General features: G+C 55.8%; 120 protein-coding genes, 1 tRNA gene and 1 pseudogene (2 of these 122 cut by a window edge). 68 read left to right on the forward strand and 54 right to left on the reverse strand.

The window, feature by feature from the left end; all coding sequences use genetic code 11:
- The 4 genes from SYC_RS05545 to SYC_RS05560 form a co-directional block, all read right to left on the reverse strand.
- Window positions 1-200: the start of an alkene reductase gene (locus SYC_RS05545; protein WP_011243357.1), read on the reverse strand. It extends 907 nt beyond the left edge of the window; the window shows 200 of its 1,107 coding nt (coding positions 1-200); it begins with the start codon at window positions 198-200; the stop codon falls past the left edge of the window.
- A gap of 77 nt (window positions 201-277) precedes the next feature.
- The gene (gene xseB / locus SYC_RS05550) at window positions 278-502 is read right to left on the reverse strand and encodes an exodeoxyribonuclease VII small subunit (RefSeq protein WP_011243358.1); all 225 of its coding nucleotides are present in this window, start codon (window positions 500-502) and stop codon (window positions 278-280) included.
- A gap of 82 nt (window positions 503-584) precedes the next feature.
- Window positions 585-1,415, reverse strand: a complete 831-nt coding sequence (locus tag SYC_RS05555) for a carbohydrate ABC transporter permease (protein WP_011243359.1) — start codon at window positions 1,413-1,415, stop codon at window positions 585-587.
- 137 nt (window positions 1,416-1,552) lie between these two features.
- Window positions 1,553-2,086: a hypothetical protein gene (locus SYC_RS05560; RefSeq protein ID WP_041676975.1), complete on the reverse strand. Its 534-nt coding sequence runs from the start codon at window positions 2,084-2,086 to the stop codon at window positions 1,553-1,555.
- A 546-nt stretch (window positions 2,087-2,632) separates the two neighbouring features.
- Between SYC_RS05560 and gpmI the strand changes: the two genes are divergently transcribed.
- Genes gpmI through SYC_RS05580 form a run of 3 tightly spaced genes read left to right on the forward strand, consistent with a single transcriptional unit; the run spans window position 2,633 to window position 5,293 of the window.
- Window positions 2,633-4,231: a 2,3-bisphosphoglycerate-independent phosphoglycerate mutase gene (gpmI, locus tag SYC_RS05570; protein ID WP_011243361.1), complete on the forward strand. Its 1,599-nt coding sequence runs from the start codon at window positions 2,633-2,635 to the stop codon at window positions 4,229-4,231.
- Window positions 4,232-4,251: 20 nt separating this feature from the next.
- Window positions 4,252-4,491, forward strand: a complete 240-nt coding sequence (gene secG, locus SYC_RS05575; protein ID WP_011243362.1) for a preprotein translocase subunit SecG — start codon at window positions 4,252-4,254, stop codon at window positions 4,489-4,491.
- Window positions 4,460-5,293: a matrixin family metalloprotease gene (locus SYC_RS05580; RefSeq protein ID WP_011243363.1), complete on the forward strand. Its 834-nt coding sequence runs from the start codon at window positions 4,460-4,462 to the stop codon at window positions 5,291-5,293. The genes secG and SYC_RS05580 overlap by 32 nt, the downstream gene beginning before the upstream one ends.
- On the opposite strand, the gene SYC_RS05585 is transcribed toward SYC_RS05580, so the two are convergent.
- Window positions 5,210-7,348: a glycosyltransferase family 2 protein gene (locus SYC_RS05585; protein WP_234701807.1), complete on the reverse strand. Its 2,139-nt coding sequence runs from the start codon at window positions 7,346-7,348 to the stop codon at window positions 5,210-5,212. The two genes, SYC_RS05580 and SYC_RS05585, sit on opposite strands and share 84 nt — an antisense overlap.
- A gap of 200 nt (window positions 7,349-7,548) precedes the next feature.
- Between SYC_RS05585 and SYC_RS05590 the strand changes: the two genes are divergently transcribed.
- The 8 genes from SYC_RS05590 to fghA all read left to right on the forward strand — a co-directional run bounded on the left by SYC_RS05590 (window position 7,549) and on the right by fghA (window position 13,082).
- The gene (locus SYC_RS05590) at window positions 7,549-8,274 is read left to right on the forward strand and encodes a DUF4079 domain-containing protein (protein WP_011243365.1); all 726 of its coding nucleotides are present in this window, start codon (window positions 7,549-7,551) and stop codon (window positions 8,272-8,274) included.
- Window positions 8,275-8,416: 142 nt separating this feature from the next.
- Entirely contained in the window at window positions 8,417-8,758 is a 342-nt protein-coding gene (locus tag SYC_RS05595) for a YbaB/EbfC family nucleoid-associated protein (protein WP_011243366.1), read from the forward strand.
- A 90-nt stretch (window positions 8,759-8,848) separates the two neighbouring features.
- A complete protein-coding gene (locus SYC_RS05600) occupies window positions 8,849-9,340 on the forward strand; it encodes a low molecular weight protein-tyrosine-phosphatase (RefSeq protein WP_011377586.1) in 492 nt (163 codons plus the stop codon).
- Window positions 9,340-9,927, forward strand: a complete 588-nt coding sequence (locus SYC_RS05605; protein WP_011243368.1) for a DUF924 family protein — start codon at window positions 9,340-9,342, stop codon at window positions 9,925-9,927. The genes SYC_RS05600 and SYC_RS05605 overlap by 1 nt, the downstream gene beginning before the upstream one ends.
- A 56-nt stretch (window positions 9,928-9,983) precedes the next feature.
- A complete protein-coding gene (locus tag SYC_RS05610) occupies window positions 9,984-10,421 on the forward strand; it encodes a hypothetical protein (protein WP_011243369.1) in 438 nt (145 codons plus the stop codon).
- A 96-nt stretch (window positions 10,422-10,517) separates the two neighbouring features.
- On the forward strand, window positions 10,518-10,991 hold the full coding sequence (locus tag SYC_RS05615; protein ID WP_011243370.1) for a GNAT family N-acetyltransferase: 474 nt from the start codon (window positions 10,518-10,520) through the stop codon (window positions 10,989-10,991).
- Window positions 10,992-11,130: 139 nt separating this feature from the next.
- Entirely contained in the window at window positions 11,131-12,240 is a 1,110-nt protein-coding gene (locus tag SYC_RS05620; protein ID WP_011243371.1) for an S-(hydroxymethyl)glutathione dehydrogenase/class III alcohol dehydrogenase, read from the forward strand.
- Between the two features lie 5 nt (window positions 12,241-12,245).
- Window positions 12,246-13,082: an S-formylglutathione hydrolase gene (gene fghA / locus SYC_RS05625; RefSeq protein WP_011243372.1), complete on the forward strand. Its 837-nt coding sequence runs from the start codon at window positions 12,246-12,248 to the stop codon at window positions 13,080-13,082.
- A gap of 35 nt (window positions 13,083-13,117) precedes the next feature.
- Here the strand turns inward: fghA and SYC_RS05630 are convergent, their stop codons facing one another.
- From SYC_RS05630 to tgt, 3 genes are all read right to left on the reverse strand, one after another.
- Entirely contained in the window at window positions 13,118-13,663 is a 546-nt protein-coding gene (locus tag SYC_RS05630; protein WP_234701808.1) for a hypothetical protein, read from the reverse strand.
- A gap of 287 nt (window positions 13,664-13,950) precedes the next feature.
- Window positions 13,951-14,088, reverse strand: coding sequence for a photosystem II reaction center protein K (locus tag SYC_RS13435; protein WP_006195022.1), 138 nt, complete (start codon window positions 14,086-14,088; stop codon window positions 13,951-13,953).
- Between the two features lie 53 nt (window positions 14,089-14,141).
- Window positions 14,142-15,296 (reverse strand): tRNA guanosine(34) transglycosylase Tgt, encoded by a 1,155-nt coding sequence (tgt, locus tag SYC_RS05635; RefSeq protein ID WP_011377585.1) that lies wholly within the window; start codon window positions 15,294-15,296, stop codon window positions 14,142-14,144.
- Between the two features lie 28 nt (window positions 15,297-15,324).
- Here tgt and cobS point away from each other — a divergent pair, with 28 nt between their 5' ends.
- Window positions 15,325-16,080 (forward strand): adenosylcobinamide-GDP ribazoletransferase, encoded by a 756-nt coding sequence (cobS, locus tag SYC_RS05640; protein ID WP_011243375.1) that lies wholly within the window; start codon window positions 15,325-15,327, stop codon window positions 16,078-16,080.
- On the opposite strand, the gene SYC_RS05645 is transcribed toward cobS, so the two are convergent.
- Window positions 16,061-17,107 (reverse strand): sensor histidine kinase, encoded by a 1,047-nt coding sequence (locus SYC_RS05645; RefSeq protein WP_206740566.1) that lies wholly within the window; start codon window positions 17,105-17,107, stop codon window positions 16,061-16,063. The genes cobS and SYC_RS05645 overlap by 20 nt on opposite strands.
- A 460-nt stretch (window positions 17,108-17,567) precedes the next feature.
- Between SYC_RS05645 and SYC_RS05650 the strand changes: the two genes are divergently transcribed.
- Window positions 17,568-17,897 (forward strand): DUF3155 domain-containing protein, encoded by a 330-nt coding sequence (locus tag SYC_RS05650; protein WP_039755863.1) that lies wholly within the window; start codon window positions 17,568-17,570, stop codon window positions 17,895-17,897.
- A gap of 99 nt (window positions 17,898-17,996) precedes the next feature.
- Here SYC_RS05650 and SYC_RS05655 read toward each other — a convergent pair whose 3' ends face one another.
- Window positions 17,997-18,635, reverse strand: a complete 639-nt coding sequence (locus tag SYC_RS05655; protein WP_231621352.1) for an alpha/beta hydrolase — start codon at window positions 18,633-18,635, stop codon at window positions 17,997-17,999.
- Window positions 18,636-19,000: 365 nt separating this feature from the next.
- Between SYC_RS05655 and SYC_RS05660 the strand changes: the two genes are divergently transcribed.
- From SYC_RS05660 to SYC_RS05695, 8 genes are all read left to right on the forward strand, one after another.
- Window positions 19,001-19,246 carry a NifU family protein gene (locus SYC_RS05660; RefSeq protein WP_011243379.1) on the forward strand — a complete coding sequence of 82 codons (246 nt, stop codon included), beginning with the start codon at window positions 19,001-19,003 and terminating at the stop codon, window positions 19,244-19,246.
- An 88-nt stretch (window positions 19,247-19,334) separates the two neighbouring features.
- Entirely contained in the window at window positions 19,335-20,621 is a 1,287-nt protein-coding gene (gene serS / locus SYC_RS05665) for a serine--tRNA ligase (protein WP_011243380.1), read from the forward strand.
- Between the two features lie 46 nt (window positions 20,622-20,667).
- Entirely contained in the window at window positions 20,668-21,762 is a 1,095-nt protein-coding gene (gene rseP, locus SYC_RS05670) for an RIP metalloprotease RseP (protein WP_011243381.1), read from the forward strand.
- The gene (gene nth, locus SYC_RS05675; protein WP_011243382.1) at window positions 21,759-22,445 is read left to right on the forward strand and encodes an endonuclease III; all 687 of its coding nucleotides are present in this window, start codon (window positions 21,759-21,761) and stop codon (window positions 22,443-22,445) included. Before rseP ends, nth begins: the two co-directional genes overlap by 4 nt.
- Window positions 22,446-22,474: 29 nt before the next feature.
- Window positions 22,475-22,777, forward strand: a complete 303-nt coding sequence (gene rpsN / locus SYC_RS05680; protein ID WP_011243383.1) for a 30S ribosomal protein S14 — start codon at window positions 22,475-22,477, stop codon at window positions 22,775-22,777.
- Between the two features lie 80 nt (window positions 22,778-22,857).
- Complete coding sequence (locus SYC_RS05685; RefSeq protein ID WP_011243384.1) at window positions 22,858-23,913, forward strand: ABC transporter permease; 1,056 nt, start codon at window positions 22,858-22,860, stop codon at window positions 23,911-23,913.
- Window positions 23,914-24,255: 342 nt separating this feature from the next.
- Entirely contained in the window at window positions 24,256-24,939 is a 684-nt protein-coding gene (locus SYC_RS05690; RefSeq protein WP_011243385.1) for a TrbI/VirB10 family protein, read from the forward strand.
- A 39-nt stretch (window positions 24,940-24,978) separates the two neighbouring features.
- Window positions 24,979-26,220 carry an S-layer homology domain-containing protein gene (locus SYC_RS05695; RefSeq protein WP_011243386.1) on the forward strand — a complete coding sequence of 414 codons (1,242 nt, stop codon included), beginning with the start codon at window positions 24,979-24,981 and terminating at the stop codon, window positions 26,218-26,220.
- Between the two features lie 124 nt (window positions 26,221-26,344).
- On the opposite strand, the gene SYC_RS05700 is transcribed toward SYC_RS05695, so the two are convergent.
- Complete coding sequence (locus tag SYC_RS05700) at window positions 26,345-27,838, reverse strand: ammonium transporter (RefSeq protein WP_011377582.1); 1,494 nt, start codon at window positions 27,836-27,838, stop codon at window positions 26,345-26,347.
- A 266-nt stretch (window positions 27,839-28,104) separates the two neighbouring features.
- Window positions 28,105-28,668 (reverse strand): 5-(carboxyamino)imidazole ribonucleotide mutase, encoded by a 564-nt coding sequence (gene purE / locus SYC_RS05705; RefSeq protein WP_049749323.1) that lies wholly within the window; start codon window positions 28,666-28,668, stop codon window positions 28,105-28,107.
- Between the two features lie 64 nt (window positions 28,669-28,732).
- Here purE and nagA point away from each other — a divergent pair, with 64 nt between their 5' ends.
- Window positions 28,733-29,950 carry an N-acetylglucosamine-6-phosphate deacetylase gene (nagA, locus tag SYC_RS05710; protein ID WP_011243389.1) on the forward strand — a complete coding sequence of 406 codons (1,218 nt, stop codon included), beginning with the start codon at window positions 28,733-28,735 and terminating at the stop codon, window positions 29,948-29,950.
- A gap of 45 nt (window positions 29,951-29,995) precedes the next feature.
- Complete coding sequence (gene bchM, locus SYC_RS05715; protein WP_011243390.1) at window positions 29,996-30,685, forward strand: magnesium protoporphyrin IX methyltransferase; 690 nt, start codon at window positions 29,996-29,998, stop codon at window positions 30,683-30,685.
- A gap of 115 nt (window positions 30,686-30,800) precedes the next feature.
- Here bchM and SYC_RS13800 read toward each other — a convergent pair whose 3' ends face one another.
- From SYC_RS13800 to SYC_RS05740, 6 genes are all read right to left on the reverse strand, one after another.
- Window positions 30,801-31,307, reverse strand: coding sequence for a hypothetical protein (locus SYC_RS13800; RefSeq protein WP_011377580.1), 507 nt, complete (start codon window positions 31,305-31,307; stop codon window positions 30,801-30,803).
- A complete protein-coding gene (locus tag SYC_RS05720; protein WP_011243391.1) occupies window positions 31,267-31,833 on the reverse strand; it encodes a competence protein CoiA in 567 nt (188 codons plus the stop codon). Before SYC_RS05720 ends, SYC_RS13800 begins: the two co-directional genes overlap by 41 nt.
- Window positions 31,834-31,996: 163 nt before the next feature.
- Window positions 31,997-32,086 carry a DUF2281 domain-containing protein gene (locus SYC_RS14090; protein WP_231621353.1) on the reverse strand — a complete coding sequence of 30 codons (90 nt, stop codon included), beginning with the start codon at window positions 32,084-32,086 and terminating at the stop codon, window positions 31,997-31,999.
- Window positions 32,087-32,145: 59 nt separating this feature from the next.
- Window positions 32,146-32,451, reverse strand: coding sequence for a hypothetical protein (locus tag SYC_RS05730; protein ID WP_011243392.1), 306 nt, complete (start codon window positions 32,449-32,451; stop codon window positions 32,146-32,148).
- Between the two features lie 14 nt (window positions 32,452-32,465).
- Entirely contained in the window at window positions 32,466-33,221 is a 756-nt protein-coding gene (locus SYC_RS05735) for a TIGR03943 family putative permease subunit (RefSeq protein ID WP_011243393.1), read from the reverse strand.
- A 10-nt stretch (window positions 33,222-33,231) separates the two neighbouring features.
- The gene (locus tag SYC_RS05740; protein ID WP_011243394.1) at window positions 33,232-34,239 is read right to left on the reverse strand and encodes a permease; all 1,008 of its coding nucleotides are present in this window, start codon (window positions 34,237-34,239) and stop codon (window positions 33,232-33,234) included.
- A 72-nt stretch (window positions 34,240-34,311) separates the two neighbouring features.
- Here SYC_RS05740 and SYC_RS05745 point away from each other — a divergent pair.
- Window positions 34,312-34,385, forward strand: a tRNA-Arg gene (locus SYC_RS05745).
- A gap of 70 nt (window positions 34,386-34,455) precedes the next feature.
- Here SYC_RS05745 and SYC_RS05750 read toward each other — a convergent pair.
- The 4 genes from SYC_RS05750 to dxs all read right to left on the reverse strand — a co-directional run bounded on the left by SYC_RS05750 (window position 34,456) and on the right by dxs (window position 39,914).
- Window positions 34,456-35,664 carry a protelomerase family protein gene (locus SYC_RS05750; RefSeq protein WP_011243395.1) on the reverse strand — a complete coding sequence of 403 codons (1,209 nt, stop codon included), beginning with the start codon at window positions 35,662-35,664 and terminating at the stop codon, window positions 34,456-34,458.
- Between the two features lie 386 nt (window positions 35,665-36,050).
- Window positions 36,051-36,749, reverse strand: a complete 699-nt coding sequence (locus tag SYC_RS05755) for a M15 family metallopeptidase (RefSeq protein WP_011243396.1) — start codon at window positions 36,747-36,749, stop codon at window positions 36,051-36,053.
- Window positions 36,739-37,992, reverse strand: coding sequence for an NAD(P)/FAD-dependent oxidoreductase (locus tag SYC_RS05760; protein ID WP_011243397.1), 1,254 nt, complete (start codon window positions 37,990-37,992; stop codon window positions 36,739-36,741). Before SYC_RS05760 ends, SYC_RS05755 begins: the two co-directional genes overlap by 11 nt.
- An 11-nt stretch (window positions 37,993-38,003) precedes the next feature.
- Complete coding sequence (dxs, locus tag SYC_RS05765; protein WP_011243398.1) at window positions 38,004-39,914, reverse strand: 1-deoxy-D-xylulose-5-phosphate synthase; 1,911 nt, start codon at window positions 39,912-39,914, stop codon at window positions 38,004-38,006.
- A gap of 161 nt (window positions 39,915-40,075) precedes the next feature.
- Here dxs and SYC_RS05770 point away from each other — a divergent pair, with 161 nt between their 5' ends.
- The 5 genes from SYC_RS05770 (at window position 40,076) to SYC_RS05790 (ending at window position 44,232) form a co-directional block, all read left to right on the forward strand.
- Window positions 40,076-40,615 (forward strand): hypothetical protein, encoded by a 540-nt coding sequence (locus SYC_RS05770; protein ID WP_011377575.1) that lies wholly within the window; start codon window positions 40,076-40,078, stop codon window positions 40,613-40,615.
- A gap of 70 nt (window positions 40,616-40,685) precedes the next feature.
- A complete protein-coding gene (gene cimA / locus SYC_RS05775; protein ID WP_011243400.1) occupies window positions 40,686-42,314 on the forward strand; it encodes a citramalate synthase in 1,629 nt (542 codons plus the stop codon).
- A 30-nt stretch (window positions 42,315-42,344) separates the two neighbouring features.
- Window positions 42,345-43,193, forward strand: coding sequence for a heme ABC exporter ATP-binding protein CcmA (ccmA, locus tag SYC_RS05780; RefSeq protein WP_011243401.1), 849 nt, complete (start codon window positions 42,345-42,347; stop codon window positions 43,191-43,193).
- A gap of 16 nt (window positions 43,194-43,209) precedes the next feature.
- Window positions 43,210-43,761: an SMC-Scp complex subunit ScpB gene (scpB, locus tag SYC_RS05785; RefSeq protein WP_011243402.1), complete on the forward strand. Its 552-nt coding sequence runs from the start codon at window positions 43,210-43,212 to the stop codon at window positions 43,759-43,761.
- Window positions 43,762-43,854: 93 nt separating this feature from the next.
- Complete coding sequence (locus SYC_RS05790) at window positions 43,855-44,232, forward strand: DUF760 domain-containing protein (RefSeq protein ID WP_011243403.1); 378 nt, start codon at window positions 43,855-43,857, stop codon at window positions 44,230-44,232.
- Between the two features lie 108 nt (window positions 44,233-44,340).
- On the opposite strand, the gene psbA is transcribed toward SYC_RS05790, so the two are convergent.
- Window positions 44,341-45,423, reverse strand: a complete 1,083-nt coding sequence (psbA, locus tag SYC_RS05795; protein WP_011243404.1) for a photosystem II q(b) protein — start codon at window positions 45,421-45,423, stop codon at window positions 44,341-44,343.
- A 258-nt stretch (window positions 45,424-45,681) separates the two neighbouring features.
- Here psbA and SYC_RS05800 point away from each other — a divergent pair, with 258 nt between their 5' ends.
- The gene (locus SYC_RS05800) at window positions 45,682-45,900 is read left to right on the forward strand and encodes a hypothetical protein (protein ID WP_011243405.1); all 219 of its coding nucleotides are present in this window, start codon (window positions 45,682-45,684) and stop codon (window positions 45,898-45,900) included.
- A 106-nt stretch (window positions 45,901-46,006) separates the two neighbouring features.
- On the opposite strand, the gene SYC_RS05805 is transcribed toward SYC_RS05800, so the two are convergent.
- The gene (locus SYC_RS05805) at window positions 46,007-47,149 is read right to left on the reverse strand and encodes a hypothetical protein (protein WP_011243406.1); all 1,143 of its coding nucleotides are present in this window, start codon (window positions 47,147-47,149) and stop codon (window positions 46,007-46,009) included.
- A gap of 200 nt (window positions 47,150-47,349) precedes the next feature.
- Between SYC_RS05805 and SYC_RS05810 the strand changes: the two genes are divergently transcribed.
- From SYC_RS05810 to bioB, 3 genes are read left to right on the forward strand one after another with little or no spacing between them, the layout of a single operon-like run.
- The gene (locus SYC_RS05810; RefSeq protein ID WP_011377574.1) at window positions 47,350-47,748 is read left to right on the forward strand and encodes an MAPEG family protein; all 399 of its coding nucleotides are present in this window, start codon (window positions 47,350-47,352) and stop codon (window positions 47,746-47,748) included.
- A 31-nt stretch (window positions 47,749-47,779) separates the two neighbouring features.
- Window positions 47,780-49,345 (forward strand): peptide ligase PGM1-related protein, encoded by a 1,566-nt coding sequence (locus tag SYC_RS05815; RefSeq protein WP_011243408.1) that lies wholly within the window; start codon window positions 47,780-47,782, stop codon window positions 49,343-49,345.
- Between the two features lie 47 nt (window positions 49,346-49,392).
- On the forward strand, window positions 49,393-50,355 hold the full coding sequence (bioB, locus tag SYC_RS05820; RefSeq protein WP_011243409.1) for a biotin synthase BioB: 963 nt from the start codon (window positions 49,393-49,395) through the stop codon (window positions 50,353-50,355).
- Window positions 50,356-50,451: 96 nt separating this feature from the next.
- On the opposite strand, the gene SYC_RS05825 is transcribed toward bioB, so the two are convergent.
- From SYC_RS05825 to SYC_RS05835, 3 genes are all read right to left on the reverse strand, one after another.
- Window positions 50,452-50,802, reverse strand: a complete 351-nt coding sequence (locus SYC_RS05825; protein WP_011243410.1) for a DUF1257 domain-containing protein — start codon at window positions 50,800-50,802, stop codon at window positions 50,452-50,454.
- A gap of 134 nt (window positions 50,803-50,936) precedes the next feature.
- Window positions 50,937-52,445: a stress-responsive protein Ycf46 gene (locus SYC_RS05830; protein ID WP_011243411.1), complete on the reverse strand. Its 1,509-nt coding sequence runs from the start codon at window positions 52,443-52,445 to the stop codon at window positions 50,937-50,939.
- Between the two features lie 78 nt (window positions 52,446-52,523).
- Window positions 52,524-52,865 (reverse strand): hypothetical protein, encoded by a 342-nt coding sequence (locus SYC_RS05835; protein ID WP_041676977.1) that lies wholly within the window; start codon window positions 52,863-52,865, stop codon window positions 52,524-52,526.
- Between the two features lie 285 nt (window positions 52,866-53,150).
- Here SYC_RS05835 and SYC_RS05840 point away from each other — a divergent pair, with 285 nt between their 5' ends.
- Window positions 53,151-54,128, forward strand: coding sequence for a pentapeptide repeat-containing protein (locus SYC_RS05840; protein ID WP_011243413.1), 978 nt, complete (start codon window positions 53,151-53,153; stop codon window positions 54,126-54,128).
- Here the strand turns inward: SYC_RS05840 and SYC_RS05845 are convergent.
- Entirely contained in the window at window positions 54,108-55,280 is a 1,173-nt protein-coding gene (locus SYC_RS05845; RefSeq protein ID WP_011243414.1) for a homocysteine biosynthesis protein, read from the reverse strand. The genes SYC_RS05840 and SYC_RS05845 overlap by 21 nt on opposite strands.
- Before the next feature lie 439 nt (window positions 55,281-55,719).
- On the opposite strand from SYC_RS05845, the gene ndhL reads away from it, so the two are divergent.
- The 5 genes from ndhL to SYC_RS13565 all read left to right on the forward strand — a co-directional run bounded on the left by ndhL (window position 55,720) and on the right by SYC_RS13565 (window position 57,832).
- A complete protein-coding gene (gene ndhL / locus SYC_RS05855; RefSeq protein ID WP_011243415.1) occupies window positions 55,720-55,944 on the forward strand; it encodes an NAD(P)H-quinone oxidoreductase subunit L in 225 nt (74 codons plus the stop codon).
- Window positions 55,945-56,274, forward strand: a complete 330-nt coding sequence (locus tag SYC_RS05860) for a DUF3007 family protein (RefSeq protein WP_011243416.1) — start codon at window positions 55,945-55,947, stop codon at window positions 56,272-56,274. It begins immediately after the preceding gene.
- 30 nt (window positions 56,275-56,304) lie between these two features.
- Window positions 56,305-57,105, forward strand: a complete 801-nt coding sequence (trpA, locus tag SYC_RS05865) for a tryptophan synthase subunit alpha (protein ID WP_011243417.1) — start codon at window positions 56,305-56,307, stop codon at window positions 57,103-57,105.
- A gap of 168 nt (window positions 57,106-57,273) precedes the next feature.
- Entirely contained in the window at window positions 57,274-57,546 is a 273-nt protein-coding gene (locus SYC_RS05870; RefSeq protein ID WP_011243418.1) for a BrnT family toxin, read from the forward strand.
- 1 nt (window position 57,547) lies between these two features.
- Window positions 57,548-57,832, forward strand: a complete 285-nt coding sequence (locus SYC_RS13565) for a ribbon-helix-helix protein, CopG family (RefSeq protein ID WP_011377569.1) — start codon at window positions 57,548-57,550, stop codon at window positions 57,830-57,832.
- A 42-nt stretch (window positions 57,833-57,874) separates the two neighbouring features.
- Here the strand turns inward: SYC_RS13565 and SYC_RS05875 are convergent, their stop codons facing one another.
- A complete protein-coding gene (locus SYC_RS05875) occupies window positions 57,875-58,528 on the reverse strand; it encodes a phosphoribosylanthranilate isomerase (protein WP_011243419.1) in 654 nt (217 codons plus the stop codon).
- Window positions 58,529-58,624: 96 nt separating this feature from the next.
- Between SYC_RS05875 and psaK the strand changes: the two genes are divergently transcribed.
- The gene (psaK, locus tag SYC_RS05880) at window positions 58,625-58,867 is read left to right on the forward strand and encodes a photosystem I reaction center subunit PsaK (protein WP_011243420.1); all 243 of its coding nucleotides are present in this window, start codon (window positions 58,625-58,627) and stop codon (window positions 58,865-58,867) included.
- A gap of 74 nt (window positions 58,868-58,941) precedes the next feature.
- Here the strand turns inward: psaK and SYC_RS05885 are convergent, their stop codons facing one another.
- Both SYC_RS05885 and holA read right to left on the reverse strand, forming a co-directional pair.
- The gene (locus SYC_RS05885) at window positions 58,942-59,343 is read right to left on the reverse strand and encodes a DUF4168 domain-containing protein (RefSeq protein ID WP_011243421.1); all 402 of its coding nucleotides are present in this window, start codon (window positions 59,341-59,343) and stop codon (window positions 58,942-58,944) included.
- A gap of 84 nt (window positions 59,344-59,427) precedes the next feature.
- Entirely contained in the window at window positions 59,428-60,426 is a 999-nt protein-coding gene (gene holA / locus SYC_RS05890) for a DNA polymerase III subunit delta (RefSeq protein ID WP_011243422.1), read from the reverse strand.
- 152 nt (window positions 60,427-60,578) lie between these two features.
- On the opposite strand from holA, the gene prfB reads away from it, so the two are divergent.
- The 6 genes from prfB (at window position 60,579) to SYC_RS05920 (ending at window position 65,503) form a co-directional block, all read left to right on the forward strand.
- Window positions 60,579-61,701, forward strand: a protein-coding gene (prfB, locus tag SYC_RS05895) for a peptide chain release factor 2 (protein WP_155813897.1) whose coding sequence is annotated in 2 segments (ribosomal slippage) — window positions 60,579-60,650 and window positions 60,652-61,701 — 1,122 coding nt in all. Because the reading frame shifts where the segments join, the coding sequence is not laid out codon by codon here.
- A 17-nt stretch (window positions 61,702-61,718) separates the two neighbouring features.
- Complete coding sequence (locus tag SYC_RS05900; RefSeq protein ID WP_011243424.1) at window positions 61,719-61,898, forward strand: DUF3285 domain-containing protein; 180 nt, start codon at window positions 61,719-61,721, stop codon at window positions 61,896-61,898.
- A 1-nt stretch (window position 61,899) separates the two neighbouring features.
- Entirely contained in the window at window positions 61,900-62,424 is a 525-nt protein-coding gene (gene ybeY, locus SYC_RS05905; RefSeq protein ID WP_011243425.1) for an rRNA maturation RNase YbeY, read from the forward strand.
- Window positions 62,425-63,603: 1,179 nt separating this feature from the next.
- The gene (locus tag SYC_RS05910) at window positions 63,604-64,050 is read left to right on the forward strand and encodes a diacylglycerol kinase family protein (protein WP_231621354.1); all 447 of its coding nucleotides are present in this window, start codon (window positions 63,604-63,606) and stop codon (window positions 64,048-64,050) included.
- A gap of 64 nt (window positions 64,051-64,114) precedes the next feature.
- On the forward strand, window positions 64,115-64,717 hold the full coding sequence (locus SYC_RS05915; RefSeq protein ID WP_011243427.1) for an anthranilate synthase component II: 603 nt from the start codon (window positions 64,115-64,117) through the stop codon (window positions 64,715-64,717).
- A gap of 33 nt (window positions 64,718-64,750) precedes the next feature.
- The gene (locus tag SYC_RS05920; RefSeq protein WP_011243428.1) at window positions 64,751-65,503 is read left to right on the forward strand and encodes an MBL fold metallo-hydrolase; all 753 of its coding nucleotides are present in this window, start codon (window positions 64,751-64,753) and stop codon (window positions 65,501-65,503) included.
- A 344-nt stretch (window positions 65,504-65,847) separates the two neighbouring features.
- On the opposite strand, the gene SYC_RS05925 is transcribed toward SYC_RS05920, so the two are convergent.
- From SYC_RS05925 to SYC_RS05940, 4 genes are all read right to left on the reverse strand, one after another.
- Entirely contained in the window at window positions 65,848-66,306 is a 459-nt protein-coding gene (locus SYC_RS05925) for a DUF4079 domain-containing protein (RefSeq protein ID WP_011243429.1), read from the reverse strand.
- A 66-nt stretch (window positions 66,307-66,372) separates the two neighbouring features.
- On the reverse strand, window positions 66,373-67,764 hold the full coding sequence (locus SYC_RS05930) for a glycoside hydrolase 100 family protein (RefSeq protein WP_011243430.1): 1,392 nt from the start codon (window positions 67,762-67,764) through the stop codon (window positions 66,373-66,375).
- Window positions 67,765-67,801: 37 nt separating this feature from the next.
- On the reverse strand, window positions 67,802-69,343 hold the full coding sequence (purH, locus tag SYC_RS05935) for a bifunctional phosphoribosylaminoimidazolecarboxamide formyltransferase/IMP cyclohydrolase (protein ID WP_041676979.1): 1,542 nt from the start codon (window positions 69,341-69,343) through the stop codon (window positions 67,802-67,804).
- 334 nt (window positions 69,344-69,677) lie between these two features.
- A complete protein-coding gene (locus tag SYC_RS05940) occupies window positions 69,678-70,802 on the reverse strand; it encodes a hypothetical protein (protein ID WP_011243432.1) in 1,125 nt (374 codons plus the stop codon).
- Between the two features lie 273 nt (window positions 70,803-71,075).
- Between SYC_RS05940 and SYC_RS05945 the strand changes: the two genes are divergently transcribed.
- Window positions 71,076-71,942, forward strand: coding sequence for a phosphatidate cytidylyltransferase (locus SYC_RS05945; protein WP_011243433.1), 867 nt, complete (start codon window positions 71,076-71,078; stop codon window positions 71,940-71,942).
- On the opposite strand, the gene SYC_RS05950 is transcribed toward SYC_RS05945, so the two are convergent.
- Window positions 71,939-72,619, reverse strand: coding sequence for an LmeA family phospholipid-binding protein (locus tag SYC_RS05950; protein WP_011377562.1), 681 nt, complete (start codon window positions 72,617-72,619; stop codon window positions 71,939-71,941). The genes SYC_RS05945 and SYC_RS05950 overlap by 4 nt on opposite strands.
- Window positions 72,620-72,767: 148 nt before the next feature.
- Here SYC_RS05950 and SYC_RS05955 point away from each other — a divergent pair, with 148 nt between their 5' ends.
- The 3 genes from SYC_RS05955 to chrA all read left to right on the forward strand — a co-directional run bounded on the left by SYC_RS05955 (window position 72,768) and on the right by chrA (window position 76,993).
- Window positions 72,768-73,946 (forward strand): murein transglycosylase A, encoded by a 1,179-nt coding sequence (locus tag SYC_RS05955; protein WP_041676981.1) that lies wholly within the window; start codon window positions 72,768-72,770, stop codon window positions 73,944-73,946.
- A gap of 224 nt (window positions 73,947-74,170) precedes the next feature.
- Window positions 74,171-75,751 (forward strand): alpha/beta hydrolase, encoded by a 1,581-nt coding sequence (locus tag SYC_RS05960; RefSeq protein ID WP_011243436.1) that lies wholly within the window; start codon window positions 74,171-74,173, stop codon window positions 75,749-75,751.
- Between the two features lie 90 nt (window positions 75,752-75,841).
- On the forward strand, window positions 75,842-76,993 hold the full coding sequence (gene chrA, locus SYC_RS05965) for a chromate efflux transporter (protein WP_011243437.1): 1,152 nt from the start codon (window positions 75,842-75,844) through the stop codon (window positions 76,991-76,993).
- 17 nt (window positions 76,994-77,010) lie between these two features.
- Here chrA and SYC_RS13805 read toward each other — a convergent pair whose 3' ends face one another.
- The gene (locus SYC_RS13805; protein WP_039755448.1) at window positions 77,011-77,211 is read right to left on the reverse strand and encodes a hypothetical protein; all 201 of its coding nucleotides are present in this window, start codon (window positions 77,209-77,211) and stop codon (window positions 77,011-77,013) included.
- Between the two features lie 93 nt (window positions 77,212-77,304).
- Here SYC_RS13805 and SYC_RS05970 point away from each other — a divergent pair, with 93 nt between their 5' ends.
- A complete protein-coding gene (locus tag SYC_RS05970; RefSeq protein ID WP_011377559.1) occupies window positions 77,305-78,426 on the forward strand; it encodes a glycosyltransferase family 4 protein in 1,122 nt (373 codons plus the stop codon).
- Here SYC_RS05970 and tsaE read toward each other — a convergent pair.
- Both tsaE and SYC_RS05980 read right to left on the reverse strand, forming a co-directional pair.
- A complete protein-coding gene (gene tsaE / locus SYC_RS05975) occupies window positions 78,395-78,916 on the reverse strand; it encodes a tRNA (adenosine(37)-N6)-threonylcarbamoyltransferase complex ATPase subunit type 1 TsaE (RefSeq protein ID WP_407830097.1) in 522 nt (173 codons plus the stop codon). The two genes, SYC_RS05970 and tsaE, sit on opposite strands and share 32 nt — an antisense overlap.
- Window positions 78,906-80,315, reverse strand: coding sequence for a gluconeogenesis factor YvcK family protein (locus tag SYC_RS05980; RefSeq protein ID WP_011243440.1), 1,410 nt, complete (start codon window positions 80,313-80,315; stop codon window positions 78,906-78,908). Before SYC_RS05980 ends, tsaE begins: the two co-directional genes overlap by 11 nt.
- A 412-nt stretch (window positions 80,316-80,727) precedes the next feature.
- Here SYC_RS05980 and chlP point away from each other — a divergent pair, with 412 nt between their 5' ends.
- The 6 genes from chlP to SYC_RS06010 all read left to right on the forward strand — a co-directional run bounded on the left by chlP (window position 80,728) and on the right by SYC_RS06010 (window position 84,483).
- Window positions 80,728-81,975: a geranylgeranyl reductase gene (gene chlP, locus SYC_RS05985; protein WP_039755450.1), complete on the forward strand. Its 1,248-nt coding sequence runs from the start codon at window positions 80,728-80,730 to the stop codon at window positions 81,973-81,975.
- 83 nt (window positions 81,976-82,058) lie between these two features.
- On the forward strand, window positions 82,059-82,769 hold the full coding sequence (locus tag SYC_RS05990; RefSeq protein WP_011377558.1) for a hypothetical protein: 711 nt from the start codon (window positions 82,059-82,061) through the stop codon (window positions 82,767-82,769).
- Window positions 82,770-82,847: 78 nt separating this feature from the next.
- Complete coding sequence (locus tag SYC_RS05995) at window positions 82,848-83,534, forward strand: hypothetical protein (RefSeq protein WP_011377557.1); 687 nt, start codon at window positions 82,848-82,850, stop codon at window positions 83,532-83,534.
- A 39-nt stretch (window positions 83,535-83,573) separates the two neighbouring features.
- Window positions 83,574-83,840, forward strand: a complete 267-nt coding sequence (locus SYC_RS06000; RefSeq protein ID WP_011243444.1) for a TM2 domain-containing protein — start codon at window positions 83,574-83,576, stop codon at window positions 83,838-83,840.
- Window positions 83,791-84,264 (forward strand): DUF2752 domain-containing protein, encoded by a 474-nt coding sequence (locus tag SYC_RS06005; RefSeq protein ID WP_234701809.1) that lies wholly within the window; start codon window positions 83,791-83,793, stop codon window positions 84,262-84,264. The genes SYC_RS06000 and SYC_RS06005 overlap by 50 nt, the downstream gene beginning before the upstream one ends.
- Window positions 84,265-84,276: 12 nt before the next feature.
- Window positions 84,277-84,483, forward strand: a complete 207-nt coding sequence (locus SYC_RS06010; RefSeq protein ID WP_039755453.1) for a hypothetical protein — start codon at window positions 84,277-84,279, stop codon at window positions 84,481-84,483.
- Here the strand turns inward: SYC_RS06010 and SYC_RS06015 are convergent.
- The 3 genes from SYC_RS06015 to SYC_RS06025 are packed head-to-tail and all read right to left on the reverse strand — an operon-like array spanning window position 84,468 to window position 86,764.
- Window positions 84,468-85,511 carry a DUF3086 domain-containing protein gene (locus SYC_RS06015; RefSeq protein ID WP_011243446.1) on the reverse strand — a complete coding sequence of 348 codons (1,044 nt, stop codon included), beginning with the start codon at window positions 85,509-85,511 and terminating at the stop codon, window positions 84,468-84,470. The two genes, SYC_RS06010 and SYC_RS06015, sit on opposite strands and share 16 nt — an antisense overlap.
- Before the next feature lie 21 nt (window positions 85,512-85,532).
- A complete protein-coding gene (locus tag SYC_RS06020) occupies window positions 85,533-85,916 on the reverse strand; it encodes a DUF3119 family protein (RefSeq protein ID WP_011243447.1) in 384 nt (127 codons plus the stop codon).
- Between the two features lie 53 nt (window positions 85,917-85,969).
- Complete coding sequence (locus SYC_RS06025) at window positions 85,970-86,764, reverse strand: MlaE family lipid ABC transporter permease subunit (RefSeq protein ID WP_011243448.1); 795 nt, start codon at window positions 86,762-86,764, stop codon at window positions 85,970-85,972.
- A gap of 367 nt (window positions 86,765-87,131) precedes the next feature.
- Between SYC_RS06025 and SYC_RS06030 the strand changes: the two genes are divergently transcribed.
- The 6 genes and pseudogenes from SYC_RS06030 (at window position 87,132) to SYC_RS14225 (ending at window position 92,559) form a co-directional block, all read left to right on the forward strand.
- Entirely contained in the window at window positions 87,132-87,428 is a 297-nt protein-coding gene (locus SYC_RS06030) for a hypothetical protein (protein ID WP_234701810.1), read from the forward strand.
- The gene (locus SYC_RS06035) at window positions 87,429-88,955 is read left to right on the forward strand and encodes a M16 family metallopeptidase (protein ID WP_011377554.1); all 1,527 of its coding nucleotides are present in this window, start codon (window positions 87,429-87,431) and stop codon (window positions 88,953-88,955) included. It begins immediately after the preceding gene.
- A complete protein-coding gene (locus SYC_RS06040) occupies window positions 88,952-90,367 on the forward strand; it encodes a M16 family metallopeptidase (protein ID WP_011243451.1) in 1,416 nt (471 codons plus the stop codon). Before SYC_RS06035 ends, SYC_RS06040 begins: the two co-directional genes overlap by 4 nt.
- Before the next feature lie 354 nt (window positions 90,368-90,721).
- Window positions 90,722-91,006, forward strand: coding sequence for a hypothetical protein (locus SYC_RS06045; RefSeq protein WP_011377553.1), 285 nt, complete (start codon window positions 90,722-90,724; stop codon window positions 91,004-91,006).
- A 265-nt stretch (window positions 91,007-91,271) separates the two neighbouring features.
- Window positions 91,272-91,754 (forward strand): annotated as a pseudogene (locus SYC_RS14220) (JmjC domain-containing protein); the annotation flags it as partial.
- 103 nt (window positions 91,755-91,857) lie between these two features.
- Window positions 91,858-92,559 (forward strand): hypothetical protein, encoded by a 702-nt coding sequence (locus SYC_RS14225; protein WP_419756855.1) that lies wholly within the window; start codon window positions 91,858-91,860, stop codon window positions 92,557-92,559.
- On the opposite strand, the gene SYC_RS13570 is transcribed toward SYC_RS14225, so the two are convergent.
- From SYC_RS13570 to xseA, 5 genes are all read right to left on the reverse strand, one after another.
- Window positions 92,444-93,244, reverse strand: coding sequence for a hypothetical protein (locus SYC_RS13570; RefSeq protein WP_011243453.1), 801 nt, complete (start codon window positions 93,242-93,244; stop codon window positions 92,444-92,446). The genes SYC_RS14225 and SYC_RS13570 overlap by 116 nt on opposite strands.
- Window positions 93,245-93,281: 37 nt before the next feature.
- Window positions 93,282-94,181 carry a homoserine O-succinyltransferase gene (locus SYC_RS06060; RefSeq protein ID WP_011243454.1) on the reverse strand — a complete coding sequence of 300 codons (900 nt, stop codon included), beginning with the start codon at window positions 94,179-94,181 and terminating at the stop codon, window positions 93,282-93,284.
- A 48-nt stretch (window positions 94,182-94,229) separates the two neighbouring features.
- Window positions 94,230-95,534, reverse strand: a complete 1,305-nt coding sequence (locus SYC_RS06065; RefSeq protein WP_011243455.1) for an O-acetylhomoserine aminocarboxypropyltransferase/cysteine synthase family protein — start codon at window positions 95,532-95,534, stop codon at window positions 94,230-94,232.
- A 161-nt stretch (window positions 95,535-95,695) separates the two neighbouring features.
- Entirely contained in the window at window positions 95,696-97,150 is a 1,455-nt protein-coding gene (locus SYC_RS06070; RefSeq protein ID WP_011243456.1) for a flavin monoamine oxidase family protein, read from the reverse strand.
- A 102-nt stretch (window positions 97,151-97,252) separates the two neighbouring features.
- A complete protein-coding gene (xseA, locus tag SYC_RS06075) occupies window positions 97,253-98,470 on the reverse strand; it encodes an exodeoxyribonuclease VII large subunit (protein WP_198407992.1) in 1,218 nt (405 codons plus the stop codon).
- A gap of 137 nt (window positions 98,471-98,607) precedes the next feature.
- Here xseA and SYC_RS06080 point away from each other — a divergent pair, with 137 nt between their 5' ends.
- Window positions 98,608-99,531, forward strand: a complete 924-nt coding sequence (locus SYC_RS06080; RefSeq protein ID WP_011243458.1) for a bile acid:sodium symporter family protein — start codon at window positions 98,608-98,610, stop codon at window positions 99,529-99,531.
- A gap of 34 nt (window positions 99,532-99,565) precedes the next feature.
- Here the strand turns inward: SYC_RS06080 and SYC_RS06085 are convergent, their stop codons facing one another.
- The gene (locus SYC_RS06085) at window positions 99,566-101,749 is read right to left on the reverse strand and encodes a SulP family inorganic anion transporter (protein ID WP_011243459.1); all 2,184 of its coding nucleotides are present in this window, start codon (window positions 101,747-101,749) and stop codon (window positions 99,566-99,568) included.
- Window positions 101,750-101,861: 112 nt separating this feature from the next.
- Between SYC_RS06085 and SYC_RS13815 the strand changes: the two genes are divergently transcribed.
- Window positions 101,862-101,999 (forward strand): hypothetical protein, encoded by a 138-nt coding sequence (locus SYC_RS13815; protein WP_155813899.1) that lies wholly within the window; start codon window positions 101,862-101,864, stop codon window positions 101,997-101,999.
- Here SYC_RS13815 and SYC_RS06090 read toward each other — a convergent pair.
- The 5 genes from SYC_RS06090 to SYC_RS06110 all read right to left on the reverse strand — a co-directional run bounded on the left by SYC_RS06090 (window position 101,993) and on the right by SYC_RS06110 (window position 104,766).
- Window positions 101,993-102,568 (reverse strand): response regulator, encoded by a 576-nt coding sequence (locus SYC_RS06090; protein WP_231621356.1) that lies wholly within the window; start codon window positions 102,566-102,568, stop codon window positions 101,993-101,995. The genes SYC_RS13815 and SYC_RS06090 overlap by 7 nt on opposite strands.
- A 313-nt stretch (window positions 102,569-102,881) precedes the next feature.
- On the reverse strand, window positions 102,882-103,433 hold the full coding sequence (locus SYC_RS06095) for a phycobiliprotein lyase (protein WP_011243461.1): 552 nt from the start codon (window positions 103,431-103,433) through the stop codon (window positions 102,882-102,884).
- A gap of 71 nt (window positions 103,434-103,504) precedes the next feature.
- The gene (locus SYC_RS06100) at window positions 103,505-103,789 is read right to left on the reverse strand and encodes a hypothetical protein (RefSeq protein ID WP_011243462.1); all 285 of its coding nucleotides are present in this window, start codon (window positions 103,787-103,789) and stop codon (window positions 103,505-103,507) included.
- Between the two features lie 25 nt (window positions 103,790-103,814).
- Window positions 103,815-104,414, reverse strand: coding sequence for a DUF3177 family protein (locus SYC_RS06105; RefSeq protein ID WP_011243463.1), 600 nt, complete (start codon window positions 104,412-104,414; stop codon window positions 103,815-103,817).
- 124 nt (window positions 104,415-104,538) lie between these two features.
- A complete protein-coding gene (locus SYC_RS06110) occupies window positions 104,539-104,766 on the reverse strand; it encodes a Calvin cycle protein CP12 (RefSeq protein WP_011243464.1) in 228 nt (75 codons plus the stop codon).
- A gap of 232 nt (window positions 104,767-104,998) precedes the next feature.
- On the opposite strand from SYC_RS06110, the gene SYC_RS06115 reads away from it, so the two are divergent.
- Entirely contained in the window at window positions 104,999-106,195 is a 1,197-nt protein-coding gene (locus SYC_RS06115; protein WP_011243465.1) for an FIST signal transduction protein, read from the forward strand.
- On the opposite strand, the gene SYC_RS06120 is transcribed toward SYC_RS06115, so the two are convergent.
- Window positions 106,091-107,272: a metallophosphoesterase family protein gene (locus SYC_RS06120; protein ID WP_011377545.1), complete on the reverse strand. Its 1,182-nt coding sequence runs from the start codon at window positions 107,270-107,272 to the stop codon at window positions 106,091-106,093. The two genes, SYC_RS06115 and SYC_RS06120, sit on opposite strands and share 105 nt — an antisense overlap.
- 75 nt (window positions 107,273-107,347) lie before the next feature.
- Here SYC_RS06120 and trmB point away from each other — a divergent pair, with 75 nt between their 5' ends.
- Window positions 107,348-107,989 (forward strand): tRNA (guanosine(46)-N7)-methyltransferase TrmB, encoded by a 642-nt coding sequence (gene trmB, locus SYC_RS06125; protein ID WP_011243467.1) that lies wholly within the window; start codon window positions 107,348-107,350, stop codon window positions 107,987-107,989.
- A gap of 30 nt (window positions 107,990-108,019) precedes the next feature.
- A protein-coding gene (locus SYC_RS06130; RefSeq protein WP_011243468.1) for an IctB family putative bicarbonate transporter crosses the window boundary here: on the forward strand, window positions 108,020-109,322 show its 5' portion. It continues 101 nt past the right edge of the window; the window shows 1,303 of its 1,404 coding nt (coding positions 1-1,303); it begins with the start codon at window positions 108,020-108,022; the stop codon falls past the right edge of the window.

Here is a 109,322-nt window from a genome sequence, read left to right on the forward strand (position 1 = left end):
CCTTGCGGTGAAATCTGACTGGCTTCCGTGATAATCAGCCCTGCTGAAGCGCGTTGCTGGTAATAGAGAACGTTCAGGTCGTTGGGGATATTGTCTGGCCCAGTGGCACGGTTGCGGGTCAGCGGCGCCATCACAATGCGATTGCGCAACTCGTAGCGACCGACTTGCACCGGCGTCAGCAGTTTGAGCGATTCGGACATAGGTCACAGCAGTTCATCAAGATCGCTATCCTACGGAATTTTGTTCGAGCGATCGCTGTCTGCAGGGTTTCAGATCATCACTGGGGTGGCACTGGCGGCTCATCAAGCGATTCGATCAGTAAATCTAACTCGGCTTGCTTGTCGCGCAGGAAGCGATCGCATTGCTGCAGCCGTTGACTAGCCTGTTGAAACTGCTCCACTACCTCGGCTAGGGGCAGTTCACCACTTTCTAGTTGTTGGACAATTTGTTCAACTTCCGCGATCGCGGTTTCGTAGCTCCAAGCAGGTTTGGCTTTAGCCATTGCGCAATCCAGCAGTACTAATTTGAACTGTAGCGAGCAAGGGCGAGGCGATCGCTCCTCAGTGAGGCTGGACAGGCGTGCGTTATCCCTTCACACCACTGGCAGCCGCCGAAGGCACAATGTAGCGCTGCAGCGCCAAGAAAACGCCAAAGACCGGCAAAATCGACAACACTGAACCCGCCGCTACCAATCGCCAATCGAGGGAGAAGCCGCTGGCGAGGGTCGCGATCCCCAAGGGCAAGGTGTAGCGATCGGGCTCATCCAAAATGATCAGCGGCCAGAGGAAGTCACTCCAAGAGCCGATGAACACGAAGATCGCCAGCGTAATCAGTGCAGGCCGCGCCGACGGAATCATCACATTCCACCAGACGCCCAAGTCATTGCAGCCATCGATGCGTGCGGCCTCTTCCAAGTCTTTGGGGATTCCTTGAAAGGCTTGGCGCAACAGAAAAATGCCAAAGGCCGAAGCCAAATAAGGGAAGACCAAGCCAAGGTAGGTGTTGCGCAGGCCAAGATTGATGATCAGTACGTAGAGCGGAATCATCACCACCTGAAAGGGAATCAGGATGGTTGCCACAATCAGCAGAAACAAAGTTTGCCGCCCTTTAAATTCCAATCGCGCCAAGGGATAAGCGGCCAGGGAGCAAAACAGCAGATTAAGTCCCACCGTCAACAGAGCCACCCAGGTGCTGTTAAGGAAGTATTGCCCCAGCGGATTCTCAGTCCAGACGCGGCGGAAATTATCGAGCGTCGGTTGGGTGGGCAGAAACTGTGGCGGAAACTGAAAAATATCCTCACCAGCTGACTTGAAAGCCGTGCTGACCAGCCAGAGGAGCGGGATCAACATCGCCACCGCGATCGTCCCCAGCAGCAGGTAGAGCAGAAGCGATCGGAATCCAGCAGAGAGACGCACAGCAGTATTTCCTGACCCGAATCGCTCTCAGCCTAGGCGAAGATGCGATCAGCGGGAAGTCTTCTCGCAAGATCGAGGGGCTTAGCCAACATTATTGAGCGATGCTGCTCTTCCATCACAGGCACGCCAGCCTCGATCTACAGCCCTGAAAAATCCTTCAAGACGCGCTGCCGACTGCGAGTTAACCAAGATTGGAGCGATTCTGCTGCGACCGGTTGATCCAAGGTTGGTGGGGTCCAGCCTAAAGCGACCGTCTGTTTAACCAACCGATAACAGCCCCCATGCTGCTCAATCGACGGCACTTCACAGCTGGCGGTTTCCCAAAGATGCGCTGGCCGTTGTCGCTGTAAGCGGACATGGTGACGTTGCCCATCGATTGCAGTGGGTGGTAGCAGGGCTGCTCCTTGCTGCTGTCGCCAGCGACGGTAGACCGGATTGAGTTGAGTGGCTTTGGCGGCAAAGGTTTGCAGAGAAGCCGTGAGCGCGCCAGCCTGTGCTGCAATCTCAGCCGCTAGCCCATCGAGCTGAGCCAGCTCTTGCTGCATATCTGATGCCAGATCAGCAGGAAGGCTCTGAACCTCGGCTTCGAGCTGGGCGATCGCAGCATCCAACTCGGCCAGAGCCTCGGGTGCAGCAGGCCGAGGCGCCAATCTGCGGGGTTTAGTCTGCATGGGCACAGTCTCACGTTGCCGACAGCGTAGCGCGACCTTTTCCGCTCTGGGGAGCTTTTCAGCTAGTTGTGGATGAGCCGGGCAATGAGTCCACCCACATCAGAAAACTCATAATTCTTTATGTTTTTCTCATGCAAGAACAGCCCAATCCCCCATGTTTGGTAAGCCTCAATACAATTTGGGGGATCGAGCAATTACAGCTTGGGGCAGGGTTGAGGGCGATCGCGAGGTCTGATCTGAGCAGCTCTAAGCGTGGGTTTTTATCAGCGAATCTTGAGAATCCGAGTAAATTGGCAGCGACAAAAGTGGTTAATTTCTCAGATTTTAATTACTGAAGATGCAATTAAATTTCTTGAATCCTATTAGCTAGAAGTACAGCCTTGGCTGACTAGGGCAGGGCTGACAGTGTCATTGCTGATCCCTCGAGTTTTCTTTAGGTTTTATTTAGAAGTGCAAAGTAGTACTGCTATTATTGGCTTACGCTGAAAGTCTTTGGATCATTCCGAGACTGACTCAGTCGCTGCTAACGGAGTCTAACGGTTAGCTATGTTGGATGCTTCCATTTCGCCTGTTGTCCTGGTCATCTTGGATGGTTGGGGATATCGCAACGCTACTGAAGGCAACGCGATTCGTACGGCAGAGACGCCGATTATGGACGCACTCTGGGAGGCGTATCCCAGTACGCTGATTCACACCTCTGGTAAGGATGTCGGCTTGCCTGATGGCCAGATGGGCAACTCGGAAGTGGGACACCTCAACCTTGGGGCCGGCCGGATTGTGCCGCAGGAATTGGTACGCATCACTGACGCCGTTGAAGATGGCAGCATCCTCGAGAATCCTGCCCTGCTCCAAGCTTGTAGCGCCGTTCGTCAGCATGGCAGCAAGCTGCATCTGATCGGTCTTTGCTCTGATGGTGGGGTGCATGCTCACCTCGATCACCTCGGGGGCCTATTGAAGCTAGCAGCCGCTCAAGGCATTCAAGATGTCTATATCCATGCCATCACCGATGGCCGCGACACCAACCCCACTGAAGGCGTTAACTGCATCACCAAGATTGAACGCCTGATCGCCACTGCTGGTGTCGGTCAAATTGTCACGATCTGCGGCCGCTACTTTGCAATGGATCGCGATCGCCGTTGGGATCGGGTACGCAAAGCCTACGAGCTACTGACCATTGATGGCGAAGGCTGCGGCCAAACAGCGACAGAAGTCTTACAGGAAACCTACGCCAAAGGGGTTTCTGATGAATTTGTGGAGCCGACGCGGCTTGCTCCAGGTGCGATCGCTCCGGGGGACGGCGTGATCTTCTTCAACTTCCGCCCCGATCGTGCCCGTCAGCTAACTTACGCTTTCGTGGAAGCCGAGTTCGAAGGGTTTGAGCGCGACCTGATCCAGCCACTCACGTTTGTCACTTTCACTCAGTACGACGCCAACCTCAATGTGCCGGTGGCGTTTGAACCCCAGAACCTAACCAATATTCTGGGTGAGGTGGTCGCCAATCATGGTCTGCGCCAGTTCCGCACGGCCGAGACCGAGAAGTACCCGCACGTCACCTACTTCTTCAATGGCGGCATTGAGGAGCCTTTCCCTGGGGAAGATCGGGAACTGATCCCCAGCCCCATGGTAGCCACCTACGATCGCGCTCCCAAGATGTCGGCGCAGGCGGTGACTGATGCCGCGATCGCCGCGATCGACAAGGGGATCTACTCGCTGGTGGTGATCAACTACGCCAACCCCGACATGGTCGGTCACACCGGCAAAATGGGCGCGACGGTAGAAGCCATTGAGACCGTCGATCGCTGTTTAGGAAGACTGGTGAGTGCGATCAATCGGGCCGGCGGCACGGCTCTGATTACTGCCGACCATGGCAACGCCGAATACATGTGGGATGAAAACGGTGAGCCTTGGACTGCTCACACCACGAATTTGGTGCCGTTCATTGTGGTCGAAGGCGAGCGACGCAAGCTTCCCGGCTTTGGGACCGAAATCCCCCTGCGGGAAGATGGTCGACTCTCAGATATTGCACCGACGATCCTGCAGTTGCTAGGACTACCGCAGCCAGTGGAAATGACGGGGCGATCGATGATTGAACCCGCCGCCTACGAAGTCAAGCAAGGGCGGACGCCGGTTAAAGTAGGAGTCTAGTTACTTCTGTTTTTCGACCCATGCTGCAAAATATCCTGCAATTCGTCTGGATGGGCTCAGCGGCTGGCCTAGTTGTGCTGGTGTTGCTCCATAGCCCCAAGGGCGACGGCTTGGGCGGTATTGGCGGTCAAGGTCAACTGTTTACGAGCGCCAAAAGTGCTGAGAGCACGCTCAATCGCGTTACCTGGACGCTGTTCACCCTCTTTCTGTCGCTGACGATTGTGCTCAGTGCAGGCTGGCTCAACCGCGCCGCTGGCTAGTTCTGTGCGGGTTCAGCGATCGCGACTATGGCGACAGGGATTACTCCTATCGCTTCTACTAACTTTGCTGGCCGTGGCGCTTCCGATCGCTAGTCACTCAGCATCACCGAGCGATCGCTGTCAGGCTGATCGCAGTCGGCAAGTTTTGTCGAACAGCACCGAATTGCCGATCGCCCAACGAGTACATCCTTTGCCCGGCAACTGGGCTGGTTTGCCGCAGTCCAGCAATCACTATCTCGAGGCGATCGCTCCTAGTCGCTACGGATACTTGGTTTGGGCGGTGTCGCCGCTCTGTATCTACATTGAGCCTGCGAGTGTGGGCGACACAGCGGCGGAGCAACGGCAACAGCAGTGGCAGCAGGCAGTCAATCAAGCTGTGGCAGACTGGCGCCCCTACTTTGACCTCCAGCTCGTCAGTAATCCTGCAAAGGCAGACATCAGCATTTGGCGGCGATCGCCACCGCTCCGCCGCAATGCAGACGGGCAGCTCGATCGGGCTCGCACCGCTGAAACCAGCTTAGTCTTCTACCGCGAAGGCGATCGCGCCTTACCCCGCTACCGAATTGACCTCGGCCTCACGCAGGGCTTTGCCGGGCTGGTCTCTACTGCTCGCCATGAGTTGGGCCATGCTTTTGGCCTCTGGGGTCATAGCGATCAACCTGAGGATGTGATGTACGTCGCTCAGTCAAGCCGCAATATTCAGCTGACCGACCGCGACCTAGGAACGCTGCGGCACCTCTACCAGCAACCGACCCAGCTGGGCTGGCCGCTGCCGCGATCGCAGGATGGGCGGTCGCAGTAGGGTTTTCAGGATCAAAAGCAGCGATCGCCGTTCGCCCGGACTTTCTGGACGATGGTCTTCGCTTCCGTAGCAGTAGATTGTTTTAATCAGGCGATTTTGATCGATGGGCTGCGGCGCTAACCACAACCAAGTGCCTTGGGTATCGCGATCGCAGTGCTGAACTGGAACCGAGAGCGTTTGATCTCCCAAGCGCGTCAGGGTGAGAGAACCTTCCGGGAGGACCCAGTTGCCTTCGAGACGAATGACCATTTCACTTTGAGCTTGACTCCGTAGCGTCAGCACGTGTCCTGAATCAGTTTGTAGTTCTAAAGCCAGGGGGCGAGCAATCATGGCTTCGCGACCATCCCGAGGGGCATCCCAGAGCGCGAGCAACGCCACGGCCAGCAACACCAAGTTGTAGCCGGACCACCACAGCCCAAGAGCCAGACCTCGCATTTGGGTCTGATCGGCCTGCTGACTCAGCACCCACAACTGCCGCACGTTCAGCGCCAGACTGAGCCAGGTGGCAGCAAAGAGAATCAGCAGCGGCCAAGCTAACGCCCAGTTGAAGAAGAAGCGATCCTGCCGGAGTCCTTTGGGGGTGACGGCGAATTGGCAACGGAAGGGCTGCACCAGCGCTTGCAGACTGGTGATCGCCAGTGGCACAGCCAGCACTAAGGAGTAGATTTCGGAGAGTAGTGCCGATCGCGATCGCCGATTCAGCCAGTTGAAGACCGTCAGGTGCCCCAGGTAGATCGGCAGCAAGAAATAGAGCAGCTCGGGCCCAGTGGCCCGTAGCGGCATGATGCCAACGCCGTAGCCCAACGGCATCACCAGAAAGAGGATGCGCGGTAGGCTCGAGAACCAGTGCAACAGCCCCTCCAAGTGGCCGAGGCGCTGCAACGGATTGAGCCCTGGAACCGTTAGAGGGTTGGCCTGAATAAAGAAGGCTTGGAGCGTCCCCCTCGCCCAACGCAAGCGTTGCTTGGCATAGGCAGCCAAACTCTCCGGGGCCAAACCCTGACTCAGTTTTTCGTTGAGGTAAACCAGCTGGTAGCCTGCTGCTGCAATGCGGATCCCAGTGAAGTAGTCTTCGGACAGCGACTCGGTCACAAAACCACCGATCGCATCCAAAGCTTGGCGGCGCACAACAAAGGAGGTGCCCACGCAGACAACACTGCCGACGCCATCTCGCATCGGTTGAACATGTCGATAAAAGATTTCATCCTCGGGCGGAATCTGTTCAGCCAAGTCGAGGTTGTAGGCGATCGGGTCAGGGTTGTAGAAGCTTTGGGGCGTTTGCACCAGTCCGATGCGGCCGTCTTGGAAGAACCCGACCGTCCGCGCCAGAAAGGACTGCCGAGGAATAAAGTCGGCATCAAAGACCGCCACCAGTTCGCCTCGACAATTGGGCAAGGCGTAGTTGAGATTCCCGGCCTTAGCCCCCTGGCGATCGCGACGGGCTTGATAGCGACAGCCCAACTGCCGCGCTAGAGCCGCTACTTCTGGGCGATCGCCGTCATCGAGGACATGCACCGTTTTGGCGGCGTAATCCAAGGTCAAGCAACCGACGAGCGTCCGTCGTAGCAAACCCACGGGCTCGTTGTAGGTCGGCACCAAAATGTCGACGTGGGGCTGGTACTGCCCCTGTTGCACCGCCACTGCATACTGATCCGCCTGGGCTTGGCGATCGCGGGCTGCCACACTCAGCAACAACTGAATCAGCCCCGTGACCAGCAACAGCAGCTCCATGCCATAGAGAATCAGACTCAAACCGCCATTCAACGGGGTCGAGACATTGAGGGTTGAGAGCGATCGCCAGAGGAGATAGCGCACCGTCAGCAGTGCCAGAATACCAACCACTACGATCCGAGGCCAAAAACTGGGTCGGGTCCATAGCCGCGTAATCACCCACAGGCAGACCAGCAGCAGACAGGGCCAACTCCAGGCCCAGAGCCCTTCCATGGGCGTTTGCAACCAGAGCGGCGGCCGTTGTTGCCAGCGATCGATTGTTTGAAAAAATTGATTAGTGCGCGGTTCGCCCAGCACCCAAGCCATCTGTAAGCTGAGTAGCACTAGCAGTCCCCCTAGCGTGAAGAAGGTGGGGAGCTGTCGATTGTGGGAAAACCAGTGCCTAAGAGCGGCCAGAGTGGGCAGGGATTGTTGCCTGCTGATTGGCCTTGTCATTTTCTCTTAATCTTTCGGCGTTAATGTGCCCACATTAACGTGACGGGGCCGTTATCATCCGCCCCATGTGATGCTCTGGGAATTGACTCATGAAACTTTTAGATTGGTGGGCCTTGCTCCACCCCGCGATCGCAGTTGTTGTGATCTATCCGATTCTGGGTGTCGTGCTACGCCAGGCCTGGCTCACTCGCCAACGCCGCCTCAGTCCAGCCGACCAAAAATCCAAGATTCCCGTCAGCGTGGGTCAAGACCATAGTCAAGCGGGCCGATGGTTGACCACTGGCGTTGTTGTTGTCTCGCTGCTGGGTATTGGCTACCCAATTTTCTCGAAATTTGTAGAGGCAGGCCCGACTGGGTTTGACGGCGGTACACCTCGACTCATTACCCTACTTCTGGCCTGGATCGGCTCACTGGCTGCGATCGCGTCACTCTTTTTGCTGCGCCCCAAAACACCTCGCGAGCTACGGCTACCTCGGGCTCTGTTTGCGATCTTGACCGGCTTTGGTGTGGTGGCATTGGGACAACAGTCCGAAGTATTCAAGCGCGATTACGAGGCGTTGGTCTCGCACTATTACTACGGCATTGCCCTAGTGCTGTTGATGATCTTTGCCCTCGCAACTCTCCCCGAAATTCAACGCTTCCCGCGCTGGCGGATTTTGCATATTGTCCTGAATATTGCGGCAGCGGTTCTCTTCCTTGGCCAAGGAGTGACAGGAGCCCGCGATTTGCTCGAAATTCCCTTGAGCTGGCAGAAGCCCACCATCTACCAATGTGATTTTCAGAACCTGACTTGCCCAGGACAGCCCCCGAGCTGAGCCCGATCGCCTGGGATGGTTGAGCAATTGACCACCCTGCGATCGCAGCTATCGACGGGACTGGTAGCCACAGTCACCCCTGACAGCGATGGTAAAGTTGGGTCTTGGCAGCCCAACACAATTTCGGAGATCAACACGCACTATGGCGGGAAAAGGGTTCGGCTTCAGCCTCGGCAAAATGAAAGAGCTTGCTGATGCCTTCAAAAAAGCGCAGCAAGTGCAAGAAGGCGCCAAGCAGGTTCAAGAAGACCTCAACAACATGGAAATCGAAGGCCAAGCCCAGGGTGGCTTGGTCAAAGTCTGGGTCAGTGGCAACCAAGAGCCTCTACGTGCTGAAATTGCCCCCGAGGCCCTGAATGAAGGGGCAGAAGTGCTGTCTGAACTCGTGGCTGCAGCAATGAAGGATGCCTACCAAAAATCTACTGCTGCCATGAAAGAGAAAATGGAAGCGTTGACTGCTGGCTTGGGTATTCCTGGCCTCTAATTGCTGATTAGTGTGAAAGATAGCGGGGCGATCGTAAGGTCTCCCCGTTTTTGCTGTTTAGGTTGGTTGCGATCGCAGAGGAAGTTTGCAATGACCGTCAAAGTACTGTTCGTCTGTCTGGGCAACATCTGCCGTTCGCCCTCGGCAGAAAACATCATGAATCACTTGCTCGCTGAAGCAGGACTCGATCGCGCCGTGCGCTGCGATTCTGCTGGGACTGCCAGCTATCACGTCGGCAATCCACCCGATCGCCGCATGACGGCTGCTGCCCGCGAACAAGGCATCACCATGCAGGGCAAAGCCCGCCAGTTTCATCGCACGGATTTTGAGCAGTTCGACCTGATTCTGGCGATGGACGACGAAAACTACGAGGATATTGTGGCCCTCGATCGCGCCGGTGAGTATCGCCACAAGGTGCGGCGCATGTGCGAGTTCTGCCGCGAGTTTCGCGATCGCGAAGTGCCCGATCCCTACTACGGTGGTCCCGAAGGATTTCGTTATGTGATCAATCTGCTGCTCGATGCCTGTGGCGGACTGCTTGAGCACTTACAACAAGAGGGACTGATTAAAACTCACCGCTAATGATTTCCTCTATTGATGCGCAATCTCTCCTCGATTTCTGGTTTGGCAAGCCTACTGACCCGGAGTATGGTCTACCGCGATCGCCGTGGTTCCAGAAGTCAGAGACATTTGATGCCGAGATGCGCGATCGCTTCTTGGGCCTTTACGAGCAAGTCTGCGCTAAGGGAGTTGATCTGGAGGCGATCGCTACGCCCCAGCAGGCACTGGCATTGCTACTGTTGTTCGATCAAGTACCGCGCAACTGTTTCCGCGATCGCCCCGAAGCCTTTGCCACCGATCCCTTGGCTCTAGCGATCGCCAATCACTGCCTAGTCCAAGGCTGGGATCAGCAACTGCTGCCAGTGCAGCGTTGGTTTGTCTACCTGCCCTTGGAACACAGCGAAAATCTTGCTGACCAAGATCGGGCGGTTGCTTTGTTTGAAGCGCTAGGGGATGACCCGATCCATACAGGTGCGATCGCCTATGCCCATCAGCACCACGAGATCATTGCGCGGTTTGGCCGCTTCCCTCACCGAAACGAGATTCTTGGGCGATCTTCCACACCAGAAGAACTCGCTTTCCTACAACAGCCGGGCTCGCGCTTCTAATCTCAGCTGTGTTAGTCCCAGCAACCCATGTCCACAGCGACTAAAATCTAGCCACAATGCTTGATAGCGATCGGCGCGAGGGCTTGCTGCCGCCCCTGCGAGTTCTCCTCACTCTCTTACTGGCCATCGGAGTCATCTTTCGTAGCTATGAGCCACAAGACATCACCCTCCCTTGGACCGGACTCTCGCTCCCCTTCATCCCCGACAGCCGTGCCGAACTCTTCGACGCCGCCTACAACTGCTTCTGGATCGCGACCTTGGTGGCGATCGCTCTTGTCCTTCTTGAATGGGACGGCCAGCGAATTGGACGAAATCGACGCGCTGAAAGCCGAAACCGAGATGCTGCAAGAGAACAACAAGAAGCTCGCCGAGCTCGAATCCAAGCTCAAGTCCTTGTGGCGATCGGACAGCAGCAACTCAACGACAGCGCCGAATCCCGACAACGGCTAGCTGACGCGATCGCTCTGCTTCAGGAGTACGGCGATCTGTTATGACAATCTCGTTTTCGCTGAGGCAGTAGCTCACTGACTGTTCATGAGCGCTGAAGCTCGCGCTTTGCCCGACAGTGGCAAGAAAGTCGATCCCTTTTGATGCAATACCGTGAGTTATCCGCCAGTGAATGGCCTTGGCCGTTATTACTAGAGGCGGATCCTAGCCGAGAGCAAATCGAGCGCTACATTCATGATTCGACGGTACTCGGGATGTTCAACGAGCAGACGGTCATCGGTGTGATCGTCCTGCAAGCGCAGTCCCCACAAGTCTTTGAGGTGATGAATCTGGCGGTTGAACCCGACTATCGCGGCCAAGGGATTGGTAAGGCACTGATGGTCGCAGCGATCGCGCGAGCACAAGCTGAGGGAGGACGACGACTGATTGTCGCCACAGGGAACTCTAGTCTCGATCCCTTGGCATTTTATCAGAAGCTAGGGTTCAGCCTCGAAGCCTGTGAGCCGGACTACTTTGTCCGCACTTATCCGACTCCCATCTTTGAAAATGGCCTGCAATGCCGCGATCGCCTTTGGCTAGGCCTCTCCCTAGAGTCAGATGGCAAGCGTCCGCTTTGAGATCAGCCGTTTTTTAGCAGTGCACTCGCAGCCTAGACAGGGCGAACACTCACTCTCATTCAGCACCACTGCGATAGGCCAGCCAGAATCCTAAGCGGTCAGGCGATAGTAGTAATGGCTTTTGCTGGAAACTGGACGGATGAAATCACGCGCTGCGATCGCTTGGGCTGCAGGTCAACCGCTGACGATCGAGGAAGTTGATGTTCAGGCTCCACAAGCCGGCGAAGTCATGGTCAAGCTGGTGGCGACGGGTGTTTGCCACACTGATGCCTTTACTCTGAGTGGCGCCGATCCCGAGGGAATTTTTCCCTGTATTCTCGGCCACGAAGGGGCAGGGATCGTCGTTGAAGTCGGTGAGGGTGTGACTTCTGTCGCCGTTGGGGATCACGTTATTCCGCTCTACACGCCAGAATGCGGCGAATGTAAGTTCTGTAAATCCGGCAAGACCAATCTTTGCCAAGCGATTCGCGCTACCCAAGGCAAAGGCCTAATGCCAGACGGCACCAGCCGTTTTAGTCTCAACGGCCAGCCGATCTATCACTTCATGGGCACGTCAACCTTCTCGGAGTACACCGTGCTGCCGGAGATTGCGATCGCCAAAATCAATCCAGCCGCCGCACTGGATAAGGTCTGTTTGCTGGGCTGCGGCATCACCACCGGCATCGGTGCGGTTCTGAACACCGCTAAAGTCGAGCCGGGTTCGACTGTTGCGGTCTTTGGTCTGGGCGGCGTCGGCCTCAGCGTCATTCAAGGGGCAGTGCTAGCGAAAGCGAGTCGGATTCTGGCGATCGATATCAACCCCGATAAAGCGGAGTTCGCCAAACAGTTAGGCGCGACCGATTTCATCAATCCCAAGGACTACGATCGCCCGATCCAAGAAGTAATTGTTGAGTTGACCGATGGCGGCGTCGATTACAGCTTTGAAGCGATCGGCAATGTCAACACGATGCGCGCTGCGCTGGAAAGCTGCCACAAGGGCTGGGGCGAATCGACGATCATCGGTGTGGCCGGAGCCGGTCAAGAAATTTCAACGCGACCGTTCCAACTGGTAACTGGACGGGTTTGGCGCGGGAGTGCTTTTGGTGGCGTTAAGGGTCGTAGCCAACTGCCGGGTTATGTTGAGCAGTATCTTAACGGCCAAATCAAGGTCGATGAGTTCGTCACCGAGACGCGCCCACTCGAGGAAATTAACGAAGCCTTCGAGGATATGCACGCAGGCAAAGTGATTCGCACCGTCATCACCTTTTAATCGCCATGGAACTGCTTTCTTCACACCGCAGCTTTGGCGGCTGGCAGCAGCGCTACGGCTTTAAGTCCACTTCACTGAATAGTGAGACAACCCTCTCGGTTTATCTACCGCCACAAGCTGATCGAGGTTCTGTGCCGCTGCTCTATTGGCTCTCAGGGCTGACCTGTACAGACGAAAATTTCGTCACCAAAGCGGGGGCGCAGCGTGCTGCTGCGGAATTGGGATTGGCGATCGCTGCTCCCGATACGAGTCCCCGCGGGGCAGCTGTTGCGGATGATGCCGGCTGGGATCTCGGTCAAGGTGCAGGCTTTTACGTTGATGCGACGCAGGATCCTTGGCGATCGCACTACCAAATGGCGACCTACGTTCGGGATGAGTTGCCGGCATTACTGGCAGCACACTTTCCAGCGATCGACTGCGATCGCGCGGGGATTTCCGGTCATTCGATGGGCGGTCACGGCGCATTGACTTTAGCGCTGAACAACCCCGATCGCTATCGCTCAGCTTCGGCCTTTGCCCCGATCGCCGCACCCAGCCAATGTCCTTGGGGTGAGAAAGCCCTGACCGCTTACCTCGGAAGCGATCGCAGCGCGTGGCTGACCTACGATGCCTGCGAATGTTTGAAGACCAGCGCTTGGGATCGACCGATCTTGGTGGATCAAGGTGAAGCCGATGAGTTTCTTGCCGGTCAACTGTTGCCGCAGCAGCTAGAACAGGCAGCGCAAGCAGCAGGAAAAGCACTGACCCTGCGCTACCAGCCGGACTACAACCACAGCTACTTTTTCATCGCCAGCTTCATTGATGATCACCTGCGCTTCCACGCTGAGCAGCTAGGGAGCTGAGTCTTGTCCTTCGACTGTGAGCCTTGGGACTGCCACTAGTGAAGGGATGGCAAAACTCGCAATGCAAAAGCTTTCCCAACAGCAGAGGTCTTTTTAGCGGATGTTTCTGGTGACTGGTCAATAGTATCGGCTGCAGTCATGAGGAACAAATAAGTGGGGAGATTTCCTGCCAAAGCTCCGATCGCTTGCAACTGGTGAATGGAAGACTGAACAGTTGTAATCACATCTTCAAGACTTGCTGGAGAGGCGTTTTCCTTGAGCCAGCGATGAACAGTATTTAGCAGCCCTTGAACAAGCATTGTTTGATTTGCACTGATTAGCCCATTGATGACGCATAGAAGATTATCAATGACAGCAGTCTCATAATCGGCCATCAATAAACCGTTGACTGCATCCAGCAAGGAAGGAGTGAGCGAGCTATGACCCTTGAGGGCTGCAGTGAGGCTTGCAAGATCAAGAGAGTCACTGATCTGGAGTAAATCACTCAAATTCTGAAGCGCGATATTTCCAGTATCGGCAAGCTCTGGTGAGAGGCTACCCTGACCTGAGCGATCGCTTTTCACAACATATAGCGAGTTCATCCTGAGACTCTCCCAAACCACAAAAATCAGTTGTCCAAGAGAGATACGTTCAGTGTCGCTGAGCGGATGCATCTGATCGGAAAATTTTAGTGGTGCGGCATAAGTCGAGTGCTGGAACTTTTAAATTCTGAATTAAAACCAATGAAATACAAGGTTTTAGACAGCTATCTTGTACTTAGATGCAACTGGTTTCTTGTCCCACATCCTGCTGGATAATCGGCAGATATACAGAATCGGGGAGATGGCATTGCCACCTCCCCGATCGCGTAAAGCTTGTGTGTTGAGTCTTAGCGGAAGCCGACTGCTGCTTGCCACACGAAGGCGAGCAAGAGGAAGAACACCGGAATCACAGGCAGTACGTCTACCAAGGGATCGAAGATTTGGTAGGCTTCCGGCAATTTCGCCAAGAGCAATGCAGCTTCCATCGTTGAACTCCCTTCTCTGAACGCAAGACTCGACTCAGTTGTTCTGAATGCTATCACGGCGATACGGGCACTGCGGATGGCTGTAACCAATGGCCAAACTCTTCGACGAAGCGATCGCTCAAGATAGCCTCGCGAATCCGAGTCGTGAAGCGCACCAGCTCGGTGATGTTGTGAATCGAGAGCAAGGTATAGCCCAGAATTTCCCGCGATCGAATCAGGTGGTTGAGGTAAGCGCGGCTGAAGTTTTGGCAGCAGTAGCAGTTACAGTCTTCATCCAGCGGCTGGAAATCTTCGCGGAACTGTGCATTTTTCAGGTTCCAGCGATCGCCCTTGACTAAGGCAGCACCATGCCGCGCCAAACGAGTTGGGATCACGCAGTCAAACAGGTCAATCCCAGCGGCGATCGCCTGCACCATTTCGCGGTACGTCCCCACACCCATCAAGTAGCGAGGTTTATGGGCGGGCAAGAGCGGTGCTGTCGCTTCCACAATGCGGTGAATTTCTTCTGAGGGTTCGCCGACACTGACACCACCGATCGCATAGCCCGGTAGGTCAAGCTGAACGAGATCCCGGGCCGCCTGCTGGCGTAAATCCAGATAGACGCCGCCTTGAACAATGCCGAATAGGGCTTGATCCTGGGGTCTTTCATGAGCGTTGATACAGCGCTCCAGCCAGCGATAGGTCCGTGCCACCGCCGCTTCGACGTCCTTGCGCTCAGCTGGATAGGGCGGGCATTCATCGAAGGCCATGATCACATCGGCCCCCAGTGCATTTTGAATGCGAATCGATCGCTCGGGGGTGAACTCAATCACCGCGCCATCCCGGGGCGATCGAAAGGTGACGCCGCGCTCTTCAATCTTGCGCAGTTCACTCAGGCTGAAGACCTGAAAGCCACCGGAATCAGTCAGCATTGGCCCCGACCAATTCATGAAGCGGTGCAGACCGCCCGCTTTGGCCACAATCTCTTCGCCTGGTTGCAAATGCAGGTGGTAGGTGTTGGACAGCACCATCTGAGCGCCGGTATCGCGCAGTTGGGCAGGCGTTACAGTTTTGACCGTAGCCAACGTCCCCACCGGCATAAAGCGCGGGGTTTCAACAATCCCGTGGGGCGTGTGAAAGCTGCAAGCTCGGCCCCGTGTTTGGCTGCACTGTCGATCGATTTGGAACTGAAACGCTGTCAATGAAGCCACCGCGCACTGCCGATCCATGCTATCGCCGTAGCTGGCGCTTCCCGACATGATCCGGCAACTCTGGACTGAGCTGAATGCCGCCATTCTCTTTTACACGGTGCTGCCGTTACCCCAACGCTGGCCGACGCAGTTTGCGGGCATGAGCCGCTGGGCACCGATCGTTGGACTCATTCTGGGGCTGATTCTGGCGGTGAGCGATCGCCTCTTGGCAGTTGGTCAATTTCCACTACCGCTCCGCAGCTTGCTGATTGTTTTGCTGGCGATCGCCTTGACTGGCGGATTGCATCTGGATGGGGCGATGGATACAGCGGATGGGTTGGCGGTTCCCAATCCCGATCGCCGTTTGGAGGTGATGAGCGATAGTCACACGGGTGCCTTTGGCGCGATCGCTGCGATCGCCATCATCAGCCTGAAAACGATTGCGCTTTGCTACCTTCCTGCCCCGCGATCGCTGTTGATTTTGCTGATTCCAGTCTGGGGGCGCTGGGCGCAAGTGCTGGCGATCGTCCGTTATCCCTACCTCAAAGCCGAGGGCAAGGGGGCAATCCATAAACAGACGGGACGCGGCGCGATCGATCTCTTGCCAGGGGCGATCGCCTTAGTGCTGGGAATTGGCGCGATCGCTCGATTCCACTCCCTGACAGTTGCGCTTCAACTCCTCGCGATCGGGCTCCTCTGGGCTTGGGCAACCGGCGCTTGGTTGCAGAAAAAACTAGGGGGACAAACCGGCGACACCTACGGTGCAATCGTGGAATGGACAGAAGCCTTGATCTGGGTTAGCTTCACGATCGGGCAGGTTTAGTCCAAACCGGCACGGTGAAGACGAAGGCTACACCCGTTTTGGGTAAGTCTGGCTGGTAAGCCGCTGCAGGGCTGTAGCAGCGTAAATCACCGCCGACAGACTGGCTGAGGTCACGAGCGATCGCTAAACCCAAGCCGCTGCCGGGAATTTCGCCCTTCCCTTGGACACCACGAAAATTGCGCTCGAATAGGTGCGGTAAGTCTTCTGCTGGGATCTGAGGACCGTCATCCCAAACGCAGAAGGCGATCGCAGCGGTATCCAAAGCCACCCAACTTAAACCGATGCAGCCCGACACTGGTGTGTATTTGCAGGCGTTTTCTAGCAAATTCCCCAGAATTTCCTGCAGGGTGCTGGCGGGTGCCAAGACGGGAGGCAGCGGTCGCCAATCTTGCACTTCAAAGGCCAGCCCTTTCTCCTGGGCGATCGCGACGGTTCGCTCAATTAACAGCGGCAAATAATCATCAACTTCTGTCGGAATCTGCGGCGAAGCCGAGTTTAACAACAGTGGATTCGCACTGGGTAAAGCCGCGGTCGGAGCGGACTGGGAAGGTGAGTTGAGCAAGTTGAGGAGATCAGCTAGGCGATCGCTCTCTCGCAGCAAGCTCGCTGCTAACTGACGATTGCGTTCCTCGGGTTGCATACGGCGCAACAACAATTTGGCAAAGGTGCGCAGCGCCGTCAGCGGATTTTTGATCTGGTGTAGTAGAACCTCGAGCCGATCTTGCTCTTGAAGCTGCCAGTAATCGCGGTGCTGCAGTTGTTGTTGCAACAGCTGATTTTGTTGATCGAGCGATCGCCCCAGGGCCAAGGTGTCCGCAATTTGCTCCAGTTGTAGGGCTTCAGGTTCCGTCCAGTCGCGATCGTCACGACGGGTCACCAACAAGCCCAAAACTTGGTCGCCCTGCCGCAGCGGAATCCAGCGCTGATAAGACAGCTCGCCCATTTCTGAAGAGCGCATGAACTGCTCAATCGGCAGGGCCAATTTCGGGGCCGGCACGGATACAGCACTGTCACGAACTGGCGCCAAGGTGGATTGCGCGTAACCGGATAGAGGGCAATCGGCACTAGCATGGTTGCCGAGTCCTGCGCTTGGGGATCGACGAGGTAAACAGCACTGAGACTGGCCCCCAGCGCTTGGCTCAACAATTCGAGTTGCGCTTGGCAAATCTGCGAAAACTCGACCCCGGTCGTCATCCACGATCCCCATCAATCTGAGACGGAGCTCTGCCAAGCCTAACGCGAGCCTTTGCCCACAGCCTAGCGAGATCAAGGATAGGGGGACTGCTTAAAGAGGTGAGCGATCGCACCAAACTTAAAAAGTCATAAGGAAACTGATACGGACTGTAACGTCCGGCTTGTGCGACCCCAGCACTATCTATATGATGGAAGTTAATTTTGTATTGACAATTACAGAGCGTTCAGTTCTTTTTGGGCTGCTTGAAGCTCTGGGTAACGTGCAAGATCGGCCGAACCGAGGGGGTAAAGTCGTGGCGAGAAGACGGAAACGGAAAAGTCGGCGGCGTCTAGAAGGACGGAAAATTCTCGACTTGGTGCCTCAATATAGCATCGACAGTGGCGATGACAAGCCTGTGACGGCTGCTCGCAACTTCATCCATTCCGAGAAAATTGCACCGCCGGCTCTGCTGTTGGTCAAGCGCAACGAACACACGACCGATCGCTACTTCTGGGCCGAAAAAGGCCTATTCGGCGCTCAGTACGTTGAAGAGAATCACTTCTTGTTCCCCAGTCTGCGTGCCCTCCTAGAAGAGGAAGAAGAGTACGAAGACGAAGAAGAACCGATGTTGGCGACCTGCTAGGTCGGCGATCGGGCTCACTCACTCCGTTGTAGTTTGTGTTGAAAAGCGTAGCGATCGCTCAAGATCCCTACGCTTTTTGCTGGATGCTCTCTCGGGAATTCAGTCGCTGGCCACCGCAGTGTGGGGTGGCAGTTGCTGATTCAAAAAGTCGCGCAGTGCGGCGATCGCAGGGCGATCGATCCAGTGACCGCTCTGTGTTGGGAGGAGCTGACTTTGGCAACCAGCCGCTTGGAGCCGTTGGTGAATCTCTTCACCCGCTGCGAAGGGAACGACCGGATCGATCGTCCCATGGGTAACGATCGCGGTTGGTGTTAGGGCCTTAGGCCATTCGAGCGACGGATGCCAATAGCCGCTGCAGATCATCAAGCCTTTGACGGGCAGCAGAGCGCCCATTTCCAAAGTCATGGCAGCTCCTTGCGAAAAGCCCAATAGCAGTGTGCTCGATAGCGGTTGTTGGGTTTGCGCGGGTAACGCCAGCAACCAAGCTTTTAGTGCAGCGATCGCTTCGGACAAGCCTGGCCAATCGGTCTGGTAGAGGTCGTACCACATGCGACCGGCTTCTGTGCCTGGGCAAGTCAGCGGCGCTTCGACGGACCAGAGGTCCAGATCTGGTCGCGCAAACTCGGCATCGAGTCCGAGGAGATCCTCTGCATTCGCCCCAAAGCCATGGAGCAGCACCACTTGTCCGGCAGCAGGAGCGATCGCCGGGCGATGGCGAGCAGTCAGCATTATGGTCATCCCAAGGCTTCCAGTCAGGTGACGCTATTCTCGCAAGCCTGACCCGGAGCTGCCGTTTTCCGCAAAAGAAGAGCCTCTAGCGATTGCTAGAGGCCGAAAAACAGCTTCTCCTGCTTTCGGGTTGGTGGAGAAGTCTGAGCTGTTTGCAGTCTGGCTGAGGAGTCCTTAGAAGATCCAGAGTCTTCAATGAAATGTGAGCTTTGCAAAAGCAGGGACTTTCTTGCCCATGAAGGAATGCTCAGAGTGCGATCGCTGCGCCTCAATCCTCAGCCTTAGAACTTTTCAAGCGACTCGCCAACCCCAAGAGCCGCCAAGCAATCGCGGCCTGCGTCACAATGGCGGGTAGTTGAACCTTCCGAGATGGCATGGCTACAGAGACTTTGGCCCTGACGCCCGAAAACGTAGAAACCGTCCTGGACGAGCTGCGCCCCTACCTCATTGCCGATGGCGGCAACGTCGAACTGGTTGAGTTGGATGGCCCAATCGTCAAGCTGCGCCTCAATGGTGCCTGCGGCTCCTGCCCCAGCTCGACCATGACCCTGCGCATGGGCATTGAACGCAAGCTGCGGGAATCGATTCCTGAAATTTCTGAAGTCGAACAGGTCTTCTAAAAACGCCTGCATTTAGTTGAGCACCGCCACGCCAGTATGCTGAGTGAGGCGCAACTTTGTCTGCGCTAGCTGCATTCCTGCTGAACCGGTGCTCGACCTTCGTTTGCTGCGTGAAAATCCTGAGGCGACCCAAGCGCGCCTCGATCGCCGCCACTCTAGCTACGATATCCAGCCTCTGCTGAGCCTCGATCAACAGGTGCGGCAGTGGGAGCAAGAGCGAACCCAGCTCCAAGCCCGCAGCAATGAGATTGGGCGGAGTGTTGGCCAAAAAATGCGCGAAGGGGCTGACCCGCAAAGTGAAGAAATTGCAGCGCTCCGGGAAGAGGGGAACCAGCTCAAGCAACAGATTGCTGACCTCGAACAGCAAGAGCGTCAGGTCCGCAGCGAGCTCGACACCTACCTATTAACCCTGCCGAATCTGCCCGACGAGACGGTCCCCCTCGGCAGTAGTGAGGACGAGAACCGCGAGATCCACCGCTGGGGCGACGACCGCATTCGTGAGGGTGAATTTGCGCCGCACTGGGAAATTGGCGAGCGACTGGGACTATTTGATTTCGAGCGTTCGACGCGCATTGCCCAGAGTCGCTTTGTAACGCTACTGGGTGCGGGCGCGGCTTTGGAGCGAGCTTTGATCGCTTTCATGCTCGATCGCCAAACGGCCGCAGGCTACACCGAGGTGGCGCCTCCCTACCTGATCAACAGTGCCTCATTGACCGCTTCGGGTCAGCTGCCCAAATTTTCTGAAGAAAGTTTCCGCTGCGATCGCGACGACCTCTGGCTGACCCCGACAGCAGAAGTGCCGCTGACCAGTCTCTATCGCGATGAAATTCTCAGCGCTGACCAACTGCCACTGCGCTACTGCGCCTACACCCCTTGCTTCCGGCGCGAAGCAGGTAGCTATGGCCGCGACACACGGGGATTGATTCGACTCCACCAGTTCAACAAAGTTGAGCTCTATCAGTTCGTCCATCCTGACCATTCCGAAGCAGCTCATCAGCAACTCCTTGCCAATGCTGAAGCGATTCTGCAGGCTTTGGAACTGCCCTATCGCACGATCGAACTCTGTACCGGCGATTTGGGCTTTTCAGCTCAGAAAACCTACGACATTGAAGTCTGGCTACCCTCAGCAGGGCGCTACCGCGAAATTTCTAGCTGCTCCAACTGCGGTGATTTCCAAGCGCGGCGCGCCAACATCCGCTTCAAAGAAGCAGGTCAAAAAGGGACGCGCTTTGTCCACACGCTGAATGGCTCGGGTCTTGCTGTGGGTCGGACCATGGCAGCAGTTCTAGAAAACTACCAGCAGCCAGACGGCAGTGTACGCGTGCCCGAAGCCCTACAGCCCTACCTCCGCCAGACCGTGATTGGCCAGCCTTAAAGCGCCGGTGTCAGAATAGAGCCATTGACCCTCCTAAGGATTGCGCATGTCAGTTCTGGCTGCGATCGCTGTCTTAGCGTTGCTGATTGTGGTGCATGAAGCCGGTCACTTTTTGGCAGCACGCTGGCAAGGGATTTACGCCAACCGCTTTTCGATTGGCTTTGGGCCTGTGCTACTGCGCTACCAAGGGAAAGAAACAGAGTATGCGCTGCGGGCCTTTCCCTTAGGCGGCTACGTCGGCTTCCCTGACGATGACCCCGACAGCACCATCGATCCCCGCGATCCCAATCTGCTGCGCAACCGCCCTGTCCTCGATCGCGCCATTGTGATCAGCGCTGGCGTGATTGCCAACCTCATCTTTGCCTTCGTGATTTTGGTCACCCAAGTTTCGATCGTTGGGATCCCCCAATCGCTGCAGCCCCAGCCGGGCATCATCGTGCCCCATGTCATGGGGGAGAAAACCCCTGCGGCGATCGCGGGCTTGCAAGCGGGTGACATCATCACGGCCCAGGCCGGTCAAACCCTGGGTAGTGGCGAGCAAACGGTGAAGTCGTTTATTCAAACGATCAAAACTAGCGCCGGCCAGACGATTCCAATCACCGTGCAGCGGAATGGCAGCAACCTGCAACTTTCCCTGACGCCGGAGACAGGGGCCGATGGCCAAGGCCGGATTGGCGTGCAACTCGCACCCAATGGCCAAATCAACTACCGACGACCGAAAGGCCCAGGTGAAGTGCTGCGGTTGGCCTCCCAGCAGTTTGAGGAGATCTTTCGACGCACCGTGCAAGGCTTTGGTCAGCTGGTGACCAACTTCCAAGAGACGGCAGGCCAAGTTTCAGGCCCTGTCAAAATCGTCGAATGGGGTGCCAATATCGCAGCGAGTGACTCGGGCAACCTCTTCTTCTTTGCTGCTTTGATCAGCGTTAACCTCGCTGTGATCAACATCCTGCCGCTGCCAGCCCTCGACGGCGGTCAACTCTTCTTCCTGGCGATCGAAGCCCTCCAGGGTCGGCCTCTACCTCGCAAATTGCAGGAAGGCGTAATGCAGACGGGCCTGATGCTGCTCTTGGGTTTGGGTATTGTGCTGATTGTGCGCGACACCACCCAACTGGCTTGGGTTCAGCAATTTCTCCAACAGTGACGACACCTCGCTTGTCTAAAAAGCAGCGGGCACTGGCAGTTTTGGCTGAGCTCAAGCAGCTCTATCCCGAAGCACCCTGCTCGCTGGACTATGAAACGCCCCTACAACTGCTGGTGGCGACGATTTTGTCAGCGCAATGCACCGATGCCAGGGTCAACTTGGTGACGCCGGCGCTGTTTGCGCGCTTTCCTGATGCTCCTGCTTTTGCAGCGGCGGATGTGGGTGAGATTGAAGAGCTGATCCGCTCCACGGGGTTTTATCGCAACAAGGCGAAGAACATTCATGCCGCTAGTCGCCGCATTGTCGAGGTCTACGGGGGCGAAGTCCCGCAATCGATGCCAGAGTTGCTGACTCTGGCGGGGGTTGCCCGCAAGACCGCCAACGTTGTCCTAGCCCATGCCTTCGGGATTAATGCTGGTGTCACGGTGGATACCCACGTCAAACGGCTGGCGAATCGCCTCGGCTTCACCACTCACACAGATCCCATCAAGATTGAGCAGGATCTCATGAAACTGCTGCCCCAGCCCGACTGGGAAAACTGGTCAATTCGGTTGGTCTACCATGGCCGCGCCGTTTGCGATGCCCGTAAACCTGCTTGCGATCGCTGCAGTTTGGCTGACCATTGCAGCACCTTTCGCCGGACAGCCCGAAAGGCCTCTGGTATTATGGAGAATGCTGTCTAAATTCCAAAGCATCTCTTCAAGGCAAGCTAATGGCGAAAAAAGCGATGGTCGAGCGCGACCGCAAGCGCAAAAAACTAGTTGAAAAGTACGCTGCCAAGCGTGAAGCGCTCAAAGAGCAGTTTGCGGCCGCAACCAGCCAATCGGAACGGCTGGAGCTGCATCGCAAGCTTCAACAACTGCCCCGCAACAGTGCTCCTAACCGTGTGCGCAACCGTTGCTGGGTGACCGGTCGCCCCCGGGGCTACTACCGTGACTTTGGTCTCTGCCGTAACGTGCTGCGGGAGATGGCGCACCAAGGTCTGCTGCCGGGCGTGGTTAAGTCGAGCTGGTAAGTCAGCCGCGATCGCCTCATTCAAGTTTTAAAGTCAAAGGGGAGTCCAATGGGCTCCCTTTTATTTTGGAGGCCTGCGGGATGACTGAGCGGCGATCGCCATTGCCTCGATCGTGGACGAGTTGGGGCGTGGGTCTCTTGCTGCTGCTCTATCTCGGGGCCTTGGGCGCAGACTGCTTAGCCCCTTACAACCCCTACAGTTCGCAAGCCGACGCAGCCCTATTGCCACCCAGCCAAATCTTCTGGCGCAATCGCCAAGGCCAATGGCTTGGCCCCCATGTCTACCCAGTGCGCCAGGGCCCCATCGATCTGGAGACTGGTCAGCGGGAAGTGATCACTGACTGGAATGCCCCATCGCCTCTCCGCATCTGGGTGGTTGGCGATCCGTACCGAGTGCTGAGTTGGAAGGGCGATCGCCATCTCCTCGGCACCACAGGACCCGGCAAACTGCATCTGCTGGGAACCGACGATCAGGGGCGCGATCAGTTCAGTCGCTTGCTCTACGGCAGCCGCATTAGTTTGAGTGTGGGCCTAGTCGGTGTGATTCTGACCTTCCCGCTCGGCATCTTGGTGGGCGGCATCGCCGGCTACTGGGGCGGCTGGGTCGACGCACTGATCATGAGGCTGGTAGAAGTGCTGATGACCATCCCCAGCTTGTATTTACTGGTCGCGCTGGCCGCTGTCCTACCACCGGGGTTGAGTAGCGCCGAGCGGTTTTTGCTGATTGTAGCGATTACCTCGCTGATCAATTGGGCAGGATTGGCACGGGTCATTCGGGGGCAGGTGCTGTCACTGCGGGAACGGGAGTATGTCCAAGCCTCGCAGGTGATGGGGGCTAGTCGACTCTACCTGCTCATCCGCCACATCCTGCCCCAGACCCTGACCTACGTGATCATTGCCGCGACGCTGGCGGTGCCGAGCTTCATTGTTGCGGAATCGGTCTTGAGCCTCGTGGGCTTGGGCATCCAACAACCAGATCCCTCCTGGGGCAACATGCTGTCCTTGGCGACCAATGCCTCGATGTTGTTGTTGAATCCTTGGCTGATTTGGCCACCTGCTCTGCTGATTGTTGTTGCAGTACTGGCCTTCAACGTGGTGGGTGACGGGTTGCGCGATCGCCTCGACCCACGGCGTTGAGACCAACTGATTCCAGCCGAGGCAATCGCTCTCGAAGCTCAGCCAGAAGACAGCTATCAGACAGTTACAGGACTGGCCTATTCACAAACTAATTGAGACCCATTTTCAAGCCAGTTTCCAGACTGTCACAGACAGAGATTAGACTGAATTCCTTAAATTTTTAGATAATTTACTAATAGCTATGTTCCTGAAATCCCTCTTTCAGAAAGGATTTTTCAGATCGAGCTTTCGTTTCTTGAAGTCAAAAAGACAACTCCAAAACACTGAGGCGATCGCTGGAACATTCATTTCCGCATCGCGTCCAAAAGAGCATTACTGCTGTCATTAATTTCTCCTGCACCCATGAACTTCGCACGGACTTGTGGACTCGCCCTCGCTGCTTGTTTGGCCGGCGGCGCCGTACTCGAAGCGCAGCCCGCTGCAGCAGGGCCCGATAGATGGGATCGCTGTGAACGCCCCGGTCGAGGGAATCGTCGCGCCTGCTTGGAGCAGTTGAATCGCTTCAACCGGTTTGATCAGTTTGATCGCCGAGGGGTGCCCATTCCCGTTGTCGATCGGCGTTTTCTGCGATCGGGTAGCCGCATGAACCTGTTCTTCCCCGGTCGCGATCGCATTATTTTGCGCCGCGGAGAAGTCTTGCCTCTGGAGGGCCGCTTGGCCCGCGACATTTTTGACAATCGGGGTCGCGTTCTCGTGCCCCGCAATAGCCGGATTCTGGGTCAGCTGCGACCCGATGGACGGGGCCTGCGTTTCGTCAGCGATCGCTTGATCTTGCCGAATGGCGGCGTCTATCCGATTCGTGCTCACTCTGGCCTGATTTTCAGTGAGCCTTCCTTCGGTCGTCCCGACCTGAGCACAGTCTTGATCACCGGCGCTGCTCGCACCCTGCTGAGCAATTTGCCCGGCTACAACGGCGCCATCGATCGCAGTTTTGACGACGTCTTGCAGCGCGATAACTCCCAAATCATCGTCTTGGATTCCAGCGATCTCGGCTTAGAACTGCTATCTGATCTGACCTTCCGTTAACTCCCATCTATCACTTCTCCCCTTTCTGGAGTCACTCTCATGTCTCAAACCCTCAAAGCGGGCCTCGCCTCGCTTCTCTTCATCGGCAGCAGCAGTAGCGCCCTCACCCTGACCTTTAGCCCTGCAGCACTGGCACAGTCGACGCGCTTCAGCGATGTTTCCAGCAGTTACTGGGCTCAACCCTTTGTGGAAGCCTTGGCTAACCGCGGCATCATCACCGGTTTTCCTGACGGTAGTTTCCGCCCCAATGAACCGGTCAGCCGGGCCCAATTCGCCGCCATGCTCGACAAAGCATTTACGACTGGCAGCCAGAGATCGCCCCAAAACTTTAGCGATGTGCCGAGTAACTACTGGGCCCGCAACGCCATCGACTCCGCCTACAGCCGGGGCTTCATGAGTGGGTACACCAGCAACCGCTTTCAGCCCGAGCAAAGCATTCCTCGAGTTCAAGCTTTGGTATCGCTGGGGTCTGGCCTTAACCTGAACCCGCGATCGGACATCAACGGTACCCTCAGCATCTTTGCTGACAACAGCTCGATTCCAGACTATGCCCGCGATCGCGTGGCTGCTGCCACAGAGCGCAACCTCGTGGTCAACTATCCTGACCCGCAGTTCCTCAACCCCAATCGTTCTGCTACCCGTGCGGAAGTCGCAGCTTTCCTCTACCAGTCCCTGGCTAGCAATGGTCAAGTTGCTCAGGTGGACTCGCCCTACATCGTCAGCCAGAACTCGATCCCGGTCATTCCGAGCGCCGGTATAGCCCTTCCTCCTGGCAGCCTGATTCCGGTTCGCTACGACGCCGCTGAGCGCGTCTTGCTGGCTCCAGGCGAAAGCATTCCGCTGACCCTGACGGTTTCGCAGGACCTGACGCGATCGGGCCGGGTGGTCATCCCTCGCGGTAGCCAAATCAACGGCGAACTTCGTCCCGCCAACCTCGGCAACCAAGCTGGAACACAATTTGTCGCCCGCAACTTGGTTCTGCCCAATGGTCAGACCCGACCGCTCAACGCTCGCTCCGAGATCATCACCGACGTGGAGACTGTGCAGCGGGGCGCCAATCTCGGCAACATTTTGACCGGGACAGCTGTTGGGGCAGCAGCAGCAGCGGTGATCAGTGGCTTGACGGGCGATCGCCGCATTGATGTACTGGAAGTCTTGGGCGGCGCTGGTGTAGGTGGCTTGCTGAGCGGCCTGCTGATCAAAAACAACGTTGACCTGTTGGTGGTTGAGCCGAACCGCGACTTGGCTTTGACCCTCGACAGCGAGTTTGCGGCCCGATAGCAACTCACTGCGTTGGACCTGACTCAGTAGCGATCGCTCGTTGACCCGAAGGGGGTCTCCAAAACAAATCGTCCGCCTCCTTTGGAAGCGGACGATTTCGCGGATGGACAGCGCAGTTAAGAACTTATTCCGAGATGCTGCTCAGGGCGTTAGATGCATCCTTGGCAAAGCCAGAGTAGGCTTCCATCCCGTGTTCGCCAATATCCAAGCCTTGTAGCTCTTCTTCAGGCGAAACTCGCAGACCCAGCAGGGCTTTGAGGATATTCCAGATGATGACGCTAGCAACAACTGTCCAGACACCATAGGAAATAATTCCTAGGATCTGAGAGCCCAGTTGACCAAAGCCACCACCGTAGAAGAGACCTTTTTCAAGGTTAAACAGGCCTACTGCCAGCGTGCCCCAAATGCCGCAGACCAAGTGAACCGAGCAAGCACCGACAGGATCGTCAATCTTGAGGTTTTCGAAGGTGTAGACCGAGAAGACGACCAGCACGCCAGCAATCAAGCCGACGATGAAGGAGCCGCCCATACCGAAGCCATCGCAACCTGCGGTGACACCAACCAAGCCAGCCAAGATGCCGTTGATCACCATTGACAAGTCCGGCTTACCTGAGGTCGACCAAGACGTGATCGTGGCAGAGATGCCACCAGCAGCACCACCCAGCGTTGTGGTGACCGCCACATAAGGAACGGCAGTATTGAAGGCCAACACAGAACCGCCGTTGAAGCCGTACCAGCCGATCCAGAGAATCAACGCACCCAAGGTTGCGATCGCGAGGTTGTGACCGGGCAGCGCACCTGGGCGACCGTCCTGGAATTTACCCATCCGTGGGCCGAGGGTGATGGCGCCAATCAGAGCAGCCCAGCCACCAACCGAGTGCACAACAGTCGAGCCAGCAAAGTCGATGAAACCCGCTTTGTTGAGCCAGCCAGAACCGACGTTCCACTGCCACGACCCTGCAATGGGGTAAATGACAGCCGTCAGGATCAAGCTGAAGATGATGAAGTCGACAAACTTAATTCGCTCAGCAACAGAGCCAGACACGATGGTTGCAGCAGTACCAGCAAATGCTGCTTGGAAGAGAAAATCAAGTGAAGAGATGAGACCATCGTTTTTGATCGTCTCAGCCGAGACCGTTGGGTCGAAGAAGAAACCGAGTGGACCACCTTTACCGAAGTAGAGGAAACCATCGACCACCGGGCTTCCGTACATCAGCGAGTAGCCGATGAACCAGTAAGCGGTTGCAGCCAGGGTGAAAACGATGAGGTTTTTCGCCAAGACGTTAACAGCGTTCTTTTGGCGACAAAGGCCAGTCTCAACCATGGCGAAACCGGCGTTCATGAAGATCACCAGCACCGTGGCGACCATCAGCCAGAGGTTGTTGACTAGGAATTGGGCGCTAGGGACAGGATCTGCCGAACCTTGCGCGTTAGCCGCAACACCCCAAAACACTGCGATCGTGGCCGCTAGTGGCACACAGGCCAACCAGAGCTTCGATCCTTGGAAACGATTAATGAGGCGCTTAAAGCCCCCTTGAAAGTCAGGAACAGCAGTGGAGGCCCACGCCCATCCCTTCGGTTTTCGCCCAGCAAACGCAGGCGCTACACCTCGAGGCATTTGGAACAACTCCTTTGACAGCACGTCAATCTAGCAGGGCAAGGACAGTTGATCAGCCTAGGTACCGCTGAGCAGCAAGCTGTTCAGTATCCTTGTGAGATCTCTGTAAGCATTCAGCGAGACTCAAGGTTGTTTTGTAATCGATGTAACAGTTCGCCCCAAGGGTCTCAAATCAAATATTTATAAAAATTATGATTTCCATAGATAAGTCGAGGGGTCTCGAAGCCGAGAACCCCTGATGCTTATGGGTTGTGACGTCAATCCGCCTAGTGATGACCACCAGCATTTTCGAGGTAGGCCTCAACACCGATCGCACTGAGGCGAGTCTGCTTATCTTGCACCATTTGCGCCAATTCTTGGCGATAGGTCTGCACCGCTTGGAGTAGTTCGGGGTTGTGGCTAGCCAGCATTTGCACTGCTAGGAGCCCTGCATTGGTGGCATTACCGATCGCGACGGTTGCTACTGGGATGCCAGCCGGCATTTGCACGATCGAATAGAGCGAGTCCACTCCCTGCAACGTGCGGGTCTGCACAGGTACGCCAATCACCGGCAGGGGAGTTAGGGCAGCCACCATGCCCGGTAAATGGGCCGCACCGCCTGCGCCGGCAATGATCACCTTGAGGCTGCGCTGATGGGCTGTTTGGGCGTACTCCACCATCCGCACCGGAGTACGGTGAGCGGAGACAATTTCGACCTCGTGGGCAATGCCAAACTGCTGGCAGATGGCGATCGCGCCACGCATGGTGGGTAAATCAGAGTCGCTGCCCATGATGATGCCAACGGCAGGCTGGGTGAGCGCAGAGGGTGCAGCAGGAACAGGAGAAGACATGGTCACTGACGTAAGATTGGGGCGATCGGCCTGAGTTGCTGGGTCGGCCGTTACATGCAGACCGATGATGACCGCTGCTCCTACCCTGCTGACGAATATTCGCATTCCGGGCTGTGCAGAGGTTCAGCGTCTCTGGCTTGATGCTGCCGGTATTGTGCAGTCGATTGAGCCGATGTCGCAAACCTTCGATCGCCTGCCGCCTCCCCAACTGCGAATGATTGACCTGCAGGGCGACTGGCTCTCTCTGGGCGGCATTGACCTGCAAATCAATGGGGCACTGGGGCTGGCCTTTCCTGAAGTGCAAGCCAGCGATCGCAATCGCCTCTTAGCCATTTGCCGCCGGCTCTGGGAACAGGGTGTTGATGCTTTTACCCCAACCTTAGTCACCAGCTCGATCGCACAGTTTCGGCAGGCCATTGAGGCAATCGCGGACTTCGTGGCGCAGCCCTTGCCACCCCGCCACGCCAAAATTTTGGGACTCCATCTGGAAGGGCCTTGCCTTGCAGAATCTAAGCGCGGCGCTCACCCACAGGAGCATTTGCAACCGCTGACGGTCGAAGTTCTATCGGAGATCTGTGGCGATCACTTGGCGCAAATTCGGATTGTCACCCTCGCACCGGAGTTGGATCCCACAGGGGAAGCGATCGCTTGGCTGCGTCAGCAGGGTGTGATTGTCAGCTTGGGGCATTCCCAAGCCACAGCAGAGCAGGCCCAAGTCGCTTTTCAGCAGGGCGCAACCATGGTAACCCACGCCTTTAATGCCATGCCGCCCTTGCATCATCGTCAGCCCGGGCTGTTGGGCGCAGCATTGACTACGGACACCGTGTTTGCGGGATTGATTGCGGATGGTCAGCACATCGATCCAATTATGCTGAAATTGTTGCTGCGAGCCGGTGAGGGCGATCGCCGATTGTTTCTGGTCAGCGATGCCTTAGCTCCCTTGGGCTTACCCGACGGTCAGTATCCCTGGGACGAACGACAAATCACAGTCACCGCCGGCACTTGTCGACTCGAAGATGGCACCCTCGCCGGCACCACCCTGCCGCTACTGGCAGGGGTTCAAAATTTGGTGCGCTGGCAGGTCTGTGAACCGGAAACCGCGATCATGCTGGCGACCCTAGCACCTCTGCGGGCCTTGGGGGTGGATTGGTCGGATCCGCGTCTTCTCTATTTGTCCCGTCCCGTCTGTCAGCTGCTGCGCTGGCACCAGTCCGACACGGGAGAACTGACTTGGCAGAGGCTCTGCGAAAACGACGAATTACCGACTCCTACGTCGATCTAGGTCAGTCGGAATATTAGAATCGTCTGCGAAGATGCCGCCCTTGCCATGACAGCCCTCGACGACAAAACTATCGTTCGTGACTATTTCAACGCCACGGGCTTCGATCGCTGGAGCCGGATCTATGGCGATGGCGAGGTCAATTTCGTCCAGAAGAACATCCGCATTGGTCACCAGCGCACCGTCGACACCGTGCTGAGTTGGCTGGAAGCCGATGGCAATCTGAGCGATCGCAGCTTTTGTGATGCCGGCTGCGGTGTCGGCAGCCTCAGCTTACCCCTAGCACAGCGGGGGGCACAGGCCGTTTATGCCAGCGACATCTCCGCCAAGATGGTGGAAGAGGCTCGCGAGCGGGCCAGTCAGATCCCCAATTTGAACAACATTCAGCTCGAAGTTTCGGACCTTGCTTCTCTGAGCGGTCGCTACGACACCGTCATCTGTTTGGATGTGTTGATTCACTATCCAGAATCCGACGCGGCGGCCATGTTGAGCCATCTTTGCAGCTTAGCTGAGCAACGGGTTTTGGTGAGCTTCGCGCCCAAATCCCCTGTCTTGAATGTGCTCAAGCGCATTGGACAGTTCTTCCCGGGGGCCAGCAAAACGACCCGCGCATATCAGCACAGTGAAACCGCGATCGCAGCAGCCTTAGCGGCGAATGGCTTCCAAGTGCAACGTCGGGCCTTCAACAAAGCACCCTTCTATTTCTCACTTCTGCTCGAAGCTGTCCGAACTGCCTAATCAATTGTTGTTCGAGAGGTATCGCAGATTGAAGACTGAACTGGCATTTGCATTAATCAGCTGCAATCACCTCTCAGATTGACTAGACACTCAAGCATACTGAAGGTTTCAAACATCAGTAACAAGCAATAATTTTGAATTTCACAGCAACCTCAGGCGGTAGCATTGCTGCAATTAAATGGCATCTTTCGCCATACCATTCTCTACAGTTTAAGGATGTATTGTTAAATCTTTTTCTTGAGTATCGTGTATCTTCTGCATGGAATCGAATTAACTGATCAGCGATGCAAGCTGCTTCTTCTAAGAAGTAATTTTCTTGGCGTTCTTTCCGTTGTTGCTGCTTGAATATGGAAGGCCGATTATGAGGTGATTTAGGCCAAGAATTAAGTTTTTCCTTCAAGTTTTCTACTTCCCTGAGATGGCAATTAATTTTTTTGTTATCTTGGGCACGAAATAATAGGACTTGAGGATTAGGACAAGCAGTAACGGTTAAATGTGACTGCCCCCCTAAAATAGAGTATCTAGAAGAACTTTTCTTCCCCTGTTCTTTCCTAGAATCGGAGCCCGAGAGAAGAGGTGAACTACGTGGAGTAGGTAAAGTTGATCGTACCGGCAAAGACATCGAGATCAACTGCAGCTTGGCGGTTTTCTGGGGTATCTGCAGCACCACCAAGGAACCATAAAACATCTGCAGAGATACTGTAGTAGTCTTGGGTTCGTTGATAGATATCTGCAGCTTCAATTTTGGCAAGTTGACATTCACCAATAATTCGATAGCCCGTCGAGAAAACGACTGCAACATCTGCAATTCGACCATTCTTTCCAGCTTCTGAAATTGGATGTTCAATTTCAATAAACGCTTCTTGGGCATCAATCATCCCCTTATAAACTTCTTGAAAGTACTTACTGATTTCCAACTTTCCTTGCAAGTGCTCTGGAGATTCCGGATGATGTTCCATTACTGTGGTGCAAGGATGAGTATGAACAAAGTGCAATGAGGTATTTTGTCTCTTTCTGGGAAACATTAATGTTTGACAGAAAGGACAAAAAAGTCTTCCTTTGGGAAAATTTTTTCTGATTTCAAGGACTGACTTAAAATCTGTCGCAAGGACTATGCTACCCTGTTGATCTTTTGCTTTGAAAGGCATGATCAAATCTATTCCTTTATTGATACTTCTCGTTTAGAGAGTCAGTATAGTCTTCTTGTAAATCCTGATCACTAGAAGTTGTTCCATGGCTTTTATCAATCCCCCCTAGTCCAGTCAACGTACCAAGAGTAATAGCCTATTTACGAGTTGGGGTCTGTTTTTGCTAAAGAAACACTGCAAAGTGCAGGATTTCATTGATCTCCTCTTCAGGTATTGTCTGGATCAGCTGATAGAGCTTTTCAGTAGCAGTCATAGATTGCAGCGCATAAGAGATCTATATTCTGAGCAATCTCGACGGATCAAGCGATTGAGCTATCGGCGGCGATGCTTGGGGGGATCGTGGCGATCGTAGAAATCGGGTGGATGGCGGCGTACCCATTTCAGAAAACGCTGGATTTCGGGATGCGATCGCAGGCGATCGGGTGTGTTGTAGAACAGCGCTAGCTCCTGTTCAGTGAACAGGGAATGGATTTTACGGTGACAAATTTGATGGATGTACTGCCATTCCTTGCCACCATGACTTCGAGGCAAAAAGTGATGGCGATCGACAAACCGATCCTTCCAGAGGGGCCGATCGCAGAGCGGACAAGGACCTAAATCTTGAGGCGCTGCGGACATGGAGCGATCGCGGTTTAGCTGTCGTAGGGATTACTGGGTGGGCTGATCGGTTGGACTTGCCGGGCCGCAATCACGACTTGCTTTTTGCCCGCTACAGTCTCCGCTTGCATCACGCCCTGCACCGACAACCATTGATCGACGGGATAGGACTGGCGATCGCCTGCGGGAAGCCGCACAGGAAGTCCCAAGGGATAGGCATCGGCGGCACAACAAGTCAGGGTAAAGCGAGCAACCAAAAGATAGTTACTCGGCAGTTCAGGTGGATGCATGGCAAAGCCAGTCACGTTCACCCGCTGGCCGACATAGGCCGACGGCTCTGGATAGACATTGAGGGTGCGCACCCAGTCGGTAATTGTCCGTTCCTCCGGCCGCTGGCTGCTGCGAAACGCCTGCGGTCGACTGCGGCTATAGCCCGTTAAGTCTGCGAGGTCGCGATCGCGTGCCAGATCATTGGCAAACACCCGCGGCGGAATGATAAAGCCGGCGACCGCCACCAGCAACAGCAGACCAATACTCAGCCGACGGGGCAACAGGGCCGAATGGGACGCCTGCGGGAAAGGGCGCTGGGATTTCAGTTGCCAGCCCCGCGCGATCGCCATCCCCAAAAATGCGATCGCTGTAAACACTGTCAGAGCTTGGTAGGCCGGGTGAATTAAAAGATTGAGGTCGCCCCGCAGCCAATAGAGCAGCAGCAGTCCCCCCCAAGCCGCCAGGCTCAGGCAGTCTAGCCAAGGCAAGAGCGCAACAGAAGTCAGACGCCGAAGAACCATGAAAACCGTGTCAATTCAAGTAAAAGTTGACTGCGAGGCAGAGCAAAAAGGTCATCACCGTCGTAAGTCCAAAGAGATAGATCACTGCCCTCGGGCGAAACACCGTCAGCAGCATACCAATGCCCTTGAGGTCGACCATTGGACCCAGCACGAGAAAGGCTAAAAGCGCACCACTCGTAAAGACGCTTGCGAAAGCAAGGGCAAAAAAAGCATCTACCGTCGAGCAGATCGAAACCACCGTTCCCAGCACCAGCATGGCGATCACCGAAGTGACAGGGCCTTGCCCGAGGCTCAGGATTAACTCGCGGGGTGCAAAGGTCTGAATCAGGGCAGCAACGGCACTCCCCAAAATCAGAACGCCCCCTAGATCACGCAGTTCCTGCAGCGTGTTGTCCAAGGCGAGGCTTAGCTTTGGCCACAAGCCAGCCGGAACCGCTAGTTCACTGACGATCGCACTTTCCAACGCGATCGAGGCCGCAGGCTGACTGCCCTGCCCCAAAAAGAAGGTACCGCGCTGGAGCAAGGCCGGTTGGTCATTAGTGGGACGCGGACAAGTCAACTCCAATAAGTCTGCGGTGCGGCGCTGCAGAATGGGACGCAAATCCTTTTGGGCACTGAACACCCAACCCACCAACGTGGCAATAATCATCGTGAACAAAACCCGCAACACCACAATTTCGGGCTGATCGCGAAAGGCCACCCACGTTGACCAAATCACAATCGGGTTAATCACCGGTGCTGCGAGCAAAAAACCCATCGCGACCGCCGGCGGAGCTCCTTGAAGAATGAGGCGGCGAGTCACAGGGACATTGCCACACTCACAAGCCGGAAAGAGGAATCCGACAAGACTGCCCGCTAAAGCCCCCCCCAAAGGATTCTTAGGCAAAATCCGCAGCAGGGCTTTCTCGTTGGTAAAACAGAGCAGCAAACTTGAGAGAAAGACCCCCAGCAACAAAAACGGTAAAGCCTCTACCAACAAACTCAGGAACAGGGTAAAGGCGTTGTAGAAACGGGTCATCGCAAGCGGGGGGGCAGGCTGCCGCCATTCTATCGGCTCCCCTTGCTTTGCTACGATTTGGGGTGTTTGTTTGGGGCTGTAGCTCAGCTGGATAGAGCAAGCGCCTCCTAAGCGCTAGGCCGCGCGTTCAAATCGCGCCAGTCCCGTTCGATCGGTGCCTGCCGAGGGCGATCGCTAAGCGATCGCCCCAGTCCTTGATCAATGAGACGCCCCCTACTAGGTTAACGAGGGCAGAAACACCGAGAGATCCTCTGAATCCACTGCAGTCCAGCGATGACTCAAGCGATCGCCGTGGAGTGTATTTAAAGGATCCGTGGCGGCATTGTGAATCAGCACTTTCTTGATGAAGGATGCTTCATCCATCACTTTGTTTGTTGCTTGCCGCCAACGTTGGAAGGCGATCTGGGCATACCAAATCCGCCCATCGATCGGAGCCAGTGTCCCAATCGAAAAGCCTTGACGGATCACGGGTCGCAGGCATGGCAAATACTGTTGAATCGCAGCAGTCATGGAAGCGCCCGCCTGCTGCTTGAGGACGTCTAAGTGGACTTGGGGGCTATGCCAAGGCGCGAGGGCAATCAAATCCGTCAGAATTTTGACATGGGCTTGGGCAATCAGCTGCGGATCGGCAAGCGGTCTGATTTTGTAGGTTTTGATCTGGGGATCGTCCCCCTGACGCATCCCATGAATCAGCAAGCAGCCATCGTCACTGGCTTGGAATCGAGCATCCCGCAGCACTTCCAGAAAAGGACGTCGCCCCGTTAGAACCACGATCGCGATCGCGGCATCGTAGGTCAGCTGAATCCTCGGCACCATTGTCATCACTGGGTTCAAGGCCTGCGGATCAGGACTGCTAGCCTCTGTCAGAGGAGGAATGCGCAGTGAAGCCACCGTCTGGCGATGCGATTGCTGGCCTAGGTACTCCTTCAGGGTAGAAACCGCTTTGGCCACCAGAAACTGACAAACAGAGGGCGGCACTGGAATGCGGGGTTGAGGTTCTTCGAGAGGCCCTAGCTCCTGAGTCGGCAGAGAGCTCGCCCGAACAACGTCCCGCGCTGTCCCCAAAGACTGGACATAGGTGGTCAGCCAAGTGCAGGGTTCATCGGTAATGGGAATGCGATTGACATTCGAGTGCGGGGTCAGCTGTTCCCAATAGCTCGAACGATTGAGTTCAGGGCTGCTGGGGAACCAAATCCAGCCTCGGGCCGCTAGTTCCTGTCTGACTTGATTGCGGAGCGTGCTCTGGTAGCGAGTTAGTGTGATGTCATCAACACTGTTGTCAACCCAGCTTTTGACGATGCTTGCGCAGTATTGACAGGCTCGTTTCTTGGCGCCGGCATCGCTTTTATTCCAGTATTCTCCCCAGGCATCACAAATAGTATTGACAATAGTCTTAAACTGATTTTCAAGCTGCTGATCATTCATAGTTCAAGCAATTAAAGTAATCTGAATTCAGAGAATTTGAAATAGAGTATATTCGCTATTAGATGACTTGCAGGCACAGTCAGTACCTATGCAACAAAAATCAATCTCAGTGAGAAGCCGGTCTTATATTTAGCCAACGATCAAAATTTATGTGCTGTGAACAGCTGATTGATCTCTCATCAGCGCCTGCCGCTAGGGCCGTCATCGACTCCACTCAGAACCCTCTGTGCTGATCACCCCGGCTATCACTGCATTCGAGCTTTAGGCCAAGCCATTGGAAGGTCGCCCAAAGTCAACTGTGGCGCTACTTGAATTGGGCTCCATGACTTATCAGCGCCGACAGTCGACATCTCTAGTCAAATGGCTTCGGGGCAGGTGATGCTGCCTCAAGCCAAGTCTAGAAGGGCGTAGCGACCAAACATTGCGGCCGGCACTTGAACTCGCCAAGCCCAGAGCTGATCGCCAAAGGAAAAATGCCACCATTCGTTGGGATGGCGCACAAAGCCAGCAGCAGTCATCACCTGATTCAGTAAGTCGCGGTTTTGATGGGCGACAGGCGATCGCCCTAGGAAGTAGTCGGGATAAGAGCGATCGCTGGGCTCATCGATGGGAGAACCCATATCCAGCAGCTGACCGCTGGCATCGACGATTGTGAGATCAACGGCTGCGCCGGTGCTGTGGGGCGGCGGTTGCTTCGGATCCTCATTCGGTACCGCCCAAAAGGTGTAGACCTGCTCATTCACAACCCCTAAGGTGGATGGATCAACGTCTTCCTCGGTCAAGCCTTGATCCGCAAGCAGTTGCTGGCGTGTGTAGTCGACCATAAATTGCTGCACACTCAGCGGTCGATAGGCATCAAAAATTTGGAGCCGATAGCCAGGCTTGAGCAGGGTCAGCTGGGCTTGAGCCCGCAATAAGCGACCAAGAACCGAGGCACGCAGCCAAAAGGGCGATCGCTCGGCGTAGTTGGCTCCCAGGGCTGAGTAGGGATGAGGGTCGATCAAAGCAAAGCGATCGCCCGGAATCGGCAATAACGGCTCGCGGTTTTCTTCGATCGCAATCTTCAGCCAAGGTTTAGGCGACATGACTTGGCCTCCGCCAGCGTTGCCAGCGCAGCCGCAGCCGCGTCATCACCGACAGCCAAAAGAACCGCCCGAGCCGGCGGCCTAAGCGCTGGAAACGGTAGTCAAACAAAATCGCCATTAGGTCATCGGTGGACAGGGCGCAGCACCAGCGGACGATGCGATCGATTTTGGCATCGGAATCCTGCAGGTATTTCTTCATGCCCAGACGGAGACTGAGTGTCCAGAGGCGATCGAAACGGCGACGAATTTGTTGTTCATAACTGGAGAGATCAGGTACCGTTCCCTGAAGCCAAGCATCGAGGACTTGCGCAGCGCGATCAGCACTTTCCAAGCCATGGCGAATACCCTCACCGCCGAGGAAATTGATCGCCGAAACCGCATCCCCGATCCCCAGAATTGAGGCTTGCACATGGCGATCGCAGCGATCGCCGCTGTAGTCAATGGCGGCACCATGCACATCAACCAGCCGATAGTCTGGGCACTGCACCTGCTCCGTCAGCAGTAGATCAATGTAGTGCCGGAGTGGTTGGTCAGGCTTGAGAAAACGGTGATCGCCATGGAACCAGCAGGCCCCAACCTTAAGCCGGCCCGATTGCATCGGAAAAATCCAGCTATAGCCTTTGGGCAACCAATGATGGCCAAGGTAGAAGTGCAAGGCATCCGCGAAGCGCTGATAGACCGTCTCAGGCACTTCAATCAGGTACTCAATGCCGACACCCCGAAGGTAATCGGGCCGAGGCTCCGCCGCTGTGTAGATCACCTTGCGGGCTGAACCCGTAGCATCAACTACGGCTCGACTCGTGACCCAGCGATCGCTTGAGGTTAGGCGATCGCGGAACCGGATCTGCCAACGACCATCGGTCAGTTGCTGGCGATCGCGATATTGCCAACCCAGCCGCACTGAGCCACCGTGGGTGGTTGTTTCCTCAGCGAGGAACTGGCGCAACGCCGCAAAGTCGAGAACACACCCCAGCGAGCGAGCGCTCTTCCAGGTATGGTCCTCTCGTGTTGTCACTACCCGGAGCTGAGACCAACGACTACCGATAACGCGATCGGGTAGTTGAAAGCGATCGAGGGTTTCAAGAGGGGTGCCACCACTCGAAAAGTCATGATCAGTCCAGGTCTTGAGCTGATCGACCAGCAAGACTGTCCGTCCTGCTTGAGCAAGCCGACGAGCGCATTGCCCACCAGCCGGGCCGGCCCCAACAACGACGACATCAAAGGTCTCAGAAGCCGCAGTCACGATCGCGCTACTCAAGCCGAAGCAGCACCAATCCGTTGACGGCTTCCAAACTTTTCGAGGATGCGATCGGCCATCTGACGCGGCGTCAGGCCCAACTCCTGCTTAGATTCATCAGGGCTGGCATGTTCCACCAAGAGATCGGGAACACCGATCGGCAACACCGGAACCTGCAGATCATGGGCCTGCAAGGACTCCATAATCGCGGAGCCAAAGCCGCCGGGTAGGCAGCCTTCCTCAAAGGTGACGACTTTGCCGATCTGGCGCGCCAGCGGCACAATCAGTTCCTCATCTAAGGGCTTGGCGAAGCGGGCATTGATCACAGTAGCTGAGATGCCGTGCTCATTCAGCAGTTCTGCCGTCTGCAGGGCCGGATAGACCATCGAGCCGTAAGCCAACATCAGCAAATCATCGCCTTGGCGCAGTTGCTCTGCTTTCCCAATCGGGAGCGACTCCCAGCCTTCTTCCGGCAGGGGTACGCCAATACCATTCCCGCGCGGGAAACGCATGGCGATCGGGCCGTCGTATTCAATACCCGTCACTAGCATCCGCTGCAGTTCGGCCTCATCTTTCGGTGCCATCAGCACCATGTTGGGAATCAGCCGCAGGTAAGCAATGTCGTACATGCCTTGGTGTGTCGGGCCATCCGCGCCAACTATCCCCGCGCGATCGAGGCAGAAGAAGACGGGCAGCTTTTGGATACAAACGTCGTGGATGACTTGATCAAAGGCCCGCTGCAGGAAGGTGGAATAGATTGCCACCACCGGACGCATGCCATCGCAGGCCATACCGGCAGCTAGCACCACGGCGTGCTGTTCGGCAATGCCAACATCGATGTATTGCTTCGGCAGCGCCTTCTGGAGAATGTCCAAGCCGGTGCCTGTCGCCATCGCAGCCGTAATCCCGACAATGCGGCGATCGCTCTTGGCCAAGGTCGTCAGGGTTTGGCCAAACACTTTGGAATGGCTAGGCGGCTTCGGTTTTGAAGCTGGTTTAGCCTTCCCTGTCGCCAGATCAAAGGGATTTTGGGCATGATAGCCAACCTGATCTTCTTCAGCGTAGGGATAGCCCTTACCCTTGGTTGTGGCAACGTGGACGAGTACTGGTCCGGTGTGTTTGTGCGCTTCGCGGAAGGTGGCGATCAGTTCTTCAAGGTTGTGACCATCCACTGGCCCCATGTAGGTGAAGCCCAGCTCTTCAAAGACCGCCCCAATCTTGCTGTAGGAGAGGCGCTTCATGCCTTCCTTAACCGGCTCAAAGCCTTGGGTAATGGCGCCGCCGACGAAGGGAATTTGTTGCATCCCCTGGGTCAAACCATCGGTGAGCAACTGCATCGGCTCACTAACCCGAATCTTATTCAGATAGCGAGAGAGCGCACCCACGTTGGGCGAGATCGACATGTCATTGTCGTTGAGCACGACCAACAGCCGTGTTTTGGGCAAGTGACCAGCGTGGTTGATGGCTTCCAAGGCCATGCCACCGGTGAGCGATCCATCACCAATCACAGCGACACATCGGTAGTCTTCGCCCTGGGCATCCCGTGCTAGAGCCATACCGAGGGCAGCAGAAATACTGGTGGAAGCGTGACCGGCACCGAAATGATCGAAGCGGTTTTCCGTGCGCTTCAGGTAGCCCGCAATGCCATCCTTTTGCCGCAAGGTATGGAAGTTGTGATAGCGCCCTGTCAGCAGCTTGTGGGGATAGGCTTGGTGGCCAACGTCCCAAACCACTTTGTCGCGATCGAGATCGAGCGTTTGGTAAAGCGCTAGGGTCAATTCCACCACGCCCAAGCCCGGCCCGAGGTGCCCACCGGTCGCTGCAACCGTCTGCAGGTGCTTCTCACGAATCTGGTGGCCAATTTGCTCAAGCTGAGCAACCGACAACCCGTGGAGCTGGTTGGGATGGGTAATTTCGCTGAGATGCATCAGACGTCCTCCGGTGGCAGCCAAGACGCGCAACCTTCATTCACTGTAGAGGATGGCCTTCCCCAAACGGTCTCCATTGCTGCGATCGCAACAAGTGAATGCTAAAACTTGCGAAGAATCTGCTGCTGGCTGCAGTGAACGTTGTGAGGCCGTTATCCACCATGACCCGCTTGTCTATTCCCTTGGCTGCGATCGCTTTCTCTAGCTTGGCTGGGCTCAGTCTGTCGACCCCTGCCGCCCAAGCAGCGGACTTTGCCGATTGCGCAGCAACCCTGACCGGGTTAGGTCTGGCCGCACCCGTGGCTGCCAATGCTTGTGCCGGTGCCCAGTTTCCGGCTGATCTGTCGAGCTGCACCGATCGCTTGACCAGCAGTTTGAAATTGACGGCTGCCGATAGCTTGGCCGCCTGCCGGAGCGTTCGCAAACCCTTAGCAGTAGCAAGCTGTGCCGAGCGGCTGCAGGCTGCTGGTGACGCCACCCCCGCTTTGATTGCCGATGGTTGCCGGCTGAGCCTAGTGCCCGAGCGCTACGCTAACTGCGTGCTTGGCCTTGGCGATGGCCTCGACTTGACCCGCGACCAGCTGCTGCGGGCTTGCTCTAACAACGGTGATGTCCCCCGTCGCATCTATCCCAACTTCACAACCTTGGGTGAAACCCAGCGGGAAAGCATTCCGGCAGTCTCGCCTGCTCCTCGTCCCTAGCACTTAGGGTTCATCTCCCTCGCCGCTGCTCGTCTCCGCCTACACTCGGGAGAAGAGCAGCGAATTTTTTATGACCAGGCCAGCCTCTGCCGCGATCGCGGTCTACGACACGACCCTGCGCGATGGCGCCCAGCGAGAAGGCTTGTCGCTGTCGCTAGAGGACAAGCTGCGAATTGCCCACTGCCTCGATCGCCTCGGGGTGAAGTTCATTGAGGGCGGCTGGCCCGGCGCCAATCCTAAGGACGTGCAATTCTTCTGGGAATTACAGCAGCGGCCGCTTCAGCAAGCCGAAGTCGTAGCGTTCTGCTCCACCCGTCGTCCCGGTCAAATCGCTGGCGAGGATGAACTGCTTAAAGCCCTCCTTGCTGCGGGCACGACTTGGGTCACGATCTTCGGTAAGTCGTGGGATCTGCATGTTGTCGAAGGGCTGAAAACCAGTCTGGATGAGAATCTGGTGATGATCAGCGACAGCATCGCCTACCTCCGCACCTGCGATCGCCGCGTCATCTACGATGCTGAGCATTGGTTTGATGGCTACTTGGCGAATCCAGATTACGCCTTGCAGACCTTGGCGGCCGCAATTGAAGCGGGAGCCGAGTGGATCGTTCTTTGCGACACCAATGGCGGCTGTTTGCCCCATCAAATCAGCGAGATTGTGGCGGCGGTGCTGGATCGCTTCCCGAGCCTTGCGCCGGATCAAACCGGGCCTCAACTGGGCATCCACACCCACAATGATTCTGAGACTGCTGTAGCCAATGCGATCGCGGCAGTGCAGGCCGGTGCCCGCATGGTGCACGGCACAATCAATGGTTACGGCGAGCGCTGTGGCAATGCCAATCTCTGCTCTGTCATCCCTAACCTGCAGCTCAAGCTTGGCTATGACTGCGTTGAAACCGAACAACTGATGCAGTTGACGGCGACGAGTCGGTTGGTTAGCGAAATCGTCAATCTCGCGCCAGATGATCACGCTGCCTACGTTGGTCAGTCAGCCTTCGCCCACAAGGGCGGCATCCACGTCAGTGCCGTGGAGCGCAACCCGCTGACCTATGAGCACATTCGCCCCGAGCAAGTCGGCAACCTGCGCCGTATCGTCATTTCCGAGCAATCTGGCCTCAGTAATGTCCTTGCCAAAGCCCGCAGTTTTGGGCTGGACTTACAGCGAAACGATCCCGCTTGTCGCGATCTCTTGGCGCGCCTCAAGGAGCTCGAAAGTCAGGGCTACCAATTTGAAGCGGCAGAGGCCAGCTTTGATCTACTGATGCGGGAAGCCACCGGCGATCGCCCTCACTTTTTTGACCTCAAGGATTTCCATGTCCATTGCAGCAAGCAACGGCAGGAGCTAAATGCTTTAGCCACCGTTAAAGTTGCAGTTACCGGTCGCGATATTTTGGAGTCGGCGGAAGGCAACGGTCCAGTCTCAGCGCTCGATGCAGCCCTGCGCAAAGCGATCGGCAGCTTTTACCCTGCCGTTATGCAATTCCACCTCTCGGACTACAAGGTGCGGATTTTGGATGGGGCAGCCGGAACTTCCGCTAAAACGCGCGTCTTGGTGGAGTCGAGCAACGGATCGCAGCGCTGGTCCACTGTCGGCGTCTCGGGCAACATCATTGAGGCGTCCTATCAAGCCGTCGTGGAAGGGATTGAGTATGGCCTGCTCTTGCAGCAGCAAGCGCCCCTGCAAGCTGCCGAAAAGCCCTAGAATCCAGAGACTCGCTGTCCTTGCCTGCCCATGTCCGCTGTTGTTCTCGAGTCCGTTTCCAAACAGTTCGGCGATCGCAAGGTTGTCAATCAGCTCTCGTTTGCCCTCGCCCCAGGGGAATCGTTTGGGCTACTGGGACCGAACGGCGCAGGCAAATCGACCACCATTCGCATGATCACCACCCTGACCCGTCCCAGTCAGGGTCAGATCACGATCGCCGGCTACGATGTCCAGCGCGATCGCGATCGCGTGCGATCGCAACTCGGCGTTGTGCTGCAGCAAGTCAGCGTCAAGAATGACTTCACGGTCTGGGAAAACCTTGAATATCACGGGCGACTGCACCACATTCCCGATCGCGAGCGGCAGGAACGAATCAATCGCTGGCTGGACTATGTGGAATTGAGCGATCGCCGTAACGATCGCGTCCAAACCCTATCCGGCGGCATGAAGCGCCGTCTGCAGATCGCGCGGGCACTACTCCATGAACCGTCGATTCTGCTGCTGGATGAGCCGACTGTTGGCCTCGATCCACAAACTCGTCGCCGCATCTGGGAGATCATCCGCGATCTCAACCGACAGGGGATGACGGTGCTGCTAACCACGCACTACATGGAAGAAGTCGAGTCCCTCTGCGATCGCATCGGTATTTTGGATGGCGGCCAGTTGATTGCCCTCGGGACGCTGGCGGAGCTGCGGCGTCAGCACGGCGAAGGCTTAGTGGTGAAGCAAAAGGGCGATCGCTGGGACTATCACTTCTTCCCCACAGAAGCGGAGGCGGAGCACTTCCTCGAGAGCCAGGTCGACAAGACAGGCTTGATGGTTCGTCCCTCTAACCTCGAAGATATTTTTGTGGAACTGACAGGCCGCAGTCTCGATTGATGATAGAAGCGCACGGATGACGGTTTCTCTGGCCGCTCGCATCGAAGCCATCCTTTACCTCAAGGGTCAGCCCCTTAGCCTGACCGCGATCGCTGAACATGCCAAATGCGATCGCGATGCTGCCGCTGATGCCCTGTTGCAGTTGATGGATGACTACGCCCATCGCGACAGCGCCTTGGAATTACTGGAGGATGAACGGGGTTTCTGCCTGCAGCTGCGCCCCGCCTTACAGGAACTGGTGCATGAACTGCTGCCGGTCGATTTGACCACTGGAACCCTGCGAACCCTCGCCGCGATCGCTCTCAAAGGTCGCATCGCCCAGACTGATCTGGTTGATCTACGCGGTTCAGGAGCCTATCAGCAAGTGCAGGAGCTGGTCGAACAGGGATTTATCCAAAAACGCCGCCAGTCCAATGGCCGCTCCTACTGGCTGGAAGTCACAGACAAGTTTCATCAGTACTTTCAAACCGAGGGCATGAACTTAGAAGCCCTGATTCCCGCGCGATCGCAATCGACAGACAACGCGATGGCTGAATCCACTGCTCCAGCAGCACCAGAAGTCGACTAACGAACCTAGCAAGTTCTGGAAACCGAACTTGGATCCAAACCCACGTGGTAATGGTGATGCGATAGAGTTTGGGTACGTTTCTGAACCGCCGTAATGGTCTTTAGTTCTGACTTTTTCCACAGCGACACGGAAACCCTTAAGGGCAATGCGTTGTTGCAGTACCTCCAGCATCAGTCACCAGAAGTGATGGCGCGGGTAGCAAAGTCGGCGACTTCAGATATCCAAGAAATCATTCAACAAAATGTTCAAGGTCTGCTGGGAATGTTGCCCAGTGAAGGCTTCAATGTTCAAATCGCAACCAGTCGGGAAAATTTAGCTGGCTTACTCGCCTCAGCTATGATGACAGGCTATTTTCTCCGACAAATGGAGCAACGAATGGAGCTGGATGTCAGCTTGCTGGGTTCTGCCGTTTTCGGCATTCAAACCCCGACTGAAAACAGCAACGAAGAGGATCTGCTGGACGATCTCTAATCCCTAGCGATCGCAAGTCCAAAGGTTGTCTACAATCAATATCCAAGCATCAAAAAGCGCCCCATTCGAGGCGCTTTTTGATTATTCAGACTGCTGTAATTCCGGCAATTAACCGTGAATTGAAGGCGCAGTCAAAGCGACCGGGGTCGCTTCGCCTGCTGCCAAGTCGAGCGGGAAGTTGTGAGCATTACGCTCGTGCATCACTTCCATGCCCAAGTTGGCACGGTTCAACACATCTGCCCAAGTGTTGATCACTTTGCCTTGGCTATCCAAAACCGACTGGTTGAAGTTGAAACCATTCAGGTTGAACGCCATGGTGCTGATGCCCATGGAGGTAAACCAGATGCCCACGACCGGCCATGCACCCAGGAAGAAGTGCAGCGAACGGCTGTTGTTGAACGATGCGTATTGGAAGATCAAGCGACCGAAGTAACCGTGGGCTGCCACGATGTTGTAGGTCTCTTCCTCTTGACCAAATTTGTAGCCGTAGTTTTGGCTCTCGGTCTCGGTCGTCTCACGCACCAGCGAGCTGGTCACCAACGAACCGTGCATTGCCGAGAACAGCGAACCACCGAACACACCAGCCACACCCAGCATGTGGAAGGGGTGCATCAAAATGTTGTGCTCTGCTTGGAACACGAACATGAAGTTGAAGGTGCCGCTGATACCCAGGGGCATGCCGTCCGAGAACGAACCTTGGCCGATCGGGTAGATCAGAAACACTGCAAAAGCAGCCGAGAGTGGAGCACTGTATGCAACACAGATCCAAGGGCGCATACCGAGGCGGTACGACAGCTCCCATTGACGACCCATGTAGCAGCTGATACCCAGCAAGAAGTGGAAGACCACTAATTGGTAAGGACCACCGTTGTACAGCCACTCGTCGAGGCTAGCGGCTTCCCAAATCGGATAGAAATGCAGGCCGATGGCGTTGCTGGAAGGAACAACAGCGCCGGAAATGATGTTGTTGCCATACATGAGAGAGCCGGCAACGGGCTCACGGATGCCGTCGATGTCGACGGGAGGGGCTGCAATGAACGCAACGATGAAGCAGATGGTGGCGGTCAGCAGAGTGGGGATCATCAGCACGCCGAACCAACCCACGTAGATGCGGTTGTCGGTGCTGGTTACCCACTCACAAAACCGATCCCAAACGTTATCGCGGCGTTGCTCGCGAAGAATGCTGGTCATATCGATCTTGAGGTTGTAAAGGGCAAGAGTCTTAGTTAAAAACTCTTGCTTTTTAGGCTAGGAGATTAACTGTCAAAAAGGTGTAAAAAACCCTTAATTTTTAGCTAAGTAGACACTATTTTTATGTAACGAAAACTTTGTGAATTTATGTAATGTTTAGAGCGATCGCCCAAGGCTACAGTGCTCAACGGAGCCAAAACTACTGTCTACACTGGATTAGAAGACGCTAAATCCAGCTGAGCGTAGGAGCAACCCCCTATGGCAACCGACAAAGTGATTTGGGTAAATGAACAATTCGACCCGGCGGGCATTCTTTACTCGTGCATTGCGACTTGCGACGAGCAGCAGGCTCGCGACTGCCATGAGTCCTTTGAGCGCAATCTGACACCAGAACAGCGGGCCAACGGCTGGCGTGCCCAATTGCGGACAGTGGCTTCTTGGGATGAAGTCCCTGCGTCTTCTCTGAAGCTCAGTTAAGTCCTGCCGCGATCGCACTAAACAGCGGCAAACCTGCGCACCACTCACTGAGAAGGGAAGGTGGCCTTGTCCATCCTCCCCCTCAGTTGTGATTTTTCAGTCTGGACTATTGCTGCCGCAGCACAATCTCATTCTGGCGAGTTTCACCATTCAGGCTGGCACTGGCTCGCACCACATAGCGAGTGCTACTGGAAACCACGACTGGACGCCGGACTTGGACAGAGAAGTTGCCATCGCGATCGGCAATGACTTCGCGATCGAGTAAGACAGTGTTGCCAATGTCAATCAGTCCACCCAAGACCGCTGCACTCGATCGGACTTCAATCCGCACACGGGCATTAGGACGCGTACGACCCATCACAACAAAACCGTTACTGGTAACGCGATCACCATCTTGGAAGTTGGTGAAGATCGGCGTGAGCTCAGCGATCGCTCCAGCACTGTCGTAGTCGAGGCGCGTAATTTGGCCAGTCCGCAGATTTGCTTGGCAATCAAAGCGAAAAGGTTGGCTGTTGCGATCAAGGACGGCATCACCCCGCAGTCCTTGCTCCGCATTGGAGATGAAGTAAGAGCGGAGACTCGCTTGCTGGAGGCGCACTTGAGGGCTCAGACGATTGCGGAGTTCCGCTTGGCAGGCTTGAACTAAGGCTGGACTGATCTCTGGGGGATTGTTTTCTGCTTGATAGTCATAGCTAATGCGCTTAACGCGGCCATTGCGGAGATTGACCTGGCAGTCAAAGGTGAAGGGCCGAAAGTTACCAGAGCGATCGAGGGTGCCTTCTCCGCTTACGCCCTGTTCATTCCTCGAGATTGGGTAAGCACGTAGCGTATCAGCGCTGAGCAGAATTCGCTGCCCAATGCGATTGGCAAGGGCCTCTTGGCAACTCCGCCTTAAGCTGTCGCTGACTGTGTCATCATTCCCAGCCGATTGATAGTTATATTCCAAGCTAACAACCCGGCCATCCCGCGTATTCAGCTGGCAATCAAATTGAAAAGGCCGAAAGTTGCCACTGCTGTCGAGATTCCCTCGGCCTCGAATTCCCTGCTCGGCATTAGAAATGAAGTAGGAAGAAAGCGTATCAGTTTGAACTTGAATGCGTTGGCCAATCCGCTCCGCTAAAGCGCTTTGACAGCGACGCAGGAGGGTGGGATTGACCTCGGCGGCCTGCACGGCCTCAGGGGGCAGGACTGCGATCGCACTTCCCCAGAGTAGGGCCGCTGTTGTTAGGGCTGTAATCCGTTGAGTCATAGCGAGTACTAGGGATCCCAGGGTCTACTGCTGCCAGCATGCCCAGTCCCCATGGGTGCTGCAACCTCCAGTTCCCATGCGGCTCTGAGGAACCTCTATCGTTGGGGGGTGGCTAGGGATGTTGGCTTGAGCCTAGGCAAGCTAGAGCGGGTAGGGCATTCTGAGGCTATATCTTCAATCTTTCGGTTTACGACCCAGTGATGAGCCCTTTAATTGCTGTGATTTCTGCCCTAGCGCTGATTCTCTATCAGGTCTTAGCGTTCAACGTCGGACGCGCTCGGGCGCGCTACCAAGTGAAACCACCGCAGGTCAGTGGGCCACCCGAGTTTGAGCGGGTGTACCGCGTTCAGCAAAACACGCTAGAGCAACTGGTCTTTTTCCTGCCCAGCCTCTGGTTGTTTGCAGGCTTCGTCAATGAAACGGCTGCCGCAAGCTTGGGCGGCATCTGGATCTTCGGCCGCATCCTCTATGCCTGGGGCTATTATCAAGCCCCCGAGAAACGAGGGCCTGGGTTTGGCATCAGTTTCTTATCCTCTGCTGTGCTTGCGATCGGCGCTTTGATTGGCGGCTTGCTCGCCTTGTTGCAACCTGCCACCTAACCTTTTCACCCCTAGCACTGGAGCCAAGAGGATGGACGCCGTGCGGCAGTCGTTTCAGCAACTGCAAAATGAGCTGCGCCGCGATTGGTGTGGGATTGAAGCAGGAGGACTAGCCAGCGACTACGACATTTTGGTCGTCCCCTCCCTCAGCCTGGATGCCCATGAGCTGCAGAAAATTTCCGGCGTCCTGTTCTACGAAGAGCGTCTCCTCTTTTCCCTGATTCGGCTACGTGATCCGCGCACCCGCGTCATCTATGTCACCTCGGAACCGTTACCACCGTTAGTGATTGACTACTACCTACAACTGCTGCCAGGGATTCCCTTTTCCCACGCTCGCGATCGCCTGCTCCTACTCTCGACTTGCGATTCCTCGCTCAAACCGCTAACCCAGAAAATTCTGGAACGCCCTCGCCTGCTAGAGCGGATTCGCCGTGCTTTGCGCCCCGGCAGTTCCTTTATGACTTGCTTCAACAGCAGTCCACTAGAGCGGGAATTATCCGTGGCTCTCCGGGTCCCCCTGTTTGCCGCTGATCCAGATTTATTGGAATGGGGCACCAAAGCCGGTAGCCGATCGCTCTTTGCAGAATGTGGGCTGCCCCATCCGGCGGGCAGTCCGCTGATGGATAGTGTGGAAGACTTGGCAGCAGCAGCAGCTGAACTCTGGCAAGACCAGCCCCAAGCTCAGCGCTTTGTGATCAAGCTCAATCAAGGCTTTTCCGGGGAAGGGAATGCGCTGCTGGATTTACGCCCGATCGCGCAACAATCACCCGATCGCGTAGGACTGACCGCTGCCAGTCAGGCGATCGCTCAGCAATTTCCGGTGATGCGTTTTCAAGCGGCTCATGAAACTTGGCAGAACTTCCAAGGACGGATCACTGATTTGGGCGCGATCGCCGAATTATTCATTGAGGGCGAAGTGAAGCGATCGCCCAGCGTCCAAGGCTGCATTCATCCGAGTGGACAAGTAGAAATCCTCTCGACCCACGATCAGATTTTGGGAGGACCGGATGGACAAATTTATTTGGGCTGCCGCTTCCCAGCCGATCCGGCCTATCGCCTGCAACTGCAAAAGTGGGGCGAGCAGATCGGTGAAGCCCTCGCTCAACGCGGGGCCTTGGAGCGATTTGGTGTCGATTTTGTTGCTGTGAATCAAGGCGGCGATCACTGGGAGCTACAGGCGATCGAGATCAACCTGCGCAAGGGCGGCACGACCCATCCCTTTATGACGCTCAAGTATTTAACCAACGGCTACTACGATCCTCAATCCGGCCAGTTTTGTAGCGAACTCGGCCAGCCAAAATACTATGTTGCCACTGACAATTTGCAATCGCCGCGCTATCGCGGCGTCTTGCCTCAAGACCTGATGGACATCATTGCCGCCAACCAACTCCACTTCGATAGCAGCACCAAAACCGGCACCGTGTTTCACCTCATGGGTTGTCTGTCGCAGTACGGCAAGCTGGGGCTCACGAGCATTGGCAATAGTCCCGAGCAGGCACAAGCGCTCTATGACGAAGTGGTTTCAGTGCTCGATCGTGAAACCGATCCGGCCACCAGCCCTGCAGGTTCGGCGCTGCCGGTGAGTTGGGCCGTCTAAGGCGATCGGGGCGCGAGTATGATCCTAAGGTCGCGATCGCGAGCACGATGGAAGCTATCCGCCACGACTGGACTCTCGAAGAAATCGAAGATCTCCTCAACACGCCGCTCCTCGAGTTAGTTCATCGCGCGCAGACGGTTCACCGCGACTATCAACCGGCTAACGCCATCCAACTGGCGACCTTGCTCAGCGTCAAGACCGGCGGTTGCAGCGAAAACTGCGCCTACTGCCCTCAGTCGGCTCACTACAACACTGAGGTCGATCCTCAGTCCACCCTGCCAATCGAAACGGTTTTAGAACAGGCAGAACGGGCCAAGGCCGCTGGTGCCAGTCGTTTTTGCATGGGCTGGGCTTGGCGGGAAATCCGGGATGGGGCGCAGTTCGACGCCATGCTGGAAATGGTGCAAGGCGTCCGCCAATTAGGACTCGAAGCTTGCGTCACCGCTGGTATGCTCAGCGATCGCCAAGCGGAACGGCTGGCTGAGGCTGGTTTGACGGCCTATAACCACAACCTCGACACCAGCCCCGAGTTCTACGGCGAGATTATTTCGACGCGCACCTATGCCGATCGCCTTGCCACGCTGGAACGGGTGCGGCAGGCCGGCATTAGTGTTTGCTGCGGCGGCATCATTGGCATGGGAGAAGGGCAGCGCGATCGCGCCGGATTGCTGCAGGTACTCGCAACCCTCAATCCTCATCCCGAAAGTGTGCCAATCAATGCCCTAGTGCCAGTTGAAGGAACGCCTTTAGGCGATCGCGATCGCCTCGATCCGTTGGATTTGGTGCGGATGTGCGCCGTCGCTCGGATTTTGATGCCCAAAGCGCGGGTTCGCCTCAGTGCGGGTCGCACCGCCCTCAGCCGCGAAGCCCAAGTCCTTTGCTTCCTGGCAGGGGCTAACTCGATCTTCTACGGCGATACCTTGCTGACCACAGCGAATCCTGTCTGTGAGGCCGATCGCCAACTGCTCGCCGACATCGGTGCCGAAGCGCTTGAAGTGGTGACGGCTTAGCTTTAACAAGTCATCACTCCCTCAAGACCAAACACCGATACAGAAAAAAGGGGTAGGTTGTCCTACCCCTTCCATCGTGGAACGCCAAGGGAAGAGCTATTGCAACACCAGTTTGACGTTGGCATTGCTTAGGCCAGGCCGTTTGACCTCGGCCAGGGTTTTATTGACGGCGTATTTTTGGTTAATGGCATTGATCAGTTCGGTCTGATTATGCTTTTTGGCGACGCCCCAGAGGTCAGCGATCAGATCAAAAGAGCCATCGCTATTGCGCGACCAGCCCAGATCGTAGTCGCCTTCCAGAGTGGCAACCAAGTCAGCCCGCACGCGCTGGCCGTTGTAGCCTCGCACGTCGGCATTTTCTTGCACCGCAATTCCGAGATCGCGCAGCGACTGCTTCAGGATCACAGCATCACTAATCTTGGTGCGAAGGGTACTGAAGTGAGACATCGGAGAGACTCCTGTATCAATGGTGGAGAGAGGGAGAGTCCCGGGTTGCCCAAAGGCAAACCAGACGGGTGAGAAACTGCTGGTCTGTTGGGATCAAACCAGCCTTCCCCCTGTTGGGATCAGGGGAGAAGCCTTTAGAACTCCAGTCGCTGATATTCAGCGACGGAGGCCGCAGCGGGTCGAGCTCGCTGTCGAGCCCAGTCCCGCAGCGCTGCCACTTGTTCATTCATGGTTTTGGAGAGGGGCAGCGTGGACTTGATTGCGGCAATGATGTCGAGCTGCGTAAATTCGCGCTCTTGGGCAAAAGCCTCATACATCGCTGCAATCAAAGCTTGTTCAATCTCGGCACCTGAAAAGCCATCCGAGACTTTGGCCAGTTGTTCAAGGTCAAAGCGATCGAGAGGACGCTTGCGCTTGGCCAAGTGAATGCGAAAGATTTCCGCTCGTTCTTCCGGCGTTGGGAGATCGACGAAAAAGATCTCGTCGAAGCGACCTTTGCGCAGAAATTCGCCGGGCAACCGTTCGACGCGGTTTGCCGTCGCCATCACAAACACCGGCGATCGCTTTTCCTGCATCCAAGTCAGGAAGGAACCGAAGATGCGACTGGAGGTACCGCCATCTGAATCTGCAGAACCCGCTGAACCAGCGAAGGCTTTATCCAGCTCATCGATGAACAGAATTGCCGGCGCGATCGATTCCGCCGTTTTCAAAGCATTGCGTAAGTTCGCTTCCGATCGCCCCACAGTCGAGCCGTCATAGACCCGACCAATATCCAGCCTCAGCAGCGGTAGTCCCCACAATCGCGAGGTTGTTTTCGCAATTAGCGACTTTCCACAGCCCGGCACCCCGAGGATCAACATGCCTTTGGGTTGGGGCAAACCGTAACTGCGTGCTTTCTCAGAAAAGGCGCCCGATCGCTGCCGCAGCCAGTGCTTCAGTTCTTCTAGACCACCAACCGCATCGAGGGTTTCATCTTCTTCGATGAACTCTAGAATGCCGTTGCGGCGAATCAGCTGCTGTTTTTCCGAGAGGATGACATCAACTTCGGCTTCAGTCAGCCGCCCCGTCGTCACTTGCGCCTTGCGGTAAACCTTTTCGGCTTCGTCACGAGTCAATCCCAAGGTTGCTTTCAGCAGTTTTTCACGACCCGATTCAGAAGGACGGGGCAGCGATCGCCGGTCGAGTTCGCGATCGAGCACGGATCCCAATTCCGCCAGATCCGGCAGCGGGAAATCGAGGACAACCACATCCTTCTCCAGCTCCACCGGCACCGTTTGCACCGGTGACATTAGGATGATTGTCTTCTCAGCAGATTTAAATTGGGCGATCGCATCCCGCAGCCATCGCGTAACAGCTGGAGACTCAATAAAGGGATGCAGGTCTTTGAAAACATAGATACCTGGCCCCTTATGACGCACCACCCACTCGATTGCAGCTTCAGGTGAGACGGTGCTGTGGTGAGCGACTTGCCGGGGCTGGCCGTATTCGATAACGCCGTGGGTCACCGTCCAGAGGAACAACTGCCGCGACCCACAAGTCTGAGCCAGCGTTGCCAGGGAGCGCTCGCTGCGTTCTTCTTCCGAAGTGATGAGATAAATCAGCGGGTACTGCGCTTGTAGCAGAATGCCCAATTCTTCGCGCATGGTGAGTTAAGACCTCGCAAAGCGACGGACAGATACCCAACAGGCTCTTGGCTTGGCCGGGAAAGCACCGGTCCCTACTTAGCAGGGAACCAGCTCTTCGTCCGAAGTGGTGGCTGTTGTAGGTGTGGGCTCAACCGTGAGGTTGGCATCATCTTGCAAAACATTGGGCTGATGCCGCAGAGAGGCTAGCTCTCCGTGCTTCAGCACGACCGGCGATGTGCAATCTGGACAGTGATAAACCCGGAAGGTGCTGCCGTGAGCGTTGGCGGCTTCTTCTACGACCTCGGAATGCTCCAGATAAAACTGAAGGGCTTTCTCAGCGATCGCAGACATCGGCTCGAGATCCACGGCTGCCCGAATTTTGAGCTGCCGATGCAGATCAGGGGGCAAATAGAACGTAACTTTTGGCTTGTCTTGCATGGAATCCGAGTGTTCTCTATACCCGGGTATGCATCGTACCATAGACGCTTTAACTGAAAAGCGTCAAGGCAGTTTAGCAGCATGCCAGCAAATAATTTACATTTAGAAATATTTTGACAATCTAAACTTGTTGTTTTCAATGCTCCAAAAACGGCAAAGGTTGCTGCGATCGCAGTAGTTGATAACAGCGATCAAACAGGGGCCTGCCTATGAAGACTGTTTGCAAGAGTTTTCGGCTGATCCCCGCTGCGTGCTAGGTTGCGAGCAGAGCGGAGGGTAGCGCAGATGGCCACCAAGACGACCGCACCAACGGGTGCCAGTTTGTCCTGGCAGGTGACAGCCCCACCTGCTGTTGATTTAGTCGTATCCCTGCCCCAGCCCTCGCTTGACTGTTTGTCGGGCACAGTCACCCTCGCGATTCGGGGTGGACGACTTCCACAAGTGCAGCCGAAATCACTCGCACTACTCGTAGATGGCCCGCACGATCTGAAGTGGGAGCAAACGCCTACAGGTTGGGTGGGTTGGCGAGAACGACCGGGTCTTACTCAGTTGCGCTGGCGGCTACCGGCTCACACTCAGCCCTATCCGGTCAACTGGGTCGTCACCTTAGCGGACTTAGTGCTTGTTCAAACTTGGGGACTGTGGAACCACGATCTCTCGCCCAATGCCCAGGTTTTGGCGGAGCGCTTGATTCTTAAACATTGGCTGCGATCGCTTCCATCCACGCCAGACGGGGCCATTTTGGCTTCAACCACAGAACCCACGGAGCGAACACTGGATTGGGATCAGTCTTTAGCCGCACTCTTGCCAACGGTTTTGGCAGGCTATGACGGCTGGCAGTCTTTGGGCCTTGATCCTCAACAGGATTTCGTGGGCGCGAATCTCACCAGTGTGGATTGGCGCGGCAGTGATTGGAGTGGTTGTGACCTACGACGCACCAACTGGCGCGGGGCCAACCTGAATGATGTTGATTTCTCCGGGGCAGATCTACGCCATAGCCGTTGGGCTGGAGCCGATCTTTCGGGAGCATTGCTCAGTGATGCGCGCTTACGTGGGGCAGATTTCCGGCGGGCAAGCCTCGCGCTGGTCAATCTGGCAGGAGCGGATCTCTCCCAAGCGGATCTGCGGGAAGCCAATCTGAGCCGTGCTAATTTCACCGGCGCGAATGTAGTGGGGGCTCGTTTTGGCGGCAATGTCGGCTTGGATGAAGCACAGATTATGACTCTGCGCGATCGCGGGGCGCTATTCGTCGTTGAGAGCTGAAGGCGAACGCTGATCCTGGGGTTGGAACTGGCGATCGCTGGGTAGGCTAGCAACCGGCTCGGTCAGAAGGAATTCACCGGCTTCAATCCACTGCTTGAGCAGTTCGGCAACCTGCTGCGATCGATAGAGGCTGGCGAGTGGTGCTGTTCGAATCCGTTGGCCTTCCAGCATGATGCTGCCGGACTTGAGCTTGGCGTAACTGACCAGACCAAAGGTGGGACGGACGCGGCGCGGGATCGAGAAATCGACGACCGGGGCCACGATTTGATCATCCGTGACGGCACAGGCCGCAACGACAGCTTCTGTAGTCACCGCCAAGGGGATGCCAACACCCAACATCAAGGACGCGCCGTAGTTCTGGAAATAGCAGCCCCGCACCCAATCCGGCAACATCTGCTTAGCGTCACCGATCAACGCCAAGGTCGCCGCTGGACCCACCGGAGTGCGATTGGGTAAACGCTTTTGCAGCGGGAAATGCTGCGTGCCTTCCCAAGCGATGTAGCCAACACCGCCGCCCAGAAAAATGCGGGTACCGATGCCAATGCTGACCAGATCTGGATCATTGAACAGTGGAGCGATCGCTCCCGGATTGGCATAGACAGCGTTGCCCAGATTCGGCAGCAGCGGCTCGAGGTAGGTGTAGAGCGTCTCGTCGCCACCATTCACGCCAACGATGAAGTTTTGATAGAGATTGGGGGGATTGAAGAGATAGAACTGGTTGATGCTGTCGCGATCGATCGTGGTTTCAAAGCTGCGGCGCGGATAGCAATCTGTTCCTTGCCCGATCGCCCGCAATCGCACTTTCTGACCCGCGATCAGATCGGCAATCACCTGCCCGCCGCCATACTCTGCTTCCGGATCCTCACTTTCTTCACTGGCACCCAAAAGTAAATCTGCTGCGCCAAAGCCTGAGTAGGCGCGCACATCATTCAACCAGCATTGGCGAATTTTGATCGGCGGATCGGTTTGACCGAGATTAAGGATCGCCCCCGAGGCTTCCATCGGCTCAAAGGTGCCGGTGGTAATCACATCAACTTGCTGGGCGATCGCAGCGATCCCTAACTCCGGTGCACGGGCTTTAACCTCCGTAGCTGTCCAAACAACGGCGCGACCGGCCTGGATTTTTTCATTGATTTCTGCAATCGTGCGCATTTGGCAATCTGCCCAGGCGATCGCCACAGGTCGTTTGTCAATGGGGGCGGAGGGACTCGAACCCTCACGACCTTTACAGTCAGCGGATTTTCATTCTCTCTGCAACTTTCGCTGCCATCAACAATCGCGATGTTGAGAATTGGACTATCCCTTTACCCTCGGCTGAATCCGTTAGGGTAGCTCCCGTCTAGTCTCTGCACCTTCTAAAGCTGTTAGTTGTTTAGCTTTAGCTTGGCTCAGGATTGCCATGACTTTAATGTTTAAAGTTTTAGGTTTCCCTGAGTTTGAGAGCTGCCACTCGATCCCTTTCGCGATCGAGGCCCAGTTTTCTAAGTCCGCTGCGTCTACCGTTCCGCCACGCCCCCTTGTTGCTTTCCCCATTCCACCATTGGCTAGGGCTTGGACGCAAGCGTTTAAAATCAGAGCCAAGCATCTGAGTATGACTGTGACTCTGATCATTGCAGCCTTGTACCTTGCCCTCGCTGGGGCTTATCTGTTGGTGGTTCCGGCGGCACTGTACCTGTACCTCCAAAAACGCTGGTATGTCGCCAGCTCTTGGGAACGGGCTTTCATGTACTTTTTGGTCTTCTTCTTCTTCCCAGGACTGCTGTTGCTGGCACCGCTGCTGAACTTCCGGCCGCGATCGCGCCAGATCCCAGCCTAGATGCGACGCCTAGACATCCTGCTACTGGGAGCAGGCTTGGTGGGAACGGGGGCGCTGCTCTACAGCGTCCTACAGCGCTTTGGCTTAGCCGAGTTTGATGCGGGCATTTGGAGCGAAGCCCTGCTGGTGGGCGGCGTGGTGCTCTGGAGCTTGACCTATGTCTTTCGGGTATTGACCAAGCGGATGACCTACGCGCAGCAACTACGCGACTACGAAGAAGCCGTCTTGCAAAAACGCCTTGAAGAACTGTCGCCGGAAGAGCTGGCTAGCCTGCAAGCTGAAGTAGAAGCTGAGCGACAAGCGCGATCGCAAGAGTCCTCTCAGTCCTAAGATCAGACTTTGGCCGTCTTTGAACTGGGCATGACTGCAATTTCTGACTGCTTTGCCGCCCTGCGATCGCAGGGACGCTGTGCATTGATCCCGTTTTTGACGGCGGGCGACCCGGATTTAGAAACCACCCGTCAGGCATTGCTGGCCCTCGATCGGGAAGGTGCTGACCTGATCGAGTTGGGTGTGCCCTACTCTGATCCGCTGGCTGACGGGCCCGTGATTCAAGCAGCAGCAACGCGTGCCCTGCAAGCGGGGACGCGACTGGATGATGTCTTGGCACTGCTCAAGGACGTGCGATCGCAGATCAAAGCGCCGATTGTGCTGTTTACCTATTGCAACCCAATTCTGAACCGCGGCTTCGAAGCCTTCTTGGATCAGATCGCGGCAGCTGGCGCGAATGGTTTGGTTGTACCCGATCTGCCCTTGGAAGAGTCCCAACGTCTCTCAGAAGTCGCAGCTGAGCGTGGCATTGATTTGATTCTGCTGATTGCACCGACGAGTTCCGCTGATCGCATTGCAGCGATTAGTAAGCAGGCTCGTGGCTTTATCTACCTTGTCAGCGTCACCGGTGTCACTGGGATGCGCCAAGGGATGCAGTCCCGTGTTGCGGATCTCCTGCAAGAAATTCGCCAAGGGACTGATAAGCCGATCGGGGTTGGCTTCGGGATTTCGGGAGCAGAGCAAGCTCGACAAGTGCGCGATTGGGGCGCCGATGGTGTGATCGTTGGCAGCGCCTTCGTGAATCGCCTGCAAGAGCAGGGCGTGGAAGGGGTGGCCACACTCTGTCGGGAACTACGGCAGGCGATCGATCGCCAACCCGTCCTGTCCTAAAGACGCTCTGCATAATCAGCAGGGGTTAGTTGCTGGATAGAACGATAGTGGTTGTCTAAATTGCCAGGCTGCCTACTATCCTTGGAGCAATTGGTGGGAGTTGCTCCTCCCGTATCTGCTTAGGTCATTACAAGGAGTCTTCTGGCGCGTATCATTGCCCTGGAATACATGAAAGCTTTTTGCTGGGACGCAGAGAAAAATAAGCAGTTAAAAGCTGAACGTGGTGTGCAGTTTGAGCAAGTAGTCCTTGCAATTCAGCAAGGCCAGCTTCTTGATATTCTTCAGCATCACAATCCTGAAAAATATCCGCATCAACGTATTTTTATTGTCAAGTTCAACAACTATATCTACTGTGTTCCTTTTATTGAAGACGATCAAACAATTTTCCTTAAAACGATTATCCCCAACCGAAAAATGACAAAGAGATATCGAGGCTCTTAACATGAATAACCATGCTCGATCGGAAGAAGAAATCTTGATTCAATCGATAGAGTCGGGTGAGTGGCATTCAGTGGATTCACTCAGCTCAGAGATTAAACGCTATCAAAATTATGCCCAAGCACAATCAGAAACAGAAATAAAAGTTACTCTAAGCCTGTCTGAGGTTCATCAACTTCAAGCAACAGCAGAGCAGCTAGAGACATCAGTATCAGAACTGATCGCCCAAGCAGTCCGCCGTTATCTTCACGTCGATACAGTTGTTAGGGATCCAGCAATCTCTGATTAATATTTCCACTCGGCATTCCTACGGACTTGAGATAATTGTTGATCATTTCAAGAGACTATTTCTGGCTAGAGAAGAGAATAAAGCCGTAACTTTCTCCAGATCCTTATCACCGGGCGATCGCTCAACACCACTGGAGAGATCAATACCAGCGGGGTGAAGCTGGGATAGCGCGGTCGTGATGTTCTCAGGTGTTAGACCACCTGCAAGCAGCCAAGGGCGAGAGGGTTGAAAGGCTTGCAATGCCTGCCAATCCAAGGTTGCACCAGTCCCTCCCAGCATCTGAGGGTGGTAGGCATCGAGCAGCAGCGTGTCTACGCAGTCTGTAAAGGACTCTGCCAGCGCCAAGTCAGCGGTTGAGCGAATTCGTAGGGCTTTGATCAATTCCAATGCAGGGAAGCGATCGCGCCAACGCTGACTGTCTGCTAGGGTTTCATCGCCATGGAGTTGAAGGCTGGTGATTCCCGCAGCCACGTAGGCTTCTAGTTCTTCAGCCGTGGCATTGGCAAACACACCGACACGATTGACGGTCGGATGGGTCTTCTGCAAAGCCTGAGCAATCTCAGCGACTTGGGCAGGGGAAACATAGCGGGGTGACTGCCGTACCGCAATGAAGCCGATCGCCGTTGCGCCCAGATCGGCGATCGCGATCGCTTGTTGAGGATCGCGCAGTCCGCAGATTTTAATGCGTAGGCCCATGGTGCATTGGCAGTTTGTTAAGTATTGGCAAGCCTTGCGTCAGGCAGGCAGCCTGATTCTTATCATGCTGGCTAGCTGAAACGAGGAGAAGAGTCGATGAACCCAACCACGGTGGAATGGAACGCCAATGTCGCCGCAATCATGATCACCGCCAACCTGTTTGCGATCGCGATCGGCTACTTTGCCATCCGCAACCGCGGCGTGGGCCCGGCATTACCGGTGCCGCTACCCGCAATTTTTAGTGGTTTTGGTCTGCCCGAGTTATTGGCAACCGCCAGCTTTGGCCATCTACTGGGTGCTGGTTTCGTCCTAGGACTAGCCCAAGCAGGCTTGCTCTAGGGACAGTGGGGGAACGGGATTGAGCAAGAGGCAGCCTGTTTCCCCGATTCAGTTCTTAAGCCTGACGAAGCGCACTAGCGCATCAGCTGCATTAGCTGGGTTTGAACGCGATTTTTGAGGGTCGGATTACTGTTTTGCATCTTCCGAATTTCGATGAAGCGGCTGGGGCTCAGGCCATTGCGATCGAGGATTTGGGCCGACTGGCGACAAAACTGCTCAAATGATCGGCGCACGCTCGGCTCGTACTGCTGCCAAACATCCCGCTGATGACACCGCAGGGAGGGCACCGCTGACTGCCCCAGCTTGTCACGAATATCATTGAGTGTTGTCTGTCGCAGTTGCTCAATTTCCAGCGCAGACCGCGCAAAACTATCGATTTCCTCAGGGCTCGGAAAATCATCAGCTCGGGCGGCTAGCGGCATGAGCCAGACCGCAAGCACGAGCGGTAGCAAGGACTTGTACCAGTGATGAATCATAGAGCCGAAATTACCGTAGCAGTCTCTTGGGGCGTTGCTGACCTAGTTCTATTGAAGCGGGGAGTCTGGGAAAAGTTCCGTCCGCTACAGACGCGATCGCGGGGGTTGGCAGCATTGGCAAAGGGCAATCACTTGGGATTGTAAATGCCCAAGCGGATCCGCTCCCTGCTTGAGCCCAAATTCGAGGTCGAGCAAGAGGGGCAAGGTTTGCTGTAGCTGACGACTGGTGAGCGATCGCACTTCTTGCAAAACAAAATGGACACGCTTGGGATTTCCAATTCCCGCTGCCGTGGCGATCGCTTGCGGATCTCGTTCTCCCCGCTCCTGCAGCAGTTTGACCCAGAGCCACATGCGGAATTGACCAATCAGCGTGGCACTGATCCGCAGCGCTGGTTCGTTGCTAGCGATCAAGTCACTGACCAAGCTAAGGGCGCGATCGCAGTCCCCTTGGCGAATGGCAGCTGCCAGTTGCAAGCTGTTTTGAGTCGTTGTGCTGACTAGGGCTTGGACTATGCGGGCTGTCACTGGCTCTGAGCGATCGCCTTGGAAGAGTTTCAGCTTTTCCAGTTCGCTGTAGAGCTGGCGGGTTTGATTGCCCACCGCTGCCGCCAAACAAGCCACTGCCTCGCGATCTAAACGGACGCCGACCTCATGGGCAACTTGGACAACCTGTTGCTCGAGCGCCTCACCGCGCCAAGGAGGAATGGGGGAGAACTCCTTCAGTTCCGCAACTTTTTGCAGTAGCTTAGTGGATTTCAGTCGGCCATTTGGCTTACCCGTACTGCTGAACAGCAACACCGTTGTCTCGGGCATTTGGGGCAAGGTGCGAGTCAGCTCGGCATAGACCGCATCGGAACATTGCTGGGCCAAGGGCGTTTCCGGCAGCCAGATGAAGCGTTGCCCCGCCCCAAAGGGTGGCGTTAGTGCTAGCGACAGAGCAACCAGCACCCCATCTGCTTGTTCTGGGGGAATCCGCTCGCTGTTAAAACTCGCCCACATTGGATCTACGCTGCGATCGCGCAACTTTTCCACCGCTTGTCGCAGGGCGAATTCATCTTCTCCCCAAAAGTAGTAAACAGGCATGGCAGCCGCCAGATGATGCCGCGATCGCGAGGTCAATCCTGATCCCGACCTTCACTCTAAAGGCTGAGCGCCCAGCCCTTGACGTTCCTGCCCTACGCTCGTCGACCGCAATCGCGGTGCTAGGATCAGCGCCTGTCAGCGCTTCATCGATCATGGACACGCTTGAGATTAAACGTCAGCACGAACCGCTCCGTAGCCGCCTGAGCCACGCTCAGGACTATCTTTGACGTTCCTGCCCTACAAGCGCGGATTCAAGATTTAGAACAAGAAGCAGCGCAACCTGACTTTTGGGATAACCAGGCCACAGCGCAGAAAATTCTCAAGCAGCTTGATGACTGCAAAAGCCAAGTTCAGCGACTGGTGGACTGGCAACAACTCGACGCCGATATCACCGCCATTCTGGAGTTGCTGGCGATTGAGCCCGACCCTGCCCTATTTGAAGAAGCGGAAACCAACGTCCAGCGACTGCAGCGCGAGCTGGATCAGTGGGAACTACAGCAACTGCTATCGGGCCCTTATGATGCTGAGGGAGCGATCCTCTCGATTAACGCTGGGGCTGGCGGCACCGATGCCCAAGACTGGGCCGAGATGTTGCTGCGGATGTATACCCGCTGGGCCGAAGACCAAGGCTACAAGGTACGGATTACCGAGCTGTCCGAAGGGGAGGAAGCGGGCATTAAATCGGTCACCTTGGAGATTGAGGGCAAGTACGCCTACGGCTATCTCAAAGCCGAGAAGGGGACCCATCGCCTCGTCCGCATTTCTCCCTTCAACGCTAACGACAAGCGCCAGACCAGCTTTGCTGGGGTAGAGGTGATGCCGGTGCTCGACACTGATATCGACCTGGAGATTCCTGAGAAAGACCTCGAGATCACCACCTCCCGCGCCGGTGGCAAAGGCGGCCAGAACGTCAACAAAGTCGAGACCGCCGTGCGGATTGTTCACCTGCCGACGGGCCTCGCAGTACGCTGTACCGAAGAGCGATCGCAGCTGCAGAACAAAGAGAAAGCCCTGGTCATTCTCAGGGCGAAATTACTGGTCGTTTTGCAGGAACAGAAAGCCAAGGAAGTCGCGGAAATTCGCGGCGATATGGTGGAAGCAGCCTGGGGCAATCAAATTCGCAACTACGTCTTCCATCCCTATCAGCTGGTTAAGGATCTCCGAACTGGCGTAGAAACCAAGGCGATCGCCGATGTGATGAATGGCGACCTCAATCCCTTTATCCAGGCCTATCTGCGCCAAGATAACCAAATGTTGATCGAAACCACTGTCTAAGGATCTGGATTGCAGCGATGACAACGCCTGACTCACCGCCGGAAACAACGACTGCCTCGGCGCCAGCCAGAGATAGCTATGTCAAACTCGCCATGCGCAACATGGTACGGAAGGGACGCAAGTCGCTCTTTCACTTTGGCCTGACGACCCTAGGCTTGATAGGTTTACTGGTTGGTTTGGCTTACCTGACGCGCTGACGTGGCTTTACTAGACCTCACGGTGCAGATGGCCTGCAGCGATCGCCTGCCGGATTTGCCTTGGCAAGATTGGCTCGATCGCTGGTTGACAGATATCCAGCCACAGCTACCAGAAGATTGGCAGGCCCCTACCTACGAAGCCTGCCTGCGCTTTGTCGATGATGCAGAAATTCAGCAACTCAATCGCGATTATCGCCAGCTGGATAAACCCACGGATGTTCTCGCTTTTGCTGCCCTAGAAGATGAGCTAGCGCTGGGTTTCGATCCTGAGGAGCCGCTCTATCTGGGCGACGTGATTATTTCAGTACCAACGGCTCAACGCCAAGCCCAAGGCCATGCCCTAGAGACAGAACTGGTCTGGCTGAGTGCCCATGGCCTGCTCCATCTCCTGGGTTGGGATCACCCCAATGAAGAGCAGCTAGCCGCGATGCTGACGCAACAAGAGCGTTGGTTACAATTGGTGGCGGTTCCAGTGCCACCCCGCTGGTTGGATGAAGTCAGCCAACCCCCATCATCGGAGCCTTAAGCTGTGATCGCCGATCGCTCAACTGGCTCGGCTGCAATCATCAAGGGCACCGGTCAGCGCATCACTGCACCGGACAGCTAAAGTACGTCCCTGGATTAAAGCCCTGAGTTGAGGGTGTAGGGTCACCCCTGCTCTGGCGGATTTCTGAAGCTCTGTTTTTCCGTCACCGTGGTTAAGAGCAGGCAATTTCACTGTTATTGCGGTGAAATTTGTCCATTCACAATGTAAGAAAGGGAATCAAAATAATCGAAAGGGGTCCTCATATCCAAACTGTTATCGCAGCAGGGAATTGTGGGCTGAGGCTCGCGAGGAATAATATCGTCAGGTCAACGGTTCTACCCCGTCTGTGACCTGATTTTACTGCAATATAGCCTTAGCTCAATCAATTCACTTTATCAACACGAGGGTAGAGCAACTCTTGCAGGGCACAATCGCCTAAGCCTCAGCTAAAAGCACAAATAAATTGATGACTGTCGAGAACAGTAGCAATCATAGGTTTCAGATTATATCCTGATTTCACAAACTCCTTTTGACTCGAACAAGAGCCTGAGCAGTTGCCGATCTCAACAGACATTTAGGTGCCTGATAGCCATCAATTTTCCTAGCCAAAAAATTGTAATTTTCGTGGCAGTGAGTGTCTAATACAATATCGGCAATCAGCATTGAATACCCACTAGAAATCACTATCAAGATGCCATTTCTGAGACAGCCTGTGATGAATATCTTTCATAGCCTTTTCCCTAGGTGAAATCCGTCTCAGGCTGGGACTTTCAAGACTGGATTTTCTAGAGATTAGCTAATGCAAAATAGCTCATGCCTGCCAAGATTAAATAGAGAGATCCAGCGGTAGGGGCTACAAATCGTTGAATTCAATAGACTGAACAGCTCTTTGCTTTCAATTGCCGATTAGCGATCGCTGCCATAGCCAAATGGGATTGAGCTGCTGAATTAGGAGTGCCCCTGTTACCTAGAGCATCCCTCACAAGATTTGGGAAAACGAGGCAGGAGAGCCAGTTTCCCTGCTTGCCAAGATAGGGTTTATTCAAGTTCTGGATGTTCTCTTGACCTAGCTGCGGGGCAGGCTGATTGAATGCCAACCGAGGCGATCGAGCCATCACCTCTGGGGACAATCGCGGGAGAATGTCACACTGTGCACAATGGCTGTCTAGGGAGGCCTACATGCCCGACACTCAACTGCCTCCGAGTCGTCTGGAGGCCAATCTAGCTCGAAGCCGCGGCTATGCTTGGCGGATTGCGCCAAACCTCTTCAGTAGCTTCCGCTATGCCGGCATGGGCGTGAGCTACGCGTTCCAAACCCAGCGCAACTTTCGGATCCATGTAGTCCTTGGCGCGATCGCCGTTGGGTTAGCGTTCGGTTTGGGGCTCAGCGCCACCGATCGCGCGATCGTGACCCTCACAGTGGCTGCCGTGCTGGTGATGGAACTACTCAACACAGCCTTGGAATCCGTTGTCGATCTCACAGTCGAGCAGAGATATCACGAACTGGCTCGCATCGCTAAAGATTGTTCTGCTGGTGCGGTCCTAATCGCCGCGATCGCCGCTGTCCTCGTGGCCGCAACCTTGCTCCTGCCGCCGCTCTGGCTTCGTCTCAGCCTCTTGTGGTGAGCACTCACCGGAATGGAGCCGCAGATCGTACGCTGGAAAGGACTGTTATTCCCGGATCGTCGCTGTGCTGCTCGTCATCGATAACTACGACAGCTTCACCTACAACCTCGTCCAATATTTGGGCGAACTGGCCAGCGACTATGCGATCGCCCAAGAAATTGTGGTGCATCGCAACGATCAAATTGATCTGGCCGGAATTGCAGCACTCAAACCAGATGCGATCGTGATTTCGCCTGGCCCGGGCCGTCCTGAGGATGCAGGCATTTCCATGGCCGCGATCGCTGAATTTGGTCCAACCACACCGATTCTGGGCGTTTGTCTGGGTCATCAAAGTATTGGGCAGGTCTACGGCGGTCAGATTGTTTCTGCGCCAGAGCTGATGCATGGCAAAACCTCACCCGTGCTGCATCACGATGTCGGCGTTTTTCAGGGGCTCGACAATCCAATCACGGCAACTCGCTATCACAGCTTGGTGATCGATCGCGATAGCTGTCCAGCAGACCTCGAAGTAACCGCTTGGGTGGAAGACGGCACCATCATGGGGGTTCGGCACCGTCAATATCCTCATGTGGAAGGCGTCCAGTTTCACCCAGAAAGCGTGCTCACCCAATCTGGCAAGCGGATGTTGGCAAACTTTTTAGCCAAAGTGCCGTCTCCTGAATGCTAGGCTCTTAGCCGTGTCTGTGGCGGGTGTGAATTCGTGAAGCGTCGTCAGTTTTTGCAAGCAGCGGGCTGGGGAAGTTTGGGGGCGATCGCCACAACTTTGCCCCGAATTGCTGAGGCCCAAGCTAGTTCCCTGCAAATTCAATCCTTTGGCCACAGTTGCTTCCGCTTCACGGGTGGCGGCCTGCCCGCGATCGTTGTCAATCCCTTTAAGCCAGGTGGCTGCACCGCAGGTTTACCGCTGCCTCGGCAGTCAGCAGGCGTTGTGCTAATCAGTAGTCGTTTGCTGGATGAAGGCTACGCCGAAGCCATTACAGGTAATCCTCGCATTCTCTTTGAAGCGGGCGTCTATCGGCTGGGTTCGTTGCAGATTCAAGGGGTGAAATTGCCCCACGATCGCCTCGGGGGTCGCCGCTTTGGCAATAACGTCGCTTGGGGCTGGTCTCAAGCGGGATTATCAATCCTGCATCTAGGCGGTGCGGCTGCCCCGATCACCATCGAGAACCAAATCCTGTTGGGTAGTCCTGACGTACTGTTGATCCCTGTCGGCGGTAGCCCCAAGAGCTACAACCCAGAAGAGGCTAAAGCCACGATCGAGTTGCTCAAACCTCGATTGATTATTCCGACCCAATACCGCACCAGTGCAGCGAATAAGGACAGCTGCGAGTTGGGGCCGCTACAACCATTCCTCGAACTGATGCAGGGCACACCCGTTCAACGTCCGGGCAGTACTGTCACGCTACAGAAGGCCAGCATCCCGAAAACCGGCTCGCGAATCATTGTGCTGTAGCCAGCAGTCCGCAAGCAGATTAGGACAATCTAGTTCTGGGCTGGTGTAGAGTCAACAGCCTCTATCCGTGGGGGTGATTGCGCCCCCCATACATCCACCGGGAGACTCGACACCCCCAGTTCCTTTCAACAAGATTGCAGTTGAGACTTGCAGCAGCGATCGCTACCGGTAAAACTAGCTGGTCCTGACCATGGGTTAGAGGTTAATCGGCTCAGGCAACAACGTCCTAACATATTTGCCCTATGCAAGCAGATTAAGCCCCACAGCCAGCAAAAAGCAGTCCAACCCAACGGAAGGACTGCTTAAAAGCGACCTGATTGAATTGCGATCGCGGCGATTCGGCTCTAGTGGCGAGCGATGATGCGCTGCACAATATCCATTCCCGTGACAGCCTGCCAAGCAAACAGGCCAACAATCACGGTGTTGAGGGCGATGTGGGTGCCCCGCGCTAGCTCATTACCTTTTTGCATGAATGGGGACAGCGCTGCGGAAATAGCGATCAAACCGGCCATGCCCAAACCGGCCAGTAAGTGAGGGCCAACAAACAACTTGCCGTTATTGATGTAGGTGACAGCCATGCCGCCCACAGTCCCTAAGACCATCAAGGCGAGAATGAGTGAGCCCCACTGGAAGTGCTTTTGATTCACTTTGGCTTGAATCAGTTTCTTTTTCTCTTCCCCAGTCGCCGACCGCAGTTGGCGCACTTGGAAGCCGAGATAGCCCGCATAGAGGCTGACTCCCAGCAAAATCCACATCAATAGTGGATGGCCAAAGTTGAGATAAAACTTGAGTTCGTCTGACATGGCGTGTTCTCCTCGCCGGGCTAGGACAGGCTACTGCCTGCTCGGCAGCAAAGGTCTTCACAAATCTTAGGGTAAGCCCCGCAGACTCAGCAGTTGAATGCCCTGGGGCTGCGAGAGCAGTGCGTGATTCAGCAGCAATCCCGTAAACGTCCAAGTCTGATAACGGCAGGCGCGAGTAGCAATCTGGACCGAGTCCTGACCCTCGTAGTACTCTGGCCACTCATCGCCAGGGAGTTGCTCGCACTGCTGAGTGTGGTAGTGCTGAAGCTTATTCAGCCAGACCTGACAGAGATTGCGATCGCCTCCCCGCTGTTGGTAGTGCAAGACCGCCGCACTGAGATACCAAAGCAGGGATGGCCAACTACCACCGTTGTGATAGGACCAAGGCTGATTTTTAGGATCGCAACCCGTCAGGATTTTCCACGCCGATCCGGTTAAAGCGGGATAGCAGAGCCGCAACGGCACTTGGCCCAAAATCTGGGCTTCGTTCTGCAAAATCAAGCGCAGAATCGCACCCTGCTGATTGAGCGGAAGCACATCGAAAACGATCGCCAGCAAATTGCCAAGGCTAAAAAAGCGGAAGTCAGGACGTCCTGCCCGTATGTTCCCTAGGAAGTAGCCACCCGACTCACCCAGCCAAGGTTCAACCCAGTCAGGGATGGCGATCGGCTGAATGTTGTAGGGGTTATGGCTGCGATCGCCAAATTCTTCGGTGGGCCACTGCTGCCAGCGTCGCAGGCGATCGGGCGTCACCCAGTAGTGCCAGCAGAGATACTGCCGCAGGCGACGGGCTTGCACATGGGCAGCATTGGCCGCTTCGGTGTATTGCAGCAACTGCCCACAAGCCCGCAGTGCCCCGTAGAGCAGGACTTGAATTTCTAAAGGTGCGCCCGCCACATCCAATGGACGACCGACCATGAAGGCCCCATCGGGCACCTCGAGCAGTGGGTTTTGGTTGAAAACCGGACGCAGCAGGAAAGCCAGCAACCGCTGTAACCCCTGCTGAACAGTCGGACTGTGGACAAAGGCATCATCATGGGAGGCCCGCCGATAGGCCTGTAGCAGCACCGGCCACCAAAGGCTAGGGTCAGCAGAAACCACCCGCCCGATCGCCCGCTGACCATAGTCAGCAACGCAGTGGGTTTCCTCACAGACGAAACTGGTCGGCAGAATGCCATAGGTTTGCAGTGCCTGGCTCTGGAGAGAAAGCGACAGTTGCAAGAAGTCGCGGACAACGTCAGTTTTGCCCTGCAACAGCAGGTAGAGCATCACCGGCACGTTGTCGCGAATAAAGATTTCGCGGTAGTTCGCTGCCGCCAACTCCTGATCTTCAGGCAGTGCCGCGATCGCCCCCGCCCACTGATCGTGATAGCGAACCAAGGCCCGATCCCAAAGTAACTGCTCCGCTGTTTGCAGCGCGGTCTGCAGCGTAGCGGGCAGCACAACAGAATCGGGCATGGCAAAGTCCTGCGGGAGAACAGCAGTGGGTCAGACTTTAGTGGAGGAAGTGGCGCGTGCCAGTAAAGACCATCACAAGGCCAAGTTCGTTCGCCGCTGCAATTGAATCAGCATCACGCAGACTCCCGCCGGGTTGCACGATCGCCCGAATTCCAGCTGCCGCTGCGGTACGAACACTGTCATCAAAGGGAAAGAAACCATCGCTGGCAAGAATGGCACCTTGAGCGCGATCGCCCGCTTGTTCCAAGGCAATTTTGACGGAACCGACCCGATTCATTTGACCGGCACCAATCCCGAGCGTGACGCCATTCGCCGTCACCGCGATCGCATTGGATTTGACATGTTTGACCACCTTCCAAGCAAACAGCAACTCCTGCCAATCGGCTTCGCTAGGCTGCTGTTCCGTGACGACCTGCCAAGCATCAACGGTTTCCAGCTGATCATCGCTGTCCTGCACCAAGAATCCGCCGGCGATCGATCGCACAGTTTGCTGCGGACCGCTATTGAAATCTGCCAGGGTGAGTACCCGTAGGTTTTTCTTAGCTGCGAGAATCTCAGCCGCTGCTGGCTCAACCGATGGGGCAACAATACATTCGAGGAAGGTGCCGGTCATCGCCGTTGCAGTTGCCGCATCGATCGCCCGATTCAGGGCCACAATGCCCCCGAAAGCAGAGACGGAGTCCGCGTCAAACGCTTTTTGATAGGCATCACTCAATGCCTCAGCTGTGGCGACTCCGCCGGGATTATTGTGTTTGAGAATCGCGGCAGCAGCGGGGCCATCCGCCGGGAACTCCGCAATAATTTGGCGTGCTGCCTCGAGGTCAACTAGGTTGTTGTAGCTCAGCTCTTTGCCCTGTAGTTGCTGCGCCGCTGCCCAACCGCTGGCCGTAGCACCGGTTTGATACCAAGTCGCCGCCTGGTGGGGGTTTTCGCCGTAGCGCAGGACTTGCACCGGCTGAGCACTCAGTTGCAAGCGATCGCTGGTCGCTTCAAATTGCTCAGCGAGATAAGTCGCGATCGCCGCATCATAAGCAGCGGTGTGCTGGAAAGCCGCTAGAGCGCACTGCTGGCGGAACGCGAGGGGAATTTGTCCCTCTCCATCGGCCAGGGCCGTCAGATAGGGCTCGTACTGGCTGGGGTTAGTCAGAATCGTTAGGTGAGCATGGTTCTTGGCCGAGGCCCGCACCATTGCTGGCCCGCCGATGTCAATTTGCTCGATCGCATCTGCCAGCGTCACTTCAGGACGGGCGATCGTGGCCTCGAAGGGATAGAGATTGACGACGACTAAGTCAAACGGCTGAATGTTGTTGGCCGCTAAATCTGCTTGATCCTCTTCGCGATCGCGGCGCGCCAAAATGCCGCCATGAATGCGGGGATGCAAGGTTTTGACTCGGCCACCGAGGATTTCGGGTGAGCCCGTGTGTTCTGCAACTTTCGTAACGGGGATACCTGCTTCTAGGAGTTGCTTGGCGGTGCCACCGCTACTGACAATCTGAAACTGAAAGCGATCGACCAGTTGACGTGCAAAATCAACGAGGCCAGTTTTATCGGAAACACTGAGCAGGGCAAATCGCGGCATTGAAAATCCTAGGAGAAGCATTCAAACAGCAGTCTTCTCCAGCATAAAAGCAAATGACCAAGGCTTGATCGCGCGATCGCTTCTCTACTCAGCCAAGACAGTTGCGTATTGCTGATTTTCAGTCATCTATTCCAGTCATTTTCAGCTAGCAAAAACCAACTGAAGTCAAGCAGAATTTCATAATTTTATGACATCAAAAATAGCCTGCAATCACCTTCTGCGATCGCTTAAGTTCAACGAACGTTAGGAGTGAGATCTGAGCAACTTCAGCAGAGTGCTCAAACCCAATCTTGGTCAGCAAGCGTTTTGATAGCTTCTAGACTCAGCGCAGCCCTTAGCGATCCAGCGCGTAGACCTGACCATCAATCAGCAAACAGTGAATGCCCTTCGCTTGCAGCCAGCGCGTAGTTTTTAACAAAATCTGGCTGTCGGGCAGTTTGATCACCCGTTGATTGCGCTTACAAAAACGCTTAGCGGTGCGGGGATTATCAAAGAGCGGCAATGCTTGGGCTTCCGCATGATCCGCCTCTACCGTTCCTAATTCCGCCAAAGTTGTCAGGGAACAGGTGACCAAATCCGCTGTGCGATCGACAACGACATAGCTAGTGCGGGGGAGGGGTGCAATGCCTAGGGGTAAGAGTTCAAGGGTCGCCGCAGCCTCTGTGCGATCGCTGTCCCCATCAGCCGCAAGATCGTCTTCGTCGAACACGAGTTCATCGTCTTCGCTGTCATCATCCCCAAATTCATCTGCATCTTCGATCGCAGCAACTCCGCCCCGCAAATCATCAGCGGTTAGTTCTAAATCGATCGCGGTATTACTGATGTGTTGGGTTGCAGCAGTGGATTGTCCGGGTTCAATCTCTGGCTCTGTTTCTGAAAAGATCGCCGCTTCCGTGAAGGGGGTTTTCGGAATTGGGCGTGGCCGTTCCGGCGCAGGTTTCGGCTCTGAGATTGGAGTGGGGGGTGGGATCGCTTCCTCTCCAGTCACCGGCTCGGGCGTTTCTACAGCTAGCGGGGCAAAAAAAGGCGCACTGATGCTAATCGCCTCAGGTTTGTTCGGCAGTTCCGGCGTTGCAGGTTCTGCACTGTCCGTACTAGCTGCCGTAAAACGACGACGGCGGCGACGTCCACCACTGGCTGGTTCTGGCTCCGGTGCGATCGCCTCTGCTGGGAGCGGCTCAGGATCAGCAATCGCGGACGGGTCTGCAGCTTTCGGTACTACCGGCGTTGAATCCACCTCTGGGGTCACTGCAACTGAATCTGCCGTTTCCGTCAATCGGCTGCGGCGATCGCGCAGTTGCTCATATTCCTCGGGCGAGAAACTGCTGCGCAAAATCCGCGACACCGTACTGACACTGACCCCAAACTGTTCAGCCAAAGCAGCAACCGGAGCAGTCGTAGTGCGAAAGCGCTCGAGCAACGCTTGCTTATCAGCAGGAGAAAGCTTGGCAGGGGCCATGCAGCAGGGCAGCGCGAAAGGGTCCAAGAGCCCATTCTACTGTGGTGCTTTCCTTGCACGGTGCGATTGGGCAAGAGCGATCCCTAGGTTTTTGGGTTGCGACTCCGGAGGGGCGATCGCGAATTGCCGTTTTCAACAACTGGCCCAAGGGAGGATTTCAACCAGTTTCAAGCAGGGACGCTGCAGCCGTGGCGGATGAAGCTCTCTGGAGCAATTTCGAGAGAGTCATCAGTCCTTGTGCCACAGTAAACAATTGGCGGACTACTTCTCCTCATGCCTTGGACCCGCATTCTCAGTGGCACGGTGGCGATCGCGATCGCTCTGGGATTGCTGACGTTGGGCGGCTGGTATTTCACCTGTGGCCTTGGAATTATGGTCTACCTTGGCCTGGAAGAATATTTCCAGTTGGTGCGCCTCAAGGGAATGATGCCGGCGGCACGGACGACCTTGGTCGTCAGTCAACTGTTGCTGATTGTCGCGAACCTCAACCCTTCCCTCACCGATGCGATCCTGCCAGTAACAGCCATTCTGATCTGCGCTTGGCTGCAATTTAAGCCCAAGCCCTCCAGCATTGCCGACATTGCCGCCTCAATTCTGGGCCTGTTTTACACCGGCTATCTGCCCAGCTACTGGGTGCGCCTGCGATCGCTCGGATCGGCTGCCAGTAGTAATCTCCCCCTCGGCGGCTTCTGGCCCGATCGCTGGCTACCGTTTAACCAATTACCGCCAGGTCTAGCCCTACTGTTGCTGGCCTTCCTCTGCATTTGGGCCGCTGACATCGGCGCCTACTTCATGGGGCGTTGGTGGGGACGCACCAAGCTCACCCAAGTCAGCCCCAAGAAGACCGTGGAAGGCGCGATTTCTGGCCTACTTGGCAGCATGACCGTCGCCACTATCGGGGCCTTTTCCTTAGCTTGGCCCTATCCATTGCTCACCGGCTTGGGCTTGGGCCTGATCATCGGCGGCTGTAGCTTGCTGGGCGACCTAACCGAATCGATGATGAAACGGGATGCTGGCGTCAAAGACTCCGGTCAGATCATTCCTGGACACGGTGGCATCCTTGATCGCACCGACAGCTACATCTTTACGGCACCGATGATGTACTACTTCGTGACGCTGCTGCTACCGCTGTTGCGTTAGGCCGCTGTCGCGAGAACTCGGAACTCTCCCGTCAGATCGACCTTGCCGTCGCTAATCACCAAACTGGCGATCGAGACATCCTCACCGAGGGCGATCGCATAGGCCTCAAGCCCACTCAAATCAGGCGCGGGCTGGGTCGCTGACTGCCACTGGGGACTGTGCAGGCGTAAAGTCTGCGGATCTACTAAAGCGAGGCCGAGGGATAACTCTGTGTCGGGCGTGATCAGCAGGTGGAGGCGATCGGACCGGAGGCGAAACTGTAGTTGGGTCGCCAGCTGCTCTACCGAGAGTCCTAGCTGTTGCCAGTAGTCCGCCAAGATCTGCCAGATCGCCTGTTGCCAAAGCTCGGAGCTGAGTGAGTCGTTGAAGTTAGCTTCCAGCAGTTGCACCTCAGCGGCAATGCGAATTTCCTGCAGAAGTTGGAAGGCTTGGCCGCGCACCATCTGAGGCAGATTGACGCGAATTTCGGAGCCCAACAGCGACATGCGCTCCAGACAAAGCCCTTGGTAGACAATGCCTTGTGCCGCGATCGCGACCTCGGGAATTGTGCCGCCCAGCAATTGACGACTGCTGCCGCCAATGGTCAGATCTAGCTGCGCGATCGTGGCTTGGCTGTGCAGCCAGAGCTTAATGGCCGGAGCCAAAACCCGTCCAATGATTCCCGGCGCTGTACCCATCACTATTTGCCCCTTGGTCCGCTGTTTACTGTCTCGCGAAGCGGTCAAGCGAGGCAATGGTGTCGCGATCGGGGTCAGGGGGCAACGATGGTCGCGGGGCCGTTGTTACACTAGCGGCGATTTCAGTGGAGCCAACAGGTCGGGGCGCATGCGATCGCAACTTTTGCTAGGGCTAGCAGTGCTGGGGCTATTTGGGGGCGATCGCTGGATTGAGCCCGCCGCCACACAACCTGCTCCGGCAGCCAATCCGATGGTTGCTCCAGTAGCCGCGCCAACCATCGGCCTCCAGCTCAGTTCACAGTGGCCAGCCGGACAAGATACGGGGCTATGGCAAACGGCCCGCGATCGCCAAGCAATGATTACGGCGATTGACCGCAGTCTGACTTGGTTAGCTACACCGGCCGCCGAGAAAGCCTACCGCGATCGTCCCGCCAACCAACCCGATCGCCGTTGGGTACAGCGCAGCCTGCAACGCTTTCGTCAGTTGCTGCAGACCAGTCGCAATACAGCCAGTTTTGAGGCCGCGCTGCGGCGGGAATTTCAACTGTGGCAATCCCCCGGTCTGGACAACAACAATCGCGTCGATTTCACGGCCTACTACGAGGCGGTGTATCCCGCTAGCCTGACCCGCACCGAAACCTATCGCTACCCCCTTTACCGACGGCCCGCTGATTTCGATCGCTGGGCACAGCCCCACCTGACGCGCCGCCAAATCGAAGGCGAAGATGGCCTCTTGGGCGATCGCAGTCCCTTAGCTGGAACAGAACTGGTCTGGCTGAGCGATCGGCTAGCGGCCTTTTTGGTCCATGTCCAAGGCTCTGCCCGCCTGCAGCTCACCAATGGCCGTGAGTTCACGGTGGGTTACGCCGGAGCCACCCAGCATCCCTACCGCAGTATTGGCCAAGAGCTGGTGCAAGACGGGGTGTTTACAGCCGAAGCCTTGACGCTGGGCAAGTTGATCAATTGGTTTGCCGCCAATCCCGATCGCCTCAGCGACTACCTGCCCCGCAACGATCGCTTTGTCTTCTTCAAACCGACAGCTGGCGCCGCCGCCACCGGCAGCCTCAGCCAACCTCTGACGCCAGGTCGCTCGATTGCCACCGATAAAACCCTCTTCCCGCCGGGTGCACTCGCCCTCATCAAAGCGCCCTTGGCCGGCGATCGCGGCGGCTTATCCTACCGCTATGTGCTGGACCAAGATACGGGTAGCGCCATCCGTGGCTATGGTCGCGTCGATGTCTTTTGGTGCACGGGCGCAATCGCCAAGGCTCGTGCTGGTGATGTCAATGGGCCCGGCAGCCTCTACTACCTGCTGCTGAAGCGATGACAGCCCGCTGATTGCCCTGCTTGAGTCTCGAGGAGCAAGGAGGATGGGCGATCGCACCGGCTGGGCAATGTCACAATTTTCTTGAGAATCCCTTGAATTCCAGTGAACGCCCACTAGCGTTGAACTAGTCAGCGGTTGAGGCAACGGCCCTTGCGTTGGAGCCTCGTCCCTACCTTCCAATCGCTGCATCTTTTCTTGTCCGCGCTGCTAAGGATAGCCAGAAGATGTTCAAGCCCCAGTCTTGGTTCCCAACGCTACTGAGTACCGTGCTCGGTTTTGGGGCTGCGGTGCTCACAGCCGCCCCTAGTTCAGCGGCCGAAAGGATTACAGTTCGTTGGTCCGGGACTGATGTCACCATTGCGGTCGATGACCTCGCCAATTTTGCGCAGGGGCGCCCCGTCGGCGCTGATCTGCGAGCGGTTTTGGCCTTGCTCTCACCGGAAGTCCAGCAGTCGATTCGTTCGGCCTTGATTGCTCCCGTGCCCATCTCGCCCAACGCGATCCAGCAGATTGTCAATCGGGGCGATACCTTCAGCATCTTTCTGACCCGTGTCGGCAATGTGATCCGGGCGGAACCACCTGTTTCCCTAACTGACCCAGCGATCGCCACAGCCATCACAACCGCAGCCCAATCGCCGCAAGGGCTGTCATTTCTCAGTGCGATTCAGACGTTTCCCTCCGAAACCATCCTGTTCGATCTCAATGTCTTTTTGAGCTATATCCAGCAGCTCAACGAGCAACTCTTAGCCACCGAAGGCGTTGTCAATCGCTTGCAGCAACGGAGTCAGCCCGCCGATCCCGCACTGCAGCAACGCTATCAAGCACCGGGGCCGAACAGCGTTCAGGTCCAGAGCTTTAACTGGCAGGATCCCCAACGCAATCGCCCTGTGCCGACGGATTTATACCTGCCCAGCGGCACATCCCGCAATTTGCCCCTAGTGGTGGTTTCCCATGGTTTGGGCGAAACGCGCCAGACCTTTGCCTATCTGGCACGCCATCTGGCTTCCCACGGCTATGCCGTCGCCCTGCCCGAGCATGTGACCACCAGTGCGCGATCGTTCGAGAACGTCCTAGTCGGCATCAGCAGCCCGCCTGGACCTCAGGCCTTGATTGATATTCCAACGGACATTCGCTTTGTCCTAGACCAGTTGGCTACCACACCAGCCGCCGCTCGGGTTCAAACCCAAAAAGCTGCGGTTGTAGGTCATTCCTACGGAGGTTATGGGGCCTTGGCAGTGGCGGGCGCCCCTCTCAGTCCGGTCAATGCGCGACAGCAATGTGAACCCCTCGATCGCTTCCGCAATAACCTCTCCACCTTGTTGCAGTGCATCGCCATTAACTTGCCGCAACCGAGCTATACCTTGACCGATCCCCGCATTGTGGCCGCTGTTGCTGCTGATGGCCTAGCCAGCGATGTCTTTGGGGCCGCCGGCCTCTCGCAGGTAACAGTTCCTACCCTGATCTGGGGGGGAAGCCGCGATGTCGTCACACCGCCCCAACCCGAGGCGATCGCTGCGTTTCAGCAGCTCGGCACCCGTCAGAAGTGGCTAGCTCTTGCCGTGAAAGGGACGCACTTCACCGTGCTGCCACCCAACAATCAGCAACCCCAAGGCTTCCAGATCCCTTTGCCACCCGAGTTGATCGGTCCTAGCCAAGCAGCAGGCAACCTGCTGTTCCAAGGCTTGACCTTGGCCTTTCTCGATCAAACCTTCCGTGGGCAGCCGGCCACACTCTTGCCCAGCACTGGCACCACAACCATCGCGACTCCGGAACTGACAGTGCTCGTGACACCACAGTCTCCCTAGGGATGCCAGTCGCTATCCAAGTTGGCTAGCGGACAGACAAGGCAATCGCGATCGGTTTAGCCTACAACCGTTGACGAACACTGCGCTGCTATGGCCGATCGCCCCCTGCTGTTAGAGCTGACTCTCCTTTTTCTGAAGCTGGGCACCATCGGCTTTGGTGGGCCCCAAGCCCATCTAGCGATGATGGAAGAAGAAGTCGTTCAGCGGCGTCAGTGGCTGACCCCCGAAGAGTTCAGCGAGGGAATTGCCCTCTGCGAGATGTTGCCGGGGCCAGCTTCCACCCAAATGGGCATTTATATTGGCTATCGCCAAGCCGGTTGGATCGGCGGCGTGGTCAGTGGCGTTTGTTTTATCGCGCCCGCTTTTGCGATCGTTGTTGCCCTAGCTTGGGCGTACTTTCGCTTCCAAACCGTTCCGTCCGTTCAAGACTTGTTTCTGGGGGCAGCCCCCGCCGTGACGGCGATTATTGTTGCTTTCTGTCTCCGCCTCAGTCAGCGCGTTCTCAAGGAGCCCCTGCATTGGGGCTTAGCGATTGGGGCGCTAATTTTAACCCTCAGCGGTATCCTGCCTGTCTTTTTGATTCTCTTGCTAGCTGGAGCCGTCAGCTGGCTCTGGGCCCAGCGATCGCAAGCGGCTTGGTTACCGCTCTTGCCCGCAGCGATCGGCCCGACAGATTTTTGGGGCTGGGCACAGTGGTCCGAGCGGGGTGCTCCGCTGTTTCGCTTCTTCCTCGAAACTGGCACCTTTGTCTTTGGTGGCGGCTTGGTGATCATCCCCTTGCTGCAGCAACAGGTCGTGCAGCAGTGGCAATGGCTGACCGCCCAGCAATTTGTCGATGGGGTGGCGATCGGTCAACTCAGCCCGGGGCCAGTAGTTTTGACGGCTGCCTTCATTGGCTTTGCGGTCGCGGGCTTGAGCGGGGCAGCCACGGCAACGGTTGGGATCTTTCTCCCTTCATTTCTGTTTATTTTGCTGGCTGCTCCAATCCTGCAACGTCTGCGTCAGAACCGCAGCATTCAGCAGTTTTTGCGGGGGGTGAGCCCTGCTGTGCTCGGAGCGATCGCAGCGACCCTCTGGCCCCTGGCACGTCCCTCACTGCAAAGTGATCAACCGGCGATTCTGCTGTTCAGCCTGCTGCTCTTTGCCGGTAATCTTTTGGCGCTGGTGCGCTGGAAACGCCCCACTTGGCAGGTGGTGCTGGTTGGCATTGGTTTAGGGTTTGTAGTTGGTCCACTGCTTTAGGGGATGGCGATCGTGGGTCAGCGGCGGGTCGTTGCCACCTGTAAACCGATCACCGTCAGACCTGCAGCAGCGATCGCGGACTTTAACGGCCAAGATTGAGCGATCGGTGGCTGGGGAAGCTCGAAAGCCGAAGTTGGCAAGACAACCCCACCACTGATTGCCCCCAAGAGGAAGCCAAGGGTAGCCAGAGTTCCAAGCCACTGGGTAGATGACCGCATGCAATTGAGCTGCTCTTATTTCGGCTCATTGTGCCATTCCTAGTCACGGTATCCGCTAGGGTAGGTCGGAATTGCCTTGTCCAAATTGGTGACATGCCGACCTACCCGACAACAGCAGCTTCCATCGGAGGACTCGTTCCGGCCTCTTCTGATCTGCTGATCAATTTGGCCTATCTCAATCAAGAGGCTACGGGCTTAAGTCACTACGGTCTGCAACTAGTTCCCCACCTAATTCGGATTTTGCATCCGGTCTTGCTCTCGCCCTGCAGATGGCCAGGGGCAACAACCCTGCAGATTCCCAACAATATGACAGCGATCCAAGGTCTGCAGGGACATCTGCGACGGCTCATTTGGACACAGACCCAACTCGGGCAGATCTATCACCAGATAGGCAGCCGGCTACTGTTTTCTCCAGTACCAGAAGCGCCGCTAGGACAATCGATCCGCAAGGTGATCACGGTGCATGATCTCATCCCCCTGCGATTCCCCAGCCGTTCCTTCTCCACACTGTATTTCCGCAGTCATCTACCAAGGCTACTTAAAGAATCAACCCACATTTTTTGCAATTCCCAAGCCACAGCGCAGGATCTTCAGTCTTTTTATCAGGTGCCAGAACAGCGTTTGACGATCACGCCTCTCGCCTGCGATCGCCAACAGTTTCGGCCGCTGCGCCTCGACCGCCGCAACTATTTTGTCTATGTAGGCCGGCTCAATCCCTACAAGAACCTCCAACGATTGATCAAGGCCTTTGCCCTGATCCAGCGGCAATTAGACTGCGAACTCTGGCTGGTCGGCCCCGTTGATCGCCGTTTTCTGCCAGCAGTGCAGGCCCAGATTGAAGCTCAGGGGCTGACTGAGGTGGTGCGGTTCAAAAACTATGTCCCCCGGAAAGAGCTACCGATCATCCTCAACCAAGCGATCGCCCTCGTTCATCCCAGCCTCTGGGAAGGCTTTGGCCTGACCGTTTTAGAGGCCATGTCCTGTGGAACTCCCGTGCTTGTCGCCGATCGTTCCTCCTTGCCCGAAGTGGTGGGGGATGCCGGTCTGTACTTCGACCCGCTGCAACCGGAAGCGATCGCTGAATCCATGCAGGCGATTGCTCAAGACTCGGGGCTACAGCAACGGCTCAGTGCTGCCGCTCTAGCGCGATCGCAGCAGTTCTCTTGGGAGCGGACTAGCCGGATTACGATTCAGCAGTTGCAGGCCTTGCTCTGAACTGCGCAGCAAGCTGTACCTCGAGATTGGCCACGGTTGTTGGGTCCTGATTCACAGGCGTCAGAACAAGCTGGCGACCCTCAAGCTCAAGGCTGGGTGTCAGCACGAGAGACCAGTAAGCAGCAGGACGGTAGGGTAAGCGTTCCGGCCATTCAATCACCACTAGCCCCGGCTCAAACTCCACACCTTCCCAGTACAACTCCGGCAGCAAGCGCGCTACATCAGGTGCCTCGAGGCGATAGAGGTCGAAGTGGTAGAGGGGCAAGCGCCCCTCGCTGTACTCACAGACCAAGGTGAAGGTTGGGCTGGCTACCACGTCGGGGATGCCCAAGCCTTGGGCGATGCCTTGGGTCAGCGTTGTTTTGCCGCTGCCTAAATCTCCTTCCAGTAAGAGGGTGCTGCTAGCCAGAAGCCTCTGTCCCAACAGGACTCCGAACTGATGGGTCGCAGTGGCATCCGGCAGGAAAAATTGCATTGGCTTAATTCGCAGAACGACGATACCAACGCATTAGGGCTGCAGCCAAGCGCGTCGGTTGGTGGCGGACACAGTGGTTTTGCGGATCCTCTTCCATCACATTCGCCAGAATCACTTGCCGACCCAGTTGCAGCACTGCCTCGCGATCGATTTCCACCGGCTGGGAATTTTGCCGCGCATAGCGCTGAACTGCAGCCTCAGAAGGCGGCTGACGCTGCACCAAGACCGCATCAAACAACGGTTCTGGATAGACGGAGTCGATCGCACGAATGTGGTCAGCCACCGTATATCCCAAGGTTTCACCGGGTTGGGTCATGATGTTGCAGACATAAACCCGGTAAGCAGAACTCTCCGCTAGGGCCTTGGCGATCGCGGGCACCAGTAGGTTGGGAATGATGCTGGTGAACAGGCTTCCGGGACCAATGATGATGTAGTCCGCAGCAGCGATCGCTTCGAGGGCACGGGGCAGGGCTGGCAAATCAGCAGGCGTCACACCCAGCCGCACAATCCGCCCCCCTGCTTCAGTAATTTGTGACTCACCTTCAATGCGGCGACCATCTTCCAATTCCGCCCAGAGGCGCATGTCCGAAAGCGTAGCGGGCAATACCTGCCCTTGCACTGCGAGAACTTTGGAACTGGCTGCGATTGCCTTCTCAAAATCACCGCCTGTAACCGCCGTCATCGCCGTTAGAAAGAGATTGCCGAAGCTGTGGCCGACTAAACCATCACCACTGGCAAAGCGATAGCGAAATAGTTCAGTCAGCAGTTTTTCTTCGTTAGCGAGCGCCGTCAGGCAGTTGCGAATGTCGCCGGGTGGTTGCACGCCCATTTCACGACGGAGACGCCCCGACGAGCCTCCATCGTCAGCGACCGTTACGATCGCCGTCAGATTAGTGCTGTATTGCTTCAGGCCGCGTAGCAACGTCGAGAGGCCAGTGCCACCCCCGATCGCGACAATCCGAGGACCACGACTGAGTCGTCGATGGGAGAGCAGGACATCTACTAGCTCTTCTTCTTGCTCGGGCCGCAGCGCCTCGGTAATCGAGCCGACCGTCCGCGACTGCCCTAGGTAAAGCAACAGCAGACCCACACCCAACAACAGCGGACCACTCCAGTAGTTGGGCAACAATTGGGTCACAAACCCCAAGCCGTTCCGCACCATTGTCAGCAGGAAGTAGACCGGCGTCAGATCGGCCCAAATCGCCGCGCCGAGCAGGGCGGCAAAAAAGCCCAGAATGCTCAGTAACATCCAGCGCTTGATCAGGAGGCCCGGGCGCAACCATTTGAACCATTGGCCGACTCGATGCTGCGATCGCGCAGAAAGCTGTCGCCCCAACTGCACGGAACTACGCCGCAATTGGCGTGAATTTAGACGTCGATCGGAGGGACGAGCTGCAGGTCTCTGACGAGTCACGGGTTCTCTGAAGACAACAGCGAGTTACCAGACAGGGCAATCGATCGCTGGCTCTTAGTGTATCGCTGACGTTTGCGGAGCCCAAGGTATCCTCCGGCTCAAACGGGCTGAGCAGCTGGAGCACTCGATCGAGACTGAGGCTGGCGATCGCCCAGAGAACAGGGGAGATGCAAGTCCAGCGGGCGCGCTACTCACCCCCTGCGAGGGAGCGACGGAAGCCAAGAGGGTACGAATCAATCCTGACCAATGACCTGGCTCAACCCTGGGATTGGCATTGAGAGGATGAGTGGATCCTGTCGTTCTGTTAACGTCTGTTTCAGCTTTGACACAGACGCAAAAGCCCTGTCGGGGCCGACGAAATGCCCGTGATAGGATCCCAACCTGTAGCCAAGAAACGTTAGAGGGCAAAGCGTTGGCACTTCGGGTGGCTGTGGTCGGCGGCGGACCGGCGGGATCTTGTGCAGCGGAAACGCTCGTCAAAGCCGGTATTGAGACTTATCTAATCGAGCGCAAGTTGGACAACGCAAAGCCCTGCGGCGGTGCAATCCCGCTCTGCATGGTCAGCGAGTTCGACCTGCCGGCGGAGATCATCGATCGCCGCGTGCGCAACATGAAAATGATTTCGCCGTCCAACCGCGAGGTCAACATCAATCTCGACAATGCCGACGAATACATCGGCATGACCCGTCGGGAGGTACTGGATGGCTTCCTGCGCGATCGCGCGGCCAAGCTGGGCACCAAGCTGATCAACGGTACGCTCTTCCGTTTGGAACTGCCGAAGGGCGATCGCGATCCCTACGTGCTGCACTACGCCGATCACTCCAACGGCAGTCTAGAAGGCATTCCTTCGACCCTAGAAGTGGATGTGGTGATTGGGGCGGATGGCGCTAACTCGCGTATCGCCAAAGCGATCGATGCGGGCGATTACAACTACGCGATTGCTTTCCAAGAGCGCATCCGTCTGCCTGAAGACAAGATGCATTACTACGAAAATCTGGCGGAAATGTACGTCGGTGGCGACGTTTCGCCCGACTTCTACGCGTGGGTGTTCCCCAAATACGACCACGTAGCAGTCGGTACGGGCACGATGCATGTCAACCAACGCCTGATCAAGAAGCTGCAAGCAGGCATTCGCGCTCGGGCTGCAAACCGTTTGGAAGGCGGCAAGATCATCAAGGTCGAAGCACACCCGATCCCCGAGCATCCGCGTCCGCGTCGGGTTGTTGGCCGGGCAGCACTAGTTGGCGATGCGGCCGGCTACGTGACTAAGTCTTCAGGTGAAGGCATCTACTTCGCGGCCAAATCGGGTCGGATGTGTGCCGAAACGATCGTCGAAACCTCGAACAACGGCGCTCGCATTCCTACCGAAGCGGATCTGAAGCAGTATCTGCGTCGCTGGGACAAAAAATACGGCACCACCTACAAAGTGCTGGACTTGCTGCAAACCGTCTTCTATCGCTCGGATGCAACCCGTGAAGCCTTCGTGGAAATGTGCGACGACAAAGATGTGCAGCGTCTGACCTTCGACAGCTACCTCTACAAAACCGTGGTGCCGGCCAATCCCTTAGTGCAGCTAAAAATCACGGCCAAAACCCTCGGTAGCTTGCTACGCGGCAATGCCTTGGCACCAGCGGAATATAAACCGATCGATGCGGCTTAATTGCTGCCTCTGATGCACAATCAAAACGGCTCCTGCAGGAGCCGTTTTTTATTGAGTACCGCTAGCGATCGCAGAGACTTCTCATGACTCAACTCAAACTGCGATCGCTTTGGCAGGAAGGCTGGCAATTGTTCCAGCACTATCCGGCGGAATTGCTGGGCTTCTCTGCAGTGAGTTTGCTGATTCAAAGTGGCTTGCAAGGTCTGCCAATCCTGGGGTGGCTGGCACTGCCTTTTTTTGTTGGACCGCTGACCTTGGGCTTGAACTGGGGCATTTGGCAGCGGCTCTGCGATCGCGATCGCCCCTTGAGTGATTTCTGGATCGGCTTTCAGCAACCATTCCTGTTTTGGCAATCCTTTTGGGCAGTGACTTGGATCAGTACGATTGCCTTGATCTGCTGGAGTCCCTGGCTGATTGGGGCGGTTGGGCTCTGGAGCTGGTGGGAGGTCAATCGCACTGTTGCGATCGCGATCGGTAGTATCAGTGGCGTCTTCGGACTGATCGGCCTGGCCAGCTTTTGCTACCTGATGGTGGCCTACCAGTTCACCTTCCTCTTAATTGCCGATCGCCATCTCCGGGCTTGGCCTGCCATGCAAGTCAGTCTGCAACTGCTGCGATCGCAATGGGGAATCGCCGCACTGGGCATTGCGGGCTGGACTGTCGTGAGCAGCGCGATCGCAATCATCACCTGTTGCTTAGGTCTGGTCTTAACAACACCACTATTTTATTGCTGCCTAATCGCCGCTTATCAACAGTTACAGAATGCGGATCCATTGGTTGAAAGCACTATCTAGCCTGAATTTTTCTTAAGACTGCCGCTATTCTTTGCGATCGCCAGGATACTCAAAACGTCAACTTCCTCTGCGATCGTGATGGCTTCTAGCTCTTTCAATAGCAACGAAGACTTACTCAACCGCGACTATGAGTTCCGATTTGGTTCCTATCTGTCTCGAGGCTGGGCAATTTTCAAACAGAACTTGGGCCTCTTCATCGCCTACTTAATTATTGTTGGCCTAATTTCCATAGCTCTCTCCAGTTTAGATGCCGCATTTGTCGCAGATGAGGAGGGCACTGGACTGCGCTTTGGACCAGGTGGAGCCATTCAATTGGTCATTAATGGCCCACTCTCTGCTGGCTTTTTCTTAGTAGCCTTTAAAACGATCAAGCAGCAACGGGTTGAGTTCGGTGACTTCTTTCGCGGCTTCAATCGCTTTCTACCCTTTTTTCTGACGTCACTGCTAACCAGTGCCTTAACACTGATTGGCTTTGTCCTCCTGATTGTTCCTGGAATCTATCTAGCGATCGCCTATGTATTTGCCCTACCTCTTGTCGCAGAGCGAAACCTTGAGCCTTGGGCAGCCTTGGAGTTGAGCCGCCGTTTAATCACCAAAAAGTGGTTGACTTTTTTTGGCTTTTTGATTGTTCTGGGTCTGATTAACTTTGCTGGAGCATTACCCTGCGGAATTGGCCTGCTATTTACGATCCCTTGGTCCATTTGTGCAATCACAGCAGCCTACGAAGATATTGTCGGGATTGCCAATTCGTCAGAAGATGCTTGAATTAAGTAGAAACTTTTTCCTCGGAGTGAGTGAGTAACGATGACAACATCACCATCTAATGAGACCAACAGCAAGAAAATTTTGGCTGGAATTCTCGCCATTATCCTGGGTGCATTAGGAATTCACAAATTTGTTCTGGGATACACCACTGAGGGCGTCATTATGCTCTTAGTCTCGATCCTGAGCTGCGGCTTCCTAGCGCCAGTCATGAGCATCATTGGCATCATTGAAGGCATTATTTATTTGACCAAGCCTGATGAGCAATTTGAGGCCACCTACATCACCGGCCGTAAACCCTGGTTCTAGTCATCGCTTTCGGCAACAGCGACAGGTCGGACTGCTCTTACTGGGAACGGGTGCGCTTTACACTGCGCTCTACAGCAGCGACCGCCTTCCCACCCGCTGGACCTGTCCATTGCTCGCGCTAACGGGGCTGCCCCGTCCCACCTGCGGCTTAACGCGATCGCTAGCGGCCACCTGGCGCGGGGATTGGGTAAAGGCGGTTCAGTTTCATGTGTTTGGACCGCCCCTCTTCACGATCGGTTTGGCCATCGGTCTCGTCTGGTTAGCGGAACTCTGGCGACAGCGATCGCTCTTGCCGTGGCGATCGCTCGTTCGTCACAGCTGGCTACCGCTCCTAGTAGGCCTCCTGCTTTACTACAGCACCCGTCTCTGGTGGAGTTGGCAAGCCGGGCTCTGGCCACCGCCTTGGGCGATCGCTCCTCTCTAACTTGGGCGTCTCATGAAATCACGCTTCTTCGTTAACCGCAGCCTCTTGCTAGTGATGGGGGGAATCTACTTTGTCGCCCTGTCTCAACTGCAATGGCCTGTTGTCGCCCGCGAGTTTTTAGCCTTGCTTCCTTTCCAATTGGTCATTCTTTGGGGGCTCCGCCGTCATTGGCGATCGCCCCAGAATGAGCGCCCTAGCTTGGATCAAAACAAGTCGTAGCTGGGCTGGCGCGGATCGGGAGCAAAGGCCAGCCACAGCGGGAACTGCAACAGGGACAGACTGACACTGTCTTCACCGTCGTCAATCACGATCAGAGGCAGATCACCCCGCTCTTCGATGCGTTCGGCTTTTTGAACCAGCGCATCGGCAAACTCAAATAGCGTAATACCTTGATTTGGGCCAAAATCTTCCCGCGATAGACCCAAGCAATCCTGCAAGCCGCGCCGCCATTCACCCAGTCGTTCCGGCGTACTCGCCAAAATCAGCGGTACTAAGCGCTCACCGTAGAGGTGATTGAGCACGGAAATCACAGCTGAAGCAATCAGGACATTTTGCTGGCGACTACCAAAACTACGGAGCGCACCCCGGCCGCCCATCGTAAAAAACCACTCGCGGACTGGCTCTTCATGAACTGCTTCGAAGGTGCGACGCAGCACCCACGGCTGACCGTAGTAGTCCGGTGACTGGCGATAGCGATTCAGTTCTTGCTCGATCAATTCGGCTTCGGGGGCAAATTCGGGATCCGCAAAGCCAGGCCGCAGAGGTGCTTTTGCTTCTACTGATGCAGGGGGAGGCGCAATGATTTCAGGGGCAGCGATCGGTTGTGGGGGGACTAAATCCAGCTGCTCTGCCGAGGCGGCTAGGTCTTGCAGACTGCCAACTAGGTAATCTTTAAAACTCTGAACCCGCACAGCAATCTCTTGGGATTTGCCGGCAAAGCTGCTGCGAATTTCCTGCTGGATGCGATCGCGGCGGCGCTCCAGTTTTTCAATCGAAGCCAAGAGAGCAGCTTGTCGCGCTTCTAAATCGGCTAGCGCGATCGCGGTGAGACGCTGCAGTGACGCTTCGGCCGGTGGGGGCGAATCTTCCACGGGTGTCGCCACAGTCTCCTCAGTCAAAGAGGATTCGGGCGCAGGCAGCTCCAGTGCTGGCTCAGCCGGCGTTTCTGGCTCTCGCCCCAGCTCTGGTAACAACACAGGCGGCGTTTCTGGTTCTGAGGGCAATACCGAGAAATCGTCTGGCAGCATGGAAAACCCTAGGAACAACAACTACCGAGGCGGACAAAACTGTTCGAGCGCCGTCCGTAACTCCTGACTGTCAAACAGAATCGGCAGAAAGTGAATACTCTCGGTCTCGCGAAAGTAGAAGAGGATTGGCAGGAGCGACCAGTAGATCCGCCAGTTAAGCCACATCGAGTAAGGGAAGCGACGGAGGAGGCGATCGCCCCGATAAATGTCCAAGTCGGTGGGGGTAAAGAACAACCGCAATGTCGCCGCTTGGTAGAGCAGAAACAGCCCAAACACCGCGATCCCCAGACCTAACCAGAGATTCAAGAACAGCAGTGCGATCGCAGCAACGATCAAGATGCCCGGTAGACGATAGCTCGGCGCTAAGGGCAGAACAGTTGGCGGGATTGCCACATCAGTCGGCATGACGTATTTCGCTCACGCGATCGCTGTCCTCGCTATTTTGCCATTGCTACTGTTTAGGGTGCCTGCAAAGCGGCATCTCCCACGCCACTGAACATCAGCTGCGACAGGAAGAAGTCCAGCACAAAAATCACTAGGAGTGCGGTAACAACTGCACCGGTCGTCGATTCGCCAACGCCCCGTGCACCGCCAGTGGTTGTCAGGCCCCAGTTCGTACCGATCGCGGCCACCACCCAGCCAAAAATCACGGCTTTGATCAGGCTACTGACGACATCCCACGGTTCGAGGAAGTTGCGGATGCCATCAAAAAAGACACTAACCGGGATGCCGTAGGCCGATTGAGCCACCAGACTACCGGCAGTCACCCCGATCAGGCCAAACCCTAGACAGAGAATGGGCATCATCAGACAGCAGGCCAAGGTCCGCGGCACCACCAGATAGTCAACGGGATCAGTGCGCAGCATCAACAGCGCATCGATTTGCTCCGTGACTTGCATCGTGCCGATCTCCGCCGCAAAAGCTGAGCCAATCCGACCCGCCACCACGACCCCCGTCAACACGGGTGCCAGTTCGCGGAAGAGTGCCAGAGCCAAGATGCCCCCTACGATGTTCCCGGCTCCGAAATTGATAAACTCGCGGGCAACTTGAATGGTGAATACCGCTCCAACGGAAACACCCGTCAGTAGCGTGATCAGCAGTGAGGATGGCCCCACGTTGGCCATTTGCTCCCGGGTGTTGTAGGGGTCAATCCGGGCGCGGAAGAGATGCAGCACGACCTGCCCAGCCAACAAAAGGGCGAGCAACAGTCGATTGACCCAGCGCTTGAGGCCGTTCAGAGGAGTTCTCCGCATAGCGGCAGGCGATCGCAGCTTAGCCTACCAAACAACGTTGTGCCGCTCTGTGACCGGCCTTATCTTTGCGTTTGCTGCAAAGTCGCGGATGCAAACAGCAAGCCTTCCTCGCTAAGCTGGGACTGACAGGCGAGAACTGTCGAAGCAACAGCGGTCGCGGTTCCTTAGGACCTGAGGACAGACTCCCACAATCAAATATTTTGGGTAGATGTAGATTAGAGATTGTTTGCGACACTCAGGCCAAACGCGATCACAGCCTCGGTTGCCAGCAATAACTTAACAAAGTCTTAAGAATTTTAACGATTTCAGTTCCGTCTGAGGGGGCATGGCTAGATTGAAAGCAACCGACCTGCCCTTGGTGTCGCCCATGCTCCTTCGGCCCCTTCCAGAACGCTTTTTGCGATCGCTCGCGGTTGCCGGAACAGTGGGCTTCGTTGCACCATTGGCGGTGATGGGGTTGCTCTGGCTCGCCATGACTAGCCTCAGTTGGGTCCCTGGAATTGGAAGTTGGGGACAGTCGGGCTTAGAGATTTTGCGCTACTTTTGCGACACCTTTGGCAGCGGTAACCCCCTCTGCGGGCTGCTGGTGATCGGGGCGACCTGCGCAGTCGTCGGCATGATGTTCGATACCTATGCCGTGTCTGTTTCACGGGCTTCGCGCTAGTTGTTCCGACAAGGCCTAAAGCGATCGCGCCGTCGCGGACTGCTCTGGTTGACCGTGCTGTTCTGCGTCTTTGTCGTCAGCCAGAGTCGGGCGATCGCAGCTCCGATCGATCTCCGTCCCTACTGGCAAGCGGCGCAGGCTCAGATTGATGACTTTCAGTTGCCCAATGGCCTGCAATTCATTGTCATGCAGCGGCCTCAGGCCCCTGTGGTTTCGGTGTTGACCTACGCTGCTGTGGGTGGAGCCGATGAACAACCGGGGCAGACGGGCATTGCTCACTTTCTTGAGCACCTAGCCTTCAAGGGCACCACAACGATCGGCACCCGCAACTATGCCGAGGAAGCGCCACTCTTGACCGAGCTGGATCAGCTCAACCGTCAACTTCAGCAAGCCCAGGCGAAGGGACAGGACGCCACAGCCTTGACGCAGCGCTTTCAAGCCGTTCAAGCCCAAGCCGCTCAGTACGTTCGGCAGAACGAGTTTGGTCAGCGCCTCGAAAATGCAGGAGCGATCGGGCTGAATGCCACCACTAGCGCTGACGCAACCACCTATTTCTGTAGTTTGCCAGCACAGCAATTGGAACTCTGGATGGCGCTGGAAGCGGAGCGGTTCCGGCAGCCGGTGTTCCGAGAATTCTTTGAGGAAAAGGCTGTCATTCTCGAAGAGCGACGGCAGCGTTTGGATAACGATCCAGTCAGCCAGCTGCTCGAAGCTCTCAAGGCGAAGGCCTTTCCCAATCAGCCCTACGGCCGCCCTGTGATTGGTGAACGAGCCGATATTGCGGCCCTCGATCGCGCCACGGTTCAGCAGTTCTTCCAGCAGTATTACGGTCCCAACAATCTGACGATCGCGATTGTGGGCGATGTCGACCCAGCCCAAGTGCGCCGCTGGGCCAACCAGTATTTTGGGGCTGAGCCTGCTCGCCCATTGCCACCACCTTCCCAGGGGAAGGCTAAGCCTCAGGCTGGTACGGTCACGATCAAAGCCCGCAGTCAACCTTGGGCGATCGTGGCTTACCCAATGCCTGCAGCCCGAGATCCCGATCAACTGGCGATGCAGCTACTGGCCGAAGTCCTCAGTCGCGGTCGGCGATCGCGGCTCTATCAGACCTTAGTCGAAGGCGATCGCTTGGTTCTGTCGGCCCAAGCCTTCCCCAACTTTCCGGGCGATCGCTTGCCCAGCCTGTTTGTGATCTCAGCCTCGCCACGCCCTGGAATTACACCTCAGACAGTGGTTCAAGCGATTACGGCAACCGTCACCGAACTGCAGCAGCAGCCCCTCAGTCAGGCAGAACTCGATCGGGTACGCAATCAACTGCGGATGGATCTACTGCAAGGCCTAGAGTCGAACGCAGGTCTGGCGCAGCAACTAGCGGAATACCAAGCGGAGGCTGGTGACTGGCGTCAGCTCTTCCGCGACCTCGAAGCTTTAGAGCAGATTACGCCCCTAGATCTGCAGCGGGCTGCCCGCCGGCTCTTTCAGCGCGATCGCCAGTTGGTGGGCCAAATCCTAGGAGAGGGGACGTGATCCGTCGCTGGCTGCTGATGGCTGCGGTGCTTGTCCTCTGCTGGCTGCAAATGCCGGTGACCGCGATCGCGGCAGTCGATCTGCAGCGTCCTGATATCGATCGCTGTCGTCTGGACAATGGCCTGCGGGTCTATCTGCTGGAAGATCGCACTCTGCCCCTGGTCAGTGGGTTGCTCTTGGCGGATGCCGGCTCCCGCTTGGATCCTGCTGATGCGTGGGGAACTGCAGACTTTACGGCTGCACTGCTAAGGCAGGGGGGTAGCCAAGCTTATCCCGTTGGGCAACTCGATCAAGCCTTAGAGGAACGGGCCGCCATGCTGGAATCCAATCCGGGCGTGACTGTCGCCAGCCTCAGTTTCCGCAGCTTCAGTCCTGACTTTCCCTTTGTCCTCGATCGCTTGTTTGAGGTACTGACCACCCCGGCTTTTCCGCCCGATCGCCTGCAACAACTGCGCGATCGCACCCTAGCCGCCCTAGCGCGGCAGAATGATCGCCCCGAAGCGATCGCTAGTCGCGAACTGCCCAAGTTGGTCTATGGACCAACGGACGCTTTGGCCCGCAGCTTGACTGCAGCCAATGTGCAACAGGTAGAACGGGCGGATTTAGTGGCTTTTCATCAACGCTTTTACCGTCCCGATCGCCTCTGGTTAGGCATCGTCGGTGATTTTCAGGCAGCTGAACTTTGTCAAAGCCTGCAAACGACGTGGGGGAAATGGCAGCCACCTGCAACGGCCGCAATTGCACCAGCTGCTTCAGCTCAGCTTACAGTGCCAGCGACTGCGGTCTACCTCATCGATCAGCCCCAGCTCAGCCAAAGTACGGTGCAGATGGCCAGCCTGGGGGGGCGGTTGGATGACCCAGATTATGCAGCGCTAACCGTCCTCAACGAACTACTGAATGGACTATCGGGGCGACTTTACAATCAAATTCGCTCCCGCCAAGGTCTGGCCTATAGCGTCTACGGCAGTGGGCAACCCAACTTTGAGCGACCTGGATTATTTGTCGCCGGCGGTCAAACGGCCCAAGCAACCACAGCTGCACTGATTCAAGCCCTGCGTACGGAACTGGCTGCCGTGCGATCGCAGCCGATCAGCGAGCGGGAACTAAAGCAAGTCCGCGATCGCCTACTCAATAGCTTCGTGTTTAACTTTCAGTCGCCGGATCAGACCTTGGGTCGGTTGCTGCGGACAGAGTTTTTCCAGTATCCCGAAGACTTTCTCTGGCGCTATCGAGAGGCCCTACTCAAGGTGACCCCAGCTGATGTGCAAACAGTTGCACAGCGCTGGATTCTGCTCGACCAAATGCCGATCCTCGTCGTGGGCGATCGCCAAGCGCTTTTACCTCAGCTGCAGACCTTGGGCCTTCCCATTCAAGACTGGCCACTGGATCAGCCGGTCACAGCAGCACCCTGATCTCGCAAGAAAAAGCCCCCGGCTCCCTGGGGGCTTCTGAGGAATGGTTGTACTGCTTCTGATACGCAAGACCAGCGCTTGTGGATGCATTGACTCTGCATGAGCTGAGCTGAAGGTCCTGCGTCCTCTGACGGACCTCACGGTTTGAGTCGGTAGTTGTGCTTTCCAACAGCAGCGATCGCTGCTCAAGCCAACTCTTTCGGCCCAGCGCTGGCTGTTGGGAAATGACAGGGCAAGAGAGCTCAGCTGTTCATGGAATCGACAGGGAACATCAGTCAATGCGATCGCGTCAGTACCTGACATGCAAATTCTAAGTGCTGACTTGGAATTGCCTGAGCCATTTTGAGATGTTTAATGAGTCCCAAATTCGTTGTCCATATCGCTGCTAAGGCTGCTCTCTTACTGCCCTTAATGGCTGCAGGTGCCACTGAAGCAGTCAATGTGCCTCAAGCCCGTTCTAGTGCAATCGAAGTCGAATTAACTGAGCTGAGTCCCACTGCAACCCCAGCAACATTGATTGCCAGCAATGATTTTGGAGGGAGTGATTTCGGTAATAATTCCCGTAACAATAGTGACTCCAATAATCAGTCAGATTCTGGCAACCAACGTCGCAATGGCAACAATTCTGACTTTGGCTAGGCTCCAACTCTGGGTCTTTAAATGCTAGCCGAGAGAGCCAGTTTCTTGAGTACGATCATCGCCCCTAGCGACGACTCTAGAAGAGTTAAAATATGATCGACTTTGGCTCTCTCACAAGTTATTTAGTGATGCAGAACCATTGTGGTGAAAAGCTCTAGAGAACTGACTACAAGAACTTCTTTGGAACATTGTTCCAGCAGAACAACCAATCATTCACACTTTTTGAAACAGAATAAAGCTGCCGCAACCAGAAATTGACAACAATATGAATAAATTACAAGACTTATTGGGAAGCCAAAACCTCTCGGTCTTTCTGAGTCATTATTGGGCTCAACAATCCGTTTATATCGCTGGAGACAGTTTGCGGTTCCAGTCCTTATTTTCCTGGAATCACCTCAATGACTTACTGAACTATCAAACCTTCCGAGAGTCAGAGTTGCGCTTTTCCCGCGACGGCGAGTCATTGCCTGCCGGCGATAATCCAACACTTTGGCGATCGCGTTTACAAGAAGGTGCGACCTTAGTTCTGAATGGCGTTCATCATCGCGTTCCAGCCCTCAAGCACCTAGCCACAAACCTCCGGCAAGAATTCGGCTATCGCTGTCATATCAATCTCTATAGTTCACCGGCACAGCAACAGGGGTTTGACTGTCACTACGATACTCATGATGTGCTGATTTTGCAGATTGAAGGTGAAAAGGAATGGTTGATCTATCCAGAAACGCTGCCCTACCCCACGGCTGATCAGCCTTCTTACGATCGCCTTCCTCCTGAAGAACCGCCCTATCTTCAGCAAGTACTGAGCCCTGGGCGATCTGCTCTACATTCCACGCGGGCACTGGCATTATGCAATCGCACAAGAAACGGCATCTCTCCATCTCACGATTGGCATTCACACCGCTACTGGCTTGGACTGGGTCAATTGGTTGCAACAGCAATTAAGAGACCAGCCCCATTGGAGACAGGGATTGCCCCTCGCAGGCTCATGCAACTTCGATCCCTTCAAACTGCGAGGTCATTTAGAGTCATTGCGCGATCAACTGATTACCTATTTGCAAGAGCCCCAAGCGATCGATGACTATCTTCAATATTTGAGTTGGCAAGATCAGCCCCACCTACCGATCCAACTCCCTCTACAACTGCATGGCGATCCCTTAGCGCAGGGCTTGCTCGGTAAATTTATTTGGTCACCACTCCATTCTCTTCAGTGGCAAGCTGAGGATGATCAGATTAAGGTGTTAATTGGTTCTAAGCAGATGGTCTTTAAAGGACTACCGATCTCCTTAGCCATGCGACTTTTTAGTTGCCGTCAATTCACCCTGATGGATCTCGGTGATTGGGCTCCCGACCTTGATTTTGAGTCAGCGATCGCGCCACTCCTTCAAAAGCTGATTTTGGCAGGCATTTTATTCGTCGAAGCTGATCAAGACGCAGAGGTCAGTGAAGTGAGTTCGCTTGCTGAAGTAAGTAAGGCCCCAACTGCTGGAGGAACAGTAATAATCCAGCCCGATGACGTGAGGGAGCGATCGCCAATTCCAAAGCTTTATACATAGCACCGGCCTGCTCTGGATAATGGCGGGCGAAACCAACGTAGCAGGGATAAAGGTCGCGGGTATAAGCCTGCTCTCGTTCCATCACTAACTCATAGCCTGTCCGCAGCAAGCGCTTAGTTATCCAGCGGCAAGATTCACGCATTCGAACATGAAAACGAGGAGAACTCGGCAGTAATTGTCGAAGTTCATGCTGAACTGCAGCTAAATCCCTCTCAAGATGTGGTTGATGGATCAAGAGCTGGGGGCCAACTTGAACAGCGGGCCAAGTCGTGATTAAGTCCTGCCCCCATAAACAAAGGCCTTGGATTTTCAGCAATGTTTGGAGTGACCGATTGACTTGGAGTGCATCGTAGCCAATCACAGCAATTTCAATTCCTTGGCAAAATGGGGCTTGACGCTGCAGTTGTTGTTGCAGGTGATCAATGGCGGCTGGATCAGGCGATTGGTGTTGCCACACCAGAATGCTATCGAGGTCTGAAATTCCTTGAATCGCTTTTCCCTGAGGGATTGAACCTCGTAGATAAAGGCTGTGAAGAGAGGCCCCAACGCATGATTGGCACCCTTCTAGGAGAGATTGGACAAGCGATCGCCAAGGATGATCAATTTTTTCTAGGCTAGATTCATTGACTAGATAACCCGGTGCATCCGGACGATAAACAGTGCCGATCGCTTGAATGAAGGTCAAAGTTCTAAGTAGATTTTGATAGCTTTAGTCTAAAATCTTAGCGTGACAGTGGTTGATAAACCTCGTAGTTTAGCCAGTTAGTGTAAAGCAGTTGAGCATGGCTACGCCAACGCACTGTCGGCACTTGATTCGGGTCATCATTAGGGTAGTAGTTGAGAGGTAACTGAATCGGCAACCCTTTCTCGCGATCGCGTCGATATTCGCGATCGAGGGTGTCTGCATCGTATTCCGGATGGTTGAACAGATAGGTGCGATGTTGGTCTGCATCCCAGAGGAGATGGAGTCCAGCCTCTGAGCTTTCTGCCAGAATTTGCAACTGTGATTGAGCCAATACCTCAGCCGCAATTACCTCCGTATGGCGACTGACCGGCACCAGAAAATCATCATCGTGGCCGCGTACCAAGGGAGAACTGCGATCGCGGAGATGATGCCAAAAAACGCCAAAGCGCTTGGCTGGCAAGGTTTGCTTTTCAATGCCATGAAAATGCTGAAGCGCGGCTTGGGCTCCCCAGCAGATGAACAAACTGGAGCGCACCGCCTCACGACTCCAATCCAGAATAGTCGTCAGTTCCGACCAGTAGTCCACCGCCAGCCAAGGCAGGGTTTCCACCGGCGCGCCCGTCACAATCAAGCCATCAAACTGGCGATCGCGAATTTGATCAAAGGTGCTGTAGAAGTTACGAAGATGCTCGGGGTCGGTGTGGGTTGGTTGATAGCTAGCCGTGTGAATTAAAGTGAGTTCTACTTGTAGCGGCGTATTGGCGAGTACCCGAGCGATCTGCGTTTCGGTTGTCACCTTGGTCGGCATTAGGTTCAAAACAACCACTTGCAAAGCGCGGATATCCTGCCGCCGCGCATCCGCATCCCCCAGCGTGAATACGGACTCAGCATCCAGAATGCGACGAGCAGGCAGATCTTGCGGAATGATGATCGGCATGGCAAAACGCTGGGAGGGTCGGCGATCGCAAGCCCAGTACGAAACAACCTAGGCGACTTGCGAAGCCTGCAGGGCTTGGTCAAGGTCAGCCAAGATGTCGTCTAAATGCTCCAAGCCAACCGAAAGCCGCACAAAGTCAGGGCTGACGCCAGCTGCGGCTTGTTCTTCGGGCGAGAGCTGTTGGTGGGTGGTCGAAGCGGGATGAATGACCAGTGTTTTGGCATCCAAAACATTAGCGAGGTTTGAGGCGAGTTTGACGGCTGAAATAAAGCGCTTACCAGCCTCCAGTCCGCCTTGGACGCCAAAGCCCAAGATTGCGCCTGCACCATTTGGGAGATAGCGTTGCGCGCGATCGTAGTCAGGATGGCTCGGTAGCCCTGGATAATTCACCCAAGTTACGAGGGGATGCCGCTCTAGCCATTCCGCCACCGCTTGGGCATTGCGAACGTGGCGCTCAGCTCGGAGGGGCAAGGTTTCGACGCCTAGTAAGACCTGCTGCGCGTTAAAAGGTGACAAGGTTGCACCGATATCACGCAGTAAACCTGTCCGAATTTTGAGGACGTAGGCCAACCCAGGGGCCACCGCTTCGGGATGATTACCAAAAGCGTCCCAGAAGTTGACGCCGTGATAGCTCGGATCCGGCCCTGCAATTTCGGGGAATTTGCCGTTATTCCAAGGAAAATCACCTTTCTCGATCACAATGCCGCCGAGGGAGGTGCCATGGCCGCCCGCCAGTTTGGTCAGGGATAAGACAACGACATCGGCACCATGTTCCAAGGGATTGAACAGGGGCGGTGGCGAGACAGTGTTATCGACGATGAAGGGAATTCCAGAGTCATGGGCGATCGCAGCGATCGCTTCAAAATCATCGACATTGCCCTTGGGGTTGCCGATCGATTCGGTGTAGACCAGCCGAGTATTTTCATCAATTGCTGCGGCAACACTACTGGCATCACTGCTATCGACAAAGCGCACTTCAATGCCAAAGCGCTTGAGGGTATGGCGGAAGAGGTTGATCGTGCCGCCGTAGAGATTAGTGGTGCTGATGATGTTCTGACCGGCGGAGGTAATCGCCGCGATCGCATAAAAAATGGCGGCCTGCCCCGAACTGGTGGCGACTGCGCCGGTGCCCCCATGCAGAGCGGCTAACCGCTGCTCCAACACATCGGTCGTGGGGTTCATCAAGCGGGTGTAGATATTGCCAAAGGCTTTGAGCGCAAACAGATTGGCGGCGTGTTCGGCGTCCTCAAAGACGTAGCTAGTGGTCTGGTAAATCGGTACCGCCCGCGAGCCCGTTGTGGGGTCAGGCTTTTGACCCGCGTGCAGCGCTAGTGTTTCCAGATGTTGAGACATGCAATTTCCTCGACTCTAAACTCGCAGAGACAGCCAGCCCGATCGCCCTGCAACCCTCAATCGTTCGGTCTTGGTTGGCTAGCATCGCAGGATGTTCGGCACTTTCAAGGTTCCCGCGATCACAAGTCGGGCGACGATGCTCAACTTCTGGGGGGTGAGCACTACCGCTGGCTAAAGATCGCCTGCGCCGCCCGTTCCCCCGAACGAATCGCGCCATCGATAAACGTTGGCCACTGACTCGCAGTTTCCGTTCCCGCCCAGTGCAAGGGGCCGATCGGATCGCGGACTGCAGATTTGAACAGGTAGGTTGCCCCCGGTGCGAGATAACCGGCATAACAACCCTTTGTCCAAGGCTGCATCGCCCAATTCATCTCCTGATAGAAGACGGGTTTGAGGATCCGATCGCCAAAGCGACCTTGTAGGGAAGCCAGCAGTTGTTGACGGCGATCGCTAGCCGACAATCTCAGAACCTGCCGCGCGGTTTCGGCGTAGACAAAGCCGGTGAGAATGCCCTGTTTGGAATATTCGGGCGGGGTACTGCTGTCGGCAGTTTCACCAACTAAGGAACCGTAGTCAATCGAAGCTCCACTGAGGCCATCCTTGCGCCAGAACGGTTCCTCAAACACCATGCCGACTTTGATCACACAGCCTTGGGGCCAGCGCTGGGTAATTTGGGCGCGATCGGTGGGCAGGCTTGGCTCGTATTCAATGCTGCCAGCCAGCGTGGGCGGCACCGCAATCACAACGGATTGAGCCGCGATCGCCTGCTGATCAGTAAACACAGTGACGCCGCGATCGCTCCAGCGAATTTTGCGAACGGGCTGATTGAACTGAATCCGTGAACCTAGCCGTTCTGCCAATCGCTTCGCGACAACTTGCGCACCACCAATAATTCGATCTTGCTGAGCGGCACCTTCAAAGCCATCCAACATCGCCAAGCCACCGCAGGCGCGAATGATGAACAGCAGTTGCAACATCGAAATTTCTTGGGGACTGGCGCAGGCGTAAGACACACTGGCGATCAGGAAACGGCGGGCATTCGCGTCCGGCACATTTTGATCCAACCACTGACCAAAGGTGAGGCCGTCCCAGATTGCCGCTTGCGGATGCTGCCACGGTGCCTTCGGGTCGATCTGATCGACCATCGCGGACAGCTTTTCATCAGCTTCATCGATCAAATCACTGCCGGGTACGGACTCCCAGTTGCTGCCGTCTGCTTTGACACGGTAGTAACCACTGCTGGTCACGCCTCGGTAGAGGGTGTCGCCAAAGTTAGGAGTCGGATAGGTTTGGCAGCCCATCTCTTGAATTAGGGCGGCAAATCGGTCTTGAGTTGCTCCCAACCACTGACCGCCTAAATCGAGCCAGCCGCCACCTTTGAGGTCGATCGACCAAACCCTTCCCCCGACGCGATCGCGGGCTTCGAGGACCACGACTTTCAGGCCAGCTTTATGCAGTTGCCAAGCAGCGGCGAGTCCGGCATAACCGGCACCGACAACAACCACATCTGCACGGGTTGACTTGGACTGGGCTTGGGCGCGGGGCGATCGCGTCAACACACTCGCGCTGGCTACCGCAGCCGCTCCCCCCAGCAAGGCACGACGAGAAACCTTCATGAACTCCGAGCCCCCACGAGAAAGTTAGGATCCATTGACCCTGCTGGGCAATTTAGCCAGTCCTTTGTCCAAGCCCGAGGCTCTTAACGATCGCTTTGGTTCTCAATTGCGGTTGTAACGGTTTCCACACAGACGCCTGCGGTACCATCGGCCCACTGAAGCGAGAGGCGATCGCCCACTTGCAGATCCTGCACCTGCTGAATCAGGGTGCGATCGCGCCGCACCAAGGCGTAGCCCTCGCTGCAACACAGATTCTGGATTGAGGATGGCGAGCAATTCCTGCAGGTGATCGAGGTGCTGGCGCTCCTGGGCGAGTTGCAAGCGACTGGCCTGTTGTAAACGCTGACGCAGAGATTGCTGCTGGTGTTGGGCTTGTTGCAAACGACGCTGGAGCAGCGGCCAGCCCAAACGGGTTTGGCAATGCTGCAGTTGGCGGCGATAGTCCTGCCACTGTTGCCGCTGGGCGTGAATCAAACGCTGGCGGAGTTGTTGCCAGGCTTGGCGCAGTTCTGTCCAAGCAGGAACCGATCGAATCGCCGCCGCTGTCGGCGTATGGGCAGCCCAATCAGCAACGCGATCAGCCAGGGTTTCATCCTGCTCATGGCCCAACCCCGTCACAACTGGAATCGGACAGGTGGCGATCGCTCGCACGACTTGCTCATCGTCAAAGCACTCCAGATCCTCCCGTGCCCCACCGCCCCGCGCCAGAATCAACAGCTCAGCCCGACCATCAGCCACAACCCGCGCGATCGCTGTCGCAATGGCCGCCGGCGCTTGATCCCCTTGCACTAGCGTTGGCGAGAGTAAGACCTTAAGTCCTGGCGATCGCTGCCGCAAGCTGCGTTGAATGTCGCCCCAAGCAGCCGCCTGCGGAGAAGTGACCACGGCGATCGTTTGGGGGTAGAGCGGCAAAGGACGTTTGCGATCGCGGTCAAACAGACCTTCCGCCTGCAAGCGCTGCTCCAGTTTTTGGCGCTGCAAGGCCTTGAGCCCGTCACCAAATGGCAGACACTGCACCACTTGAAGCTGATAACCACTGCGTTTGCGATAGAGCCGAACTGTCCCGAGCAGCAAAACCTGTTGTCCGATTTCCGGGCGATGTTGCAGCTGAGCCAGACCGTTCTTCCAAACCACACAGTCCAGCAGATCAGTGGTCTGACTATCTTTCAGAGAGAAAAACAGGCCAACGGCGTGGGGCTTGCAACTGGAAACCTCACCAAAAATCCAGAGTTGCCGTAGGCGCACATCTTCCCCAATCAAGCTTTCGAGGTAATCGCTGACGCCAGCGACACTAATGGCAGACAGGCCGCGATCGCCCATGGTTACCCAACCCTTCTCTTCGCAAACAGCACCGCCCTGCCAGTCTGACTCAACGCACGAAATCAGACACGGCAGGCACCAAAAATTGCAGGACGAGAACGATACAATCGCCTCCATCCTGTTCGGCCTCTTCCACCATGCAATCCAGTTTTCTCTCAGCGGTGCTACTGCCGCTGGCGCTTGTGATCATCATGTTTGGCATGGGCCTGACGCTGACGGTGCAGGACTTTCGCCGGGTTTGGATTGCGCCCAAGGCCGTGGCGATCGGCTTGATCGCGCAGCTCGTGATGCTGCCCCTGCCGGGATCTGCGATCGCCTCGCTGACGCCCCTCTCTCCCGAGCTCGCCGTCGGGGTAATTATTTTGGCGGCTTGCCCTGGTGGCCCAACCTCTAATCTCTTTACTTTTTTGGCGGCGGGGGATGTTGCCCTTTCGATTACACTGACCGCCATCAGTAGCCTCATCACCGTTTTCTCGATTCCCTGGGTCGTCAACCTCGGGCTCCAAGCCTTTTTAGATCAGACATCGACCTTTCAGCTACCGTTTGGCCCCACGGTGGTTCAGATTGCCGTTGTTGCGATCATTCCAGTTGTTTTGGGCATGCTCGTCCGGCACTATGCCCCCCAGCTAGCCCAGCGCACCGATCGCAGCCTGCGTTGGATTTCGACCGCTTTTCTGGCTGCGGTCATTGTTGGTTTCTTTGCCCAAGAACGGCAGAATATCCTCGCCTTCTTCCAGTCCGTGGGGGGCGTTGTACTTCTTCTCAATCTGTTGGCCATGGCACTGGGAGTTGGTCTAGCTAGCCTGACTCGCTTGGGCTACGCCCGTGCTACCACGATCGGCCTTGAAGTCGGTATCCAAAACGGAACCTTAGCGATCGCGATTGCGGCCTCTCCCACGCTCTTAAACAATCCAGCAATGGCCATTCCAGCAGCCATCTACAGCTTAGTGATGTTTATGACAGGAGGTATTTTTGTCTGGCTGCGCCAACGCTATCAACCTACACGGGCTGTTCAAACAGCAGCAGAAGTGCCCGCAGCAGTAGGCTCACATCTCGAATAACAGCAGCCAGCATTGTTGAGAGAGTGGCGAAACTCTAGGCCTGCAAGTAGTGCTGCCGCAGTTGTTGATCCTGCAATTGCTCACTCTGGCGGTGCAGTAGCCAACGGTAGAGCGCGATCGCAACAGTGGGATAGCTGGCCTCAAGTTCAGTCAAAGCCGCACGGTTTAGCCCGTAGACCATACATCGACCCACGGCGATCGCTGTTTGAGGCTGGGTATCTCCGCGTAAAAACGCGAGTTCACCGCAGGGGCTGCCTGCCAGCACTTGACGGGCATCCCATGCCTCAGTGGCTTGCAGATGCAATTCACCGCGTTCTAGCCAGTAAATAGTATCCGCGCGATCGCCCTGTTGATAGAGCACTTCACCGTCTTTCAGTTGCGATCGCTGCCAGAACTGCAGTGGGACATCACAGTCATCGGGAAGTGCTAATAATTCTGGTAAGAGCAAAGCAAACGGTAAACTTTTGGGCCGTCTTGCATACTGATCCAGCAGTTTGGCTTCCGCAGCTTGTAAGGCTGTATTCAAATCAGGAAATTGCTGATGCTCGGGTAGTAGCTGCAAAAATGGTCGCAGGGGTTTCTGATAGTCGCTGGCGATCGCCGCCACCCAAAGTTGAATCGATTGCGCTTGCAATTCCACGGCAAAGCGGCTGAAGACTTCAGCCGTTGAGGAATCCGCTCCTGTCACGGCTTGATAGTCCAACAGCACTAAGTTGATTGAAACCTTACTTTGCTGCAGGCGATCGCGAACTGTTGACACAATCCGGCGAGCCGTTCCAAAGAATAGGTAGCCTTGGAGCGACACCACTTGGAGCACAGCACCGCGCCGCCGCAGAATTGATTGTTGCGTTTCTACCCGCTCAATATTGCTGTGGAGATAGGCACCAGTCGCCATTGATCGGATGGCAGGAGCACGACAATAACTAACAACAAAGGTCAAGCTACTGAAAACAATGCCGGCGGTAATTGCCTCTAGAAATCCTCCGACAATACTAATACCTAAAATCGCGATCGTAACCCAATATTCCCGTTGAGGTAGCAGTCGAATCGAGCGAAACACCCAGCGATCGATGTAGACCAATCCGATGTTAACCAGGAGACCCGCCAAGATGGGCTTACACAACCAAGACGCTAAGTCTCCAAGGGCGATCGCAATCAACATTAGAACCGCAGCAACCCCAGCCGCCAGAGGAGTTGAGGCACCAGCCAAGCGGTTTAAGGTACTGCGGCTACCGGAGAGTAAGCCGGGGGAAAAGCCCCCGAACGGCAACATAATCAGGTTTGCAAGCCCCGTTCTTTGCAATTCCTGATTGAGATCCAGCTCTCGTTTTTCAACGTTTTCGAGGCTACTGAGATTGAGCGTTAGCGAGATTGCCGCCAGCAAAATCAGAACTGGGATCAGGGCAATCTGCGGCAGCAGCAAAGCCCAGTCGATGCTAGGAATTCGGGGCCAATCCCAAAAGAAGACGATGCGAGGGGCAAGCGGCGGCAAAAACCAGCCGAATTGCGCTGCCTCTGCAAGGGAGTAGCCCAAACCAACCCGCACCAACTGTGCACCTACCAAGCCAGCTAGCAGCAGGACTGGCGTAATCCAAACACGCTTCGATCGCGTGCCCAATTGCCAGAGCAACAAGCCAAAGACGACTGCAACCAGGATTTTGGCAGCCGAATCCACGCTCCAGAGGCGTTCTAAGGTTGCCCCAGAAATCTTGAAGCCCAAGGCAACATTCAGCCCCCCGGTCAGTAGCAGCCAACCCGTCGCCGCTAAAAAGCCCCCCACAACCGGGTACGGAATGTAGCGCAACCATTCGCCAATTCCACAGCGACCCATTAACCAAAGCGCCACCCCAATACAGGCTGTGGCCACAACCCAGTAGATCAACAGGGTCACGCCCAACATGCGGGTGTCTGCCAAGGCTTCTGACTGACTGATGGCTGCGGCGATCACAGCCAACAAAGAGTAGATCCGTGAGTCCGGCGTCGCCAAACCGTAGGGCAACCCACGGCGATTCACAGCAAAAAAATTGAGACAGGCCGTACTGATCAAGAGTGCTGCCAGACCTGAAGCCAAGTAGGGACTCAGGACATTGCTATATATCAGCAAGCCGGCAGAAATGTTTTCACCCAGTAGCAATAGACCTGAGACAAGTCCTGCCAAGATGTTGCGCAACGGTGCTGACTTCAGATCAGCGATCAGCCGTTGCCCTACCCACGCCATCAGAAGTACTGGCTAAAGTCTGCTTGGCAATCCTAACCTCTGACTAGTTCGGTGGCTGACTTTCCCGAATTAAGCCTCTAAGCTCAACACAGAGGTTTTCTGCGAGCAAGTCATGACGCCTTCCCGTTGGGGTTCTCTGATTGTTGTAGCGATCGCTGTCGGGCTCGCGATCGCCTTCAACATCGATGAACTCGCTGCCTTGATTGGCGCGACCGAAGCCAAGGAAGAGGTGCAAACGCCGGCTCAGTAAGGGCGTCCCCGGTAGGTCCGCTGAGCCTTAGGGGCTGGAGGAACAGAGGGTTCAGCCACTGATGGTGCAGGGAGTGCAACCGTCTCAGTCGCTTCAGCTTTGGGTTCCAACAACTTCGGCAGAATTTGAATCAGGGCCTGTTGATCGAGATTCGGCAATCCCAAAACACCACTGGTACGCCCCAGTGCTGTCAGTAAATCTGTCAACAGCGAATCGGTTTGGAAGGCTGGCAACAAATCCTGAGCCCCTTGAGACATCGCCCAACGCTGTTCAGATTCCGCGATCTGGGTCTGAGTACTGTTAGTTAACAGAACCTTGACGCTGGGGTGTTGCTCCCGGCAAAACCGACAGAAGGCAAAGGGATTCATACCTTCTGTAGCCATGTCAACAATGATCAAGTCGGGCAGGGTGAGACCTGCTGAGGCCATTTGTCCCAACATATTGCTGAGATCAACATCTGCTCCTTCTTTGATGACCGTAATTGATTGAGAGGCCAACGCCGTGGACCAAACCTCAGATTGGAAGGGGTCTACTTGGACGAGAAGTGCAGTCTTAGAAGTAGCAGCCATGGGAAAGGCAATGAGGTTGGATTCGTTAGAACCCGAATGTGCTGAAGAGTACATGGGTTTAAGGAGCAAGTGAATGCCGGAAGCGGGTAGTATTCGGAGTTCTAACAAAGATTACTCAACCGAACCGGTCATGATGAACAGTTTGGCTCTTGCCTTCTCAAGAAGCGTAGGGGGCTCAATATTTTTCTGATAGAGAAATATCTATTGGTAGGTATTTATGTATATTTTGCAACCAACAAGAGCCTGGCCTCAAAGGAGTTTGGTAAGAAACTCTTAGTCAATTAGAAGACGAGTACGCTCGGGACGGTCAAACCTAGGCAAGCCGTTGTTCTAAGTATTGACCAATCATAATTTCTTCACCTGCCCGAGAAATGATGGTCTGGCGGGTGCGGTAATGCTGTCCAATCAGACGGCATTCTTCCTCAAAACTAGAGCCCCCATACTCACTGCGCAGAGTCAAGGTATCAGGGTTGCTGAGCTGGAACTGGGCAACTACAGGGTTACGGGTGGCAAAGCCACTGTCTCGGTAGAGGCGATCGCCCAGGACGCCAAAAACGGTGCGTCCAGTTTGGGTCTTACCTTCTGGCCCTTGGTATTCGCTGTGCCAAGTGACGCAAGCTCCGCAGAGTAGGGGCACATCCAATTGGTGGAGGGCCGCTAATTCCAGCAGGTCACCATCACCTTGGGTGAGGGCTGTGACCCCAATCGTGCTGATCACCTCTTGTACATCGCCACTTTTGAGGGTGTAGTAACGACGCTGGGAATGCCATTGTCCGTGCGATCGCTGGAAGTAATCTTCAACAGCAGCGAGGGGTGCAGTCAGCAAGCGATCGGGCATGCGAGACTCCTGGTTACGTGCCGGCATGCTAAGAGCGACCTCTTGCGAACGGATGTAACCATCGTAACAATTTGTTAAATTTGTGGGCGATCGATCGCCTATTTCGCTTCCAGTGCAGCAGCAAAATCTGCCCAAGTCTGCGGAGGAGCGAGAGGCTGCTCCGCATTGTAGGGACTGCGAAAGCGCTGCACTGACTGGATCGTCGCCGACGCCGGAAGCACAGGAACATCCGGGTCAAAGTCTGTCGGCTGGGTCAGCGAACTGGAGAAGCCTCGAAAGACCAGCAACTCGACCGCTTTGCCCTGATCCTCGGCCAAAACCCGCAAGACCCAATCCCGGTGGCGCAGGCTGTACTGCTCTAGCTGATGAATCGGTAGTGTCATGGGCAGCGCTTCCTCTCCAGTGGCCCTAGAGGGCGCAGCGACCTTGACGGGGCAGGCGAGTCAGCAGGAATTGCACCAAGCACAGCCCGTAGACCACAAGCCCAAAAACCCCAAAAAAGCTGATTAGGCCCGGTTTATAACCACTCAACAGCCATTCCCGCAGGCCATAGGGTGGCGACAGCCAAAAATTACAGACGGCATCTTGAACGATCGCCTCACGGGGCAAAAAGCTGCAGGGTAGCGATCGCGCGCTGAGGATCAAACCAAAGCCTGAATAGACTGTGACCGCCCAGCGCCAAGCGGTGAAGCCCAGCCGCAGCGGACGGAAGCGAGGTAGGTCCTCGACTTCTTCGTTCAAATCCACCCAGAACCACAGGCTGATTGGAATCAGTAGTCGCGCTAGGAATCCTGTCAGAAAGCTGATCGGCAGGGCTGCCACCATCATCAACACGGTGATCGCCAACAGACTGGCAACCCGCCAGTAGATCAGCATCAGCCGCTGAATCGCTTCCAGTTTGCTGAACAGCGACCAGCCCAGCAGCACCAAGGGGATGAAGACCAAAATCAACACGGCGAGGCGATAGTCCGTCCACACCAGCGATCGCAGCAGGGTTTGCGAAATCATGCGTTCCTAGCCAGCAGAACAGCGCGATCGCCCCAGCAAGGCTCAATCACGCAAAAGGCTCAGGAAATTCTTCCCAAGCCTGTCGATCAGCATACCGCCCGTGGGTGAGCGTTGATTGAGGTGACTAGTCGTCGTAGATCAGGCACTCAGCGGCATCGGGATTTTCGCTGCAGTAGTCACCGAAGAACGGTTCAGTCTCAGACTTTTGTTGCCGTTGGTGGGCGGCTTCAGCTTGCAGCTCTTCAACGGCATCCCATGCAGCCGCTGCATCCGGTGAGGTCGCGCCTTTCTCTTCACTGATAGCGTGGGCCTCTTGCCGGGCCTGTTCAATTTTTTCTTGAATGTCGCTCATGCGGATGACCTTCTCAGCACCGTAGGGCGGAGTTTTGCTCTCCGCTCAGTCACCATCACACTAGCAAACGCTGTCCGCTTTTTGTGCGATCGCCCAAGGGTTCCAGCCGCGAGCCACAATCCATTGGAATTGGTCATCCCCTTGGTTCTCTCGCTTCCCCCAAGAGCACACACAGGAGAGTATCGTCAGAACAGGCAGGTAATGCTCTCGGTCTTTTGCGATCGCCACGCCCATGCAGTGGAGTTGTGCTCTCTCAACCCGTCCTTCCTTGGAGCTTGCGCTGCAGGAAGTGGTGGCGCAGGCTTGTTCTGACCTGTCTGTTGCGCCTGATCTAGGCCTGATTTTCGTTTCAGCCAGCTTTGCCAGCGATTTTCCACGGCTGCTGCCGCTGCTGCAGGAAAAACTGCAAGTTCCCCGTCTGCTGGGCTGTTGTGGCGGTGGCATCGTCGGCACTCAGCAGGGTACCGGCGTGGAATGTGAGCAGCAACCCGCACTGACGCTGTTGTTGGCCAGTCTACCCGGGGTGCGAGCAACACCCTTTCACCTCAGCCCCGAGGCGCTGCCGGATCTCGATAGTCCACCCCAAGCTTGGATTGAAGCGATCGGGGTCAATCCCAGCGATGATCCTCAGTTCCTCCTGATGGTCGATCCCTTTAGCGCCAAGATTGAGGATCTGCTGCAAGGGCTGGATTTCGCCTATCCCGAGGCCGTGAAAGTGGGCGGATTGGCCAGTGGTTTGGGGGCAGAGTCAGCGATCGCCAGCTTGTTTTTTCAAGACCGACAGGTCGATGGCGTGATTGGGCTAGCCCTCAGTGGCAATGTCCAGCTGCAGGCGATCGTGGCTCAGGGCTGTCGTCCAGTTGGCCCGCTTTGGCATGTGGCAGCGGCGGAGCGCAACATTCTGCGGCAACTTCAGACCGAAGACGAGGAACCGATCGCCGCGCTGCAAGCCCTACAGTCAGTCCTGCGTGATCTCTCCCCTGAATTACAGCGATCGCTCTGTGTGGGCCTGGCCTGCAATTCTTTCCAAACGGTATTACAACCGGGCGACTTCCTGATCCGTAACCTGCTGGGGTTTGATCCCCGCACTGGTGCTGTAGCAATCGGCGATCGCATTCGAGTTGGGCAGCGGCTGCAGCTGCACGTACGGGATGCCCAGACAGCGGCGGATGACCTCGAGCGGCAACTGGGGCAATGGTGCCGGCAGCATGCGACAAAACCAGCAGCTTCCCTCTTGTTTTCCTGCTTGGGGCGCGGCAAGCCCTTCTATCAGCAGGCCAACTTCGAGTCGCAACTGATTCAGCATTACCTCTCAGAGCTGCCCCTAGCTGGCTTTTTCTGTAATGGCGAAATCGGCCCGATCGCTGGCAGCACCTACCTGCATGGCTACACATCGGTGCTGGCTTTGCTGTCGGCCAAAACTCACTAGCGCCAGCGAGACCTGATTGTCGATCTGCTGAGCGCGACTGTAGCGCTGGAAATAGGCCCGCACCTGAGCAGGCGCATCGGCCAAGCTGACCGTAGTATCACCGTCAGCCACCCCCGCCCAGAAATTCCGCAACATCGGCAGGAGAGCGATCGCCTCCGCCTCCGATAAATTCAACGGCTCATGGGTCAACAGGCGGATCAGGTAGCTCTGACTGCGATCGCCCATCCATTCCCGCGAAAACGTTTGTAAATCAGTCTGATCCGGTAGCGATCGCACCCGACGGGACTCTAGTTCTAGTTGCCAACCTTCAGCGGCAGGTTGTACGGTTCCGAGTCGGTAGGGATGGGGATAGCTGACCAAGGAACCGGTCGTGACTTCCCAGAGAGCACCTTGCTGACTGGTGGCTTGGATGTGGAGGTGGCCTGTGAAGATCACCGAGACGCTGCCCGCTTCGAGGATTGATCGCAATTCCTCGGCATTTTCTAAGATGTAGCGCTGACCAAGCGGATGCTGCTGTTGATCGGGCAGATGCTCCAACACATTGTGGTGAATCATCACCCAGCGTTGGCTAGCGGTGGAAGTGGCGAGTTCTTGTTGCAGCCAGTTGAGTTGCGCGCAATCGACTCGCCCCCGATGCAGTTGATGGCCCGCTTCATCAAAAGCGATCGAATTCAGCGCAAACAGATCGAGATCCGGTGCGATCGTGCAGCGATAGTAGGGGCGATCGCTCGTGAAGCCAAAGTCTTGATAGAGCTCGACAAACTCGGCCACACCGGTGCGATCGCGATCGCTCGCTGCGGCGGGCATATCGTGGTTGCCCGGCACCACATAGACCGGATAGGGCAACTGGCGCAATTGTTGCAGCAGCCACTGATGGTTTTCCCGCTCCCCGTGCTGGGTTAAATCCCCCGGCAGCAACAGGAAGTCCAAATCCAGCGCTGCCAGTTCTGTCAGGATTTGCTCAAAAGCCGGAATGCTGCACTCAATCAAATGGAAGCGATGGGGATGGTGCCAAATTGTCTGCGGCAGTCCAATGTGGAGATCGCTCAGCAGCGCAAATCGAAACGCTCGGTTCATTGCCATCCCCTCAGCTATCGAGCCCGATTCTAGGCGAAGCTAGGTCGAGTCCGTTGTCTTCAGTTGCAAGCATTCATGGCCAGAGTTCGCGTTCGGCAGCACGTCAATCCGCTCTCTCAGAAATTCCAAGTGGTCACGACTTGGCCGGATTGGCAACAGGTCTATGCGGACTGCGATCGCCCGCTGCATTTGGATATTGGCTGTGCTCGCGGGCGCTTTCTGCTGGCAATGGCGACAGCACAACCTGAGTGGAATTATCTGGGGCTGGAAATTCGTGAGCCGCTGGTAGATGAGGCGAACGCGATCGCCCGCGAACGTGAACTGACCAATCTCTACTACCACTTCAGCAACGCCAATTTGGACTTGGAACCGCTGCTGCGATCGCTGCCGACAGGGATTTTGCAGCGGGTCAGCATTCAGTTCCCGGATCCTTGGTTCAAGAAACGCCATCAAAAGCGACGCGTCGTCCAGCCGGAACTGGTGCAAGCCCTCGCGACTGCGTTACCTGCTGGTGCAGAGGTCTTTCTGCAATCCGATGTGCTGGAAGTGCAGGCAGAGATGTGCGAACACTTTGCGGCGGAACCCCGCTTTCAGCGCACCTGCTTGGACTGGCTGCCGGAAAATCCGCTGCCCGTCCCGACCGAGCGCGAAATTGCCGTTCAAAACAAACAGTTGCCAGTCTACCGTGCTCTCTTCATTCGGCAGCCAGCGGACTAAGCTCTTAAGGCAAGCGTTGACGCGATCGCGATGACTGTCTGGCAAACTCTGACTTTTGCCCATTACCAACCCCAACAGTGGGGCCACAGCAGTTTCTTGCATCGGCTGTTTGGCAGCCTGCGAGCTTGGCGGGCCTCCAGCCAGCTGTTGGTTTGGTCTGAGGCACTGGGTGGCTTCTTGCTTGCTGTCGTCTACGGTTCGGCTCCGTTTGTGCCCAGTTCCGCCCTAGGGTTGGGGCTAGCCGCGATCGCGGCCTATTGGGCCCTGCTCTCGCTGACAGATATCGATCTGCGGCAAGCAACCCCCATTCACTGGCTGGTGCTGCTCTACTGGGGCGTCGATGCCCTAGCAACGGGACTCTCACCCGTACGCGCTGCAGCTTTAGTTGGGCTGGCCAAACTGACGCTCTACCTGTTGGTTTTTGCCCTAGCGGCTCGGGTTCTCCGCAATCCCCGTCTGCGATCGCTGCTGTTCTCGGTCGTCGTGATCACATCGCTTTTTGTCAGTGTCTACGGCCTCAACCAATGGATCTACGGCGTTGAAGAGCTGGCGACTTGGGTGGATCGCAACTCGGTTGCCGACTTCACCTCACGGGTTTACAGCTATCTGGGCAACCCCAACCTGCTGGCTGCTTATCTGGTGCCGACGACTGCCTTTTCTGCAGCAGCGATCGGGGTGTGGCGCGGCTGGCTCCCCAAGCTGCTGGCGATCGCTGCGACAGGTGCGAGCAGCTTATGTCTGATCCTCACCTACAGTCGCGGTGGCTGGCTGGGTTTTGTCGCCATGATTTTTGTCTGGGCGTTATTAGGGCTCTACTGGTTTCAACCCCGTCTACCCGCACCCTGGCGACGCTGGCTATTCCCAGTCGTATTGGGTGGACTAGTCGCGGTGCTCTTGGTGGCGGTGCTTGGACTTGAGCCGTTGCGCGTGCGCGTGTTGAGCATCTTTGTGGGGCGTGAAGACAGCAGCAACAACTTCCGGATCAATGTCTGGCTGGCGGTGCTGCAGATGATTCAAGATCGGCCTTGGCTGGGCATCGGCCCCGGCAATACCGCCTTTAACCTGGTTTATCCCCTCTATCAACAGGCGCGCTTTACGGCGTTGAGCGCCTACTCCGTCCCGCTGGAAGTCGCGGTTGAGGGCGGACTACTGGGCTTGACGGCCTTCGCTTGGCTGCTGCTGGTCACGGCGGTGACGGCGGTGCGGCAGGTGAGCCGACTGCGGCGCGATCGCAATCCCCAAGCCTTTTGGTTGATGGCTAGCTTGGCCGGTTTGGCAGGAATGCTGGGTCACGGTCTGTTTGATACCGTGCTCTATCGACCGGAAGCCAGTA

Origin of the sequence: Synechococcus elongatus PCC 6301, from assembly GCF_000010065.1 — a bacterium.
GTDB classification, from domain to species: Bacteria; Cyanobacteriota; Cyanobacteriia; order Synechococcales; family Synechococcaceae; genus Synechococcus; species Synechococcus elongatus.

Excerpts from the sequence above, each read along its gene's own strand:
- SYC_RS05655 (WP_231621352.1), bottom strand. The coding sequence starts at position 18,635 with ATGACCATAATGCTGACTGCTCGCCATCGCCCGGCGATCGCTCCTGCT.
- SYC_RS05720 (WP_011243391.1), bottom strand. The coding sequence starts at position 31,833 with ATGCCTTTCAAAGCAAAAGATCAACAGGGTAGCATAGTCCTTGCGACA.
- SYC_RS05590 (WP_011243365.1), top strand. The coding sequence starts at position 7,549 with ATGAAACTTTTAGATTGGTGGGCCTTGCTCCACCCCGCGATCGCAGTT.
- SYC_RS05925 (WP_011243429.1), bottom strand. The coding sequence starts at position 66,306 with ATGTCAGACGAACTCAAGTTTTATCTCAACTTTGGCCATCCACTATTG.
- SYC_RS05870 (WP_011243418.1), top strand. The coding sequence starts at position 57,274 with ATGAAAGCTTTTTGCTGGGACGCAGAGAAAAATAAGCAGTTAAAAGCT.
- SYC_RS06080 (WP_011243458.1), top strand. The coding sequence starts at position 98,608 with ATGCAATCCAGTTTTCTCTCAGCGGTGCTACTGCCGCTGGCGCTTGTG.
- SYC_RS05610 (WP_011243369.1), top strand. The coding sequence starts at position 9,984 with ATGCTTGATAGCGATCGGCGCGAGGGCTTGCTGCCGCCCCTGCGAGTT.
- SYC_RS06120 (WP_011377545.1), bottom strand. The coding sequence starts at position 107,272 with ATGAACCGAGCGTTTCGATTTGCGCTGCTGAGCGATCTCCACATTGGA.
- trpA (WP_011243417.1), top strand. The coding sequence starts at position 56,305 with ATGACTGCAATTTCTGACTGCTTTGCCGCCCTGCGATCGCAGGGACGC.
- SYC_RS05615 (WP_011243370.1), top strand. The coding sequence starts at position 10,518 with ATGCAATACCGTGAGTTATCCGCCAGTGAATGGCCTTGGCCGTTATTA.
- SYC_RS05750 (WP_011243395.1), bottom strand. The coding sequence starts at position 35,664 with ATGAATGATCAGCAGCTTGAAAATCAGTTTAAGACTATTGTCAATACT.
- SYC_RS05840 (WP_011243413.1), top strand. The coding sequence starts at position 53,151 with ATGGCCACCAAGACGACCGCACCAACGGGTGCCAGTTTGTCCTGGCAG.
- SYC_RS05835 (WP_041676977.1), bottom strand. The coding sequence starts at position 52,865 with ATGCAAGACAAGCCAAAAGTTACGTTCTATTTGCCCCCTGATCTGCAT.
- SYC_RS05755 (WP_011243396.1), bottom strand. The coding sequence starts at position 36,749 with ATGTCGCCTAAACCTTGGCTGAAGATTGCGATCGAAGAAAACCGCGAG.
- purH (WP_041676979.1), bottom strand. The coding sequence starts at position 69,343 with ATGCCGCGATTTGCCCTGCTCAGTGTTTCCGATAAAACTGGCCTCGTT.
- SYC_RS05910 (WP_231621354.1), top strand. The coding sequence starts at position 63,604 with ATGCCCGACACTCAACTGCCTCCGAGTCGTCTGGAGGCCAATCTAGCT.
- secG (WP_011243362.1), top strand. The coding sequence starts at position 4,252 with ATGCTGCAAAATATCCTGCAATTCGTCTGGATGGGCTCAGCGGCTGGC.
- bchM (WP_011243390.1), top strand. The coding sequence starts at position 29,996 with ATGACAGCCCTCGACGACAAAACTATCGTTCGTGACTATTTCAACGCC.
- SYC_RS06105 (WP_011243463.1), bottom strand. The coding sequence starts at position 104,414 with ATGATTTCGCAAACCCTGCTGCGATCGCTGGTGTGGACGGACTATCGC.
- dxs (WP_011243398.1), bottom strand. The coding sequence starts at position 39,914 with ATGCATCTCAGCGAAATTACCCATCCCAACCAGCTCCACGGGTTGTCG.
- gpmI (WP_011243361.1), top strand. The coding sequence starts at position 2,633 with ATGTTGGATGCTTCCATTTCGCCTGTTGTCCTGGTCATCTTGGATGGT.
- SYC_RS06095 (WP_011243461.1), bottom strand. The coding sequence starts at position 103,433 with ATGCCGGCACGTAACCAGGAGTCTCGCATGCCCGATCGCTTGCTGACT.
- SYC_RS05600 (WP_011377586.1), top strand. The coding sequence starts at position 8,849 with ATGACCGTCAAAGTACTGTTCGTCTGTCTGGGCAACATCTGCCGTTCG.
- SYC_RS05790 (WP_011243403.1), top strand. The coding sequence starts at position 43,855 with ATGGTCTTTAGTTCTGACTTTTTCCACAGCGACACGGAAACCCTTAAG.
- SYC_RS05825 (WP_011243410.1), bottom strand. The coding sequence starts at position 50,802 with ATGTCTCACTTCAGTACCCTTCGCACCAAGATTAGTGATGCTGTGATC.
- SYC_RS06020 (WP_011243447.1), bottom strand. The coding sequence starts at position 85,916 with ATGCCGACTGATGTGGCAATCCCGCCAACTGTTCTGCCCTTAGCGCCG.
- SYC_RS05660 (WP_011243379.1), top strand. The coding sequence starts at position 19,001 with ATGGCTACAGAGACTTTGGCCCTGACGCCCGAAAACGTAGAAACCGTC.
- psaK (WP_011243420.1), top strand. The coding sequence starts at position 58,625 with ATGAACCCAACCACGGTGGAATGGAACGCCAATGTCGCCGCAATCATG.
- cobS (WP_011243375.1), top strand. The coding sequence starts at position 15,325 with ATGATCCGGCAACTCTGGACTGAGCTGAATGCCGCCATTCTCTTTTAC.
- nagA (WP_011243389.1), top strand. The coding sequence starts at position 28,733 with ATGATGACCGCTGCTCCTACCCTGCTGACGAATATTCGCATTCCGGGC.
- ccmA (WP_011243401.1), top strand. The coding sequence starts at position 42,345 with ATGTCCGCTGTTGTTCTCGAGTCCGTTTCCAAACAGTTCGGCGATCGC.
- xseB (WP_011243358.1), bottom strand. The coding sequence starts at position 502 with ATGGCTAAAGCCAAACCTGCTTGGAGCTACGAAACCGCGATCGCGGAA.
- SYC_RS05560 (WP_041676975.1), bottom strand. The coding sequence starts at position 2,086 with ATGCAGACTAAACCCCGCAGATTGGCGCCTCGGCCTGCTGCACCCGAG.
- cimA (WP_011243400.1), top strand. The coding sequence starts at position 40,686 with ATGACCAGGCCAGCCTCTGCCGCGATCGCGGTCTACGACACGACCCTG.
- SYC_RS06110 (WP_011243464.1), bottom strand. The coding sequence starts at position 104,766 with ATGAGCGACATTCAAGAAAAAATTGAACAGGCCCGGCAAGAGGCCCAC.
- SYC_RS06045 (WP_011377553.1), top strand. The coding sequence starts at position 90,722 with ATGAGTCCCAAATTCGTTGTCCATATCGCTGCTAAGGCTGCTCTCTTA.
- SYC_RS05735 (WP_011243393.1), bottom strand. The coding sequence starts at position 33,221 with ATGGTTCTTCGGCGTCTGACTTCTGTTGCGCTCTTGCCTTGGCTAGAC.
- SYC_RS06025 (WP_011243448.1), bottom strand. The coding sequence starts at position 86,764 with ATGCGGAGAACTCCTCTGAACGGCCTCAAGCGCTGGGTCAATCGACTG.
- rpsN (WP_011243383.1), top strand. The coding sequence starts at position 22,475 with ATGGCGAAAAAAGCGATGGTCGAGCGCGACCGCAAGCGCAAAAAACTA.
- SYC_RS05900 (WP_011243424.1), top strand. The coding sequence starts at position 61,719 with ATGACAACGCCTGACTCACCGCCGGAAACAACGACTGCCTCGGCGCCA.
- SYC_RS05595 (WP_011243366.1), top strand. The coding sequence starts at position 8,417 with ATGGCGGGAAAAGGGTTCGGCTTCAGCCTCGGCAAAATGAAAGAGCTT.
- SYC_RS14090 (WP_231621353.1), bottom strand. The coding sequence starts at position 32,086 with ATGACTGCTACTGAAAAGCTCTATCAGCTGATCCAGACAATACCTGAA.
- SYC_RS06115 (WP_011243465.1), top strand. The coding sequence starts at position 104,999 with ATGCAGTGGAGTTGTGCTCTCTCAACCCGTCCTTCCTTGGAGCTTGCG.
- SYC_RS05950 (WP_011377562.1), bottom strand. The coding sequence starts at position 72,619 with ATGGGTACAGCGCCGGGAATCATTGGACGGGTTTTGGCTCCGGCCATT.
- SYC_RS05630 (WP_234701808.1), bottom strand. The coding sequence starts at position 13,663 with ATGAACTCGCTATATGTTGTGAAAAGCGATCGCTCAGGTCAGGGTAGC.
- SYC_RS06060 (WP_011243454.1), bottom strand. The coding sequence starts at position 94,181 with ATGCCGATCATCATTCCGCAAGATCTGCCTGCTCGTCGCATTCTGGAT.
- SYC_RS06100 (WP_011243462.1), bottom strand. The coding sequence starts at position 103,789 with ATGACACTACCGATTCATCAGCTAGAGCAGTACAGCCTGCGCCACCGG.
- SYC_RS06070 (WP_011243456.1), bottom strand. The coding sequence starts at position 97,150 with ATGAAGGTTTCTCGTCGTGCCTTGCTGGGGGGAGCGGCTGCGGTAGCC.
- ndhL (WP_011243415.1), top strand. The coding sequence starts at position 55,720 with ATGACTGTGACTCTGATCATTGCAGCCTTGTACCTTGCCCTCGCTGGG.
- SYC_RS05695 (WP_011243386.1), top strand. The coding sequence starts at position 24,979 with ATGTCTCAAACCCTCAAAGCGGGCCTCGCCTCGCTTCTCTTCATCGGC.
- SYC_RS06015 (WP_011243446.1), bottom strand. The coding sequence starts at position 85,511 with ATGCTGCCAGACGATTTCTCGGTATTGCCCTCAGAACCAGAAACGCCG.
- SYC_RS13800 (WP_011377580.1), bottom strand. The coding sequence starts at position 31,307 with ATGTCTTTGCCGGTACGATCAACTTTACCTACTCCACGTAGTTCACCT.
- SYC_RS05620 (WP_011243371.1), top strand. The coding sequence starts at position 11,131 with ATGAAATCACGCGCTGCGATCGCTTGGGCTGCAGGTCAACCGCTGACG.
- SYC_RS06090 (WP_231621356.1), bottom strand. The coding sequence starts at position 102,568 with ATGGCTGCTACTTCTAAGACTGCACTTCTCGTCCAAGTAGACCCCTTC.
- SYC_RS06030 (WP_234701810.1), top strand. The coding sequence starts at position 87,132 with ATGCTCCTTCGGCCCCTTCCAGAACGCTTTTTGCGATCGCTCGCGGTT.
- SYC_RS05970 (WP_011377559.1), top strand. The coding sequence starts at position 77,305 with ATGCCGACCTACCCGACAACAGCAGCTTCCATCGGAGGACTCGTTCCG.
- SYC_RS13815 (WP_155813899.1), top strand. The coding sequence starts at position 101,862 with ATGACGCCTTCCCGTTGGGGTTCTCTGATTGTTGTAGCGATCGCTGTC.
- SYC_RS06000 (WP_011243444.1), top strand. The coding sequence starts at position 83,574 with ATGACAACATCACCATCTAATGAGACCAACAGCAAGAAAATTTTGGCT.
- SYC_RS06005 (WP_234701809.1), top strand. The coding sequence starts at position 83,791 with ATGAGCAATTTGAGGCCACCTACATCACCGGCCGTAAACCCTGGTTCT.
- SYC_RS06085 (WP_011243459.1), bottom strand. The coding sequence starts at position 101,749 with ATGGCGTGGGTAGGGCAACGGCTGATCGCTGATCTGAAGTCAGCACCG.
- SYC_RS05995 (WP_011377557.1), top strand. The coding sequence starts at position 82,848 with ATGGCTTCTAGCTCTTTCAATAGCAACGAAGACTTACTCAACCGCGAC.
- SYC_RS05940 (WP_011243432.1), bottom strand. The coding sequence starts at position 70,802 with ATGGCCCCTGCCAAGCTTTCTCCTGCTGATAAGCAAGCGTTGCTCGAG.
- SYC_RS13435 (WP_006195022.1), bottom strand. The coding sequence starts at position 14,088 with ATGGAAGCTGCATTGCTCTTGGCGAAATTGCCGGAAGCCTACCAAATC.
- SYC_RS05700 (WP_011377582.1), bottom strand. The coding sequence starts at position 27,838 with ATGCCTCGAGGTGTAGCGCCTGCGTTTGCTGGGCGAAAACCGAAGGGA.
- SYC_RS05875 (WP_011243419.1), bottom strand. The coding sequence starts at position 58,528 with ATGGGCCTACGCATTAAAATCTGCGGACTGCGCGATCCTCAACAAGCG.
- SYC_RS05830 (WP_011243411.1), bottom strand. The coding sequence starts at position 52,445 with ATGCGCGAAGAATTGGGCATTCTGCTACAAGCGCAGTACCCGCTGATT.
- SYC_RS13805 (WP_039755448.1), bottom strand. The coding sequence starts at position 77,211 with ATGCGGTCATCTACCCAGTGGCTTGGAACTCTGGCTACCCTTGGCTTC.
- SYC_RS05740 (WP_011243394.1), bottom strand. The coding sequence starts at position 34,239 with ATGACCCGTTTCTACAACGCCTTTACCCTGTTCCTGAGTTTGTTGGTA.
- bioB (WP_011243409.1), top strand. The coding sequence starts at position 49,393 with ATGGAAGCTATCCGCCACGACTGGACTCTCGAAGAAATCGAAGATCTC.
- tgt (WP_011377585.1), bottom strand. The coding sequence starts at position 15,296 with ATGGATCGGCAGTGCGCGGTGGCTTCATTGACAGCGTTTCAGTTCCAA.
- SYC_RS05955 (WP_041676981.1), top strand. The coding sequence starts at position 72,768 with ATGCGATCGCAACTTTTGCTAGGGCTAGCAGTGCTGGGGCTATTTGGG.
- SYC_RS05690 (WP_011243385.1), top strand. The coding sequence starts at position 24,256 with ATGAACTTCGCACGGACTTGTGGACTCGCCCTCGCTGCTTGTTTGGCC.
- SYC_RS05815 (WP_011243408.1), top strand. The coding sequence starts at position 47,780 with ATGGACGCCGTGCGGCAGTCGTTTCAGCAACTGCAAAATGAGCTGCGC.
- trmB (WP_011243467.1), top strand. The coding sequence starts at position 107,348 with ATGGCCAGAGTTCGCGTTCGGCAGCACGTCAATCCGCTCTCTCAGAAA.
- SYC_RS05860 (WP_011243416.1), top strand. The coding sequence starts at position 55,945 with ATGCGACGCCTAGACATCCTGCTACTGGGAGCAGGCTTGGTGGGAACG.
- SYC_RS05945 (WP_011243433.1), top strand. The coding sequence starts at position 71,076 with ATGCCTTGGACCCGCATTCTCAGTGGCACGGTGGCGATCGCGATCGCT.
- xseA (WP_198407992.1), bottom strand. The coding sequence starts at position 98,470 with ATGGGCGATCGCGGCCTGTCTGCCATTAGTGTCGCTGGCGTCAGCGAT.
- chrA (WP_011243437.1), top strand. The coding sequence starts at position 75,842 with ATGGCCGATCGCCCCCTGCTGTTAGAGCTGACTCTCCTTTTTCTGAAG.
- SYC_RS05960 (WP_011243436.1), top strand. The coding sequence starts at position 74,171 with ATGTTCAAGCCCCAGTCTTGGTTCCCAACGCTACTGAGTACCGTGCTC.
- purE (WP_049749323.1), bottom strand. The coding sequence starts at position 28,668 with ATGTCTTCTCCTGTTCCTGCTGCACCCTCTGCGCTCACCCAGCCTGCC.
- SYC_RS05805 (WP_011243406.1), bottom strand. The coding sequence starts at position 47,149 with ATGACTCAACGGATTACAGCCCTAACAACAGCGGCCCTACTCTGGGGA.
- SYC_RS05930 (WP_011243430.1), bottom strand. The coding sequence starts at position 67,764 with ATGCCCGATTCTGTTGTGCTGCCCGCTACGCTGCAGACCGCGCTGCAA.
- psbA (WP_011243404.1), bottom strand. The coding sequence starts at position 45,423 with ATGACCAGCATTCTTCGCGAGCAACGCCGCGATAACGTTTGGGATCGG.
- SYC_RS05845 (WP_011243414.1), bottom strand. The coding sequence starts at position 55,280 with ATGCGCACGATTGCAGAAATCAATGAAAAAATCCAGGCCGGTCGCGCC.
- SYC_RS05810 (WP_011377574.1), top strand. The coding sequence starts at position 47,350 with ATGAGCCCTTTAATTGCTGTGATTTCTGCCCTAGCGCTGATTCTCTAT.
- SYC_RS05885 (WP_011243421.1), bottom strand. The coding sequence starts at position 59,343 with ATGATTCATCACTGGTACAAGTCCTTGCTACCGCTCGTGCTTGCGGTC.
- SYC_RS05990 (WP_011377558.1), top strand. The coding sequence starts at position 82,059 with ATGACTCAACTCAAACTGCGATCGCTTTGGCAGGAAGGCTGGCAATTG.
- scpB (WP_011243402.1), top strand. The coding sequence starts at position 43,210 with ATGACGGTTTCTCTGGCCGCTCGCATCGAAGCCATCCTTTACCTCAAG.
- SYC_RS05685 (WP_011243384.1), top strand. The coding sequence starts at position 22,858 with ATGACTGAGCGGCGATCGCCATTGCCTCGATCGTGGACGAGTTGGGGC.
- SYC_RS05605 (WP_011243368.1), top strand. The coding sequence starts at position 9,340 with ATGATTTCCTCTATTGATGCGCAATCTCTCCTCGATTTCTGGTTTGGC.
- SYC_RS05770 (WP_011377575.1), top strand. The coding sequence starts at position 40,076 with ATGACCCGCTTGTCTATTCCCTTGGCTGCGATCGCTTTCTCTAGCTTG.
- SYC_RS05730 (WP_011243392.1), bottom strand. The coding sequence starts at position 32,451 with ATGTCCGCAGCGCCTCAAGATTTAGGTCCTTGTCCGCTCTGCGATCGG.
- rseP (WP_011243381.1), top strand. The coding sequence starts at position 20,668 with ATGTCAGTTCTGGCTGCGATCGCTGTCTTAGCGTTGCTGATTGTGGTG.
- SYC_RS06065 (WP_011243455.1), bottom strand. The coding sequence starts at position 95,534 with ATGTCTCAACATCTGGAAACACTAGCGCTGCACGCGGGTCAAAAGCCT.
- fghA (WP_011243372.1), top strand. The coding sequence starts at position 12,246 with ATGGAACTGCTTTCTTCACACCGCAGCTTTGGCGGCTGGCAGCAGCGC.
- SYC_RS05800 (WP_011243405.1), top strand. The coding sequence starts at position 45,682 with ATGGCAACCGACAAAGTGATTTGGGTAAATGAACAATTCGACCCGGCG.
- holA (WP_011243422.1), bottom strand. The coding sequence starts at position 60,426 with ATGCCTGTTTACTACTTTTGGGGAGAAGATGAATTCGCCCTGCGACAA.
- SYC_RS13565 (WP_011377569.1), top strand. The coding sequence starts at position 57,548 with ATGAATAACCATGCTCGATCGGAAGAAGAAATCTTGATTCAATCGATA.
- SYC_RS06010 (WP_039755453.1), top strand. The coding sequence starts at position 84,277 with ATGAAATCACGCTTCTTCGTTAACCGCAGCCTCTTGCTAGTGATGGGG.